Genomic DNA, 115343 nt, shown 5'->3' with positions numbered 1-115343 from the left:
GCAGCTCATGGACCGAAGTGGCGCCGGCAGAGGTGCCGAACTTGTGTTCCATGCCGAGGTTTTCGCTGGCCACGGCCAGCAGGGCCTTGACCCATTCGCCCTCAGGGTTGCGGTGCATCGGCTCGGCGATCGAGTAGTCAAAGGCCGCCGCAATCTGGGTCTTCTTGCTCCAGGTGCCAAGCTTGTCGGCGATTTCGGTCTTGAGCACTTCCGGGGATTTGCCTTTGGGCACCCGCAGGTTGACCGCGAGCTTGAAGGCTTTTTCATCCATCCCGATGTAGGTCAGGGAGGCGGTCAGCGGCCCCATGAAGTCATCGGAAAAGCCGACCCCCAATTTGCCACCCAGGTAGTCCAGCCCCCAGTTGTCGGCGGCGTAGCGGGCGGCATCGGTGATGTGGTTGTGCTTGAGCGCGACCTTCCCGTCGAGGCTGTTGATGAAGTCCAGCATCCTTGCCACCGGGTTGACGCCTGATTCGGGCTCGGAGGAATGGGCGGAAACGCCGGTGACCACAAGCTTGACGTCCTTGCCGACGACCTTGGCGCTCACCTCGAAGTTACCGCCATTGCGCTTGGCATAATCGCTACCTGCCTTCTGCAGGCTGGCAGCCAATTCGGCGGGCTTGGCAGTTACCAGGGTGGCGACCGACGTCGATGGAATCTGGTTGGTTGCCAGGCCGCCCGTCATTGCTGTGATTTCGGCGTCTTTGCCCTGTGCGGCGCGACGAGGAAAACTGGCCATGACGGTGCCATAGCCTTTCTCGGCAATCACCACCGGATAGCCGCCATCCAGCGCCAGGTTGTAGTTGGGTGTCGGATTCTTTTCGAAGTAATAAGGGATGGCGTCGCCGGTGGTTTCTTCAGTGGTGTCGATCAGAAGCTTGAAATTCCTCGCCAGCGGCAGCTTCTCTTCCTTGATGATCTTCATGGCGTAAAGCGCCACCACGATACCGTTCTTGTCATCCTCAGTGCCCCGGCCATACAGGCGGTCGCCGACCAGGGTGACCTTGAACGGATCGAGTCGGGTGCCGTCTTTCAAGACCCAGTTTTCTGGCGTCACGGGCACCACATCGGCATGCGCGTGAATACCTACGACTTCGTCGCCATTGCCCGCGAGGGAGATTTCATAGACGCGGTTGTCGATGTTGCGAAAGTTCAGGTTGAACGCTTGGGCAAGGCCCTTGAGCTTGTTGGCGATCTTGATGAATTCGGGATTGTCATGCTGGGCAACGCCGTCCACGCGGAAGGTCGGGATTGCCACCAGTTCGCGCAGAGTCTCGGTGGCAGCGTTGCCGTATTTCACCCGTGCATAGAGGCCGAGCAGGCGATGGATCTCGTTCTGTTGTTCCGCAGTAAGCGGCTTGTTGCCCTGGAAGGCACTGATTGCCGGGCCGAGATCGCTGGCGTGGGCAAGGTCGCTCTTGGCCAGGCGTCCCAGGAATTGCCTGAAATCGGTTACCGACGTGTCACTGAAGGTCTTGAGGATGGTCGCGCTCTGTTGCGGGGTGATGTTGGCATGGGCTGAGGTGGTGAACGACGAAAGGCTGGCCACCATCAGGGTGGTCGCGGCCAGGTGCTTGAGTGAGAAATCCATTGTTGGGGCATTCCTTTGCAGGCAGGTTGTAAGAAATATCTGCTCGATGAGTCAGAAACGTTGCCAAACTAACACCACCAAGGAGTGGTACGGGAGTCCCTGAAGTAGGATTTTTCGCACAAAAATGCAAAAGCGACGCAGGCTTGCTTCTGTGGCGAGGGGGCTTGCCCCCGTTCGGCTGCGAAGCAGTCGTAAAGCTTTTGGGGCCGCTTCGCGACCCAACGGGGGCAAGTCCCCTCGCCACAGAGTAAAATCAGAAGTTGTGGTGTGTCAGGCAGACTGCATCTGTCGGACTCACGACTGCTACGCAGCCGAACGCAGCCTCGCAGGCTCGGCAGCTGCTACATGGATTGCGTCGTGGCGCTCTTACCAGCGCAACTCGAAGGCATTATTCGCCCCCGGCAGGATGCTGCTGCCCAAGCGTGCGCACTCGCGAGCAAGGGTGTCGTGCAGCCATTGACGGTCATCCCTTTCGGCGCGACAGATGCGAAAACCACGCAAATGAGTGGGGACCAGGTCCAGCGACTGCAGGTGCCCGTTCGGGGCCAGCGAGGCAAAGTACAGAAGCCCCAGGTCGCCGCGAAAGGCTGTGTGGCCCTCGATGCCTTCGTAGTCGTTCAGCAGATCACCGCAGCCATAGAGAATCAGGCGTTCGCGGTACACCTCGATGCCCTTGATGTGGTGCGAGGAATGTCCATGCACCAGGTCAACTCCGGCCTCATCGATCAAGGCATGGGCGAACCGGACCTGTTCGCGTGGGATATCGAATCCCCAGTTGCCGCCCCAATGAATGGAGACGACCACCAGGTCCCGTGGTTTTTTGTCCCGGAGTATTCGTTCGACCACAGGGCGCAGGCTGTGCTTCGACAGATCCTCCAGGCACGCAACGCCTGCGCCTTTGTCCGTGGCGGCCCAGTCCGACGCTATGCCGCTGTCAGGTGCGCCGAGGCCATACACCAGCAAGCGTCGCCCGCCAGGCTGTGGCAACACAGCGGGTGCCTCGGCAGATTGCCGGTTGTGCCCGGCGCCGGCGCTACGCATGCCGTTGCTCGACAAGGAATCCAGCGTATCGACCAGGCCGGCGGCTCCCCAGTCCAGCACATGATTGTTGGCCAGCACGCAACAGTCGATGCCGGCTGCGCTGATGACCGGGAAGTTCTCCGGGCTCATGCGGTAATGGATGCCTTTTGGCGCCGGTCGTCCACGGCGGGACACTGCTGTTTCCAGATTGATGATGCGTGCGTGTGGCTGGCGACGTTCAAACTCATCCAATGCGGCGCCCCAGACATAGGTGAAATCGACGGGGAGGGGAATCGGGCCATTGAGTCTTTCTGCCAGCCGGACGTAAACGCCGGCATTCTTGACGTAGTCTTCATAAAGCTGCGGATCGCCAGGATGCGGCAGTATGGCGTCAATGCCACGGGCGGTCATGACGTCGCCGGCGAGAAACAGCTTCAGGGAGTCAGTATCAGTTGCCATGGCACCCTCCAGCATCAAGAGTAAGCATCTGTTTTAAAACAAATATATTTTTGTGTTGGCCTTCCCAGGCGAAGAGAAAGTTGATAAATTGCCGCCCGTTCTTGCAGCAACCCTTACAGGGTTTATAGGGCAAGGGCATTCGCTACAGATACAGGGGCGTCGCCAAGCGGTAAGGCAGCAGGTTTTGATCCTGCCATGCGTTGGTTCGAATCCAGCCGCCCCTGCCATTTTCCTGATACTCATCCAAGTATGGCCCCGCCGGCAGGCAGTGCGGGGAGTCCTGGAGAGTCGTCATACAGAAAACGCCAACGCCGATCCGGCCTGGCGTTTTTTTATGCCTGTAAATCCCTCTGGGTGACGTCTTTGACGTTCAGCCGTCTTGCGAGTGCAGCAAGCGCGGCGCCGTAGCGGCGCGCTCGCCAGTCACTCAGTGGGGCGCGCGAGGGATGGTCTTGAGCAGCTCTTCGGGGCTGATGTGGCCGACAACCGGCTGCACCACGCTGCCCGGTTGCGGCAAGTCAAGGATGTGTCCCTTCATCTTGCCGATCACGTGCATCTCGCAAGGCTTGCAGTCGAACTTCAGCGTCAGCACCTCATCACCATGCACCAGTTGCATCGGCGCGACTTTAGTACGCACGCCGGTGACGCCCTTGGCCTGTTTGGGGCAGAGGTTGAAGGAGAAACGCAGGCAGTGCTTGGTGATCATCACCGGCACTTCGCCGGTCTCCTCGTGAGCCTCATAGGCCGCGTCGATCAGCTTGACGCCGTGACGATGATAGAAGTCGCGGGCTTTCTGGTTATAGACGTTGGCCAGGAACGACAGGTGCGACTCCGGGTACACCGGTGGCGGCTCGGTCTCGGCCTTGCGACCACCACGAGGGTGGGCTTTGATGCGGGCTGTGGTCAGCGCTTCGATGACTTCGCGGCGCAAGGCCTTGAGCTGCGAGTTGGGAATGAAATACGCCTGCGGTGCATCCAGTTCGATCGCCGTGGCGTGATACTGAGTAGTACCCAGTTGGCCGAGCAGGTCGTGCAGTTGCTCCAGCGCCTGCTCGGGCTTGTTGGCCAGACCGAACGGACCGTTCAGGGTGACACTCACACTGACACCTTCCTCGCTGGTGGCGGTCAGCTCCAGGCGCTCCGCACGCAGGCGAGCGACCCAGGCAACACCGACCCGGCGCTCGGCGGAAGTCTTGAGCAGGGCCTGCTGCCAGTTGTGGTCCAGGTTGCGGCTCAACGGGTGATTCGGTCGCAACTGGTGCAACCCGTTTGGCATCTCATTGGGCTCCACACGGTAGCGGTAGCGCTTTTCCCCGTCCTCTTCGAACTCGCCCTTCGGCTCGGCGATGTTGGTACGCCAGCCCACGACTTCACGCTTGACCAGCACATTGAGGCCGTCGCCGTTGGACAGCGGTTCGTGGGTAACCACCAGCAGATCGCGCTTGCCGACTTTCTCCACCACGCCTACCGGCAGGCCGGTGAAGGTCGGTGTGTCGAAGGCGCCAATGTCGATCTTGCGGTCGCTGACGAAGTAGTCGGTGCTGCCACGGTGGAAGGTTTTGTCCGGATCGGGCACAAAGAAGTGTGCAGTGCGGCCGCTGGACGCGCGAGCCAGGTCCGGGCGGTCTTCGAGGACATCGTCCAGGCGCTGGCGATACCAGGCGGTGATGTTCTTCACATAGCCCATGTCTTTGTAGCGACCCTCGATCTTGAACGAGCGCACGCCGGCTTCCACCAGCGCGCGGATGTTGGCGCTCTGGTTGTTGTCCTTCATCGACAGCAAGTGTTTTTCGTAAGCGATCACACCGCCTTTTTCGTCCTTGAGGGTGTAGGGCAGGCGGCAAGCCTGGGAGCAGTCGCCACGGTTGGCGCTGCGGCCGGTCTGCGCATGGGAGATGTTGCACTGGCCGGAGAACGCCACGCACAACGCGCCGTGGATGAAGAATTCAATCGCCGCATCGGTTTCGTCGGCGATGGCACGGATCTCCTGCAGGTTCAGCTCGCGGGCCAGTACCAATTGGGAGAAGCCGGCCTGGTCGAGGAATTTCGCCCGCGCCAGGGTGCGGATGTCGGTCTGGGTGCTGGCGTGCAGCTCGATCGGCGGGATGTCCAGCTCCATCACGCCCAGGTCCTGGACGATCAGCGCGTCGACGCCGGCGTCGTACAACTGGTGGATCAGCTTGCGCGCCGGCTCCAGTTCGTTGTCGTGCAGGATCGTGTTGATGGTGGTGAACACCCGGGCGTGGTAGCGACGGGCGAATTCCACCAATTGGGCGATATCGCTCACCTCGTTACAGGCGTTGTGGCGGGCCCCGAAGCTCGGGCCCCCGATGTACACGGCGTCGGCGCCATGCAGGATGGCCTCCCGGGCGATGGCTACATCGCGGGCGGGGCTAAGCAATTCCAGATGATGTTTGGGCAGGGACATATTTTTTTAGTCGGGCTTGTCACGGTCGAGGTGCGCATTGTAGCGGCGAAATGCTTGATCAGCACCCACAGGCCCCTCCGCTGACGAGCGGCAACCGGATGAAACTGTGGTCAGCCTCTGCCAGGCATGTCGATGTCATGTTGATGCACCCGTCGATACAGCGTTGCCCGTGAGATGCCCAAAGCCTTGGCCGCGGCGGTGGGTTTCCAGCGATGACGCACGAGGGCATCGATCAGTGCCTGGCGTTCCGGACTGGCGCAGCGTTCCACGGTGTCAGCTGAAGCGGGATCATTGAGTCGGTGGCCGAGCAGTTGTTCCGGCAAGTCACTCAACTGAATCAAATGGGTCTCGCACACCGCACAGGCGTAACGCAGTACGTGCCGCAATTCGCGCACATTTCCCGGCCAGCGATAGCCGAGCAGGCATTCCAGCGCGGCGCTTCCCAGTTGTACCGCTATTCCACAGGCCGACGACTCTTCCTCGAGGATCCGGTTGATCAAGGCCAGCCGATCGCTGCGCTCGCGCAACGGCGGTAACTGGAACCGCGCACCTCTGAGGCGAAAATACAGGTCCTCGCGAAACTCCCCAGAGGTCACCAATGCTTGCAGATCGCGGTGGCTCGCGCAGACGACCTGAATGTCGATCGCTTTGCTTCGCGACGCTCCCAGAGGCGCCACTTCGCCCTCGGCTAAAACCCGCAACAGGCGGGTTTGCAGGGCCAGGGGCATATCACCGATTTCATCGAGAAACAGCGTGCCGCCGTGGGCCTGTTCCAGCAGACCTTGCATGCCTTTGCTCGAAGCACCGGTGAAGGCGCCAGCCACATAACCAAACAGCTCACTTTCGATGAGGTTTTCGGGAATCGCTGCGCAGTTCAGCGCGATAAATGGTCGATCACGGCGCAAGCTGGCCTGATGCAGTTGGCGGGCGAAGACTTCCTTGCCAGAACCGGTTTCTCCCTGGATCAGCACCGGTAGATTGCGGTCCTTGACCCGTACCGCAAGGCGCAGGCTTTCTTCCAGTCGCGGGTCGAGTTCGGCGGGGGACAGTACCCGACGCGCCGGGGTGCGTTTGATCCGCCGTGGCGCGTTGAGTCGGCCATGCAAGGTGTGGCGGGCTCCCTGGCAGTGAAACAGGCAAAGCGATTCGTCCCTGGCCCGATGCAATAGCTGTTGATCGAACACGTGGTCGATGTGTTCCGGCACTCGACCCAAGCTTTGCGACAGCCACTGCCGCGCCGCGGGGTTCAGCGCTTGCAGTCGTCCGTCATCGTCCCAGGCGAGCAGGTAATCGGGTTGGCTGTCGACGTAGCCCGGGCTGTTGTGGGCTCGCAGCACCCAGTAGCCCTGGGCACTGCTCATGAAAAACGCCTGTTCTATTTCCCGCGCGCTCTGCACCACCATTTGCCGGATCAGGTGTTGCGAGCGGCGGTCATCCGCAGAGCGCACCGCGGACACATCGAGCACGCCGAGCAGTTCGCCTCGAGGGTCGAAGACGGGCGCTGCAGAGCAGGTGAGCCCGATAAAAGCGGCGCGGAAGTGATCTCGCTTATGCACCGTGACCGGCGTCCGTGCGGTCAGCACCGCGGCCACGCCACAGGTGCCTTCTTCACCTTCTGACCAGCAGGTGCCCAGGTACAGGCCGGCTTTGCGGCAGTCATTGCGGATCGCGCTTTCCACGCGGTAGTCGATGGTCTGGCCCTGGGCATCGGTCAGCAACACGCAGTAGTCGGCATCGCGCACCCGACCATGGAGGCGGGCGACTTCTTCGCTGGCGATACGCAGGAACAGCTCTGAGCGTTCTTGACACTCTTGCAGCACGTTTTGCGAAAGGATCCGTGGCCCTTGTAATGAGCCGGGGTCCAGGTGGTGCTGCTCCATGGAGCGGCGCCAGGAGTCCAGAATCAAGTCCGGCACGGGCAGCTGCGGCAGGTGCGCTGCGTTCTTCAAAACACGGCTGACGCAATCCACGTGCGCCTTCGAGTGGGCGGAAAGCATTTAAGGTCTCCGGTTCGATGTTCTTTTAGTTGTGCGGCCATTAAGCGCCGTTCACGGACGCTCGACAAGCATCGGTTCACGCCCGGCGTCAGTGAGACGCAACGTCTCAAGGTCTCACCACGACCCGGTGCCGGCTGACATGGGACGTCTCAATCGAGCGTGATCCCAACCTTCATGGACTCAGGTCGGAGCCGCTCTGGAACAGGCCTCCTGGCGCTTTTTTGCAAATCTGGCACCGGCTTTGCTCTAGCCCCTGAAACGTAGCCCCAGCAACCAGTGCGCTGCCAACCCGATAATAAAAAGAGGTGCCCTATGTCCTCCTGCCGAGGCTTTTTCCCTGTTCTACCCGTGGTGCTGGCATGAGTCGCTTGCCATTGACCGTCGGCATCATTGCCAACCCCGCGTCCGGCCGGGATGTACGGCGCCTGACGGCGAATGCCGGGTTGTTTTCCAGCACCGACAAGGTCTCGGTGATCCAGCGGTTGCTGGCAGCTTTTGGTGCCACCGGTGTCGAGCGGGTGCTGATGCCCACCGACATGACCGGCATCGCCGCCGCGGTGTTGAAGAACAGTCATGGCCGCCAGGCGCGTGACAGCCACTGGCCTGCCCTGGAGTTCCTCGACCTTACCTTGCGCCAGAGCGTGGCGGACACCCGCCAGGCTGCGCGCTGGATGGCTGAACGCGGCGTATCGCTGATCGCCGTACTTGGCGGTGACGGCACCCACAAAGCGGTGGCTGCAGAAGTCGGCGACATTCCACTGCTGACACTGTCGACGGGGACCAACAATGCCTTTCCGGAACTGCGTGAGGCCACCAGTGCCGGGCTGGCCGGCGGGTTATTCGCCAGCGGGCGGATTCCACCCGAAATCGCTTTGCGCCGCAATAAACGTCTGCTGGTGCGGATTGCGAACCGCGACCTGTGCGAAGTGGCCTTGGTGGACGTGGCGGTGTCCTCGCTGCCGTTTATCGGTGCCCGCGCCATCAGCCGTGGGATCGATCTGGCGGAGGTGTTTGTCACCTTCGCCGAACCTCAGTCCATTGGCCTTTCGGCGCTCTGTGGCTTGTGGTTTCCGGTATCGCGCCAAGCCCCCAATGGCGCCTGGATGCGCCTTGATCCGCACTCTTGCGAAGCGTTGCTGGTGCCACTGGCGCCCGGCCTGCTGCAAGGCTGCGGCGTGCTCGCCGCCGCCAGCCTTGAACCGGGCGTTGCCCATGGTCTGAGCCTGACCAGCGGCACCCTGGCCCTGGATGGCGAGCGGGAAATCGAATTCAACGCCCCTGATTTACCCACCGTTACCCTCGATGCCGGCGGTCCGCTGAGCATCGATGTCAATGCGGCGCTGGCCTATGCAGCGCGAGAGCGGCTGCTGGCCATCGGTCGTGAACATCCGCAACACCCTTTGAACCTTGCACCTTGAAACCTGAGCCTCAAGACACCCTGGAGAATAAAAATGTCGACACAGCTGACCGCTGATCAATTGCTGCATGCCTATCGGGTGATGCGCACCATCCGCGTCTTTGAAGAGCGCTTGCACGTGGAGTTCGCCACTGGCGAGATTCCCGGTTTCGTTCATCTTTATGCCGGTGAAGAAGCCTCGGCCGCCGGTGTCATGGCGCACCTGGGGGATGATGATTGCATCGCCTCCAACCACCGTGGCCATGGTCATTGCATCGCCAAGGGCGTTGATGTGTACGGGATGATGGCCGAAATCTACGGCAAGAAAACCGGGGTCTGCCAGGGCAAGGGCGGCTCCATGCACATTGCCGATTTCGAGAAGGGCATGCTCGGCGCCAACGGCATCGTCGGCGCCGGCGCACCGCTGGTTGTGGGCGCGGCTCTGGCCGCCAGACTCAAAGGTACCGACAGCGTTGCGGTGGTGTTCTTCGGTGACGGCGGCTCCAATGAAGGGGCGGTATTCGAAGCGATGAACATGGCTTCGGTGTGGAACCTGCCGTGCCTGTTCGTTGCCGAGAACAATGGCTATGCCGAGGCCACGGCCTCCAACTGGTCTGTGGCGTGCGATCACATCGCCGACCGCGCAGCCGGCTTCGGCATGCCCGGGGTCACCGTCGACGGCTTCGATTTTTTCGCTGTTCATGAAGCCGCCGGTGCCGCCGTGGAGCGGGCTCGCGCCGGTGAAGGACCGTCGCTGATCGAGGTCAAGCTGACCCGCTATTACGGCCATTTCGAGGGCGACGCCCAGACCTACCGGGCACCGGACGAGGTCAAGTATTTCCGCGAGCACAACGACTGCCTGATGCAGTTTCGCGAACGCACCACCCGGACCGGTCTGATTAATGCCAGCCAGTTGGACCAGATCGATAGCGAAGTGGACCTGCTGATCGAAAATGCCGTGCGCAAGGCCAAGTCCGACCCCAAGCCGAGCGCGGCCGACCTGCTGACCGACGTCTACGTTTCCTATCCCTGAACGCCCCCATAACAAGAATCGAGACCTTCATCATGGCGAGAAAAATCAGTTATCAGCAGGCAATCAACGAAGCCCTGGCCCAGGAAATGCGTCGCGACTCCAGCGTGTTCATCATGGGGGAGGACGTCGCTGGCGGCGCCGGTGCTCCCGGTGAAAACGACGCCTGGGGCGGGGTGCTAGGCGTGACCAAGGGCCTCTATCACCAGTTCCCCGGACGTGTGCTGGACACGCCGCTGTCGGAGTTGGGTTATGTCGGGGCCGCGGTAGGCGCAGCGACCTGTGGTGTACGCCCGGTGTGTGAATTGATGTTTGTCGACTTTGCCGGTTGCTGCCTGGACCAGATCCTCAATCAGGCGGCCAAGTTTCGCTACATGTTCGGTGGCAAGGCCTCCACCCCGTTGGTGATTCGCACCATGGTCGGCGCGGGCCTGCGGGCAGCGGCTCAACACTCGCAAATGCTCACATCGCTGTGGACCCACATCCCCGGGCTGAAAGTCGTCTGCCCGTCGTCTCCTTATGACGCCAAGGGCCTGTTGATCCAGGCTATTCGCGACAACGACCCGGTGATCTTCTGCGAACACAAACTGCTCTACAGCATGCAGGGCGAGGTACCGGAAGAGCTCTATACCATCCCGTTCGGTGAAGCCAATTTCCTGCGCGATGGTAAAGACGTGACGCTGGTCTCCTATGGGCGCACGGTCAATACGGCGATGGATGCAGCCCGCAACCTGGCAGCGCGAGGCATTGACTGCGAGGTCATCGACCTGCGCACCACCAGTCCGCTGGACGAAGATAGCATTCTCGAAAGCGTGGAAAAGACCGGGCGCCTGATGGTGATTGACGAAGCCAACCCGCGCTGTTCCATGGCCACTGACATCTCGGCCCTGGTGGCGCAAAAAGCCTTCGCCTCGCTCAAGGCGCCGATCGAGATGGTGACTGCGCCGCACACCCCGGTGCCCTTCACCGACGCCCTGGAAGACCTTTATATCCCTGATGCGGCGAAGATCGAGAACGCCGTGCTCAAGTTGATCGAGTGGAGCAAGCGTTCATGAGCCAGATTCATACCCTGACAATGCCCAAGTGGGGCTTGTCCATGACAGAAGGCCGGGTCGATGTCTGGCTCAAGGAGGAGGGCCAGGCGATCGCCAAGGGTGAGGAAGTGCTCGATGTGGAAACCGACAAAATTTCCAGCAGCGTCGAGGCGCCGTTTTCCGGTGTGCTGCGTCGGCAGATCGCGCGCCAGGATGAAACCCTTGCGGTCGGTGCGTTGCTCGGCATCGTGGTCGACGGCGAAGCCAGCGAGGCCGAAATCGATGCAGTGATCGAGCAGTTTCAGGCCACGTTCGTGCCGGGTGACGGCGCCGAGGAAGACACTGGGCCGAAACCGCAGAAAGTCGAACTGGACGGGCGGCTGATCCGTTACTTCGAGCGCGGTGAGGGCGGGGTGCCGTTGCTGCTGGTGCACGGGTTTGGCGGCGATCTGAACAATTGGATGTTCAATCATGAAGCACTGGCTGCCGAGCGCCGGGTGATTGCTCTGGATCTGCCGGGCCATGGCGAATCGACCAAACAGCTGGAGCACGGAAACCTGGATGAACTGAGCGGCGTGGTGCTGGCATTGCTCGATCACCTGGACATCCCCTCAGCGCATTTGGTGGGTCACTCCATGGGCGGCGCGGTATCACTGAACACAGCGCGTCTGGCGCCGCAACGGGTTCGTTCCCTGACTTTGATCGGCAGCGCCGGTCTGGGCGCGGACATCAACGGCGATTACCTGCAAGGTTTTGTCGAGGCGGCCAGCCGCAATGCCCTCAAGCCACCGCTGGTGCAACTGTTCTCCGACCCCGAACTGGTCAATCGGCAGATGCTCGAAGACATGCTCAAGTACAAGCGCCTCGAAGGGGTGGACACAGCCCTGCGCCAGCTGGTTTCGGGATTGTTCAAGGAAGGACGGCAACAGTTCGATCTGCGCGACGTGGTGCAAGAAAGCCGGCAGCCGGTGTTGCTGATCTGGGGCGGTGACGACGCGATCATTCCTGCCGCCCACAGTGCTGGCCTGACAGCTCGGGTCGAGATCCTGCCGGGCCAGGCGCACATGGTGCAGATGGAAGCGGCCGAGCAGGTCAACCGGCTGATTCTGGACTTTGTGCAACAACACTGATGCTCCCATGGCGACCGCTTGCCGGTCGCCAAGGCCAACGACTTCAAGGAGATAGCAACATGAGCCTTTCAATTGATCCGACCCGCCGCATGCGCGCCGCTGTGTGGCATGGCCGTCACGATATCCGTGTCGAAGACGTTCCGTTGCCCGTGTCGCCACCTGCGGGCTGGGTCCAGATTCGCGTGCAATGGTGCGGTATTTGCGGCTCCGACCTGCATGAATACGTGGCCGGGCCGGTGTTCATTCCGGTGGAGGCGCCGCACCCGCTGACCGGAATCAAGGGGCAGTGCATTCTCGGTCATGAGTTCTGTGGTGAAATCGTCGAACTGGGAGCCGGTGTCGAGGGGTTCAGTGTGGGTGAGCCAGTGGCAGCCGACGCCTGTCAGCACTGTGGCACCTGTTATTACTGCACCCACGGCTTGTACAACATCTGCGAGAACCTGGCCTTCACCGGACTGATGAACAATGGTGCGTTCGCCGAGTTGGTCAACGTGCCGGCCAATCTGCTGTACAAGTTGCCGGCCAACTTTCCCGCCGAGGCCGGGGCGCTGATCGAACCGCTGGCCGTGGGCATGCACGCGGTGAAAAAGGCCGGGAGTGTACTGGGGAAAAATGTAGTGGTGGTTGGCGCGGGAACCATCGGCCTGTGCACCATCATGTGTGCCAAGGCTGCTGGTGCGGCCCAGGTCATCGCCCTGGAAATGTCAGGAGCGCGCAAGGCCAAGGCTCTGGAGGTTGGGGCGAGCCATGTGCTGGACCCCAATGAATGCGACGCTCTGGCAGAGGTGCGGCGCCTGACCGGCGGACTTGGCGCGGATGTCAGCTTCGAATGCATCGGCAACAAACACACGGCCAAGCTCGCTATTGACCTCATCCGCAAGGCCGGTATGTGTGTGCTGGTGGGCATCTTCGAGGAACCCAGCGAGTTCAATTTCTTTGAGTTGGTCTCCACCGAAAAACAGGTGCTGGGTGCGCTCGCCTACAACGGCGAGTTCGCCGATGTGATCGCCTTTATTGCCGACGGCCGGCTGGACATCACACCCCTGGTAACCGGGCGCATTCAGCTGGAACAGATCGTGAGGCAGGGCTTTGAGGAATTGGTCAACAACAAGGAGCACAACGTGAAAATCATCGTGTCTCCCGCTCGAGTCTGATGGCCCAGCCTGTATAGAAATTTCTGGATCTGGACAGCGGGTGCTGGATGCGGGTTTTCAGCATCCGCTACAGGCATAAAAAAAGGACCTCTGAAAAGAGGTCCTTTGTTTTTCCATGCTTCAGCGTAACGATTGCTTAGTTCTTCACTGTTTCCTCAAGAGAGAAACGCCCCAGTGGATTCTGCTGGAAGTTTTCGATGTTCTTGCGCGAAATGTTGATGTAAGGGCTGTAGTAAAGGTCGATCCAGTTGACGTCATTTTTGGCGATCTTCTGCAGGTCGACATACATTTGTTCACGCTTGGCCGGGGCCGCTTCAATGCGGGCTGCTGATACCAGATCCTTGACCTTGTCGTTCTTGTAGCGGGTCATGTAGTTCATGTTGGTGTCGTGGCCCAGAACGAAGGTGGTCTTCTGGTCCGGGTCGAGAATGTCGTTGGTCCAGTACATCACGGACAGGTCGTAGTCACCGTCGACCAGCATCTGCCAGCTCTGGGTGGGGTCGACCTTTTGCAGGGTGGCGGTCACACCGACGGCCGCCAGTTGCTGCTGAACCAGCACGGCAATCTGTTCATCGGCTTCGTTGCCTGCGTTAACCACGTAATTCAGCTTCATGCCCGCTGCGCCGGCATCTTTCAGCATTTGCCTGGCTTTGACCGGGTCGAATGGACGCTGCAAGTTGTCCGCGTAGTGGTAAAGCGAGCCTTTGGGAATGTAGGAGTAAGCCTCCTGGCCATGGCCGAAAGTGACGGTGTCGACCACCGATTTTTTGTTGATGGCCATGTCCAGCGCCTGACGTACTTCAGGCTTGGCCAGCAGCCCGTGCTCATGGTTGATCAGCAGGTGATCTTCCCGAGTGGAAGGGTCGGAGTGGATGGTCAGGTTGGGATCCTTGCGCAGCGCATCGACGCGCGAAAACGGTACGAAAATCGCTGTATCCAGCTCACCTGCCTGTACTTTGAGCATCCGGGTATTGTCGTCCGGAATGGAAATCCACTCCACGCCATCCAGGCTGACCTTGTCGGCCTGCCAGAAATGCGGGTTCTTCTCCAGCTTCACGCGATCGCCGCGCAGCCATTCCTTGACAAAGAATGCCCCTGACACCACAGGCTCCTGGGCATAAGCGTCTTCGCCCATGCGGGTCATGGCCTTCTGCGAGAGCACCGACACAGTCGGCGAGGCCAGTTGCGAAAGGAACGGCACCGACGGGGCGGTCAGGGTGACGACCAGGGTTTGCGGATCGGCCGCTTTCGCGGTGTCGATCAGTTTGTAGGCATCGCTCCACAGCGAGGCCTTGTTATCGCGAGTCCGCAACAGACTGAATGCCGCATCATCGGCGGTGATCGGCGAGCCGTCGGAGAATTTCGCCTTGCGCATTTTGAAGGTGTAGGTCAGGCCATCGTCGGAGACTTTCCAGCTTTCAGCCAGGCCAGGTTCCATCTTGCTGCCGGCCTTGTTGACCCGTATCAGCGTGTCGTAGACATTGGAAAACACCCAGGTATCGCGGTTTTGCGCGCTTTTGATCGGGTCGAACGTGGTGCTTTCTTCACGGCAACCGATGGTGAGTACACCCGCTGCCTGGGCAATGCCGCTGGCAAGGGTGCAAGCGGTCAATGTGGCGGCTGCAAGCAATTTCAAATGCCTGGATCTCATGGTCAAACTCCTTCTTGATGAGTACGTGGTTTTTTAAAACAAAGGCTCCTCGAGCACGCAGTCGTAACGGCGAGCATCGAGTTGACGGGTAGGGGGCGCCACCTGGCGACAAGTGGCACGAACGTAGCGACAGCGCGGGTGGAAGGCGCAGCCGGATGGCAACTGCAAAGGGCTGGGCGGTTCACCGGGCAATGGGTCGGCGGGTAGCATCCGGGCTGGATCGATTTCTGGAATCGACTGGATCAGCGCGGCGGTATAGGGATGTCGCGGGGAGCGAAATACGTCCTCCACGGGGCCTTCCTCGACGATCTTGCCCAGGTACATCACCGCCACCCGATCACAGAGCCGGCGAACGATCGCCAGATCATGGGCGATGAACACAATCGCCAGGTTCATGCGCTGACGCAGCTCCAGCAGCAGGTTGATGATCTGCCCCTGGATGGACACGTCCAGCGCGGCGACGCATTCATCGGCGACGATCAGGCGTGGCTCCACGGCCAGCGCACGGGCGATTCCGACACGCTGGCATTGGCCGCCGCTCAAGGCGTGCGGTTTGCGGGCGGCTAATTCCGGGCGCAGACCGACCAACGTCAGCAGTTCATCGACACGGGCGGCAATCAGCGATTCCGGCACCTTGCGTTGTACCCGAAGCACTTCTGCCAGGGTCTGGCCGATGCTCAAGCGTGGATTGAGCGCGGCATAGGGGTCTTGAAAAACCATCGCCGTCTCATGACGCAGTCTCTCGATATCGATCTTCCCGGCATGGGCCATGTCGATGCCATCGAACAGCACCTGCCCGGCGTGAATCTCGTTGAGGTGCAGGATCGCCCGCCCCAGGCTGCTTTTTCCGCTGCCCGACTCGCCGACCAGCCCGAGGGTTTCACCCGCCGAGAGGCTCAGCGAAACGCCGTTGACCGCTGTCAGCCATTGCCGGTTCATGCCCAGAAAACCAGTGCCCGGCGCGGCGAAGCGCACATGCAGATCCTTGACCTTGAGCAGGGTCATGAGCGGTCTCCGGCGGCCAAGGGGTAATGACAAGCGATGCGGTGTCCATGGCTGACCGGCTGCAAACCCGGCATCAGTGTTGTGCACTTGTTGCCGATTTGCTGGCAGCGCGGATTGAAGCGACAACCCTGGGGCAGGGCGTCGAGCAAGGGCGGTTGCCCGGCGATGGTTTTGAGCAATGCGTGACCGTGGCTGGTGGCCGGTTGACAGTCGATCAACCCCGCGGTGTACGGGTGGCGTGGATGAGCCAGTACCTCGTGCTTGTTGCCGTGCTCGCACAAGCGTCCGGCGTACATCACCGCAATCGAGTCGCAGGTCTGCGCGACGACCCCCAGATCATGGGTGATCATGATGATCGACAGGCCACGCTGGTCGCGCAGATCGAGCAATAGGCGCAGGATCTGCGCTTGGACTGTGACGTCGAGGGCGGTGGTCGGTTCGTCGGCAATCAGCACGTGCGGGTTGCAACCCAGCGCCACGGCAATCATCGCTCGCTGGCGCATGCCGCCGGAGAATTCGTGAGGGTAACTGTCAACCCGCCGCTGCGGATCGGGAATGCCCACTTGCCGAAGGACGTCGATGGCCTGGGCGCGGGCTTCACGCTTGCTGGCGCCCTGGTGCAGACGAATACCTTCGCCAATCTGCTCGCCGATGCGCATCAACGGGTCGAGATGGCTGCTGGGGTTCTGGAAAATCATCCCCAATTGACGCCCACGCATGCGGCGCATGCCGGCCTCGTCCAGGCGCAGCAGATTTTCTCCGGCCAGTTGCACGGCGGTGCCTTCGACACGCAGGTTTGGCGATGGCAGCAGCCTCATTAAACCGCGACAGGCCATGGTTTTACCGGAGCCGCTTTCGCCCACCAGTCCAAGCACTTCACCCTCGGCCAGATCGAAGGACAAGCGATCCACCAGCGTCACCTCGTGCTCACCCTTGCGGGCGATAACGCTGAGCTCTTCGACCTTCAGCACAGGCGCACTCACGAACGTTCACCCAAGTGTTCGGCAACCGCATCGGCCAGCAGGCTGAAGCCCATGGCCAGGGTGACGATCGCCAATCCCGGGAAGGTGCAGATCCACCAGGCGGAGGTGATGAAACTCTGACCTTCGGCGACCATCGTGCCCCACTCGGCGGTCGGTGGTTGAACACCAAGACCGAGGTAACTGACCGCCGCGCCGCTGAGCAATACCAGCACCGCATCGGACATGGAAAACACGATCGAGCCGAACATCGCGTTTGGCAGCAGGTGCCGAAACAGAATGCGTCCATGGCCGAAGCCAAGGCTTTTGGCGGCCAGGGCAAAATCGCTTTCCTTGAGGATCAGGATCTGCGAGCGGATCAAGCGTGCATAGGACACCCAGCCCACCAATGCCATGGCGATATAGAAACTCATCAGGCCGGGACCGAGGATCGCCATGATGGCCAGCATCAACACCAGGAACGGGAAGGCCAGGATGATATCGATCAGGCGCATGCAGAACGTGTCGAAACGCCCGCCGATGTAGCCGGACAACGCCCCGACACACGTGCCGATCAGAAACGGGAAAATCACCCCGATCACCGCCAGCTGCAAGTCGACGCGGGCCGACCAGATCACTCGGGACAAAACGTCGCGGCCAAAATTGTCAGTGCCGAACGGGTGGGCTAGATGGGGCGCCAGCAAGCGTATATCAGTGTTCTGGACGATCGGATCGAAGGGTGCGATCCAGGGCGCGAAGATCGCCAGCACCAGCCAGCCCAGCAGGATTGCCAGGCCCAATCCCATTGCCAGTCGAGGATTGCGCAAACCCAGGCGCAGATTCGGTCGAGGAACCGTCGTTGCCTGGCTGTTCATCGGATTTTCACCCGTGGATCGATGGCGACTGTCACCACGTCGGCGAGAAAGTTGACCGCCACAGTGGCGCAGGCCAGCACCATCGCCACGCCCTGGACCACCATGTAGTCACGGGTGAAGATGCCTCGGACCAACAACTGGCCGATCCCGGGAATGGCGAACAGACTTTCGATGACCACCGTGCCGCTGATCAGCCAGCCGATGTTCACCGCCAGCAGGTTGACGGCGGGTACCAGGGAGTTGGGCAGCACATGGCGACGAAACACCGCGTCTTCAGACAGGCCGCGAGCCCGGGCTGCCGTGACGTGGTCGGCTTGCAACTCCATCAGCATGCTTGCCCTCAGGTTACGTATCAAAACCGCCGATAACGCCAGGGCAATGGTCAGGCAGGGCAAGACCATGTGGTGCAGTTTGTCCAGCCAGGAACGGCCGTAGCCGGAAACCGGGAACCAGCCCAGTTGTACGCTGAACAGCAGGATCAACATGATCCCCAGCCAAAACGCCGGCATGCCGAGGCCGGCGGTGGTGAACAGGCGGATCAGGTTGTCGCCCCAACCACCCTTGTGCCGGGCCGCAACGGTGGCCAGCGGCACCGCGATCAACATGGCCAGCAGCACGCTGCCCAGCACCAGAAACAACGTGGGCTCGATGCGCGTGCTGATCAGCTTCAAGGCGTCGACCTTGTACAGCAATGACTGGCCAAGGTCGCCGTTGAACAGGTTTTTCAGGAAGTAGAAGTACTGCATCCACAGCGGCTGATCGAGGCCGAACTGAGCACGCACCCTGAGCAGCCCCTCTGGCGTACTGCGCGAGCCGAGCAGGGCGCGCGCCGGGTCGCCGGGAATCGATCGCACCAGCACAAACGTGATGAGACTGATGCCGAACAGCACCGGCAGCAGCTGCAGGGGGCGTGACAGGATGAAACGGTAACGCGACAGATTCATCGACTAACCTCGGTGCCGCTGGAGGAAATCCAGTAACACCGGAAAGTAGGCATGAGGTTCTTCGTAGAAGGGCATGTGGCTGCTGTTGGGGAATACATGCAGTGCCGCGTCCTTGAGCGCCATTTTCATGCGCATGGCACAGGCGGGCGTCAGTTCGTCGTGCTGGCCGGTGGTAATCAATACCGGCATGGTGAAGTCGGCCATTTCCTGAAGACGGTTCCAGTCTTTCAGGTTGCCGACGTAGAGAAACTCATTGGGCCCCTGCATGGTTGTGTAGGGGCCCATGTTCCAGTCGCCCAGAGAGCGTGTGACCGGCGCCGGCCATTCGTCCAGGCGGCAGACGTGGCGATAGTTGAGCAGGGTGATTGCCGCTTGGTATTGAGGGTGATCGAGGGTGCCCATGGCTTCATGGCGCTGCATCATGGCCACGGTTTCGCTGCCGAGTGCACCCCGCAGACGTTCCAGTTCCTGAGACAGGTGCGGGATATCGCCTACGGTATTTTCCAGAATCAGGGTTTTAATTGCATGAGGGTGGTAAATGGCATATTCGATCGCCAACCAGCCGCCCCAGGAGTGCCCCAGCAAGTGCACCCGGCCCAGGTCGAGGGCCTGCCGAACGGTTTCCACCTCAGCGACATAACGGGAAATATCCCACAGTGATGGGTCTTGAGGTCTGTCAGACGCGCCGGTGCCGAGTTGGTCGAAGGCGACCACGCGCAACCCCTTGTCCTTGAGCCAGCCATGGGCGTCACGCAGATAATCGCAAGGAAGCCCCGGGCCGCCATTGAGGCACAACAGGACTTCATCGCCCTCGCCGAAGCTGTAAACCACGAGATTGTGGCCATCGACTTCGACATTAAAGTGCTGGTCCGGCTCGATTTCACGCCACATCGCAACTCTCCCTTTATGATGCTGACCGGTTCGGATGCAAACTAAATGGCCTACCTTACTGAGTAAGTCATGTGCCCAAAAGCTAGTATTTGTTATAGGTTTGGTCTGGCAGTCCCTCGCCGAGGCGTGGCATTCTACGTGCTGAATTTCAGGATTGAAATTAATTACGGAGCGCAATGGATGCAGAGCAAGCTATCTGACGTCAATCCCCGTCTTTTATCGGGCAAGAGCCTGGATGAGCAGATGGACAACGCCTTGCTGTTGGCCCAGGAGCTGGGCTTCGATGCTTTGGTGTACGACTACAGCCCCGTGCCGCTGGACCATGAAGGCAAGTTGATCACGCCCTCGGTACTCAAACTGCGCAACACGCCATCCGATTGGCATACGCGTTGGTGTACGGAGGGTTACTACCAGATCGACCCTGTCCAGCAGGTGGCACTCGATCGTGTTTCACCCTTTGTCTGGTCCTACAAACCCGGGACTGACACCCTGCTGGAGCCGGTGATCAATCAGTGCCATGCCCCCGTGGTGAGCTATCTGGAAGACACGCAAATGACGTGTGGTGTCTCGGTTCCGATTCATCTGCCCAGAGGCGGTTTTGCTTCGTTGACGGGGTTGCGTACCGGCAGCAGCGCCAGTGTGTTGCACGATGCCCGGCAGACCCTGGCCGACTTCAGCCTGATTTCCCATGCGTTACAGGAGGCGGCCTATCCGTTGCTTGGCAAGGAGGCTCACACGCCTCCCGTTCATCTGACCAAACGTGAACGCGAGTGCCTTAAATGGGCGGCCCAGGGGCTGACCGCCGCCGAGATTGCCAATCAACTGAATCGTTCATTGGCCACCATCAGCCTTCATCTGACGTCCGCCATGCATAAACTCGGGGCCAAGAATCGAGTCCAGGCCGTGGTTCGGGCCACCCACTATCGATTACTCGATAGCTGAAACGGGGCAAAAACCTATCTGTTTCTCTAGTTATTTTGAAGGTCTGATCCAGATATCGTGTGCCGTACGGTTTTTCAGGGGCGGCACGAAGAAATGGAATCTATTGGAACACGCGAAGGCTTTGCACCTTTTGGTCCTTATCAGACCTGGTACCGCGTCACAGGTCACTTTGACGGCAAAAAAACGCCGCTGGTGATTTTGCATGGCGGCCCGGGCTGCACACATGATTACGTTGATGCGTTCAAGGACATCGCCGGGAGCGGCTATCCGGTGATTCATTACGATCAACTGGGTAATGGTCGCTCGACCCACCTGCCGGAAAAAGACGCTTCGTTCTGGAACGTGGCGCTGTTTCTCGAGGAGCTGGACAATCTGCTGGATCATCTTCAGATCAGCGACAATTACGCGCTGCTGGGGCAATCCTGGGGCGGCATGCTCGCCAGCGAACACGCCGTATTGCAACCGGCAGGGCTACGGGCCTTGATCCTCGCCAATGCTCCTTCGGACATGCGCGTCTGGGTCGAGGAAGCCAACCGCTTACGCAAACTGCTGCCGGGCGGTGTGCATGAAACATTGCTTGAACACGAACAGGCAGGGGATTTTCAAGCGCCCGCCTATCAAGAAGCCTCAAGGGTTTTTTACGACAACCATGTGTGTCGTTTACTGCCCTGGCCCGACGAAGTCGCACGTACTTTTGCCCAGGTCGATGCCGACCCCACCGTTTACCATGCCATGAGCGGGCCGACGGAGTTTCATGTGATCGGCAGCCTGAAAGACTGGACCATCGTCGACCGCTTGCAGAGCATCAACGTGCCGACGCTGGTAATTTCCGGTCGCTACGATGAAGCCACACCGAAGGTGGTCAAACCCTATCTGGAGAAGATCCCGAACGCTCGCTGGGCGTTGTTCGAGAACTCCAGCCATATGCCCCATGTCGAGGAGCGGGTCGGCTGCATGGGAACGGTGGTGAGGTTCCTGGATGAGTGCTTGTAGGCGGAACGGCCCGTGAGGTCCACGGGCCTGCTTGTGCGGCAAAACCACTCAACGATCATCGGCTTGCTGCGATCTCATCGTGGCATGAGGGAACAAATGGACCTCTGAAAAGAGGTCCATTTTTTTCGCCCGCAAAAAAACCTTTTGCACCCAAATCATCGCTCCGACCGCACGCACCATTCGTCAACTGCGCTGCACTCTTGGCATGGACAAGGTCTCCAAAGAAGTTCCATTACCTGGTATTGGAGACTGAGATGAAACCTGATCCTTCCACCACCCAGGATGAGCCCACCCAGGATTTGAGCAACCCCAATGACGACGGTTGCGTGCTCGGTACCGCTGGCCGCGATGAAGACCCGAATGCCACCACCGACTGGGACAAGGAAAGGAATGCTGAAGACCATCGCCAAGGCCCGAGTGACGCCCGAGGCATGCCCGGTTACCCCCGCGACGCGCCTGATGAGCAGACGCCATCGACAACCAAAACCCGGGCACAAACCAGCGAAGCGGAGCCGGGCATCGAAACGCCAGAACAGGATAACGACAAGGTCGGTTGATTTGCGCCGAGGTGATGGAGAGCTGCCACAGCCTCGCTCCAACATGGATCCATGCAGTCGTGATGACGTGCATCGGAAATAAAGAACTCCTGAGCGCAAACGCAGCCATAGCCTTAAGAACGTGAACTCTGGAATCCGGCGATGGCGCAGATCTTCAGCCGCTCGGCCGATACCTGGCTGCGCCTGGGGCTGTTGGTGCTGTTCGTCGGCGTCACGGGAGGTTTGCTTGTGGCAGTGGCCCTGGACCGTTCCGATTACCGAACCGGCCGTAACTGGGTGGTCGAACAGCCGCTGCCGTTCAGTCACGCCCACCATGTCGGTGAGCTGAAGATTGATTGCCGCTACTGCCACAGTTCCGTGGAATCTTCCGCGATGGCCAGTCTGCCGACCACCGAAACCTGCATGACGTGCCACTCGCAAATCTGGAAAAACGCCGACCTGCTCGAACCCTTGCGCAAAAGCCTGCGCCAATCACAGCCGTTGCATTGGCAGCGAGTGGTCAAATTGCCGGACTACGTGTACTTCCATCATGGCGTGCACGTGAAGGCGGGCGTGGGTTGCAGCGAATGCCACGGCGCGGTGGACCGCATGCAGCTGATGTTCAAGGCCGAACCCCTGAGCATGGGCCAGTGCCTGGCCTGTCACCGTGATCCGGCAACGCACTTGCGCCCTGCGGGGCAAGTGACCCAGGGGCAATGGCACACCGATCAGGATCGTCGGGCGCCGGGTGAACCATTGATCAGGCAGCGACGAATCGACCGCCGAGGCCTGAGCGATTGCGGGATTTGTCACCGATGAGCGCCTCCTCGCAGGATTTCGCCGCATGGCGCGAGCAGCTCGCCGGGCTCAAAGGCGCCGCGTACTGGCGCGGCCTCGAAGCGCTGGCGGCGACGCCTGAGGCGCAGGCGCTGATCGAGGCCGAATTTCCCGGTGCCGCGCCCTTGTTGAACCGTCGACATTTTCTGCAACTGATGGCGGCGTCCCTGGCCATGGCAGGCTTGGCCGCGTGTGGCAAAACCCCTGAGCACGCCGTGCCGGCGATCAGACAAGCCCCTCAACTGACTCCCGGCATCGCGAGCTGGTATGCCACGGCCATCCCGTTTTGTGGCATCGCCCAACCCGTGCTGGGCAAGACCCTCGCCGGGCGCCCGATCAAACTTGAAGGCAATCCGCAGCACCCAGTGTCCGGTGGCGCGTGTGATGCCTTTACCCAGGCCGCAATCCTGCAACTGTACGACCCGGACCGTTCCCAGACGCCGCGCTTCAAGGGCCGGGAAACCAGTTGGGACGAAGTGCGTGGTGCGCTGGCTCGACAACGGTTGACGCTGGACACCACGCGAGGCAAAGGCTTGCATATCGTCTGTGCAGCCAGCAGTTCGCCGACCCTTGGTCGGCAACTCGAAGCGCTGCGTCGGCGTTGGCCTGAAGCGCAGCTGTATCACGCCGAACCATTCGCCGAGACCCAGGCATTGCACGTCAGCGAACGGGTATTCGGCCAGCCGCTGGATGCCCGGCGTTACCTGGAACGCACCGAGGTGCTGGTTTGCCTGGAAGACGATCCGCTGGGCAGCGGTCCGCGCCAGACGCTGTTGCAACGCGGCTGGGCGGAACGTCGACGGCAAGCGGCGCAAGGGCACGGTGCGGCGTTGTCGTTTGTCGCCGAAAGCATTCCGACGCTGACCGGGGCTGCCGCCACGCGACGGTTGCCGATTGCGCCGTCGCGGCAGCCTGATCTGGTGCTGGCGCTGAGCCGCGCCTTGGGCGACAACGTGGCCGATCAGCCGCGCCTGAGTGCGCGACAGCTCGACTGGGTCGATGAAGCCGCCTCGGCGCTCAAGGCTCATCCCGGCCGTGGCCTGATTTGCGTGAGCAAGCAAGCGGCAGGTGATGTGCAGGCGCAGGTGATGCGGCTCAACCAACGGCTGGGTGCGCACGGTCAGACGCTGGATTGGCAGACGCCGACGTTGCTCGGTTATGAACGCGGACGGTTCTGGGCATCGCTGGAGCAACTGAGTCAGCAATTGGCCGGTGGCAACGTCAGCCAATTGTGGCTGCTCGATTGCAACCCGCTGCTGACCTCGGCGCCGGATCTGGGGCTGGAAGGGTTGCTGCAAAAAGTACCGTTGCGCCTGCATGCCGGGCTTTACTACGACGAGAGCGCCGCACATTGCCATTGGCATTTGCCGCTCAACCATGCGCTTGATGGCTGGAGCGACACCCGGGCAGCGGACGGTAGCGCGTGCATTGTGCAGCCGCTGATCGAGCCGCTGTACTCGACCCGGACCTTGCATCAAATCATCGAATTGCTGCTGACTTCCGCCGACAGCGATGCTCTGGATCTGGTGCGACTCACCTGGTCCCACGTTCCGCAAAATCAGTGGCGCCAGGCCTTGGCCGATGGCTGGATCGAAACCTCAGCACCCGCGGTGGATGTCCCTGAAGCGGCGACATGGGTGCTGAACCTGTTCGATATCGATGGCCTGGAAGCCGTGGTGCGTCCGGACCCTTGCGTATGGGATGGGCGATTCGCCAATCTGGGCTGGTTGCAGGAGTTGCCCAAACCCATCAGCACCCTGACCTGGAGCAACGTGGTCGGGCTGTCGCCACGGTTGGCGGAACAGGTGGGCGTGCGCAATGGCGAGGGCGTCGAAGTGGCGCTGCCGGGGCAATTATTGCGCGGCGCGGCGTGGATCGAGCCGGGCCAGGCCGATCAGGTGATTGCCCTGTACACCGGTTACGGGCGCAGCCATGCCGGGCGAGTCGGTAACGGATTGGGTTATGCGGTACGGCCGATCCAGTCCTGGTCGGTGAGTGCCTCGGTACGTTCCAGTGGCGAGCGCCATACCCTGGCCATGACCCAGACCCATCATCAGTTACCCAGCGATGAAGCGCCGCCAATTCGCGTGGTGCAGCGCCAGGCGCCGCAGTTGCCGGCGCAGCAGATTCCGGCCTCGCTCTACAGCCCGGTCGTTGACAGCGGCCCGCAGTGGGGCATGGTCATCGACCTCGACTTGTGCACCGGCTGCAATGCTTGCGTCACCGCGTGTCAGGCGGAAAACAACATCGCCGTGGTCGGTGCCGAGCAGGTGGCCAAAGGGCGCAACATGCACTGGCTGCGCATCGACCATTACTACCAGGGATCACTGGATGCGCCACGCTCACGCTTCCAGCCCTTGCCGTGCATGCACTGCGAACAGGCGCCGTGCGAAACCGGTTGCCCGGTGAATGCCACGGTGCACAGCCGCGACGGCTTGAATCAGATGGTCTACAACCGCTGCATCGGCACGCGCACCTGCGCCTCGTATTGCCCGTACAAAGTACGGCGCTTCAACTGGCTGGACTGGAGCGCCGACAGCGCTCCGTCAATTCAGGCCCAGCGCAACCCTGACGTCACCGTGCGCGCCCGGGGCGTGATGGAAAAATGCACCTATTGCATTCAGCGCATCAGCGCCGCACGCATCGAAGACAAACAGCAGGGCACCGACGTCGACACCACAAAAGTCGTCACCGCGTGCCAGCAAACCTGTCCGAGCCAGGCGATCCGTTTTGGTGACATCGCCGACGCCACCAGCGCGGTCAGCCATGCCCGCAAGGATCCGCGTCATTACCGCTTGCTCGAAGCCCTCGGCACACGCCCGCGCACCACTTACCTGGCGCGGATCGAGGAGGGGGGTGGCGATGAGGCCTGAACCGCTGCTGCACGATACCGGGCATTTTCTGCCACGGGACCTCAGCGATCAGCAAGTGTCACGGCAGGTGTTCGGCCCCTTGCAGCAGTTTCCCCGGCGGGTGGCGTGGCTTTGGTTGTTCGCAATTGCCATCACGCTGTTGCTGATGTACCTGGCTTCGGCCGCGGTACTGCTGGCCAACGGCGTGGGCATGTGGGGCAACAATCAGCCGGTGCATTGGGGCTTGGGTATTCTCAACTACATCTGGTGGCTGGGCATCGGCCATGCCGGCACCTTTATTTCGGCTGTGCTGTTGCTGATCGAGCGGCCGTGGCGGCACACCCTCAATCGCTTGGCCGAATTGATGACACTGATGGCGGTTATCTGCGCCGCGCTGTACCCGATCCTGCACCTGGGCCGGCCCTGGCTATTTTACTGGATCCTGCCGTACCCCAATCAAATGGGCCTGTGGCCACAGTTCAAGAGCCCGACGGCCTGGGACATGTTTGCGATCCTTTCGTACCTGACGGTGTCGCTGTTGTTTCTGCTGGTGGGAGCCATTCCTGATTTCGCCACGGCGCGAGATCGTGCCCAAGGTTCGTTGAGGCAAACGCTGTATGGCCTGATGGCGCTGGGCTGGCGCGGTTCGCAGCAGCATTGGGCGTTGTGGCGACGTACCAGTCGGGTGCTGGCGATGCTCGCGATCCCGTTGGTGTTTGCCGTGTCCAGCGGCTATTCATTCCTGCTGACCATGGGCCCGCAAAGCGGTTGGCATTCGACGCTGTTTCCGCCGTACTTCGTGGCTGGCGCAGTGTTTTCAGGATTTGCCTTGGTGACGTTGCTCGCCATTGGCGTGCGCTGGTTGTTGCACATCGAAGCGCTGATCACCTTGCGTCATCTGGACACGCTCGGGTGCCTGCTGCTGGCCACCGGTTGGCTCACCGCCTATGGCTACCTGATGGATCTGTTCATGCCGTTTTACAGTGGCGATTCCCATGAGATCGAAGTACTGCTGACACGCCTGAGCGGCCCTCATGCCTGGAGTTTCTGGTTGGCCATGATCTGCAACGTCGGCGTACTCCAGGCGTTGTGGTGGCGTTCGGTGCGTCAGCGTCCGGGTGTTTTGGCGGCGGTGGCGCTGGCGGTACTGGTGGGCATGTGGGCCGAGCGTTTCATGCTGGTGATCCCGCCCCAGACCCGCGATTTTCTGGCCTCGACCTGGGGCAGCTACACCCCGACGCTTTGGGACTGGACGCTGTTCATTGGCAGTTTCGGTGTGTTTCTTTTGCCCTACAGCCTGTTTCTGCGCTACGTGCCCATGGTATCGGCGTTCGAGGTCAAGCAGGCGCTGCATCAGGAGCGCGGCGATGACTGAATCCGTGGGGTTACTGGCTGAATTCGATGCGCCGCAACCGCTGGTAGAAGCCAGCCTGCACGCCTGGGCCATCGGCTACCGACAGCTCGATGCGTTCGCGCCGTTTCCGCTTGAGGCGCTGCAACCGTTGTTGCAACCCAAGGCCTCCAGGGTATCGGGCATGGCCTGCATCGGCGGATTGCTCGGCATCGGCCTGGCGCTGCTTATGCAGATCGGCTCGGTGTGGAGCTATCCGCTGAATGTCGGCGGCCGGCCGTTGATTGCCCTGCCGTTGCTGATGGCAGTGACCTTTCTGTTCGCCGTGGTCGGGGCGGCGATGGCTGCGGTATTTACGCTGCTGATCAGCAGCCGCCTGCCACGTTTGCATCACCCGTTGTTTGCCGCTGAGGGTTTCGAACGGGCCAGTGACGATGGGTTTTTCCTGTTTATCGAAGCCGGCGATCCATTGTTCGACGCGCAGGCTACCCGAGCCTGGCTGGCTGAGCGGGCGATCAGCGTGCGCGAGGTCCAGCCATGAAAGCCTGGCCGTGGGCGCTGATCATCGCTGTGCTGGGCAGCGGCTGCGATGACATGTCGCGTCAGGCGAAAATTGCCCAACAACGCCCCGGCGCCTTGTTCGAGGACGGCCTGAGCAGCCGACAACCACCCCTCGGTACCGTCGCCCGAGGGCAACTGGAGCGTGAAGCGATTGTGCAGCAGCGTCCGCCATTGACCGCTGCGTTGCTTGCCCGTGGCGAAGCGAGTTATCAAACGTTCTGCACCCCGTGCCATGGCCTGAGCGGGCGAGGCCATGGTCTGGTGGTCGTCCGTGGTTTTCCGGCACCACCGGCGTTGACCACACCGCGATTGCTCAACGCCTCCGATGCTCAACTGATGCAGGTCATCGCTCAGGGCAAAGGCCTGATGTACGGCTATGAATCACGCATCCCGCCGGCGGAACGCTGGGCCATCGTTGCTCATGTGCGCCTGCTGCAGTTGAGCCAGCACGCGCCTCTGGAGCGCTTGCCAGCCGAGCTGCGTCAGGCGTTCGAGGAGAGCAACTGATGAGGCGGTTAGCGGGAACATTCGCCATCGGCGCCGTCGGCGTATTGCTGCTTGGGGTTTGGCGGCCGGCCTGGGTAGGCGCCGGGGTGTTGGCGGCCGCGGTCAACGGCAGCAACATTGTGTGGGGTTGCCTGCTGCTGGCGCTGCTGACGCCCTTGATCAGTGGCCGCTGGCAAATGCTGCTGGCGCCGGGCAGCCGACTGGGGAGCGGCGCGGTGCTGCTGATTGTGCCGATGCTGGTGCCGGTGCTGCTCGCCATGAACTGGCTGTATCCGTGGTTCCACCTCGACACACCGGGGTTTCGCGGGCTGTGGCTGTCGCCGTGGTTTTTTGTGCTGCGCACGCTGCTTTACGCCGGGCTTGCGCTGGCCCTGCTGGGCTGGTCGCAGCGTCCGGATGCCGAGCGCAGTGGCCCGGGGCTGATCCTGTATGGGCTGGTGGTCAGCCTGGCGGCGGTGGATTGGTTGATGTCGTTGCAGTCGGAATTTGTGTCCAGCCTGTTCGGTGTATTGCTGATTGCCCGGCAATTGCTTGATGGCCTGGCGTTTGCCGGCCTCTGCGTGCTGTGCTGGAACCTTGTGCCGCTACCGGCCCCACAGCGTCAGGTGCTGCGCGGCTTGCTGATCAGTGCCTTGGCGTTCTGGGCCTACGTGCATTTCATGCAGTACCTGATTATCTGGTCGGTGAATCTTCAAGACGAAACCCAGTGGTATCGCGTACGCCAAGCAGGCGTCTGGGGTGCGCTCAGCGGGTTGCTGATGGCAGGGCAGGTGATGTGCCTGCTGGCGTTGGCCTCGCCTTGGGGCGCTCGGTCAAAGGTCCTGATTTGGGGTTGCTCGGCGATTCTGCTGCTGGGCAGTGTCGAGTCGATCTGGATGAGCTTGCCGTCGATATTCCCCGACGTCGAAATCGGAGCCGGCCTGATGGCCGTGCTCTGCCAAGGGATTTACGGTCTCGGCCTGTGGGCATGGTGGCGTTGGCAATGGCAACGGAGGCGCCATGAAGTCTGAAAAACCGCTCGGATACGAACCCGACACGGTCGACAGTGACACCGTCTGGAGCCTGGTGGCGCTGTTTCTGGCGGCGGTGCTGTTGTGCCTCACCGGCGTGGCCTGGTGGCTGATCAGCTATCAGCACCGCGCGGAATCGCGGCAGCCACCCTTGAGCGCTCTAGAGCGTGAGCGGCTGTTGCCACCGGCCCCGCGCTTGCAATCCCAGCCTCGGCAGGAAGGCGAACGCCAGCTTGCCGCCGAGCGTATTCACCTCGACAGCTTCGGCTGGGTCGACCGCGAGCGGCGCATTGTGCACCTGCCGCTGGAACACGCGCGGCAAGTGCTGCTGGAGCAGGGCTGGCCAATACCCGAGGACGCCCCGCATGAACCGTGAACGGGTCTGGCGGGTGCTGGCGTTGCTGTGGCTGATCGCCGTTCAACACAGCGCCGCGCAAACGTTCGACCCGTTTTCCGCCGCCGCTATCGACACGGCCCAGGTCGGCCAGCGTTTGGCGCTGGACGGGCAATTTACCGACCACCACGGTCGCTCGGTACGCTTCGGCGATTTGCTTGGCGGGCGGCCAACACTGCTGGTGCCTTTGTACTACCGCTGCCCGAACGTCTGTGGCGCGGCGCTCTCGACCCTGTTCAGCCAATTGGCTATTCAGCCTTACCGCTTGGGCCGGGATTTTCAGGTGATCGCGTTCAGTTTCGATCCGCGGGAAGACAGCCATGCCGCCCGCGAAGAGCTGGCCAGACTGAGTCAGCGTTGGCCGTCGCTGGCGGCTGAGCCGGCCTTGCATCTGTTGACCGGCGACGCCGATGCGGGGCAGGCCCTGGCCCATTCACTGGGTTTCAGTTATCGCTTCGATGAGCAACAGCAACAATACGCGCATAGCTCGGCGGTGGCGGTGTTGACTGGTGATGGACGCCTGTCGCGCTGGCTCTACGGTCTCGGTTATCAGGCCAGCGATGTGCGTCTGGCATTGACCGAAGCGGGGCAGGGCAAGCTCGGCGCATTCAAGGAGCAGCTTCTGCTGCTGTGTTACCACTACGACCCGCAGAGCGGCACCTACAGCAGTCGGATCATGGTGTTGCTGCAAGTGGCGGGACTGGTGACCGTATCGGTATTGGGCCTGTTCATTGTTCTGGCGTTGTGCCGCGATCGGCGGGGACAGCCATGAGCGAACCCTTCCTGCGCTTGTGGCCCGTGCAGGGCTCGGACTACGCCGCCTCGGTCGATTGGCTGGTGATCGGCTTCACCGCAATGATGGCGTTGTTTGTAGTGCCCGTGTTTGTCGCGCTTTGGGTGTTTATCTGGCGCTATCGACGCGGGCGCGAGGCAAATCGGGATCATCGGGCGCAGAGCAATCTGCCGATCGAACTGGCCTGGATCATCTTGCCGTTCATTGGCTCGCTGGTGATTTTTCTGTTCTCGGCACGGCTGTTCTTTTTCGCCCGCACGCCTCCCGCCGATGCCCTGGAAATCCAGGTTACGGCGCGGCAATGGATGTGGAAGTTTCAGCATCAGGGCGGGCAGCGTGAGATCAACACCTTGCATGTCCCGGCAAGGCGCCCGGTGAAGCTGACGATGATTTCCGAAGACGTGATCCACAGCCTGTTTTTTCCCAGCTTGCGGATCAAGCAAGACGTGTTACCGCAGCGTTACAGCATGCTCTGGTTCCAGGCCGAACACAGCGGCACCTATCAGGTGTATTGCGCCGAATACTGCGGCACCGACCATGCGGCGATGCTCGCCCGGCTGGTGGTGCTCGAGCCGGGTGACTATCAGCAATGGCTGAGGGACAACGGCAATGCCGCCGACCTGATCAGTCAGGGCGAGACCTTGTACCGCCAATACGGCTGCGGCCGTTGCCACGATTCCGGCAACGCGCCGTCCTTGGCCGGCGTATTCAATCGAATGGTGCGCCTGGCTGACGGCAGCCAGGTCGTGGCGGACGACGTCTACCTGCGCGACAGCATTGTGTTGCCACAAAAACACCTGGTGACTGGTTACCTGCCGGTCATGCCCACCTACAGCAACCTGTTGGACGAAGAGGCTGTGCAGCGTCTGGTGGCCTACCTGCGTTCGTTGCCTGCCACGGCTTCCGGGGAGCCGAAATGAGCGCTCCCGGCTATCTGCATCAACAAGGTCTGCTTTCGTGGTTTCTGACCCGCGATCACAAGCGCATCGCGGTGTTGTACATGGTCACGGTGACCTTCTTCTTTTTCGCCGGCGGGTTGGCCGCGACCCTGATCCGCCTCGAACTGGTCACTCCGCAAGGCGATCTGTTGACCGCTGATGGCTATAACCGTGCGTTTACCCTGCACGGCGTGATCATGGTCTGGTTCTTCCTGATTCCGTCGATCCCCAGCGTGTTCGGCAACTTCCTCGTGCCGATCATGATCGGCGCCCGGGACATGGCGTTTCCACGCCTGAATCTGTTCAGCTGGTACCTGCTGCTCGGCGGTGGTTTGTTCACGTTACTGGCGCTGTTGCTCGGCGGGGTCGACACCGGTTGGACCTTCTACACGCCGCTGTCGACGATGTTCAGTAACGGCCATGTGGTGGCGGTGATCTGCGGTGTGTTCATCGCCGGGTTTTCCTCGATTTTCACCGGCATCAACATCATCGTCACCGTGCACACGTTGCGCGCGCCGGGCATGACTTGGATGCGTCTGCCGTTGTTCATCTGGGCGATCTACGCCACCTCGATCATTCTGGTGTTGGCGACGCCGGTACTGGCGATCACCTTGTTGCTGTTGGTCGCCGAGCACCTGTTCAACATTGGCGTATTCGACCCGCGCCTGGGCGGTGATCCGTTGCTGTTCCAGCACCTGTTCTGGTTCTACAGCCATCCGGCGGTGTACATCATGATCCTGCCCGCGATGGGGGTGGTCAGCGAACTGATCACGGCGGCGGGGCACAAGCGCATCTTTGGTTATCGTTTTGTCGCCGGGTCCAGTGTGGCGATTGCGATCATCGGTTTCCTGGTCTGGGGTCATCACATGTTTGCCGCCGGTCAATCGATGTATGCCAGCCTGGTGTTTTCGCTGCTGAGTTTCCTGGTGTCGATTCCGTCGGCGATCAAGGCCTACAACTGGAGCGCGACCCTGTACAAAAGCGACCTGACTTTGCATGCGCCTTTTCTGTTCGCTCTGACTTTTATCGGGCTGTTCATTATCGGTGGAGTGACCGGATTGTTCCTGGCATTGCTCGCCGCCGACCTGCATGCCCATGACACGTATTTTGTGGTCGCGCATTTCCATTTCATCATGGTCGGCGCGGCGGTGGCCGGTTACTTTGGTGCGTTGCATTTCTGGTGGCCGAAAATCACCGGACGCCTGTATTCGCAGCTGTGGGGCAAGATCACCGCGGTGCTGGTTTTTTGCGGTTTCAACCTGACATTCTTTCCGCAATTCCTGCTCGGGTACCTCGGCATGCCCCGGCGTTATCACAGCTATGACCCGGATTTTCAATTCCTCAACGTCCTGTCATCGGCTGGTGCCTCGATTCTGGCCCTGGCCTACGTGTTGCCGTTCTTTTATCTGCTGGGCTCCTTGCGCTGGGGCGAGCGGGCGCCAATGAATCCCTGGGAGGCGGCGGGCCTGGAGTGGCGCGTGCCGTCACCACCGCCGTCGCACAACTTCGAGGTGCCGGTGACGGTGGATTTCGAAGCCTATGATTATTCTCCCGAGGCGCGCCGTGATCCGGTCTGACGAGAGGCCAGCCGAGCCCTTCGTGGCCTGGGCGCAGCAGCGTGAGGCCGCGAGGCTGGGCATGTGGCTGTTCTTGGCCACCGAAGTGATGATGTTCGGCAGCCTGATTCTGGTGGCATGGTTTTACCAGCTGCAGCACCCCGACGGTGTGGCGCAAGCGGTGGCGGTTTTGCACTGGCAACTGGCAGCGGCCAACACCTTCATGTTGTTGACCAGCAGTTTGCTGATGACCCTGGCGCTGGCGGCTCGCACGCCGCGGTATGCGCGGCGTCTGCGTCGTTGCTTGCTGGGGGCGACGCTGTCGGGAGTACTGTTTCTGATGTGCAAAGGCGTCGAATACGGTCTTGAATACCGCGAAGGACTGCTGCCAGGATTCGCCGTCGACTCACCGCTGCCTCTGCCATCCGCGCGTTTGTTCATGAACCTGTATTTCATCGCCACGGCGCTGCACGCCGTGCATGTACTGGTGGCGGTCGGTTTGGGACTGTGGCTTTACCTGCGACTGGCTCCAGACACCCTGTTAACGCGTGGGACACGCACACGTCTGGAAATGGTCACCCTGTACTGGCATCTGGTGGACGGGATCTGGATTCTGCTGTTTCCGACCCTCTACCTGGCAGGGCGCTGAGATGAGCACGGCGAACGCGTTGAAAGTCTACGTCGGCTTGCTCCTGCTTCTGGCAGCAGAAGTGCTGATCGCGCTGTTCTGGCCGCGTAACAGCAGCTTGATTATGCTTGCCGGTGCCGGGCAATTTTTGCTGCTGTTGATATTTTACCTGGGCCTTTATCGCCATCAGGGTTGGGTGCGACTGTTTGGTTGGCTGTATCTGCTGTGGCTGCTGATGATGATGCTGTTCATCCTTGGTGAAGCAGCGACCCGCTGAGGTCGGGTTTCGCCATCATTTGCCCGCCGAAACCTGCGGCGCATGGGCTGAATGCGCAACTGAAAAGAGATGGACAGGATATTCCGCCATGATCAATCGCAAGTGTTCGATAGCTTCCAGGTATTTAAGATCGGCCTGCCGTCTTTTCCTCTGATACTGGGTGAACTTTTCGGCGTCCATGTTGGGCTGATCGAGAAGATCAAAGGCGGCGTGGCTCAAGTGATAGGCGTCGCTGAACAGTTGTTGGTTACGTTCAAGCGCCAGATTCAGGCAGGCTATCGCTTGATCGGAAGTCATCGTACCGTTCATTGTTGCGACCTCTTTTATGGGGGGTTCCTGGATGTTGAGTAATGCCTGGCACCGGTGAAAAGCGGTGGAAGCCTTTCAAGAAAACCGGTCGACGACTATCTGCCGCGACGCCACACCTTGAGGTAGTCCACGCTGAAGGTGGAGGGCAGATCGGCGTCGTCGACAACGCCGAACCACTGCCACATGGCCTCGCTGTCAAAGAGGATATACATGGGGAAAAACCAGTGGGTGTTCTTTGCCTCGCGCACCAGTACGCCGTCGACGTACCAGCGCAATGTGTCGGGCTGCCAGTCAAAACCATAGACATGGAAGTCACTGGCCAGCCGCCATGGGCTGACCCAACTGCTGCCATCGCTCAAATGTTCGGTACTGTGCGGCGTGGCCCATACGTGGGCATTCATGTTGTAGCGACGGTCGAAGGTGCCATTTTTGGTCTTGCCACCGATTTCGAAAATATCGATTTCCGTGGCATTGTCGGCAAGCCCCGTAAACGCGAGCCAGAAGGCGCTGGAGCCGGCCGAGTCCATCGGTTTGGCGCGGGCTTCGTAGTAGCCGTAAAAACTGTGCTCGATCGTTCGTACCATCGCCGAGCTGTAATCTTCAAAGCCGAGTTTTACGTACTTTTGCGGCAAGGTTTGCTTACGGAAAACGATGTTCAGATGGCCATCGCTCAGGTAAGCGTTGTCCGGCATGAACAGCGCCGGTTTGCGGCCCAGCGAGTCGGTGCCCGTGGCGTTGTTGACGTGCCAGCGACTGGGGTCAAGGTGCTTGCCATCGAAATCGTCGGAGAATCGTGTATCCAGCATCCACTGGCCGACATTGTCCTGATCGGACAACGGCAGTCCGCTGTTGGTCTGTTCCGGTACCTTTCCCAGCGGGCCGACGCGGGTCCAGGAATTGGCAGCCTTGGGGAGGGCGACGGACCACTTGTCCGCCAGGTACTTAAATACACGCTGCCGTTCTTCCAGGGAGGCGAGGTGGCGGTCGTACATCAGTATTTCGGCGATGTCGCCGCGCAAATGTTCGACGCTGCCGACCACGTTCCGCCCCACCGCGTATGGGCCGATGGGCACGTCGTTGAGTTCCAGGACGAAAAGGGTCGGATCGTAGGCGGTGCGTTGTTGCACGCTGATCGCGAAGTTCGGCGGCACGTTGTCGTTATCGCCGATTATCGGGCGCGAACTGAACAGTCGCTGCCAGGTCTCGCCGCCGCTTTGCTCGTTTACTCTGCGTGACACGATCAATAAGGTTGCAGGGCCTTTTGCCGTACGAATGGCCTTGCCAAGGAAGGCTGAAGTACCACTCAAACGCACCACCGGATGGCCATTCATGGCGTTCTCCACACGCTGCGGCAGTGCGGCGTCTGCGCCATGGTCTACGGTAGCGTGATTGGCTTCGCCGGACTTGTCGTGCCACCGCAGGAGGTGGTTCTGGGCATCGAGGGTCATTGTCGACGCGTCGGTGGCGTCGAGCCACAGCACCAGGCCGTTGCCCTGCGGCGGGGCAGTGCCCCCCAACGCGTTACAAACGAGCGATAGCAGGGCCGCCAGAACAATGAACTTGCTCATATCCATTGCTTCAACGCAGCCGATGCCGCCAATCCGGGTGGGGAGTGGTACCCATGCGGATTACACAATTGCCATCGCCAAGTGTCGATGATCATTTGCATCAGGTCGCGCTGAGCGTACCAGCCTAGTTCACGCCCTGCCTTGGTGGGGTCGGCCCAGCATTCGGCGATATCGCCGTCGCGGCGCGGTGCGAACCGGAAGGGGATGGTAATGCCGGTAATGTTCTCGAAGCTTTGGATGATCTGCAGCACGCTATAGCCAATGCCTGTTCCCAGGTTCCAGATGTGGATGCCGTTGGTGTTCTGCAACGCCCGCAACGCTTTGAGATGGCCATCGGCAAGGTCGACCACATGGACGTAATCGCGCACGCACGTTCCGTCGACAGTGGGATAGTCGCTGCCGTACACCATGAGTTCGGGCACTTGCCTCATCGCGACCCGTGTCAGGCAAGGCAGCAGGTTGTTGGGCCTGCCGTTGGGGTTTTCTCCGATCAGCCCGCTTGCGTGAGCACCAATCGGGTTGAAGTAGCGCAACACCGCAATGCTCCATTGCGGATTGGACAGGCACAGGTCGCTGAGCAACTCTTCGATCAGCAGCTTGGTGCGGCCGTAGGGATTGATCGGTTTGCCTGCACCCAAATCTTCGATGATCGGTATCTGGCGGGGGGGGCCATACACGGTGGCCGACGAGCTGAACACCAGTTTGAAGACCTCAAAGCGGGCCATTGCATGGCAGAGGTTGAGCGTGCCGACCACATTGTTGGCGTAATAATCCAGCGGTTTGTGAACGCTTTCTTCGACGGATTTGAGGCCGGCAAAATGCATGACGGCATCGATGTCGTAGCGGCTGAAAATATCGTCGAGCAGGTGGCTGTCGCGAATATCGCCTTCAATGAAATCGATTCGTTTGCCCGTCAGATACTCCAGGCGCGTGAGCGATTCGCGGCAGCTGTTACACAGGTTATCGAGGACCAGCACCTGTCGACCGGCGTCAATCAGGGTCAGCGTGGTATGGGAGCCGATGTAGCCGGCCCCGCCGGTAATCAACGTGGTTTTGTGCATGATGAGGCATTCCTGTCACAAGGAAATTGCACGAGTCAGGAGAATGGGGTCCGGGAAGGGAAAAGGTTGTCGGGTGCGTCCTCTCAGCGGGTGGTGAAGACCGATTTGAATTCTTGCGGCCAGCGCGGATGCATCACGCTGTACGCCACGGCATAACTCAGCGCGCCAACCACGATGGTGCTGATCAGGTGCAAGTAGCCCTGAACACCCAGGCGGGGAGAAACCATCAGGACGACCGCTGCCATGACGAACGAAGCAATCACGCTGCGATAGTTGGTTTCGAAAAATCGCCGCCAGCCATAGCCGATGGCACTGTTCAACCCGCGGATTTGCAGTGGCGTGATGATTGCCATCCGGACCAGCAGGGCGAGGGCGGCGGCCATGGCGCCATAGAGGCTGCCGAAGCCATAGACCAGCGCCAGTGCCAATACGGTGGTTGCCACTTCGGCCTTGATGGTCAGGTGGCTGCAATTGACCGCGACCAGTGCGGTCGTGGCGTACATGGCGGTATTACCGATGGCTGCCGTGCACGCAAGCACTTGCAGCAGCACAATGGCCTCGGTCCATTTGGCGCCGAAGATCAACAGGATCAGGTCGTGCGCCGTGAGGGCGATGCCGATGAACAGGGGCGTCAGCAAGAAGCAACTGACGGCGGTCGAATCGCTGATGATGGTGCGCAACCGCGATGGATCGGCGCTGCGTCGGGCAAACACCGGCAGCGCATAGCTGATCAGGCCGTGATAGATCGCCGTGCGCGGCAGATCGATGATGCGCATCGCCATGTTGAACATGCCAACCGCGTTGGTGCCGGCCGTCATGCCCAGGATGACGGTGACCCCGCGCTGTAGCGTTTGTGAACTCAGCGCGTTGACGGCAACCGGTGCGCCGGCCCTCAACAGTTCGCGCAAGAGCGGGCCGTCAATGTAAAAGGCAATGCGGCGCGGGTCTGCGCGCATCAATACGATAATGGACACGAACTCCATGATCAGCGCCTGGGCAATGACCGCCCAGGCGCCCAATCCCCAGAGCGCGACAGCGATGCCGCCCACGCCACCACACACCTTGCCCAGCAGCGTGCGCGAGGCCAGCATCTTGAAGTTGCCGCTACGGCGCATTTGCGCCACATAGACCCGCGCCATCATGGTGAACAGGATTTTTACCGAGGCCACCGCCGTCATCCATTGCAGCATCGGGTCAGGCGTGTACAGCATCGCCGCGCCCGAGATGACGACGATGGACGCCAGGCTGACGAGTACCGAGGCCCAGAAGGCTGTGGCGATGTGTTTGTCTTCCAGCCGCTCGAGTCGTACCAGCGGGTCTTCCAGAACCGAGGAATACATCATGCCGATCAACTCGACGATGGCGATGATGACCGTGCCCACTCCCAACTCTGTGGGCGACAGCAGCCTGGCATACGCGACAAAGGTAATCATCGACAGGAAAATCAGGCCGAATTTCTCGGTGAAAATCCAGATCAATTTAACCAGACGGTGATTGGCCATGGCGGATACCGGCTCAATGAGCGGTGGTTGACGCAACTGCCTTGCGCAATGACTGCAGGCATGCATAAAGCAAGCGCAATGTCGGTTTGCCGTTCCTGAAGATCAGCGTTTGCCAGGAGTACTCCAGCATTCGCCGGTACACATCGATCACTTGGGCATGCTCGCCTCTGCGGGAAAACAGTTCGAGAAAGTCGGAGTGGGCGCCCAGCGCGAAATCGATCCGTTGCTGCTTGCTCAACCGCGGGCCAAAGTGGTCGAGGAACGCTTCGATGAACCTGATCTTGGACGGGTAGTACCTTGTCGGTTGCGCGGTCATGTTGCCGCTGTTGACCATGCGCTGCAGCAGCACCTCTGGCACCGTGTGAACCTCCCAGTGTTCGGCGATCCGGGTCCACATGAAGCGGTCTTCGGAGTAACGCAGGCTGGGATTGAAGCCGCCCAGTTGCATGATCACGTCACGTCTGACCATCGCGGAGGACACGCCATTGAGGACGTTAGCGCGGATGAAATCGTCGAAATGCCTGCCGTTTTTTTGTCGGTTTTCCAGTATTCGCGTACCGTCGCTGTAGTCGTTGTGCACGTAGCAATCGATCAGCGCCACTGGCCGTCCCTGACGACTCAGTTCGTCAAACAGTGCCAGTTGTCGCTCCAGCTTCTGCGGATACCATCGGTCATCGGCATCGAGAAACGCCACATAAGTCTCTTCAGTGTGCTGCAGTCCGTGGTTGCGGGCGCTGGCCTGGCCTTCGTTGGCTTGATGCAACAGCGTCAGGCGAAACGGCGCCGCAAAGTCCTTGACGCGTTGTGGCCCATCATCGGTGGACCCATCGTCGACGACGATGACGTGATCGGGCAGTCGGGTTTGCCCGGCCACGGACGCCAGTGTTTGCTCGATGCTGTCGGCGCCGTTGTACATCGCAATCACGACGCATACTGTTTGGGCTGAAGGGGGGGCTTGGTCTGGCACGGTTATTTCTCCTTTTTTCTTACGCATTGGCTGAGTCGCGTGGTAATGCCTTGCCAGGCGGACGCTGACCCAGGGTTGGCCGTGACAACTCAGGGTAGGTCGCGTGGTGATGCCGAAAGGACAGGGCGAGGATGCAGAACACCAGAAACTCTGCAGAGCGGTAGTTGGGAACGACGTACGCCACATAGTTGGTGAGCATGAACGCTGCAATGATGACCATTGCGCTGGCATGAAACCGCGCCGACTGATCCGCTACCACGGCCCGGTAGTGTTTGATCAACGCCTCGATCAGCATCAGGATCAGCGCCGTCAGCTGGATGACACCGCCGTTGAGCAAGGTCTCCATGTAGCCGCTGTGGGCATTGCCGATGTAACCCCAGCGGTTGATGAATGTCTCGGCGCCCGGGCTGGACCAGAAAGCGCCGAAGCCGTAACCCTTGAGGAATTCGGCGTCGATCAGCGGTGTGAGTAACTCCCAGATCAGCGTGCGGTCGGTGAGTGAGGCGTCACGTCCCATCAGTTCCAGCAGCAGGGTGTAATTGCCGTATAGAAACAGGCAGATCAGCAAATAAATGAATGTGGTAACAAGGAATGCTGTCAGTGAGCGGTTGATGTGCAAGCGGATCAGGGTGTGGAAGTACCAATAGCTCACGGTGCCGGCGACAATCAGTGCGATTGCCGTGGCGGATTGGGCCAGCGCAATCGCGATCAGTGAGAATAACGAGTAGACGATGGCCCAGGGATTGCGCTGACGGATCATCGGCAGCAGTAACAGAATGGCGATCGCGTTGATCCGGGCCGCGGCATTTTTTTCCGGGAAGATCCCCTTGAACGCACCGTCACGAATGCCGCCATCAATGAAGACGATGTCGGGCCTTACCAGCGCAAGTATCAATCCGAACAACGTTATTGCGCCGAGGGTGCAGCCGAGCATGAAAGCGATTTTCTCCAGGCTGTAGTTGTAGGCAATGAAACCTGCAAAGAACACCACGCTGATCAGCGCCACAAACCGTTTGAAACTCAACATCGGGTCGTAGGACCAACTGATCGATACGGCCAGGCTAAGCATGAATATCAGCAGGAAGGCGTTGTTCCTGTAAAAGCTTTTGCTGATGAAGACCTTGTTGCGGATGAAGAAGAACAACGGAACCAGCAGGGTGATCAGGCCGCAGATCTGGTTGACCACATTGCCCTCGAGGTCTTTTTGGGCGGCGTCCAGATTCGAGGTAACGGCCAACCCGAAAAAAAATCCGATGACCTGGGTATAGAACAGCACGCCGAACAATGTGAAAGCGTCGCGCAGGGTGGTGTACCTGACTTCCAGTTTGTTCATGACGATGGGCTCCCTAGGGGACGTCCTCAGTGAGTTTCCCCGGCGCGTTGTCTTCTTGAAACGGGCCTAGCAAGGCATCGAGATAGGTCTTCGCCGCGCAGGCGCTCACGAAACGGGCAGCGGCATCGATGCGCGCCTGGCGGTTTGCATCACGCGGCAACGTCAGTTCCACGGTGATCGCCCGGGCCAGTGCATCAGGGTCGTCGACCGCCACCAGCGGGGCGATCGCGCCATTGTCGAGAATCTCTGGCGGGCCATAGGGGCAGCGGGTCGATACCACCGGGGTGCCCGTGGACAGGGCCTCGACCAGTGCGTTGGGACTGCCCTCGAAACGCGACGACAGTACAAAGCAATCGGCCGCCGCTACCTCCGCCAATGGATCGTGGGTATAGCCCGGCAGATCGAAGCGCTCGGCCACGCCCAGGGCTACGGCCTGCTCGAGCAATTCGGCTCTGAGCACGCCTTCGCCGAAAATGATCAATCGAACAGTGGGATCGGCCAGTCGGGCAAAGGCATCGAGCAATACGTCAAAGCCTTTTTGCCGTGCCAGACGACCTACGGCGACAATTACCGGGGTGGTTTTTTTCGACAGCCAGCGGTGGTTTGGACGTCCCGGTGGCTTATCGCGAAAATCGTTGTCGAGCACCGGGTTGTCAGCGATGGTGACATCCTTCGGTCGCGTAATGGTAGTGTCCACCAGGTCCTGAGCAACACCGCGCGAGACGCAAATCACCGGGTTGGGAATGAGCCGATACAGCAGCGGTGCCAACAGATAGGCAATACGCACCATCCATGCCGGATTGACGTGTCTGTCATGGGAAAACGCATTGCGTTCGCTGACATGCAGGCGCGCCAGCGTACCTGACAGCGCAGCCGCGACGATGGCTACGACATTGACATGGGTGAGGGCGGCCAGTTGTGCGTCAAAGCGATTGTGGCGAAGAAAGCGTGCCAGCGCCGGTACGGCACTGGAGCTGCGCGCACTGTGCAACTGCACCTGTCTGACCCGGGGGTCGAGGTATGCCGAGTTCACACCTGTGCCAGTGAGCGTCAACAAGGTCACCTCATTGCCTGCCTCAGCCAGCGCACCGGCGAGACGCGCCATCATTTTTTCGGCGCCGCCGCCATTCAAGTCCTGCAGAATAATCAGCAGCCTTTTCATTGATTCCAAACCTGGTAATACGCTTGCGCGGCGTGTTGACTGGTGTACTGCCGGACGGCTTCAGCAGCCATTTCCCCGTGTGGCGTCGCCTGGCTGTGTGAGATCAGGCTGCGCAACATCCCTTCGGCCAGCGCCGATACATCATTGACCTTGACCAGATCGCCAAGGCGGCCGTTATCCAGCAGTTCCCGGGGCCCGGTTTCACAGTCGCAGGCCAGCACCGGGGTGCCCAACGCCAGGGCTTCGATCAGCACAGTCGGCAAGCCCTCATGAAACGAACTCAGGATCAGCAGTCTCGCCTGCCTGATAAAAGGGTAGGGATTGCTCAGGAAACCGGTGAAATGCACACGGTCCTCGATGCCCAGGCGGCTGGCCTGTGAGATCAGCGCGGCGTGTTGCGGGCCATCGCCGATGATCACCAGATCCGGCAGCGCGGCGCGGCGCAAGGCCAGGGCATAGGCATCGAGCAGCAGGTGGAAGCCTTTCGGTTCTATCAGCCGTCCCACGGCCAGCCAGAACTGCGCCGGTAAACCGGTGAACATGGGCGTCTGTGCGGCATTGAGCAGCTGTTCAGTCACCACGGCATTGGGGCAATAACGAATGCGTTCGCGACCCCAGGGCACCAGGTCAGAGAGGGCCTGGCGCAAGCCGTTGGAAACGGTCACTACCTGGCCGTTGCCGCAGAGGTACAACGCATAGAGCAGGCGCAGGGTGGCGGGGCTGATTTTTTGTTCACCGCAATCCAGTGCTGCATGACGGCTATAAATCACCTTGCAGGGGCTACCCAAGGTGGCAAACCAGGTGCAGAGGTTGGCTTGTTCTTTGGCGGCGATGACGTGGGTTACTCGTTCGCGACGAATAATCCGGCGCAGCAATACGATGGACTTGAGCAGGCCGACAATTCCATTGCCGCCGCCATTGAGCGTGGCCGTTCCTTCATCGTCGGGCGTGTCGCCATTCATGACGAAATAACTGACACGCTGGCCATCTTTCAGAAACTGTCTGGCCAGGCGTTGCTGAACGCGCTCGAGGCCACCATCGGGCTTGAAGTCCTTGAGGGTGAACAAGATATGCATGGTTGTGGCTCGGGTGCTGGATGCTCAGGGATCAATGATATTGATGGTCACTTTTCGCCGAACGATCATCACCCACAGATGAACAAAATTGGTCGGGTAATCGATCAGGTAGCGTTTGATGGTGTGCGGTTCGCGGTACATCCGATAGAACGCCCGCAGATGCAAGCGGTTGATCAGTTCAGGGTAATAATTACGATTGGCGGCGGCCTCTTGGCGAATGAAACCGCCACAGGTGAATGCCACACCGTTGAAGCCGGCACGCAGGGCATCCTGCTCGAACTGTTCCTGAAGCCCGGCACCCAGGCCTACGATCAGGATGTTCGCTTCACTGCGGCAGATGTCTGCCAGGATGCACGTGGCCTGCGTTGCATCGAAATAGCCATTGTGATGCCCGGCAATCATCAGCGCCGGATAACGAGCCCTGATTTTATCGAGGAACAGGTCCAGTTCGGCTTGCCGGGCACCGACAAAATAGAGGCGCTTGCCGTGTTTCTCGGCATAACTGAACACAGAATCGGCGATGGACGTGAAGTCGAAACTGACCCGGCCGATCGTGCGCCCGGTGATGCGCGACATGAAGGTCGACATCAGCATGCCGTCGCAAAAATAGGCAATGGATGTCGGGGCCCGGTCGAGCAGACTGCCGACGGACGCAAAATTGATGAAGGAAAATGCCCGGTTGGCGTCCATCAGATTGGGGGCGTAATGTCCGATTAATTCCAGGTCGATCATTGGCTGAACCCCAGGGTCAACCGACCCTATTAATAGATGTCTTTTGAGAACAACGTAAAAGGCGTCTTGACCAGAATCTTGATGTCCAGCCACAGCGACCATTGGTTGATGTAGTTGAGGTCTTGGGCGACGCGCTGCTGCATTTTTTCCAGGGTCTGGGTTTCACCTCGATGCCCGGTGATCTGCGCCAGTCCGGTGATGCCTGGCTTGAGGCGATGACGGGCCATGTAGGCGCGGACTTTGCCGGTGTAGTAAATGTTGTGCGTGACGGCGTGCGGTCGCGGGCCGACCAGGGCCATTTCGCCGAGGAGCACGTTGAACAGTTGCGGTAGCTCATCAATGGAACTACGGCGCAAAAACCGCCCAAGCGGGGTGATGCGTTCATCATCGCGGGTGGCCTGACGTACTTCGCTGTCGTCATGCACACGCATCGTCCGGAACTTCCAGACCTTGATCACCTCAGCGTTGCAGCCATAGCGATTTTGTTTGAACAGCACCGGGCCGGGGGAAGACAGCTTCACGGCGGCCGCCACGATCAGCAGCAAGGGGCTGAGCACGATAATGCCCATCGCGGCCAGGCTGCGTTCGAACAGTTCTTTGCAGAGCAGGCTGCCGGGGTGTGAACTGATCAGGCTTTCATTGAGGTAAATGGCGGGCATTCGCTCTATTTCCGAGATCGAATGATTGAGCAGCACCATGCTGCCGAAATCCGGGATCCAGACCACGTCGACATTCATGTCCAGAAGATCGATGTACAGCGCCTCGATGATGGCGGCTTGGGCCATCGGCAAAACGATATAAACGCGGCGTATGTGCAGGCGGGTGATGATTTCGCGAACCTCGTCGATACGCCCCAGTAGCGGCAGAATGCTCGGGGCCGGGCCGGTGTGGTCGGCGGTTGCGATAAAACCCAGCAGCGGTACGCGATTGCGCCTGGACAGTTTTCTGGCCAGCGTATGTGCGCTCGGACAGGTTCCGATGATCACTGCGCGGCGCTCGTTGCAGAGCTTTTGCGAATACAGTCGGGCCAGGTAATGCAGGGGCAAGAAGCTCGCCGCCTGGATCAGGTAACCCAATACGGCCCAGACGATGATCACCTGACGGGAGAAAATCACGCTGGTCTGGGTGACGAAGGCAATGCTGATCAGCACCGCCAGCAAAATCATCCAGGCCGCCAGCAGCCGAGCGAGCCCTGACAACCATTCATGACGCTTGTGGTAAACCTGCATGACGCTGTAGATCGGCACCGAACCGAGCACGGTGAGGATCATCAGCACACGGTATTCACTGGTCAGGCTGCCAACGCGCCAATACACCAGCAGCATCAGCAGCAGGTTGACCAGCGTGAGCGCGCACAGCCATTGGCCCCAGAAGGTCAGACCTCGGCGGCGCGTCATTTGAGCGGTGTAAAGCGATGTCATCGGCGCAACCTCCGGGCATGGGTTGGACATCGGCGTCTAATTGCACGCCCTCGTTCCCGCACGCTGGTATAGCTCGACTGGGTAAAGCCACTTTTGATAGATGTTTGAAGAGGACTACGGATGAGACAGAAGCAAGGTTCTACCTGGGCAGATAGTCATAATTCTGGAACGTATCGGAATGGCTGTAGCCTTGTTTGCGGGCCTTGCTCAGGTCAACCTGGTTAAGCACCACACCGAACACCGGCGCATGGCACTGCTGCAAGATCGCAAGGCACTTCTGTACCTCGCTGACAGGCGTGCTTTCGGCCTTGATGACGTAGATCACCGCGTCTGAATGCTTGGCCAGCAACAGTGCATCGCTGACCATTTGTGCCGGCGGGGAATCGATGATGATGCGTTGATACCGCGATTTCAGCGCCTCAAGCATCGGGGCCAGGCGCGACGAGCCCAGCAGATCCAGAGGTGGCGGCGACAGTTTTCCGGCCGGCAGCATGTCGAGGTTACCGACAGAACGGATACAGGCCTCGAGCCGCGCAGTGCCCGCCAGCACGTTGGCCAATCCCGGGCTGTCTGCCGGGAAATCGAAGTTGAGCGAAAGGCTGGGTCTGCGCATATCGGCGTCGATCAACAGGACCCGCTCCAGCTTGGCCAGTGAGTAGGCCAAGTTGTTGGCGATGGTGCTTTTGCCTTCTTCGGCCATGGTCGAGGCCACAAGTACCACTTGGGACGGCATGTCGCCGCCGTGCAACATCAACCAGGTGCGCAGGTTGCGAATGGTCTCGCAAAAGCGCGGATGGTCGTTGTCATCGAACAGACGCGCGAGTTGCCGGCGGTTTTTTCTCCTGACCAGCGGCACGACGCTGAGCAGAGGGACGTCAAGCGTGCTTTCAATGGCTTCGTCGCTTGTGAAGGTTTTGTTCAGGGTTTCGGACAGCAATGCCAGCACTACCCCGATCAACGCAGCCACGACGGCGACAATGGCCAGAATCAGTTTTTTACGTGGCTTGCTGGGTTCCAGGGGAACGATCGCAGGGTCAACGATGCGCGCCTTGGTGGAGTCCATGTCTGAGGTGGCCGCGGTTTCTTTCAAACGGGTGATAAAGGTTTCATACAGCGCGCGGCTGCTGTCGACTTCACGCTGGAACTCACGCAGTTGAAACTCCTTGCGCGAAATATCCTGTAGCTGCGCCTTGTTGCTGTTGAAGGATTTGCGCAGTGAGTTTTCATTGGCTTGTGATAGCTGATATTCACGCTCGATACCGGCAACCACCTGCTGAACCTGCAAGCGCAAACTGTCGGTAGCCGTGCGCAACTCGGCACGGGCGGCCGCAAGGGTCGGATGTTTTGGACCGTAGCGCCCGGACAGCTCCTCGACCTTGGCTTGGGCCTTGGCCCGCTGGGCCTGGAATTTCTGCACCAAAGGGTTGCTCAAGACCGCCGGCACACTGGACAGCTTGCTCAGGTTGCCGTTGCTCAGGGCCTGTACCTGGCGGTACTGGCTCTCGGCCTCTGCCAGATTACGACGGGCATCGATCATGCGATTGCCGGTCAATTCCAGTTCATTGGCGCTGATGGTGGCGACACCACCGACGTCGACCAGGCCTTGTGCTTCCCGATAAGCCTGAAGTTTGTCTTCGGCACTGCGCAGGTTGTTGCGCAACTCGATCAGGCGTGAGTTCATCCAGCTGGCGTTGGTCAACGAAGACTTCAGGCTGTTATCGAGCTGGCTGTCGATGAAGCCTTGGGCAATTGCATTGGCGGTAGCGGCCGCCAAACCAGGGTCGGGCAGTTCCACTTCTATTTTGATCAGCTGGCTCTTGCCGACGAATTTGACGCGGGTCCGCCGCATGAGGTTCTGTGTGACCTGATTGAACACCTCGGCCTCGGAAGGCACCACCTGCACCGGTACCAAACGGCCCAGCACTGGCAGCCATTGGCCAAGTTCAAGCGTTGCCAACCATTTGCGCGGCGCAAACCATGACTGCGGTTGCTGGCGTGGATCGGTCACTGGGTGCGTGGTCAGGTTCAGTTTTCTGACGGCGCGTTCAGCGAGATCGCGCGATTGCAAGAGCGCCAATTGCGTCTGCAAATAATCGACGGTACCGGCGCTCGAATCCGTGACTTGCTGAAAAGCCAGCAACGGTGGCGTTTTCTCTTTGATCAGTAATGTGGTGCTGCCGATGTACTGCGAAGGAATGAACGACAGCGTAACCACCGCCAACACACAGCTAAACAGCACCCACCAGCAGATTTTCCAATGGGCGCGCCAGATCACCCTCCCGTATTTGAGCAGGTCAATGGTGTCCTTTTCCTCGCTGTACGGCTGATATGGCGGCACATGCGGCTGGATCGGGCGTTCGACATAGACGCTAGGGCTGTTGTCCATGATTAGAAAAAGCCTTGTGCAATGGAAATGGTGTCACCGGGGCCGATGGCAGTGCTGCGCGTGATCTTGTCGGTCAGCGGTGGGGAGCCATCGCCGCGCACGATGGTCACCCGCTTGATCGAGGCTCGTTCGGTCAGGCCGCCACCCAGGGCGATGGCTTTCTCCAGCGTCAGCCCGGGCTCGAACGGATAGCTGCCGGGTTTCTGGACCTCTCCATTGATGTAGAACGAGCGGTAAGCGATCAGGTTGAGACTGACCTTGGGGTCGACCAGGTAACCTTGTTTAAGCCCGTCGACGATGAGTTTTTCTACCTGCCGGGGCGTGAGTCCCTTGGCGGCAATGTCGCCCAGAAATGGATAGGAAAACATTCCGGCATCGTTGAGACGGATTTTTTCGAAGCTCAGATCCCGCTCACCGAATACGGTGATACGCAATACATCGCCGGCTGCCAGTTTGTACTGGGCACCGGTGTCTGCTGCAAACGTCACGGGCAACAGCCACGGCACGAACAACAAGCCAAGCATTCGCGAGTTCATGGGGAAAACCTCTTCTCTTAGAGACTTACGTTGAAGCTGAGCAAGAAGATGTTGCGTTCAAAACTCTGGTCGTCGGTATCGGAGTCATTGTTGCGGTAGCGATAGCCCAGCGCGATATCCAGCCAGCGGCGCATTGCGTATTCCACGCCGAGGTTGTAGTCACGAAGGTCGTCGGTGCGGTCCTGCCCTTCGTACTCGTAACGGCCAAGTCCGACTTCGGCCACTGTGGTGATGCGTTCGGTCCAGCCATGACGCCAGCCGACCAGCGCCGTGGTGGTCTTGACGGCATCCGCACCGTCATCGCCCTCGGCCATGGCCTGGCGGGCAACAAAGGAGAAAGTCGAATAGGTGCGTGGTTTCCAGCGCAGATCCACTTGCCAGGTCGGGTTGCTGAGGTCATCGACCTCGCTGTCGTCGAAGTTCTTGCGCTCATAACCGACACGGACTTTGCCGGTGGTGCGTGCGGTGAAATCCCATTCGGCACCGGCGAGAACCGCATCGGATGTGCTATTGAGACGGGTGTTGGACTCGTAATCAAAGACGGTGTGGTCGTACTGCAGTAACCCACGTGTATTGCTGCCGATGCGGTGGTACCACGTGGTGGTCAGGCCAGTGGTATCGCGCTCTTTGTCGTCGTTGATACCGCCTGAGTTGTCGTAGCGAAGTCGGGCGTAACTGGCGCCCAGATCAATCTGGTTGGCAGCGCTTCTGGCACCGTAGGTATAGAGACCGTTGGCGCGTTGACTGCGAATCTTGTCATTGACGCCATCGACAGCGGTCGACGTCGTCCGCTCGTATTTACGTGCTTCCGCATCAAGTTTCAGTCGATGGCGGTCGGTGAATTCCATGATGCTATTGAGGCGCAGGCGTTGCGCCGTGTTCGAGGCCTCCGAGTCGTCATGATAAATGTATCGGGTAGGCTGCCAGATGAGTCGGGTACCACTGTTGCGGTCTTCAGCCTTGAGTTCGAAAGTGGGCGCCACTTTTGTCACCATCGAAGATTGCGCCCGCTCCAGTTCGCGGAAGTTGTCATCATAACTTTCTGAAAACAGCAGGGTAGGGGTGAAGTCGAACCCATAAATATCAATGGACTGGGGATCAAGACTCCAGGCCGTTCCGGGACACAAATAGATCATGAACAGTGCGAAAGGGCCGCGGGTCTTGAGAGTCATATCATTGCTCCTGGGGGTGAGTTCAATGACTATAGACCGGAAAAACAATGGGTGAATCGAGGGTGTGCAATGCCGGTGGCAATCAATAATTAATGAGTCGAGGGTAAGTGTGTGAGTTTGTTTTTGTTGGCGTTTACTCGTTCATAGGGTGGTGGAAATGCCAGGCTTTTATTTGAACTTGATAATGGGTTGTCAGGTGTAAAAGTTAAAAAGTGTTAGTGAGATGTTTATAAATAATGCCGAGGGCGTGCAATGTCGGTTAATGGCACGCGAACGTGATGCTCTCTATTTAAAAAGTGAAGAAGTATCATAACTCGTTCATCCCCTAACATGCTCAGGAAAATACCTTCCAGTGTCGACAGTGGTCCTCGGGTTATTTGCAGTGTTTCCCCAGGTTTGAATGGTTGAGAGGCCTGCATGATGGGGGGATTAAAACACCGGGTACGCAGATGCTCTATGACATCGTCCGGGACGATTGCCGGGCCATGATTGAAGTCGACGATGCGGCTGACACCGCGGGTAGAGCGCAGGGGCCCCCATTTGTCATCACGGCTCAGCTGAATGAAAAGATACCCCGGGAAGAGCGGTTCAAGCGATTGATGGGGTTTGCCATGAATCAGGCGTTCGCTAATAATTTGCGGACAAAATATAACGTAGTTTTGTCGCAATAAATTGATCTGGGCCCGTTCATCCTGACGCGGCTTGCACTGTAAAAGATACCAGTTTGAACCTTGGGTACTCGTCAGCATTCTGGCAAGCTCCGGAATATTGGTTAAGCAGGCCTGTTTCACGCATCCGCAATGCCATTAAGTCTGCAGGCGAACGCTGTAGAGAAGTGTCGCGCGGCAAACGTGTTAAATGGGTGAAACAGGTGTATCAATAATGAAGCAGGTTAGGTGAAAGTCACGATGCAAACGAAGTCAAAAATCTGGCGCGAGGATCGCTTAGTTGCACTTCGCTGGAGCAGCGCTGAATCAAAAAGTGTAAGCATTACTTAACGATGTAAGTGATGTCTCGGTGTCATCATAGGACGTGTTCGGTGGCGATGGCCAAAGCTACCGCAGGGTCCGAACTTTCGGTCCTATGAAAAATAAACTGTTTCTATCGTGAACTTAAGCGCAGGGGGGTGACGTATATCTATTAATGAAATTACATTCTTTTTATACGTCGACCCTGTTAGGTATCGACCACTCCAGACGGCCTGTCAAATGTCACTAGTCAAAAATATAACCTTCTGTCCAATAATCGATTAAAAGCCCTCAACCATTTGTTTTGGCAGGGTATTTTTTTTGACGCGCACAAAGTGCCTGCCGAAATGGACCGGCAGACAACACACAAAACCTCCCGAATCAAAATGCGGGAGGATGGCGGTCCAGGGTTTACTGCAAATAGATCGCACAATACAATGAGAATCGTTACTACTAACTCATCGAGTGCGACGTCTTGAGCCAGCCCCACCTCTTTGCCCGCCGCAAGGTTTTCATCAAACACGCGTTGCCGACGCTCTCTTGCGTTATGTTTGCCAGTCCTCTGTGGGCACAGGCTCCCCTCGAACTGCCGACCACTGATATTCAGGCGAACCGTGTCAGCCAAGACACCAGCTACACCGCTACTCATGCCAGCACGGCAAGCAAAAGCAATGTGCCGATCAAGGAAGAGGCGCAATCGGTCAATGTGGTTACCCAACAGACCCTGGCTGATTATCAGGTGCGCTCGCTGGACGACGCCATGAAGTTCGTCAGTGGTGTCAGCCAGAGCAATACCCTGGGCAATTCGCGAGACTCCCTGGTCAAGCGCGGTTTTGGCAGCAACGACGACGGCTCGATCCTGCGCGATGGCGTGCGTTCCAATATGGGCCACAACTTCAGCGCCACCACGGATCGTGTGGAAGTGCTCAAAGGGCCTGCTTCGATGCTGTATGGCGCGCTGGAGCCTGGCGGATTGATCAACGTGATCAGTAAAAAGCCTGAATACACCCAGAGCACAACGCTCAGCGGCTCGGCCTACAGCGAAGGCGGCGGCACCCTGGCGGTGGACACCACCGGGCCTTTGGGAGACACGGGCCTGGCCTATCGCCTGATTGCCGAGCGCGGCCATGAGGATTATTGGCGCAACTATGGCGTGAACGAGAACACCCTGGTCGCGCCATCGCTGAGCTGGACCGGTGAGCGGGCCAACCTGACCCTGAGCTATGAATACAACGATTATTCCAGCCCCTTCGACCGTGGCACCGTGTTCACCAACGGTCATCCGGCGGACATCGACTACGACAAGCGTCTCGACGAGCGCTGGGCCAAAAGCGTCGGTATCCGTGAAGTGGCCACCGCGCGTTTCGAGTATCAGCTCAGTGACGACTGGAAAACCCGCGTCACTTACGGCTGGAACAACGACCGCTACAGCCTCTCGATTGCCCAGCCGAATGCGTTGACCGGCAACAATCTGCGACGTGCTGCCAACGGTGCTCACTACGATGATGAGACTCGCTATGCCAGTTGGGATTTTATCGGCCAGCAGGAGCTGTTCGGCCAACGCCATGACCTGCTGATCGGCGCGGATAACGAAGTGTCCGACCAGTTCCGGGGCAAAACCTACCGCAATACACCGCGGTCAGGCTTCGACATCACCGCGCCGGTTTACGGACGTTTGGCCGAGCCCAGCCTGGTCAGCGCCACGCAAAGTGACCTGAGCAACCAGCTGACCTCAAGCTCGGTGTACTTCAAGGATAACTGGCACCTCGATGACCGCTGGATCCTGGTCGTTGGCGGTCGTCAGCAACATTACGATCAGTACAGCGATCAGGGCCGAGGCAGCAGCTATACCGTCAACCGCGACGATAATGGCGACGCCTTCGTGCCGTTTCTGGGCCTGGTCTACAAAGCCACCGATACCTTGTCGCTGTATGGTAACTACAGCCGATCGTTCAAACCCAATACCGAAGTCGACGACGCCGGCCATACCTTCGATCCGGAGGAGGGCCGCAGCTACGAGGTGGGTGCGAAGTACGATCCGCTGCCGGGGCTGAACATCAACCTTGCGCTGTTCGACATCGTCAAGAAAAACGTCGTGACCAGCCAGTCGATCGGTGGCGTCAGCCTTTCGGAGGCGGCGGGCAAGGTCGGTTCACAGGGCCTGGAGCTGGACATCACCGGGCGTGTGGCCGAGCGCTGGGACCTGATCGGCACCTACGCTTACACCCACACGGAAATCCTCGACGATCCGGATGACGAAGGGCATCGCCTTGCCGATGCGCCCAAGCACACCGCAAGCCTGTACCTCACCCATCACCTGAACGTGCCTACGGAATTCGGGGCCTGGCATACCGGCGCTGGCGCACGTTACGTCGGCGAGCGCGCGGCCAACAACGCCAACGATTTCTGGCTGAGCAGCTACACCGTGGCCGATGCCTTCGTGCGTTGGGAAGCGCCAATGTTTGGCTACAAGACTTCGCTGCAATTCAACGTCGACAACCTGTTCGACAAGCAGTACTACCCGTCCTCTACCGGCACCCAGCTGGCGGTCAATGTCGGCGAGCCGCGCACGGCACGCCTGAGCGCCAGTGTGACGTTCTGATCGCGCTGCTTTACCGCGCTGACCCCGTTTCGCCGGTGTTTGTACCGGTTGGAGCGGGGGGCGTTTCACTCTTTATTCGCCGAGCTCCTGTTGCGCCCGGCATCTTTCTCAGGTTGTCTGTCGATGCGTCGAACTCTCGTTTCTCTGTGTGTGATTCAAGCCATTTCCCAAACCACCTGGGCAGACCAGGCACCGACTGATCCGGCGTCAATAGAGTTACAAGCGATCGATATCAATGGCACATTCGAAGAGCAGGCCCAGGGCCCGGTCCAAGGGTATCGAGCGACCCGTTCCGCCAGTGCAACGCGCACTGACACTCCCATTCATGAAACTCCACAATCGATCAGCGTGGTCACCCGGGATGTTGTGGAAGACCTCGGCGCCACCCGCCTGCAAGATGCTCTCGATTACGCGGGTGGCGTGGGCCGTGCGAACAACTTCGGTGGCCAGGGCCTGACCACGTTCACCGTACGTGGCTTTACCACCGGTGAGTTCTACCGTAACGGTTTCCCGATCAACCGCGGTTACCCGAACATGCCCGATGCCAATACCATCGAGCGCCTGGAGGTCCTGCGCGGGCCAGCCACCACGCTCTATGGCCGTGGCGACCCGGGTGGCACTTTCAACGTGGTGTCCAAACAACCCCTGGCCGAACCCACTGTCACCCTGGGCAGTCAGCTCAATGATCAGGGCATGCGTCGCGCAACGATGGATGCCACAGGGCCGCTGGACGATGAAGGGCGACTGGCCTATCGGCTGAACGTGATAGGCGAGGGCGGCGACACCTTCCGTGATCATGTCGAAAACGAGCGTTATGGTGTGGCGCCGGTCCTCGGTTGGCAGGTCAACGACACTACCCGTATTACCTTCGAAGGCGATTTCATGCGCAACAACGCGCCGCTCGATCGGGGTGTGACCCGCTATCGCAATCAGATCGGTGTCGCATCGCGAGATACTTTTTTCGGTGAAAAGGATGTCGGCAAGCTGCACAACGACAACAACATGGCGCAACTGCGTTTCGAGCATTTCCTGAACGACAACTGGACCTTGGGCGGCGGCACGCAATTTCTCGACGGCAGCCTGCAAGGCAATGGCATTGAAGGCAACGGGGTCGCTGCCGACGGCCGAACGCTGGGGCGCAATTTCAACTACCGCAAACTGGAATGGCGTGACCTTGATGTGCAGTTGAACCTGACCGGGCATTTTTCCACCGGTGGATTCGATCACACGTTGCTCACGGGCATCGAGTATGAGGATTACGATTACAAGTCGATCATCCGTCGCTCCAGTGGCGCGGTGAGTGCCTACCCCATTGATATTTTCAACCCGGTTTACGGCCAGCCGCGCCCGGCGTTGACTCGCACCACCACCCACGATCAGGAAAACCTCAAGACTTATGCCGCTTTCGTGCAAGACCAAGTGACCCTGGCCGAAGGTTTGAAAGCGTTGGCTGGTGTGCGTTTCGAACGCTTCGAACAGGATTACGACAGCTACTTGGTCAACGGCACAAGCTGGACCAACAGCGACAACGCCGTCACTCCGCGCCTGGGGCTGATCTACGATCTGACCCCGACCGTGGCGATCTATGCCGACACAGCGCGGTCCTTCAAGCCCAACAGCGGTGCCAGTCGAACGGGCGGCGGTTTCAAGCCTGAAGAAGGCAAATCCTACGAGGTGGGCGTCAAGTGGCAGGCCCTTGATCGTCAGTTGAGTGTGGATGCCGCGGTGTATCAGATCGAAAAACGCAATGTCCTGACGACAGACCCGGTGGACTCGACCTTCAGCGTTGCGGCGGGTGAAGTGCGTAGCCGTGGCTTTGATCTGAACGTGGCCGGCAACCTCACCCCAGAGTGGCGCATGATCGGTGGCTACGCCTACGTGGATGCCGAAGTCACCCAGGACAACGTGCTGAAGTCAGGCACCCGCCTGATGAACATTCCGCGCAACAGTTTCAGCCTGCTGAACGTCTACGAGTTTCAGGACGGTGGCCTCAAAGGTCTGGGCCTGGGACTGGGCGCCAAGTATGTCGACGAGCGCGCCGGCCAGACCGCGGCCAATGCCTTTTCCATGGATAGCTACAAGGTGTTCGACCTGCTCAGTTTTTACAAAGTCAACGAGCACGTGCGGCTTAACCTCGACCTGAAGAACGTGTTCGACAGCCACTACGATGAAGGCGCCTTTGGCAACGTTTACGCCTATCCGGGTGCGCCGAGAACCGTGCAGATGGGAATTTCATACACCTTGTAGAGCGCGTTTCAGGGCGCACTTTTATAAAGCGCCACATGAACAACCTGCACCAGTGGGAGGCGGCGTAATCAACGTTCGCCTTCAACTTGCAAACGGGTGGCCTGATCATCCGTTTTTTCCAGCGATGTTGGCTTACCCCTGCCTGCACTCGCTTAGGCCGCCGTCGTCGCGATAATTCGCCATCGCTCAGGATTCTCCCTGCTGCTGTGTGGCACAAAGCCTGCATCGCTCGCATCAAGCCAGCTTCCATGCATTCGTGCGGGGTAGAGCCCTCGGTCAATGACGATCGATTGGCCGGGCAGATTGCAAGGCAATAAGGGTGCATCAGGCTAACAGGCCAGTCTTACACCGCGAATGAACAGGCAAAGACGCCTGGAACCGAAAGGTTTCAGGCGTTTTTTTTGTTTTATGAACCCGTTGGTGGTGACCGCCGACCGTCTGTTGTGCTGCCCATTTGGCAGGTATTAATCGGGGAATAAATGATGGGCAAATCAAGCACGGCACAACGCATCGTCATCGGTTTTTTAATTGCGCCGTTGGCACTGATGGGCATGGCGTTTTATGCGTTGCACGATTTGGCAACGCTCAAGGAACAGTCGGTGATTATCGTCAAACAGGACTGGCCAAAGATCGAGCCGATCATGGTCATCGCCACTGGCGTGCGTGATAACGCCAGGAACACGCGGGACTTGCTCATCGAGAAAGACAATCAGCACGTCCAGCAGGCCATTGATATCACCAAAAAACGAATCACTCAGGCGCTCGAAACGCTTGAGCCATTGTTCAATTTGCCAGAAGGCAAAGCCACTTATGCCACCCTGAAAAAGAACCGCGAGGCATACGTTGCGGCATTCACCCAAGTACAGGTGCTGATCAGGCAAGGGGCTCTGGAAGAGGCTATGGCGCAGCTCAAACAAAAGGTTATCCCGGCAGAACACGAGGTCTATAGAAGCCTGGATCAACTGATGGCCCTGCAAGGACGGATGTTCACCGACCGTGAACTGTCGGCGCAGCGCTTGTACAGCGATGCCCGGCGCAACATGTTCGGGCTGTTCCTGTTCTGCCTGGTGCTGGTCATCGTTGCTGCGATCATTGTTGCGCGCAGTGTGAGCCGGCCTTTGGGTGGCGAGCCTGATGATGCGGCACGGCTGTTGAATCAAATCGCGCAGGGCGACCTGACGATTCAAGTGCCGGTGAATGCCAGTGCCGATGGCAGCGTGATGATGAACATGCACCTGATGCAGCAAAGCTTGAACGCGATGGTCAAGCACATCGCGGCATCGGTCGATCAGGTGGCCAGTTCCTGTGAAGAACTCAGTGCAGTCAGCAGCCAGACCAGTAGCAGCTTGCAGTTGCAGGGCCTGGAAATCGAACAGGCAGCGGCAGCGGTCAATCAAATGACGGCGGCTGTCGACGAGGTCGCGCGCAATGCGGTCAGCACCAGCGAAGCGTCCCGGATGTCCGAGCAAACCGCGCAACGCGGTCGTGATCAAGTACAGGAAACGGTGGCCTCGATAGGTACGCTGGCACACGGCATGACCGACACTTCGCAGCGTATCCAGCAATTGGCCGGGCGGGTGCAGGACATCAGCACGGTGCTGGATGTGATTCGCAGCATCGCCGAGCAAACCAATTTGCTGGCCCTCAACGCAGCGATTGAAGCGGCCCGCGCCGGTGATGCCGGACGCGGTTTCGCAGTGGTCGCCGATGAAGTGCGGGCACTGGCCCATCGCACTCAGGTGTCGACCCAGGAAATCGAACAGATGATTGGCAATATTCGGGTTGATACCGGGCATGCCGTGACCGCCATGCAAAGCAGTGCTCATCTGGTGCAGACAACCCTGGAAGTCGCGCAACGCTCCGGCGAAGCGCTGGAAGAAATCACCCGGTCAATTTCCCAGATCAACGAGCGCAACCTGATGATTGCCAGTGCCACGGAAGAGCAGGCCTTGGTCGCCCGTGAGGTGGATCGCAATCTGGTGGGCATTCGTAACTTATCCGAACAGGTTTTGTTGGGTGCTCGGCATACCGACAGCGCCGGGCTGGAACTGGCGCAGATGGCAGGCGCACTGCACCAGACGGTGGCGCGCTTCAAAATTTAGTCCGACTCCAAAGCGTTCAAGTCAGTCAGCACACGATGAACTGTGGCGAGGGGGCTTGCCCCCGTTTGAGTGCGTAGCGCTCACACAATCGTTGCTACACCAGAGATTTTCAGGACTGCTTCGCAGCCCGGCGGGGGCAAGCTCCTTCGCCATAGCTCGCGACCACATCGATGGTCGTGGCCTGTGGCTTGCGAACCTGGACGGTGTTGACGACCTTGCTCTGCACATTGGGTTTCGGTATTACCTTGTTGATCTGGCCGTTTGTCTAACGAAAATTGTCGACGCGATCGACACCTGTAGGAGCACGGCTTGCCGGCGAAAGCGTCCTTGAGATCGCCTTCGCCGGCAAGCCTGGCTCCTACAAAAACATAGATAGGAGCTACCATGCCTCGCTTTGCTGCAAACCTCAGCATGCTCTATCCGGAACATGAGTTTCTGGACCGTTTCGCCGCCGCTGCCGCCGATGGTTTCGACGCCGTGGAATACCTGTTCCCCTACGACCACAGCGCTCAGGAGCTCAAACAGCGCTTGAGCGACAACGGCCTGGTGCAGGCCCTGTTCAACGCGCCGCCCGGCGATTGGGCGGCGGGCGAGCGCGGCACTGTGTCGTTGCCGGGGCGGGAGAGTGAATTTCGTAGCGGTTTCGATCGCGCGCTGGAATACGCCGCGGTGCTGGGCAACTCACGCATCCATGTGATGGCTGGCTTGCTGCCGTCGGAAACAGATCGCCCACGGCATCACGGCGTGTACCTGGAGAACCTGGCGTACGCCACCGCGCAGGCCGCCAAGGTTGGCATCACGGTGCTTCTGGAGCCGATCAATACGCGGGACATGCCAGGCTTTTTTCTCAACCGCCAGGACCAGGCCCAGGCCATCTGCAAGGAAGTGGGCGCCACTAACCTGAAGGTTCAGTTCGACTGCTACCACTGCCAGATCGTCGAAGGTGACCTGGCCACTAAACTGCGTCGGGATTTCCACGGCATCGGCCATATCCAGATCGCCGGCGTGCCGGATCGACATGAACCGGACCAGGGCGAAGTCAACTATCCCTACCTGTTCGAGCTGATCGACCAGTTGGGTTATGACGGCTGGGTTGGGTGCGAATACCGGCCGCATGGCAACACATCAGCCGGCTTGCAATGGTTACGGGACTGGAAGGCGCGCTAACGTCTTGCACGGTGCGACCTACCGCAAAGTGGCCAGACCGCCCACGCACGATTGAGTGCAGTATCAGTGCTCCTTGGCCTTCCTGATCCTGAGCAAAATAAACAGCAGGACGCAGAGCGCAAGCGGGGTCATGGCCAGCAGGGCGTCTCTGGCGGAAATGCCTGCGCCCATGACGTGCAGTCCCGAGTAAAACAGCTTGAACAGGCTCAACAGATAATAGGTGATGGCGATAATCGACAAGCCTTCGACGGCACGCTGGATTTTGATTTGAGTATCGGCGCGGGCGTTGAGGCTCTTCAGGATTTCCGAGTTCTGCTCTTCCATTTCGACCTGGACACGGGCCTGCAACAAGTCCCCGAGGTTGGCCACGCTCTCGGCCAGTTGCTCCAGGCGTTGTTCGGTGACGGCGCAGTACCTGACCGTGGGTTTGAAGCGCCTTTCGATGAAGACACCCAGTCGCTGGCAATCACCCACATGACTTTCGCGCAGTTCGCCCAAGCGTTCGAAAACCAGCTGTGCATAGGCTTGAGTGGCGCTGAAGCGGTGTCGGGTTTTTGCATTGCTGCTGACCACTTGCGCCGACAGGTTGGCAATATCGGTCAGCAACGCTTTTGCATTTCCGGTATCGGGGCCGGCGTTGCGTTCGGAAAGGTTGACCAGGGTCTTGTCGAAGACGTTGAGCTGGGTGCTCAAGGCTTTCGCGGTGATGAGTGAAAGCGAAGCCATCATTCGGTAGGTTTCGATCTCCAGCAGACGGCGGATCATCCGTCCCAGGCGATAGGCATTCAGGCGTTTGTTCACGAAAAGAAAACGGTTGGTGCCGTCCTCGTTCAGGCGAAAATCGCTCCAGACCGTCGCATCGCCACCGCCGATGCAAGAGCCGCTGGGATCCTTGAATCCATAAACGGACAGATCGCCGGAAAAAGACGTATCGGTGCGCACCACAATCTGCACAGCGTTGATCACGTGCTGCATGAACGGCTCGACCCGGTCCATCAAGGCTCTGGGTGGCAGGCTCCAGCATGGCTCCTGACTGGAGGAGGGCACCACCAGCGTCAGCGTCAGGAATTCTGCGTGCCGTTCCCATTTCAGGGCATGGCCCTCCAGCTCGGTAATGCCCTGGGCTGCATCCGGGTCGACCGGGCCGGGGCAGCAGCGACTCAGCAGGGTGTCGCACTGCCCGTCGTTCGCCAGAAACGCCAGGTGAAACACATGGGCGGGCTCATCGAAATACAGGGACGGGCGCGCGTGCAACTCGTTGTGCAGGATCAGTCTTTGCGGGTGCATGCTGTTTGGGCCATGTTGGAGTTGTTTGTTCTTGGGACTGGTTGATGAATACCCGAGTCACAAACCCAAACCGGCGATTGCCCAATGCCATTTTCAGGCGAACGGCCATCGCGTAAGAGCCTGCCAGGGGATGCACAGCAGCGTTGTGAACTATTCTTTTCAAGTGGCCCTTTCAATGCCTCGTTCAAGGGAGTTGATATAAATCAACGCTTAAGGAGCTTTAAGGGACGAATCTGGGCCTGATGCTGGATTCTCGAGCCGGCGTCGAGGATCAACCTGTCTGGAGGCTGCCCATGAGCCAGTATCAACGGTTATTAATGGTCATCAACCCGTTGCTGCGCCATTCACCTGCGATAAACCATGGCGCCGCCCTGGCCAAGGCCAGCGGGGCGAGCTTGCACATTGCCGGCCTGATCCCCTCGTTGGATATTCTGTCGCTGCTCGAAGAAGGCGACCGCAAAATGGCTCGGGCAACCTACCTGCAGGAACACCGCGACTGGCTCGATGAACAAGCGGAAAAGATGCGAGGCCGGGGAATTGAGGTGACAACCGAAGTTGCATGGGCCGACAACATGCGCCAGGACATTCTTGACCATGTCACGCACATGCAGCCCGATCTGTTGATCAAGCAAGTGCAGCATGAACCCGTGCTCAAACGCGCATTCTTCACACCGCTGGATTGGCGTTTGTTGCGCCATTGTCCGGTACCGGTCTATCTGGTGGGGGGTGAAGGCCATGCCTTGCCGCAGAAGGTGGTGGCCGCGGTTGACATATCGGATACCGAGCCGTCCAACGGTGAACTCAATGACCGGATCATCTTGCAGGCGTCGGGCCTGGCACTGCAGTGCAATGCCGAGTTGCATCTGTTGTACGCCTGTGACATTTCGGCCGCTTTTCTGGCGGATATGGGCGGTGATTTGACGCTCGCGCAACTCACCCGTGAACTGCGCAGCGATCTGGAAAAGGCTTTTCTCAAGCTGGCCGGTCGGTTCGGCGTACCCTCTGACTGTCGGCATTTCATCATGGGTCACCCTGTCTCGGTGCTGAGCGAATTCGCCCACCAGCATCAGATGGATGTGGTCGTGGTGGGCAGAACCCAATACCGTGGCCTGGAGCGGCTGCTTGGCAGCACGACCGAACATATCCTGTATCAGGTGCCTTGCAGCATTCTGGCGGTCTAGGGGCGGGCGCCCCAATCGGAATGATGGCCGCCGTCAAACGAATGCCCATTTTTGGGGTTCCTGCCCCAGGGAGGTTTTCAAATGACTAGTCCTTCATTGCAAACCATCTTGCATGACCGGGTGGAAGCCGGCCGAGGCTTGGTGGAGCCGTTGCTCAAATACGCTAAAAGAGCCAATGTCATCGTTCTCGCCTTACCCCGTGGCGGCGTTCCGGTGGCCTATGAAGTCGCCACGGCCCTGGAGGTTCGTCTGGACCTGATGCTGGTGCGCAAGCTGGGCGTACCGTCCCACCAGGAGTTCGCCATGGGCGCGATTGCCAGCGGTGGCATACAAATCGTCAACGAAGATGCGCTGCGGGCTAACGGTATTGATCAACGAACGCTCGATATCGTGGTGGCAAAGGAAGCCCAGGAGTTATCACGTCGCGAGAAGCTATACCGGGCATCCCGTGCACCTGTGGCGCTCAAGGATCAGGTGGTGATTCTGATCGATGACGGCCTGGCGACAGGCGCCACGATGATGGCCGCGATACAGGCCGCGCGCCTGCAAGCGCCATCGCGCATCGTTGTTGCCGTGCCGGTGGCACCGCAGGAGACGGCAGAGGCGCTGCGCGATGAAGTGGACGAACTGATTTGCCCGCTCATCCCCGACTGGATGATTTCGATCGGTCATTGGTACACGGATTTTTCGCAGACATCCGACGAAGAGGTCATCGATCTTCTGCACCGGGCCTGGCAAAGAGAGTCCGGTTCGGGCGACTCCTTTCAGAACGGTTCCGGCATTTGAGTCGTTGCCTGGCGTGGAGCAAACCACGTCAGGCCTTCATGTGATCCTGACGTTCACGAATTGCCATGGATCGGACTCATCGGTCTGCTCGGGCATCAATGAGTGACGTCCGGTAAGCGGCGTCCAGTCGGAATAAATGCCTTCTACCTTGCCAAGGTAAGGCATGCAGATCTGCAGGATTTCCCTGAAGGGCAATTCATCCGGTTCGACAATGCCGCGTTGTGGATTGCGAATGGCCCAGATCACGCCGGCCAGCACTCCCGCCGTCACTTGCAGGCTGGTGGCGCTGTTATAGGGGCACAGAGCCCGGGCTTGCTGGATTGATAGGCGCGAGCCATACCAATAACTGTTTCTGGCATGCCCCATCAGCAGCACGCCGAGTTCGTCGCTGCCGTCGAGGATTTCGTCATCGAGCAGACGCTGGCCGCTCTGGGGTTTCCAGTTGCGCTCGGCGAGTTCATGCACCGAGAGCAAGGCGTCGTCACAAGGCCTATAAGCGTAGTGGACAGTCGGCCGGTAAGTCGGTTGCCTTCCCTGGCCAAGGGTCAGGTAGTCGGCAATCGACAAGGCTTCGTTGTGGGTCACGAGCAGCCCATGGGTGGGACCCGTCGAGGGTGTCCAGGTTCGAACCCGCGTGGAGGCACCGGGACGTTGCAGGTAGATCCCGGCCTGACACCCGAAGGCGTGGTAATAGCCATCCTCGGGCAGCGCTTTCTCATGGCTGCCCCAACCCAACTCCGCTGGCTGGCTGCCTTCACTGATGAAGCCGTCCACGGACCAGGTGTTGACGAACTCATCGGCAATTTTGTGTTTCGATGAAAACTGCGAATCGCGTTCGGCGATGTGAATGCAGCGGATATTCAGGCGGTTGGCCAACTGCGCCCATTCTTCGCGCGTCGTGGGTTGCGGCGTTGTGTCACCCAACTCTTCAGCGAGATTGACCAGTGCCTGCTTGATCAGGTGCGACACCAGCCCCGGATTGGCTCCGTGGGTCAAGACAGCGGTGGACAGACCTTGCGCACTTTCCCTGCGAAGCTGAAGTGCCGCCTCCCTCAATGCATAGTTGGATCTTTCGGACAGGGATTTGTCGGGGGCGGTGTAACCGCCTTCCCACGGCTCGATACAGGTGTCCAGATACAGCACGCCTTTACGCTGGGCGAACTGAATCAGGGACAGGCTCGATACGCCCACCGAGAGGTTGAGCAGGAAGTCGCCAGCGCTCAACAGCGGGTCCAGCACCGTCTCGTAATTGTTCTGGTCCAGTTGCTCGGCTTGGTGGGCAACGCCAAATTCCTGTGCGAGTAAACGGCCATCGTCATCGGGGCTGAGGATCAACAGGCGTTGCGGTTCAAGCACAAGATGGCGCAACAACAACGGGAGTACACCTTTTCCGATACAGCCAGAGCCGATCATCACCAACCGGGCATCAAAGGGCTGAATGACATGCTCAAGATCCGACATCGCTAGCCTCCACCGGCTGACCGCGCGCTCGCCGCAAATGACCTGTCGCTGACCACGACGCTCTCAAATTAGAGACTGCAAGGCTCAGTTAAAGCTCAAAAAATTTTCGCACGCCGTCAACGAAACGGCGGTGCCGTTCGGGGCAAAAAACAGATGAGAATGAGGCGAACTGCTGGCCCCCCGATTTCCGTTTCGTTGTCAAACTTGCTTTCTTTTCAAAAGGTTAGGCATCGGCGATATGCGGACTTTGGTATGGATGGCTGCGACATTTGCCTTGGTGACACTCTCGCTGGAGGCTCAGGCAAAGGACTTGAGCAAGAACAGTCGTTTCGTCTGCAGTTGGGGCTCGGACATCGCCGCAGATGCACAAGCGGCGAAGCTTTCCGGTTTCACGCTTTACGGGGCACGCAAGAAACTGCAGTCGCGAAAATTCCCCCGGCCGTGGATGCGCATGACGGCCATGGGGATCACCGAACAAACCTATAACAGTGCCTCGCGTCTCAAGCCGGCTGCGATCAAGCAAACGTATTACGAGCAGTGCATCCGGCATGAGTTGGCCCGACGCTAGAAGTTGATCGAGGCGCTCAGCCGGGCGGTCAGTGGCGCGCCCTGGAACAGGTAGCCGTCGCCCATGTATTCACCGGCATCGCGCCAGTAGCGTTTGTCGAACAGGTTGTCCACGGTCAGGCGGAACACCGTGTCATATCCGTCGATGCGAGTGCTGTAGCGGCTGCCGATGTTGAAGATGGCGTAGGCCCCGGTCTGCACTTCACCTTGGCGGTTGGCGTACTTGCTGGCGCTGTACTGCACGCCACCGAGCAGCGCCAGGCCATCGAGCCAGGGCAGGGCGTAGTCACCGTAGAGGTTGGCGCGCAGGGTCGGAACGTTGATTGCCTGGTGGCCTTCATAGGCTGGCGTGCCGCTGTCGGTGACCCGCGCGCGAATCGCCGCGACACTGGCGGCGATCTGCAGGCGCTGGCTGGCCCAGCCATTGGCCGAGAGCTCCAGCCCGGTGTTCTTCTGTTCGCCCTGTTGAGTGAATGTGAACGTGCCATCGTCATTCGGTCGCGAATACTGGTAGGCCTGGCGAATCTGGAACAACGCCGCGGCCAGGCTGATGCGCTGCCAGTCGTATTTGATACCGGCCTCGATTTGTCGCGATACGGTGGGCGCCAGAATTTCATAGGCATTGGTGTTGAACCACGCCGCTTCGCCGCCCAGGGACAGGCCCTTGCTGTAGCGGGTGTACAGCGACAGGTTTTGCACCGGCTTGTAGATCAGCGCGGCCTGGGGCAGGAACTCATAGCGTTGGGTGTGCCGGGTGGTCTCGCCCTGGCTGTCGAAGGTCTCTTCATCCAGGCGCACTTCGCGCCCGCCAAGCACTGCCTGCCATTGCTCGTTGAAACTGATCCGGTCATTGAAAAACAGCCCGTACTGGCGGCTGTCCAGGCGTCGGTAGGAATCGTTGAGCGGGCCGTCGTAAGGGGCAAAATCAGCCGGTTCGCTGTTGATGTTGGCGCTGCCGATCATCTGATTGATGGCATCACGTTTGTCCACCACGCGGCGAAACGCGCTAGTCCCGACGCTGAGTTCGTGGCCCAGGCCACCGGTTTCGAAGTGACCGCTGAGGAGCGCCTGCACTTCATCGTTGCGGCGGGTATCGTCGGGGCTGCGGAAATCGTAAATGTCGTAGTCGCCCTCGGGGCTGAAGTAGTTAGGTACCGCCGCGCCAGCGCAACTGGCGGAACCGTAGCAGCCCCAGGCGAACGCGCTGTAGTCATCGATCACTACCCGGCTGCGCGAGGCGCTGAGGCTGCCTTTCCACTGGTCGCTGAAGCGGTACTCGAAGTTCCCGTTGAGGTTCAGCGCATCGGTGCTGACCGGGTTCGAACCGCTCTGGTGGGCCAGCAGTTTCTTTGGCGAGGCGTGGTGGGGCAGGCTGGAACCGCCGAGCAATTGATAACCCGGTGCCGAGCGCTGCTCCTTGGTCTGATACTCGGCGTCCAGTTGCAGCAGCGCATTGGGACTGATGTTCCAGTCGAAGGCCAGCGAGGCGAAATCGCGCTGGCCATTGGTGTGTTCGACGTAGGAATGCAGGTCTTCGTGGGCCAGATTGGCGCGCAGGCCGAACTGCTGCTCGCTGCCGAACCAGCCACCGACGTCGGTCGCCAGGTAACCACTGCCGCGATCATCGGTGGAGACGGTGACCGAACGCACGTCGCCAGGCCGCTTGGTCACGTAGTTGACCAATCCGCCAGGCTCGCTGACACCGCTTTGCAGGCCAGAAAGGCCCTTGAGCAATTCCACCTGCTGTTTATTCTCCAGCCCGACATTCTGCTCGCCAGTGATGGTGCGGCCGTTGATTTTGTAGCTGCTGGCGGAATTGAGGGAAAAGCCACGCACGACGAAGTTTTCGTAGTAGCCGACCGGTGCGTAGCTTTCACCCACCGAGGCGTCATTGCGCAGTACTTCGCTGAGCAGGCGGGCCTGCTGATCCTTGATCATCGCCTCGTTGACGACCGAAATCGAGGCCGGCGTATCGAGCAATGGCGCCGCCTCGAACCCACCGACCGAAGCGCTGTCGGCCTGATAACCGGAAGAATCTTCGCCGGTAACGGTCACCGCCGGCAGTTCGGTCGCGGCGGCCCAGGCCGAAGGCACGGTGCTGGACAGCAGCAGGCCCAGGCCAAGGTTCAGGGAATTGAGCGCAAACCGCGGGGCGGCCACTCCCTGGCGGGAGGTCCGGTAAAGCCTATTCATGAAAAATCCTCGACGACTGCGGGCCCGGGTTTGGGGAGTCTTGGTCTGTGGCTCACGCTTGAAAGCGGGGCATCATACAAGAGGAGCGATCATGAAATGAAAGTGTCATTTCGACGATCGCCTACGAGGGGCTCATCACACGAAACCGTTGCTCGATTGCTTCCGCAAACGGGTAGAACGAAAACCAGGGCCGGGCTTCGTCGATCACACGCTGAAATGACGGTCTCTCTGCCAACCTTTCGAAATAGGCGCTCAAGTGGCCGTAGTCATCAGGGAACGGCACGAGCGTCCTGGCATAAAAGAGTGCCGGGGCAGCGGCGCAATCGGCCATGCTGAACGCCGGGCTGGCCACCCAGATTCTGGATGCCATCCGGCGTTCGAGCATCCCATAAGCCGTTTTCAGCATGGATCGCTCTCTGGTGACATCACCGTTGGTCGCGTGTAGCCGATCACTGACAATCTGTTGTATCGGTCCTTGTACATACTGGTCAAAAAATCGATCCCATAATCGGACTTCCAGCGCGGTCTCCCAATCGTCTGGAACCAGAGGGTGCGCGCCTGGAAAGCGTCTATCCAGGTACTCAATGATGATGCTGGACTCCGGCAGACTCCGCTGGTCGACAGCGTCAAAAATTATTGGGAACTTTCCGATTGGCCAAAATGCCTGAAGTTCTGCGCTGTCGGCCGCGTCTCCGAGATCGATGATTCTTCTCTCGAATTCGATGCCGTTTTCGTAGAGCGCGATCAGTACTTTGTGACAGAACGACGCCAGTGGATGGTAGTAAAGCGTCAGCGACATCTTTCACCTCCTCGTTGGATCGCAGGGGGGAAGCGCAAGGCCCTGTAATAAAAAAAGCAGGGGCAATGAACAATCATAGGCGGATGGCGAGCAGTGCGTCAGGGCGGTCACTCTCGAATTTGTGTGCTGCAAAGGGAAGAAACGCCTCTAGAATGAACCATTGGTCGGTTTGTGACTTATTGGTCATGGCGTTCATCCAAGCGCCCTTGTACCGTTAGCGCAGGTTTGTGCTGTCAGGCTTGCCCGGAGGAAGCCGGATGGTCGATCAAACCGTGTGTCTGACCCAATTTGTTCAAGGAATAGAATGAAATGACGTTGAAAACCGCGATTGTCCAGATTGGTAAGAAGTACAAGGTTTATACCGAGCATTACCTCAACGCCACCGCCGACAAGACCATTATTCTGGTCAACGGCTCGCTGGCAACGACCGCCTCTTTTGCCCAGACCGTGCGCTACCTGCGGCCACGTTTCAACGTAGTCCTCTACGATCAGCCCTACGCCGGTCAATCGAAACAACACAACCAGCATGACCGGCCGATCCGCAAGGAAGATGAAGCCGAAATATTGCTGGAGTTGATCGAGCACTTTCGGGCCCAGCATGTGCTGTCCTTTTCCTGGGGCGGCGCGGCGACTTTGCTGGCGCTGGCCCAGCACCCACGGCGAATCGAAAAAGCGGTGGTCAGTTCATTCGCAGCACGAATCAATACGCCGATGCGCGACTATCTGGAGAGCGGCCGGCACTTCCTGCAGGCCTGTGATCGGCGCAATGTTGCACGCTTGATCAACGGCACGATCGGCAAGCACCTGCCGTCGCTGTTCAAGCGTTTCAACGAACGCCATGTCAGCAGCCTGGACGAACACGAATACCGGCAGATGCATTTTCACGTCAACGAGGTGCTGACTCAGGACACTCATTGCTACGTTTCCTGTGCCGATGCCATCGAAGTTCCGCTGCTGTTTATCAACGGCGAACGGGATGAGTACACCTCGGTGGAAGACGCCCGTCTTTTTGCGGCGCATAGCCCTCAGGCGCAATTTCAGACCATCAAGAACGCCGGGCACTTCCTCGATATGGAACACCCGACGGCCTGGACTGACACCCAGCAGGCCTTGCTGGGCTTTCTGCAGCCGGTCGCCAAAATACCGAGCCAGCCCCGTGACCTGACGTTCAATAGCAAAGCGTCAGTGATTCCGCCCCTTCAATCAGCTAACTGGGTGCGGCTTTAACTGACGCAGCAACTCGATCTGATCCGCCGGGACCAAGGTACGCAAGGCTTTATACAGCGCGCGGGTCTCGAGCAGGTTCCAGACGCGCAGCATGGTCTCCAGGGCGTCCAGTGGCTTGCTGATGAAGTCTTTGGCGCCCAGAGCCAGCGCGCGCAGGCGGGTATCGCGGGTGGCGTCGGCGGTGAGCACGAGGATTGGCAGGTATTCGCCGGTCGGTATGCGCCGGTTGAGTTGCTCCAGTACGGCAAACCCGTCGAACTCCGGCATGTGCAAGTCGAGGATGACCAGATCAGGCTCGAAGCTGTTGAACAGATCCAGGGTTCGCAGCGGCTGGGTGCTGCTCAGTACATTGGTCAGCCCTTCGCGGACAAGCAACTGCTCCATCAAATCGAGGTTGGGCCGCTGGTCGTCGATGATCAGAATGCGCAGGTCGGTGTTCACACAGGCTCCGGTAGATGCTGGTCAAGATGGGCAAGAAAGGAAGGGATGTGAATCGGCTTGGTCAGCACCGCCGTCGCGCCTGCCTCCAGCAAAGCCAGATGTGTGAGGTCGCTGGCATCGGCGGTAATCATCAGCACGGGAATGGCACGGGTGACGGACGATTGGCGCAAGCGTTGCAGCACATTGAAACCATCCAGATCCGGCAGTGCCACGTCGAGCAAAATCAGCTGCGGCGCATGTTGACGGGCCAGGTCCAGACCCATTTGCCCTTGCATGCTTGAAAGCAACTGGATGTGCGGCCGTCGTTGCAGCAGGGTTTCGATCAGGGCAAGGCTGGAAAGATTGTCTTCGATGCACAGGACTTTGCCCTGGTAATCGGGAGCGGTGAGGGTGGCCGTGACCGTTGGGTGGCTGATTCGTGCAATCGGTGGCTCGGTGATGGGCTGCAGGCGCACGAAGGGCAGTTCCAGGGTGAAACTGGCGCCTTCGCCGGGCTGGCTTTCGACCGTCAGGCTGCCGTTCATCATTTCCAGCAGGCTTTTGCTCAACGCCAGGCCCAGGCCGGTGCCTTCCACGTTCGGATCGGTTTCCAGGCGCTCGAACGGTTTGAACAGTTGCTCCAGTCGATCCGCCGCAATGCCCTTGCCGGTATCGCAGACCGACACGGCAATTCGCTGTTGAATAACCCTGACTTCGATGTGCACCTTGCCTTGGGGCCGGTTATATTTGATCGCGTTGGACAACAGGTTGAGCAGCACCTGAACCAGGCGTTGCCGATCGGCGACGATTCCGCTGTCGGCGGCCAGCATCGGCAGCTCAACCAGCTGAATACCGGCGTCGCAGGCCATAGGGGAAACCAGCGTCAGGGCTTCTTGCAGCACCGCCGCCAAAGGCACCGCTTCAACATTGAGCGGCAGGCGCCCGGCTTCGATCTTGGCGATGTCCAGCACTTCGTTGATCAAGGTCAGCAGGTGTTGTCCGGCCCGCAAGATATGACCAATCTGTGCCCGCTGCCCTTTGGATGAGTCCATGTCCAACAGTTGTGCGAAGCCGAGAATGGAGTTGAGCGGGGTGCGCAGTTCGTGGCTCATGCGCGACAGGAATTCGCTTTTGGCGCGGCTGGCGCGTTCGGCTTCTTCCCGTGCGGTGCTCAGTGCTATTTCCGCCACGCGGCGATCGGTGATGTCGCGGGTGATCTTGGAGAATCCGCGCAGGGCGCCACTGCTGTCGTATTGCGCGGTAATCACCACGCTGGCCCAGAAGCGGCTGCCATCCTTGCGGCAACGCCAGGCCTCTTCCATGTAATGACCGTCGCGAGTGGCCTCACGCAGCGCCATGGCGGGATGTTGCGGGCATTCTTGCGACAGATAAAACACCGAAAAATGCTGCCCGACGATTTCCTGTTCGGTGTAGCCCTTGATCCGTTCGGCGCCCGCATTCCAGCTGGTGACGAAGCCCTGTGTGTCGAGGGCGAAAATACCGTAGTCCTTAACACCGTCGATGATCAGCCGCAGGCGCTCTTCGTTGTCGCGCAATGCCCGCTCACGTTCGGCCAGCAATAGCCCGGCTTCAACCAGGCGCGTACCCAATTGACCAATCTCGTCATTCTCCGGCGGTTGTGGCAGTAACGGCTGACCGAGTGCCAGCCGTTGTGCGTTGCCCTGGACCTGTTTGACCCGGGCGACGATGCCTTTGGACAGAAACAGTACCGCCACGATGGCGCCAAACAATCCGCAGGCGGCGGCCAGCAGGGTGGAGAACAGCAATCGCTGTCGCGTGGATGCCGCGGCCGCGGTGCGCTCGGCCAGCAACGTATCCTCGAGGGTGCGCATGGCGCTGATGCGTTCGCGCAGTTCGTCGAGGATGTGCTTGTTGTTGATCAGGATGGTGGTGATCGACTCGGGTGTGGCGCTGCGATCGTCGAGCAGTTCAACCAGGCCCTCGACCTTGGTTTCGATCAGTGGCGTGATGACCGCCAGATGTTTGCGCACCCGCTCATCGCGAACATTGCTGTCGAGTCGGTGCAGGGCCGATTCGATCAAGGGCTTGGCTTGTCGATAACCCGGCAGAAAATCCTCGCGACGGGTCAGCAGATAACCGCGCACGCTGGCGGCGGCCTCGGCGAGCAGGGTGTGCACGGCCTGAATGTCGCCTTGCACCAGCAGCACCCGGCGTACATCTTCTTCCGCGCGTGCGGTCTGGCGTTCGGTGATGTAGATCAGCACCAGCGAGAGCAACAGGATTACCAACGGCAGGGAAATCACCACGAGGGCTTTGCCGCGTAATGGCAGATCGGCCCAGCGTCGAGCGTTTGAAACTTTCATGACTGAGTCACCAGCCCCAAGGCCATGCCTCGAACGGCCGCCTGGGTTCGGTCGGCGGCGCCCAGTTTGCCGATGACCCGTTCCACGTGGGCTTTGGCCGTTCCGGTGGTGATGCCAAGTTCTTCGCCGATCTCACGATTGCTGAAGCCGCTGGCTACCAGCCCGAGGACCTGGCGTTCACGGACGGTCAAGGTTTCGGCAGGCGCGGCGCCACTGGTGTTGCGTTCGGTCATGCGCCGCAGCAGGCGGGCACTGACGGCGCTATTGAGGGCTTCCTCGCCCGCGGCGACGCGTTGCAGGGCGTCGATCACTTCATCACGGCTGGCGTCTTTGAGCAGGTAACCCACGGCACCGGCGTTCATCGCCGCTTCCAGGTGATCCGGGCTGTCGTCCATGGTGAAGATCACCACTTTGAGGGCCGGCAGGCGCTGCTGAAGAATTCGCGCCGCGCCCAACCCATTGAGCACGGGCATGCGAATGTCGAGGATGACGATGTCGGGCAACAGGCGTTCGCACGCGTCCACCGCTTCCTGGCCATCGCGGGCCTGGCCGACCACTTCGAATTGCGGATGGCCCGCCAGCAGCGCGACGAAACCGGTTCGGGTGACCTCATGATCGTCCGCCAGAACCAGGCGTAAAACTTCAGTCATTGAGCTGTTCCATTGAGGTCGCAGGGGACGGTGGCGCGCAGTTGCGTCCCGCCATGCGCATGGCTGAGGCAAGTGAAATCGCCGCCCATCAGGTTTGCGCGCTCCTGCATCGCCGCAAGCCCCAGATGCCGGGCGCCGCAGGTGTCCAGACGTTGCTCCATGGCAAAACCTTTGCCGTTGTCGTCCAGCCGTAGCGAGGCCAGGCCTTCGTGCAGTTCCAGCGCGAGGACAACGTGGCTGGCCTGCGCATGTTTGAGAATATTGTTGATGCCTTCCTGGGCAATCCGGAACAGGGCGATTTCCACCTGGCTGGGCAAACGCGCTTCGCAACGCCCATTCCAGTTCACTTTGATCCCGGCGTCGCGCAGGCGATCCGCTTCTTTGTCCACCGCCTTCAGCAAGCCAAAGTCATCGAGTACCGTCGGGCGCAGGCCGCTGATCAATTGCCGGCCTTCACCCACGCAATGCTGGGCCAGTGCCAGAATGGTCTGTAAGTCTGCGTCGAGTCCATCGGGCAGTGGCGGGCAGCGGCCGGCAAAACCTTGCAGGCGCTGATGCAGCCCGGCGAGGGTTTGCGCCAGGCCGTCATGCAGGTCGTAAGCCATGCGTTTGCGTTCGTCTTCCTGCGCCCTGAACAGCCGATGCACCAGATCGGACATGGTGCGCTCACGCGCGACCAGAGCATCCAGCAAGCGCTGGTTTTCCAGGTGCGCGGCCAGCAGGGTGGCGAGCAATTGCAAGGACTCGATGTCCTCGGTGTCCGGTGCACTGATGCTGACACTGTTGGCCAGCACCAATGCACCGAAGGCCATGCCATCGCCACTGCGCAAAGGCACCCGCAACACATTGGGCAGGACCGCGTTTGGTTGCTCCTGCCATTGCGGGGCGCACATCGCGGTATCGGCGAGGCGCTCGAGGCTGTGTAGACGCTCTCGGCTACCGTGACTGGCGGTGGTTTTGACCTGTGCCTCCACGTCCCATTCCAGCAGTAACGCGTGGTCCATCGCCAGGAAGGCACAGGCCCGTTGCAGCACCCGTTGACGCATGGCATCGGGGGCCAGTTGCGTCAGTTCCTGGCCGGTATCCACCAACAACCGCAGGCGCGCGGCGCGACTTTGCGCTTGCCGATACTGAGTGCGAATGGCCAGGGCGCTACCGGGGTCATGATCAGGATTTTGCATGGACATCTTCCAGCGCAGGCGCGCCCGTTCGGGCTGGGGCGTCATTAAACCTTGTTGACGGGGCCGCGCGCTATCTGCCGAATGGCATAGGCAAATGACTCCGGTTGGCCGATGGCAGTCGTTGTGTCGAGCGGCACAGTGTGGCCATCGACCACCCCTTGGAATAGCGCAATGAAATTCAAGACCTCAACCATCGCCCTGTTGTTCGCCCTGACCGCGCCGTTGGCCCAGGCATTGGAGGCAGTGCCTTACGTCTACAGCAGCGTGGCCGAACAACCGGTCAACGCGAAGGATCGTGAAATCGCCGCGCTGTTTGATCAATGGAATAGCGCGTTGAAGAGCGGCAATGTGCAGAGCGTGGTCGACCTGTACGCGCCGAACGCCGTACTGCAGCCGACGGTTTCCAATCAGGTGCGCACCACGCCGGCGCAGATCAAGGACTACTTCGATCACTTCATGGCGCTCAAGCCGGTAGGCCAGATCAACTTCCGTGAGATCCGTCCATTGGGCGCCAATGTGGCGATGGACAGCGGCGTCTACACCTTTTTCCTGACCGAGGCCGATGGCAAGACCCGTCAGGTGCAGGCGCGCTACACCTTCGTCTATGAGCAGGTTGGCGGGCAGTGGAAGATTCTCAACCACCACTCTTCGGCGATGCCGCAAACGCAGGTGCTGCACGCCGGGAAGTAACGGCCAAGCACAATCCCTGTGGGAGCGGGCTTGTGTGGCGAGGGGGCTCCCACAGGTCTTTCCGTGCGTTGTGCTCAGTTCAACGCCAAGTCGTCCGCAGGTTGCTGCCCCCGGGCTTGGGCAGCGAGCTGCAACTGGCAGGCGATCAAGGTGTTTTTCAGCAGATAGGCAATGGTCATTGGCCCGACGCCACCCGGCACCGGGGTGATCGCCCGGGCGACGGTGCGGGCGCTGGCATAGTCGACATCGCCCACCAGACGATCGCCGGATTCGCTTGCGATACGGTTGATACCAACATCGATCACCACCGCACCGGGTTTGAGCCAACTGGCGTCGATCAATTCTGGCCGGCCCACCGCGGCAACCACGATATCTGCCAACCGGCACAACGCCGGGGCGTCGACGCTACGCGAATGCACCACGCTGACCGAGCAGTTGGCCTGCAACAACAAGGTCGCCATCGGTTTGCCGACAATGTTCGAACGGCCGATAACCACCGCGTGCAAGCCGCTCAAGTCATCGCCACAGGTCTCGTGCAGCAAGCGCATGCAGCCACTGGGCGTGCACGGGGTCAGGACCTCCATGCCTTGCACCAGCCCACCGACGTTTTCCCGATGAAAACCGTCCACGTCCTTGATCGGGTCGATGGCATGAATCACCGCCTGCTCATCGATCGAGGCCGGCAAGGGCAATTGCACCAGGATGCCGGTCACCGTGGGATCGGCGTTGAGTTGTGCAATCAGTTCCAGAACCTGGGTCTGGCTGGCGGTTTCCGGCAGGCGGTATTCAAGGGAGCGGATACCGACTTCCTTGGCGCGCAGCAGTTTGTTGCGCACATAAACGTGGCTGGCCGGGTCGTCACCAACCAACAGGACGGCAAGAGCTGGATAGATTTGCTGGCCGGCGAGGGCCAGAACCTCTTCCCGGACTTCATCGAGAACCTGGGCAGAAATGGCTTTGCCGTCGATATCGCGGGCAAATGCGGGGGTGCTGCTGGTCAAAAGAGTCACCGTTGTCTGATTTAAAAGGGGGCAGTGATCATCGCGGCGTCTTTGCGCGACGATGATTCATCAGAGACATGCAGGCAAGGGGGTTCAGGCTACCAGTTGAGGGCAGGCGAATGCCACCGCAACACCGGAAGATAAGACAGGCAGCGCCTATAAGGAGCGTATTTGATCCTCCTTGCGGGTCAAGATCAAACTCAACAGCACCGAAGTCAGAATGATCCCGCCGACAACGGCCAGCGACCATTCGATTGGCATATGAAGCCACGGTATCAGCGTCATTTTGGCGCCGATAAACACCAGTACGATCGCCAAACCGTATTTGAGCAGATGGAAACGGTCAGCCATGTCGGCCAGCAAAAAGTACAGGGCACGCAGGCCCATGATCGCGAAGATGTTCGAGGTGAACACAATGAACGGGTCGGTGGTAATGGCGAAGATTGCCGGGATGCTGTCGACTGCAAACATCAGATCGCTGGCCTCGATCAGCACCAGTACCAGAAACATTGGCGTCGCCCAGTGCCGACCCTCTTTCATCACAAAGAAGTGATCGCCATGAAACTCGTCGGTGACGCGCAGACGGCCGTGCATCCAACGCAATAAGGGATTTTTATCGAGATCAGGCCGCTGATGGGCGAATGCCAGCATCTTGATTCCGGTGATGATCAGGAACACCCCGAACGCATATAACAACCACGCAAATTGCGACACCAGCCACACACCCGCGAGAATCATCATCCCACGCATCACGATGGCCCCGAGCACACCGTACAGCAACACTCGACGCTGTAACTCCGCAGGTACGGCGAAGTAGCTGAAAATCATCACGAAGACAAACATGTTGTCGATCGATAGCGACTGTTCGATCAAATAGCCCGTGAAGAATTCCAGTGTTTTGCGTCGCGCAATCTCAGGCCCGAACTCGCCATGCAAGTACCACCAGAGCAATCCGGCGAAGGTCAGCGTTAGTGCACACCACGCAATCACCCAGCACGACGCCTCGCGCACCGATACCCGATGCGCTTTGCGCCCGCCAAAGACAAACAGATCCACCGCCAGCATGGCGACGACAAAGACAATGAAGGCGACCCACATCCAGAGTTCACCAATGTTCAAGGGTTGCATGTCGTTCTCCTTGTCTGGACTTATTCTGGAGTCGACGGAATCATGCTAGCGGGGAGGTTGCAGCGAAGAAAAATCGAATATTCTTTACCAATAATTCGTTATTGACGAAGTGTCGCTGATAATTCTCAACGCGAGCCGAACACCACCGCAACAGTGGCGTTCAGACGGGCCAGGATTGAGCCTCTCAATGCATTTTGCTGTGATCCTGCATGCCGAGCGCCCGAGTTTGGGCGTCAACCTTGATCGTCTCTTTTTCGCCCTTGGCGTTTTCCACGGTCAGGGTCAGGGGCACTTTATCGCCTTCCTTAACCTGAGTCGTCAGGTCCATCAGCATGATGTGGTAGCCATGGGGATCAAAGCTCACCGGTTTGCCGGCCGGCAGCGCGACGGACTCGACCTGGCTCATGCTCATCACATCGTCTTTCATGCTGGATTGGTGAATTTGCACGGTGTTTGCGACCGGCGACTGCACGCTGAGCAGTTTGCTGTCGCTGTCGGCCTGCAGGGTCATGAAGGCGCCGGTCGAATGCTGGCCGGCCACCGTCGCGCGGACCCAAGCATCGTTCACCTCGGTTTGGGCGCACACCTGCCAGGCCATGCCGATCAGGAAAAGGCCCAGGGTCAGCTGTTTAATACGTGGTGCGTAGATTGAAGTCATCAGCAGACCTCCATGACGGTGAGCAGGTCTTCTGCACACTCTTGAGCGGTAAGGGACGCGGACAGCCCCAGGCGCAAAGTGCCTCGGGAGTCGAAAACGAAGCTGGTCGCGGTGTGGGAGAGGGTATAGGTCGAGCCGCTCGGGATTTTTTCAAAGAACACACCGAACTCCTTGGCGGTGGCGGCGGTTTCTTCCAGCGTGCCGTACAGCGCCTCGAAACTTGGATCGAAGGCTTTGACGTAGGCGTCGAGCATTTGCGGCGTATCGCGTTCGGGGTCCAGGGTGATGAAGATCACTTGCAGGCGTTCGCCATCGCGGCCCATCAGTTTTTTCGCCTGTGCCGCACGGGCCAGCGTCGTCGGGCAGACCGCCGGACATTGGGTGAAACCGAAAAAAACCATCGGCATCAGGCCCCGGTAGCTGCCCAGCATCCGGGTTTCGCCTTGGGCGTCCTTGAGTTTGAAGGTACGCCCCATGATCTTGTCGCTGAGGTCCTTGCCGTACTTGAACGACAGCTTGCTGCTGTCATCGCAGCCGGCGAGCAGGCCAAGGCTCAACAGGCTCATGCCTTGCAGGACCGCACGACGGGTATACAACGTACTCATGGAAAAAAGCATCCTGTGTAGCGACCGGGAATCTACAGTGGCTGATCAATCAGACGAAAAAAAGCGCACGGATGTTAACAAACTGTTGCGCTATGGCGCTCAATCGATGGCCCGCCGGTCATGCGCCAAAAGGTCGCGGCCTCGGGATACATGAAAATTCAAATGCCCCATGCACGGACACATTGCAGATACCGGTAAGTTAAGCCGCGACGCGCTCTTCGTAGCAGCAGCCTCGCAGGCTCGATAGCTGCTACAAATCGCATTAGGGATTGGGTGGCTTTTAAACACGCGCTTAACTCACTGGCATTGCTCAAACCCAAATAGAACGTAGCTGAATGCACTTTTAAAGAGCAGGCCTGACAACGTGCACCAGTGCGAAGCGGTTTGCTGAGCTATTCCTTCCTCCAATTCCACCATTTGCCTAGCCGCTCGCGCAGACCTGCAAAGTTGACTCTCGCCTGATGAGACCCGCCTGGATCGCGGTCTTCATCGCATTCTTCCATCGTTCAGATGGTCGATGTTCCAACACTGAGGAAATCATAAACTGCAGACTGGCACAAAGGCTGCATTGTTCCCCTCAGGTCCATCGATAACAGATGGGCAGCCCCGTCGATCAACGAAGATCGACCGGCCGAGCAGGTCGTGGGCAACATCGGTGGATCCGGCGAAGGCGCCAGGTCGAACACCGCGAAGAACAGGCAAAGACGCCTGGAACCGAGAGGTTTCAGGCGTTTTTTTTTGCTTTTTTAACCGTGATTGGCTTTGGCTGGGTGCTTACTATGAATTCCAATGTTGCCGCATTGAATAAACTGCAAACGCTGATCGTGATCGGCAATGGCATGGTCGGACATCATTGTGTCGAACAGCTCATCGAGCGCGGCGCCCTCGACCATTACCGGCTGCATGTGTTCAGCGAAGAGCCGATGCGTGCCTATGACCGGGTGCATCTGTCCGAGTATTTCGGCGGTCGCGATGCCGAGTCGCTGGCCTTGGGTGAAGCTTCTTTGTACCAGACGCCGGGCGTCACGCTGCACCTGGGCGTGCCGGTGCTGGAAATCGACCGTGACCGCCGTCAAGTGATTACCGCACAAGGTTGCGTCGCGTACGACAAACTGGTTTTGGCCACCGGCTCTTATCCTTTCGTTCCGCCTATTGAAGGTGCAGAAGGCGACTCACGCCTGGTTTATCGCACCCTTGAAGACCTCGACGCGATTCGTGCCGCGGCGGCCAATGCCCGGCGTGGCGTAGTGGTGGGTGGTGGTTTGCTCGGTCTGGAAGCCGCCAACGCTCTGAAAAGCCTTGGCCTGGAAGCGCATGTGGTGGAATTCGCCCCGCGCCTGATGCCGGTGCAGCTGGACGAGCAGGGTGGCCTGGCGCTTAAGGCGCAAATCGAACGGCTCGGCGTGAGTGTGCATCTGTCCCGGGGCACGCAATCGATCACTGCCGGCGAGCAGTACCGTTACCGGATGAATTTTGCCAATGACGAATTCCTCGAAGCCGACCTGATCGTGTTCTCCGCCGGGATCCGTGCGCAAGATGCGCTGGCCCGCCAATGCGCGCTGGACATCGGGCCACGGGGCGGCGTGGTGATTGATGATCAATGCCTGACCAGCGATCCGAATATCTATGCGATTGGCGAATGTGCGGCCTGGAATGGCAGCCTCTTTGGTCTGGTCGCCCCTGGTTATCAGATGGCCCGTGGCGTCGCGACGCTGCTGTGCAATCAAGTGGCGGAGCCGTTCCAGGGCGCCGACATGTCGACCAAGCTCAAGCTGCTCGGCGTTGACGTCGGCTCCATCGGCGATGCCCATGCCCAGACCCCGGGTGCGCGCAGCTACCAGTTCATCGATGAAGCGACGGCCAGCTACCGTCGTCTGGTGGTGGATGCTGACAGCAAGCGCGTGCTCGGCGCAGTGCTGGTCGGCGACAACAGCTATTACGACACGTTGCTGCAATACATGCAGAACGGCATTGCCTTGCCGTCGGAACCGGCCAGCCTGATTCTGCCATCGTCGACCGGCGCGCCAACCCTGGGCCCGGGCGCGCTGCCTGAGGCCGCGACGGTGTGTTCGTGCCATAACGTTACCAAGGGCTCGATCTGCTCAGCCATCGACGGCGGCTGCACCGACCTGGGCCTGCTCAAATCCCAGACCAAGGCGTGCACCGGTTGCGGGGGTTGCGCGGGGCTGCTCAAGCAAGTGTTCGAACATGAGCTGATTGCCCGTGGTGTCAGTGTCGACAAGAGCCTGTGTGAACACTTCGCCTACACCCGGCAGGAGCTTTATGCGCTGGTGCGGGTAGAAGGGGTGATCACTTTCGAAGAACTGCTGGCCAAGCACGGTCGCGGTCATACCGGGTGCGACGTGTGCAAACCGGCGGTGGGTTCGATCCTCGCCTCGTGCTGGAACCAACCGATCATGGATGCCTCGTTGGTGCCGTTGCAGGACACCAACGACACTTTCATGGCCAACATGCAGAAAAACGGCACCTATTCGGTGGTACCGCGTATCGCCGGGGGCGAGATCACCGCCGACAAGCTGATTGCGATTGGCGTGGTGGCGAAGAAATACGACCTCTACACCAAAATCACCGGCGGCCAGCGGATCGACTTGTTCGGCGCACAGTTGCATCAGTTGCCGGACATCTGGTCCGAGCTGATTGAGGCCGGTTTCGAAACCGGGCATGCCTACGGCAAATCGACCCGCACGGTGAAGTCTTGCGTGGGCAGCACCTGGTGCCGCTACGGCGTGCAGGACAGCGTGAAAATGGCCTTGACCCTCGAGGATCGCTACAAAGGCCTGCGCTCACCGCACAAGCTCAAGTTCGCCGTCTCCGGTTGCACCCGAGAATGTGCCGAGGCGCAAAGCAAGGACGTAGGCGTGATCGCCACCGAGAACGGCTGGAACCTCTACGTGGCCGGTAACGGCGGTATGCGTCCGCGTCATGCCGAGCTGTTCGCCACTGACCTGGACGACGAAACGCTGATCCGTTACATCGACCGCTTCCTGATGTTCTACATCCGCACCGCCGACAAGTTGCAGCGCACCTCGGTCTGGCGCGAAAGCCTGGAAGGAGGCCTCGATTACCTCAAGGACGTCATCATCAACGACAGCCTGGGCCTCGGCGCGGAGCTCGAATCGCAGATGCAACTGGTGGTCAACCGCTACGAATGCGAATGGGCCAACGCCCTCAAAGACCCTGAAAAACTCAAGCGCTTCCGCACCTTCGTCAACGATCAGCGCCCGGACCCGGACATCCATTTTGTTCAGGAACGCGGTCAACGCCGGCCGATCATGGCCGCCGAACTCAACCTTATCCCTGTCACCGAGGAGAATGCCTGATGAGTCAGTCCAATACCCAGCGTGTCGAAGTCCCTGCAACCGCGGCCAATGCTCAGGCGTGGCAGGCGGTGTGCAGCCAGCAGGATCTGGTCAGCAACTCCGGCGTTGTCGTCTGGCTCGACGGCGCGCAGGTGGCGCTGTTTTACCTGCCACAGGCCGAGGGCCGCACCCTCTACGCCATCGACAACCATGATCCGCAATCCGGCGCGAACGTCATCGGCCGCGGACTGATCGGCAGCCTCAAGGGTGATCTGGTGGTGGCGTCGCCTATCTACAAGCAGCATTTCCGTCTCGAGGACGGCAGTTGCCTGGAATACCCGGAGCAGCGCTTGCGGGTGTGGCCGGTGCGCCTGAACGCCGGCGTCGTGGAAGTCGCGGCGGCTTGACTGCCGCCCTGAACCGTATCGGAGAACGTTGATGAAGACAGCCGCACAGTTGCTCAAACTGAAAGTCGTGCAAAACCAGCAGGTGCACAGCATTGCGCCGGACCAGATGGTCCTCGACGCCCTGAAAATGATGGCCGAAAAAAACGTAGGCGCGTTACCCGTCATCGAAGGCGGGCAGGTGGTCGGCGTCATCAGCGAGCGCGACTATGCACGCAAAGTGGTTCTACAGGGCCGTTCTTCGGTCGGTACACCGGTGCGCGAGATCATGAGCGCACCGGTGGTGACCGCCGACAGTCAGCAGAGCATCGAGCGCTGCATGGCGGTCATGACCGACAGTCATTTGCGCCATCTGCCAGTGCTGGAGAGCGGTGAACTGATCGGGCTGCTGTCGATCGGTGATCTGGTCAAGGAAGCCATCGTCGAGCAGGCCGACTTGATTCGGCAACTGGAGCACTACATTCGCGGGCATTGAGGGCCGGACGGGAACGAGCAGGCCATGGCTACGGTGCAGTAGACATGGCCTGTTCGGTACGGGCTTTAATTCGGGTTCAATACTCGTCAGCTCATCCAGTTGCCGCCATCGACGTTATAGGTTTGCGCCACGACATACTCACTCTCGTTTGATGCCAGGAAGATCGCCATGCCGACAAGATCGTCTGCCGTGCCCATGCGTCCGTAGGGCACTTCCTGACCCGCCAGCCTTTTCTTTTCCCCAAGCGGCCGGTTCTCATATTTGGCGAACAGCGCATCGACGCCATCCCAATGCTCACCGTCCACCACGCCCGGTGCGATGGCATTCACGTTGATGTTATGGGGGATGAGATTGAGACCGGCCGATTGCGTGAGGCTGATCACTGCTGCTTTGGTCGCGCAATACACCGCGACAAGCGCTTCACCGCGTCGACCGGCCTGACTGGCCATATTGATGATTCTGCCGCCATGGCCCTGGCGGATCATCTGTTTGGCCGCGGCCTGCAGGGTGAACAGAGTGCCGGACACGTTGATCGAAAACAGCCGTTCGTAGCTCTCGCGAGAAATTTCCGTAATCGGTGCGAGATCAAACATAGCCGCGTTGTTGATCAGGATATCGAGCTTGCCTGAGGTGGCGATGACCGCTGCGATAGCGCCGTCGATTGACTGCTGATCGGTCACGTCCATCTCGACCGCATAGGCATTCGGCCCCAGCTCGCCCGCAGTGGCTTGCGCGCGTTCCAGGTTGATGTCTGCGATCGCGACCGTAGCGCCTTCGCGGATATAGGCTTGCGCGAACGTTCTTCCGATGCCTCTGGCAGAACCGGTGATAAGGGCGCTTTTTCCTTCCAAACGTTTCATTTTTCCCATCCAATCGTTAGAGCTAAAGAGATGCCCGTTGAGGGCACTAAAAGCGCTCGTCAATCAGCGAAGCCCCCTGTAGGAGTGAGGCTTGCCCGCGAAGAACGATGACGCGTAATACCTGAAAAATCGCGGCGCATTCTTCGCGGGCAAGCCTCGCTCCTACAGGTTCTCCCACTGGTTCTGCGTCTTGATTTATCGTTATGTTGCTTATTCTGAATAATCAGCGCGCGAGGGCAGAGGACAGGCCGACGGATAGAAAAACGCGCTTGGGATGATCTTCATCGTGTTCTCCGCTCTGCGCCTTGGGCGGCAGAGGCACTTATTGTTGTTGTAATCCAGGATGCAAGTCATAGCCGCAACGGGATGAACACAGGATTACAGCAACCCAAGTGGTGAACAAATGAACGGCATACACCGCACTGATACTTTTTTAACCGGGCAGGACAGTGGAAAAAAAGTATCAGTGACCGCCACACAGGGCACTAGGCTTGCTGTCTGCTTAGTGTGAATCTGATAACAGCGCCGTGGAGTTTCGAGTCTCTTCGATTCGTCCCGGCTTCGCGGTAGCCTTGATAAAACCAACAAAAATGGAATCGCCAGGGTGATGAACCATTACGTAACTGCAGACAAGCCACCAGCGCTTGAAGTCATTCTGAACGAGCCCCAGCACAGCTTTCGCTGGTATGAGCATGACTATCCCTTCGACCTTGCGCGTTGGAATCATCATCCGGAATTCGAGATCCACCTGATCCGCGAAGGCAGTGGTCGGCTATTGGCGGGTGACTACATCGGCCTGTTCGAGGCCGGCCACGTCGCCCTGATCGGTCCAGGCCTGCCTCACGACTGGATTAGTGACCTGAACAAAGGGGAGGTGATTGCCGGCCGCGACGTCGTGTTGCAATTCGATGGTCAGATGCTGATGCAGCTGCGCGACAAGGTCCCTGAACTTAGCGAGTTGCAAAGCCTGTTTCGTCAGGCGGCCCGGGGCATCCAGTTTCATGGCGTGACCCGTAAAAAAGCGGCCCGACTGCTGGAAGAAATCGGTCAGTGCCAAGGATTACAGAGGTTATGCCTGTTCGTGTCGTTGCTGCATTTGTTGGCATCGGCCCCCGACACCGAGCGACAAACGCTCGCCAGCCTGCAATATGCGCCGATGCTCGACGCATTGACGGCCCAGCGCATGAGTATTGTCTTCGACTACATCCTCAACGATCTCGCGGATGAGCTGCGGATGTCCGTTATCGCCCAGCGCCTGGACATGAACGAACCGGCCTTCTCCAAATTCTTCAAGCGCGCCACTGGCCATACCTTCGTCGACCTGACACGCAAACTGCGGGTCCAGCGCGCCTGCCGTTTGCTGGCGCAAAGCAGTTTCAGCGTTGCAGATATCTGCTTTGAAGTGGGTTATGCCAACCTGTCGAATTTCAATCGGCACTTCCGACATGAAATGCAGGAAACTCCCAGTCAGTATCGGCAGCGGTTGCAGAGGGTGGTGGCGGTCAATCATTAAAGAGCACAAGATCCAAAGCTCGCAGCCATCGGCAGCTTCGCGCGCCTGTGGGCGCCGCCGAAGTCTGCGAGCTTTTAAGGCTGAGGGAACGGACTTGGAATTATTTTTCTCCAGTTCTTGACATGCCTTTCGAACCAGTCCAGAATTGCGTCCATTCCTGCTTAGGGAACACGAAAACCCCTTAGATTTCAAAGGGTTGGAAGCTAGATCAGAATCTTGTTTCCAGATACGAGTTTACACGTTTGATGTTGTTTTACTGACATCAGATGTTTGAGGCCGAATAGCAAAATGGTTATGCAGTGGATTGCAAATCCACCTACGCCGGTTCGATTCCGACTTCGGCCTCCACTTTAAACAAGCTCCGTAGATCCATGATCTACGGAGCTTTTTTATTTTCGCAGTCCTGCAAGATTTAGTCTTGAAAAGGATCTTTGCGAACTTGCTTCACCGGGGCGGGATGTATATATTTCCCCCTCTGTTGCACAAGCGTCAGAACGGCCAGATCGTTATTGGTCAGTTTTTCAGACGGCTTTACCGCGCTACCGCCCGAATGGCGAAACTGGTAGACGCATGGGACTTAAAATCCCCCGCTCGTAAGGGCGTGCCGGTTCGATTCCGGCTTCGGGCACCATGAATATCAAGGGCTTGCGTGAGGTTCCTCATGCAAGCCCTTATTTTTCCCCAATCAAAAAATCTTTTCCGCAATTCGCACGTGGGCATCCCTCTGGCTCACGCCGTCCCCCCGGTCCACCTTGTTCATGCCTCCCACCCGTGTATGCGTAGTGGGTACAGGTACGCGCGTTTACGCGCACGCGTGCTTTTTAAATTTTTCCGAGCGCTAAGTCCCTTCACAGATAGTTCATGATGAACCAGACATCAGCATTCGCAGTTCCTGCGTTCAAGCCAAGATCGAGTATCCCGCTATTTCCTGTCGGCAAGACTCGAAAGTAGCGCGCTGTGAGGGGGATGCTGAAGTTTCCTCCTGCTGCGGGGGACTCATCAAGGACATAACTTTTGTTGAGCTCCAACGGCTGTTGATTATCGCCGAGTATTTGCAGCCCCAAACCTTTGGCGGTCGAAGTGCTATTGAGGTTGACGATGCCCAGGTTGGCGTTCCAGGCCGGGCTGTTCGGAGTCGGAGCCAGGGTGTAGGTGATCTTGTTGATCCCCTTGGGGCAGTTGTTGACCTTGATACTGAAATTGACAGGGGTCGATTGCGAACCGTATTCGGGGAAGGAACTGAGCTTGTGTTTACCCATGTCCACGGCCACGTCAGTTGTGTCGCAGGATTGGACTACGACGGAAGTGCTACTGGTCACGCTCATCGCGACGGGGGTGATACTGTCGAAGTAATAATAGCCAAAGATGCCCGAAGGGATCTTCAGGTCCCCCTGTGTATCACCGATCTTTACCAGGCGTAGCGCGTGCTGCGAACCATTCCACCCCCAAATGCCGGAGGGCCCATTGTCAATGTTGGGGTAGCCGCGTGCTATGCGGTTAATCTCAACGCGTAGCCACTGCCAGGCGATGCCTGTATTCCCGATCGGGAATAGGTTATTGCCAGACGTCGTAGTCCCAAGGCTGTTTTTAATGCCGTAGGAGTACCCTGATGGGCACTTATAGGAGCTGTTTACGCCCTGCAAGCTTTTTGTCGGCGTTTCATAAAGTATCGTTCCATTGGGTGCATCCCGTGGTACCGATATCGTCGGTGGAAATTCGAACTGCATGGTGGTCAGGCCGTGTCCATCTACAAAAGAACAGGCTGCCACGGCTTTTTGGCTCGTTAATACCAAAAAAACGATGGGTATTAGAATTCTTCCTGGAATCATTTGACACTTGCTCGGAATGGACGCGGCGCTGCGCGTGGATTTATTTGAAGCTGGAGAACTACGGCGTGAAAGGGCGATTGGAATTTGACGATAGAATCCGTCGCCGGCGCTGGGAATCAGAGAGTTCCTATACGCCGTGCTCGAACTGCGCGTGTGGCGAGGCCCCCAGGTATGGCGCTGACGAGGCCAAAAGGCGCCCGTCACGGCATGCATCTGAGTTCTACCCTCTCATAATTGAGGGCCTTGTCGCGCTCGGACAGGGCATAGCTCGCCTGACATTGCATGTCCGCCCATTTGATCGTGAGCGTGGCGCTCTGATCCTGCACCAGCGCCAGAGCCTTGCCGGAGGGGTCGCTCATTGCGATCTGTTTACCGCTTGAATCTTCCAGCACCGTGCCGAACGGCAAGTGCTTGTGTTCGGCGTCAAACAGTTCGAACTGAACTCGCCGACCGGTTTGCGAGGCGTAGCGGACCAATACGGCGGCGCCGCGCCGAGGCACGACCTGTTGTGTAGCGTTTTCGATCTCGACATCGGCGCCCAGGTCGCGCATGTCGAGGCTGATCCAATTGACCCGATAGGGTTGGGTGTTGGGAATGACCGCAAAGCCATTACGGCCGGTTTCGGTTCCGCTGAAACTGCTGACCTTGACCCCACCCGGCACGCCGGGCACCTCGGCCAAGGCAAAGGTTTCGCCCAGCGTCTGTCCCAGGTTGATCCCTCCGGCGTGGGCTACCACCGAGCCGGCGAGGCTCAGGTTCTGAGAGGTGTAGCCGCGCCCCAGGCTGTAGCCCGCATTGACGTCGATGAAAGACTGTCGGGAGCTGATGCTCGTCGATCCCGAGTTGCCGCTGGTGCTGCTGTTGCCAGCCTGCACGGAATAATAGGTGTCGCTGTTTTCCGTCAGATAGCCGTTCACGCCCAGCTGGGTGCTGTCGCTGGATTTCTGGCTCGAGGCCGAGAGATACGCGCGTGGCGCCCGCGGTGTGGCGCCCAGGGGAAACGACAGCGACAGATTCATCTGCGTGTCGTTGTTCGACGGGCCGAAACTTCTCACATCCTTGGTATGTGTCATGCCGAGGTTGTAAGTCAGGTCACCCCAGTTGCTGCTATACCCCGCGGACAGGCTCTGTGACCCACCTCGTCCCCAATAACGCTGGTCGGTCGCGTTCAGGTAAAGGCTACCGAATTGCTGATTGCGGCCCAGGCTCTGACTGACGGTGAGGTCCGTGCGGGTCTTGGAGGTGCCGCGGCGCTGATCATTGAAGCTCTGATCCTCGATATGCTCGGTCAGCGTGCGATAGCCCTCAGTCGAGTAACGGTAGGCGGCGAGGGTGAAGTTGGTATTAGTGCCACTAAAGGTCTTCGCGTACAGCATTCGCAGGCTATTGCCTTGGGCCGTTTGACCGCGGGCCTCGCTGGAGGAATGGGTCAGATCGAACGACACCGCCCCCAATGAAGTATTGCGCCCCATGCCCAGCGACAGGGCCTTGAAACGATCGGTGGCCTGTACGCCGACGATGCCGGTCATGTTGCTGCTCAGGCCGTAGGCCAGGGTACTGCTGAGAAACTGCGGCGACGCCAGGCCCTCGGTGTTGCTCTTGTACTGGCCCGCCGAGACGCTGTAATTGACCTGTCCCTTGCGCATCATGATCGGCAGGCTGGAAAAGGCCTGGAGGGTTTCCCGTCGTCTGCCGTCTGCTTCGACGATCGTCACTTGGAGGTCGCCATTGGAGCCGCTGGGGTAGATATCGCTGATCTCGAAGGGACCAGGCGGCACGCTGGTGCTGTACAACAGGTAATCGTTTTGGCGAATCTCCACTGTGGCGTTGCTTTCTGCAACACCTCTGATGACCGGCGCGTAGCCACGTTCGCTGTCGGCCCGCATGCCCTCGTCGGCACTCAACATCACCCCGCGATACCGCACACTGTCGAACAACTGCGAATCGGAAAAAATGTCGCCCGCGCTGAACTGCCCCTTTAGGGCCGTGACGTCATGCTGAACATAGCTACGGTTGCTGGTGAACTTATTCGACTGGTCGGTGCGGCTGCTGAAGTTGGATTCGTTGCGCAGCCTCCAGCCCCCCAGGTTGATGCCGTTGCGCAAACCCAGGTTGTTGGAAATCGTCGTGGCGGTGTCGGTGCTGTTGCGATTGCTGCTCAGCTGATAGTTGATGAACCCGACGGGAACCCCCGCATCCCACAGCTGGGGATCAACATAACCGCGCATGCCCCGTTGCATGGCGATCTGAGGAATGCTGATCGAAAGTTGCAGGCGACTGGGGTCGTAATTGACAGTCGCCTGGTCGATCAAGGCCGGTAGATCGTGACAGGCGTCCGGCGCAGCGCCTTGCAGTTTTTCCGACACCTCGGGCCGGCTCAAGTTGATCCCCAGTTGCTGCAACATTTCCAGAGTCAGGCAGGCTTGCACTTTTCCGGATTTTGCAACGTAGCGAAAATCGATATCGCGACGACCGACCAGTACGTCATTGCTGTAGACATCCACCCGATAATTTCCCGGCAAAACGCTATTGGCCGAGAGCAACAGATCGAGGTCAACGGATGTACCTGCACCTTGAAGAAATGAAGTATTGAACTGGCTGGACTGAAGTTGTTGTGCAATCGCCGGCTCGCCCGCTTCTGCGAACTGTGCCAGGCCCGCAAGCATCGCCAGATATAATGCATTAAAGCCAAAGTTAATGGATGGCGTCGTTTTTATCGGAGAGTTTGAGTTGCCGCGTGGGGATAAAGACATGCCCAGCCCTATATAGCTTCGGACGACGGAAGTTAAGGTTGATTATTAAAATCGGGGAATATCGAGGTCTGCTGCGAGTGTGTGCTGCAATAGTTATTGCACAGCCTTTCCACTGACTGCCGATGCGCCGGAGAACGTCGCAACATAGCGATCTTGCGCACCGTAATCATTGATGATTGAAAAGTTGACGCTTGAATAATTCGAGCGTGTCGCCTGTTTAAGCGCAAGTGTTTTGGTTTCGCCGGGAGCAATCATCATGGAATCCACCGGATGTTCAGTGCTGGAATCTGAATGAACGGCCACCTCCGACAATGAAACGTGATACAGACTCGGATTGCTTATCTTCAATACCGTATGGCCTTGCTGTTCGCCCAGCTGCCACAACAACTGTGCAGGCGCGGAGTACGCTCTGGATGCAAGGCCGGCGGGGCGGAAGAACACCTTGATGCGCTGGCGTACTGCCAGTTGCAAGGTGTTCGTCGTCTTGGCGGCCTGGGGGATCTCCTGGACATTGAGCCATACCACCGACTCCTTGTCGGTTGGCATGCCGGCGCCTTCATAGATAACCCGCAGTAATTGCTGTTCCTTGGCCATGATTCTGGCCAGCGGCGGTGTCACGGCGAAAGGAGCTGGCGCCGCCTCGGACTCGCCATCGATCCAGGATTGAATCAACAGGTCGTCACCATTGTTACGTACTTTGATGCTGACCTCTTTGTGATCGGCGTCGAACACCAGGCGGGTTGCGCTCAACGAGATGCCGGCGTGCGCCTGTGCTGCGACCAGTGCGCAATGCAAGCCTACGCACAACGATAGGAAGTGTCGGTTGAACATGACTGGATGCCTGAAATTGAAAGGAAAGGCGGGACCGTAAAGTCCCGCGCAGTGTCCGCCCCGTACTGCCTTTACTCGTATTGCAAAGTGAATGGCAGGGTGGCGTCGCCGCGACCGGCCACGGCGGTCTTCGGATCGGCAGTCGTCACGTAAGCAGCGGAGAACTTCAGGGTTGTGCTGCCGTCCTGCAGGGTGTTTTCGATTCTCGCCGCGGTTGGAGATCTCAGGTCAATCTGGTCGCCATTGGCGTCGAGCAGGGCGATACCGATGTTTTTGGCTGCGCCCACACCGTTAGTCAGTTTGAGAACCTTGGTGCCAGTCACGATGCCCGAGCCCGCGCCTTTGGTTGGCTCGAAAAGCATCGCCACCTTGGTGCCGGCGTTGCAGTTGATCTTCATGTCGAAGTTCTCTGCACTCAATTTGCCGCTGCCTTTTGGTGCAGAAGCGGTGCCCATGTCTTTGATAGAAACTTCACCCATAGGTACCGAAATGGTTTTATTCAGGCCGGCACTTTCGATGGAACAGGCGTCGTTATTGATGATGCCGCTGAAATTGATGGTGCCACTGCCTGCTTTTGTCGGGGTCACTGGATCAGCTGCAAACGATGGGCTTGCGGCAGCGAGGATGGATAGTGTCAGCAGTGTCAGTGAGATTTTTTTCATTTCTAATATCCATATGTCGGAGATAAGTTACGTTCTAAACGCCAGGCCAATTTAAATTTTTGTAATGAAGCGGGCTATCAGACGATTCTGATAGCGGCAACTTGCCAGCGCCAAGTAAAAAACTGAGGAAATGATCAGACCTGCGCTTTGCACACAGGCCTTTAATGAAGTGAATATTTGGACGAAGAGCTGATCGAAAGTTTGGAGGTGTTATTCAGTCAGGCGGGGATAAAGTTTTTTGATCAATTGAAAATTTTGTTTTCCAGGCAATACGTCAAAAGATCCTGATCGCTGGAAACTTCAAGCTTACGCATGGCGGCAATCTTCTGTGTACTGACGGTCTTTGCACTCCTGGATTGACTTCTCGCAATCGCGGTGACACTCAGACCCGATACGAACAGGCGCAGAATCTCGAACTCCTTGGGTGACAGCCGCGACAGCCGTTCATCCAGGGCGACGTTCTGTTCTTTGACGCAATTGGGCAGGGGGCTGGCGCTCTTGAATGGGCGCCCCTTGGCAATGGCCGTGAGCGCAAGCTGGATATCGTCATGCAACTGGTTTTTCTGGATGACACCGACGACGCCCAACTCGTGGAGGCGGGTCAGGATCAACGGGCTGGAGATCATTGTCAGCAACAGGATCTTCACGGTCGGGAAGTGGCGCCGCAGGTATTCCACCAGTTTGAGTCCGTCACCGTAGGGTGAGTCGGCCGGCATGTTGAAATCTGTGATCACCAGATCGACCGCCTGATGTTGCAGAAGCTCTATCAGTCCATTCGAACAGACTGCTTCACCGACAACCCGGAAGCGGTCGTCGCGTTCTATCAGTTCACGTACGCCCAGTAAGACGATGGGGTGATCATCAGCGATCACGACGTTGAGTTTGGCCATGTTGGATATCCCTAATACGTTGTTGAGTCATACCGTTACGCCAGTGCGTCGAGCATCGCTCTCAATCGCCCGAGCATACTCCCGATGTCGCTGACCAGATCAGGCGTGATGAGCTGACCCTCCAATCGGTTCTCCAGATCGATGCACGTTTGCGCCAGGGCTGCCGCCTGCACGGCGCCCAATGCCCCGGCCATGCTGTGCAGTTGGCGGGTCATCGCAGCGGCGTCACTGTTTACGAGCGAGACATTGAGCGCGTCGATATCCAGCTGCATCGTACTGAAGAACAGCTCCCTCATCTTCGGCGACAACTGTGGTCGGTCGGCACTCTGCGCCTTGTCAGGCGAGGTCGGAGAGGGGCTGAACGGGGCCGTCTCGGCGAGCTTGCAGTGTTTCAACAGCTGTGTTCGCAGAGTGTGCAGGTTAAGCGGCTTTACCAGCCAGGCATTCATGCCAACCGCTGCGCAGCGCTCTCCTTCATCACGCAATGCATTGGCGGTCACGCCGATGATCGGCAGATCCGGGTCATTCCTGCGCAGCGCCTTGGTCAGATCGTAGCCATTCATGACAGGCATGTTCACGTCGGTCAGAACCATGTCGAACAACCCGGGAAACCATTGATGGAGGGCCTGTTCGCCGTCGGCCGTGGCGACCACCGAACACCCCAGTGCTTCCAGTTGTTCCTTGATGATCGCCCGGTTGATCGGGTTGTCCTCGGCTACCAGAATGTTCAAATCCAGGCGCCTAGGTTGTTCCGTAGGCAATGGGAGTGTTCGTGAATCAGCCCCTTGTTGGGCAAATCGTATTGCCCACGCCATCGCCCGGATATCGTACGCATCCACCGTCCACCCCGCACTGGTGTATTCCGCGGGGTTAGGTCCGGCGGCCTTGGCGATTATTCGTGGACCTGTCCAGCAGGACTCCGGGGACGCGGGTAGTACATCGAGCAACAGCGACGACGCACAAGGAGGCCGTTGCGGGCTGATGATCCGGGATTCCAGGCCCATTCGATCGAGCCAGTTACAGACGTGCTGCGCCAGCTCGGGTGCGGGTGCCTGCACATAGACGGGCGGGGCGTTCGGACTGAACTCGGGGCTGTCGCTCAGTTGGCCCTGCACGCAGATGAGTTTGAGCTGCAATGAAAAGCTGCTGCCGAGCCCGGGTTCGCTGACCACTTTCAGTTCACCGGCCATCAGTTCGCACAACCATCGGCAGATCGCCAGGCCCAGACCGGCGCCTGCTTCGCTGGACGCATCGCGAACCTGATAAAAGGGGTCGAACAACTGTGCCTGCTGTGCCTGGGAGATCCCGATGCCGGAATCGCTGACCTGCCAAAGCAGGTGGGCAGCGTCGGCCCCCTTGTCCAGGAGTCGCAACCTCACTACAACCCGCCCGTTGTCCGTGAACTTGATCGCATTGCTGACCAGGTTATTGAGGATCTGGCGGATCCGCAGGGGATCTCCTCGCACCTGATCGGGAATGGAGGCGTCGATACAGGCGTACAACTGCAAGCCCTTGGCTTGGGCGAAAGCGCTGTAGGCCCGTAACGTCTCTTCGGTCAGTTCCAGCGGACAGAATTCCTGGGCTTCGATGGTCATTTGCCCGGCTTCGATCTTCGACACATCCAGTACGTCGCTGATCAATTGGAACAAGGTGGCCGACGAGCGCTGGATCGTGCGCAGGTATTCCTGCTGCCGCGGGCCCAGGTTGGTCAGGCCCAATAGCTCCAGGGTTCCCAGTACGCCGTATAAAGGCGTGCGAATTTCATGGCTCATGGTCGCCAGGAAGCGCGTTTTCGCCGCGTTGGCGGAATCGGCGGCCTGCAGTGCCTGTTCCAGCGCCGCGGCATCCTCGATGTGGCGGGTCACATCGTTGAATGCGCAAATCCAGACCTCCTGCCCGTGATAGCGAGCCCCGACGAAACCCACCTGCAGATGGCGACCGTCGATCTCCAGCTCCGTCTGGCTCGCATGGGTGAGCAGTTGCCTTTGCTCGAGCGCGGCGATCAGTTTGTCGCTTGGCTGCCATTGTTGAAGACGCTGGTTTTCCAGGAGTATCTGGTGATCGCTGCGGCGTATCACGCACAGGCCGGTGGGAGCGCTGTCAATGATCGCGCGACTGAAGGCCTCGCTTTCGGCAATGCTCTGATGGGCCTCATGGGCGGGCAAGACCACGCGGGTCTTGTACCAACGGTTGAAAGCCCAGCCACCGCCGATGCTTGCGAGCATCAGTGTCAACATGCCCAGCAGGGGCCACCAGGCATAGTCGATGAAGCTCTTGAAACCGACCACATAAACGGCTGTCCAGGGCTGTTGCCCGTCGCTGGAAATCTTGAACACCAGGCCGTCGAGGCGAAAGTTGAGCCCATCCTTGAGGTCTTGCCCAGGCTTTTCGGGCCCTACCAGCAGGGCACCGTTAGGGGCTATCAGACTGAAGCGATCGTAGATCGACCACTCCATGATGCGCTCGATCTCGTTGAGCTGGTTCAGGTTCAACAGCGAAGCCACCACCACCCAGGGGCTGGCACCCCGGATACCCAGCTGGGCGGCCGGCATGTCGATGTTGATGTAGGCCAGGACGGTTGGCGGGACACTCGTATCTGTTTCGGCGCTGTAGCGTACCCAGTGGACACGACTGTCCTCAGGCCGAGGGTTGTCCTCACGCAGCCGTTGCAATATCTGGTTCATAACCTGCTGGTAGGTGCCGCCCTGGATCTGGCCAACGCCGCGCAGGCGGCCGGCAGCGGGTACGGCGATATCGAAGTTGTCCGGCATGTTGAACAGGAACACCTGCGGCGACTGGTAATACGACGCCGACCAGAAGGCGCTGTAGTAGCTGGCCAGGTGGGCACCCAAGCCGAAGACCCGGTGGCGTTCGCCCGACTCGATGGTGGCCGGGTTGATCTTCACGCTGAAAGGCAGGGAGAAAGACAGTTCCTGTCCTTTGTAGATGCCATCGCCTTCGTCCGGCAACGGCTCTTCGACAAACATCTGAAATCGCCCGGTATCCAGCGGCAAACCTTTGGCGCTTTGCCGGGCAATCGCATCGAGGAAGGCGTCCTGTTCGCCGATATTTTCCATCAGCCTGGCGAAGTGAAACCGAACGGTATCGCGCTGCTCCTCGATCATTCGATTCAAGCCCCAGGCACTGAGACCGATCAATAGCGACGCCAGACCGCCCAGCACGATCAGCCCTTTGTTCATCCTCAAGGAGCTGCTGGTCAGTTTCTGTAGAAGATCATCGGAACGAGTCATTGGGCCAACCTTTGAAGGGCGCTCGGAAATGCTCCGCACCGCGCGCCCTTGGACAAAATGAAAATGGACTTCCAGTCGTCAGTCGACCAAGGCCGGTCCATCCTGAGTCAGCAATTGCTGGAACTCGCTCGACGACACGGCATGGGAGATCAGAAAACCCTGCACCTGGGTGCAGTTGATTCTACGCAATAGTGCCAGCTCCTGCGCCGTTTCAACCCCTTCGGCCACGACCGTCAGGCCCAACTGACGGCCGAGTGCGACGATGCTGGTGAGGGCCTGGGTCAGTTCTTCATTGGTGGTGCAGCCATGCACCAGCGCCCGATCGATCTTCAACTCGGTGAACGGTGTCGAGACCAGATTCATATACGAGCTGTAGCCCTGGCCGAAGTCATCCTGGGAGAGGCCGAAGCCCTTCATGCGTAACCGGCATGCACCGGCGTAGAAGTTGCTGATGTCTTCGGGCATGGAACACTCCATCAACTCGAAACAGATCATCGCCGGGACACCATGGCGCTCAAGAACGAACGCGAGGATACGGTCCGCCAGGTCAGGGCTGTTGAGCAGATGCGTGGGCAGGTTGATCGACACCGGGATGGCATAGCCCCGGGTGCACCATTGGTTCTGGGCGGTGATCGCTTGCTCCAGGATATGCCAAAGCAGGCATTCTTCCAGGTCGAACGCCTTGAGTGCCGGCAGAAAAACCCCCGGCAGCAGTAGCCCATGCTCGGGATGAACCCAGCGCACCAGCGCCTCGGCGGCCACGATCCGCCCATTGGCCAGAGATTTCTTGGGCTGAAACCAGGCCCGCAACTCACCGCTCTCCAAGGCATTGCCTATGGCCAAGTGGTCAATTTGCGGGCCAGGCAGGGGCAGAACAGCCTGGCGCAGACCGCCCAGTTGATCTGTGAGATTGCGCAACGCGGCAGTCTTGACGGGTTTGGAAATCAGTCCTATGACGTTCACTCCCAAGTTGCGAGCGGCGAGGCTTGCGCTTGTCAGCATTCGTCTGGAAGCCACGCTCATGATCGCCAGCGCGGGCCGGGAGCCAGAAGCGGCGAGACCCTGAATGAACTGAATGCCATCCATGCCGGGCATCAATAGATCGGTCAGGACCAGATCGAAGTCACGCTTTTTCAGGCACCCCAATGCCGCGCTGCCTTCCTGGGCGAATTGCAGGTCAAAATCCCCCAGCTCGCTGAGCAGGTTCTGTAAATATACTTGCTGGAATGGATGGTCTTCGACGACTAGTATGCTGATGGGTTTCATGAGGATGCTGTTTCGTAAGGCGCTAGTTGGTTGTGCAAGGCCTGTAGCGTGAAAGGCTTGACCAGGCAGTGGTTCATACCCGCGGCCAGGCACAAGGCTTCTTCGCCGCGCATGGCATTGGCGGTTGCGCCGATGATCGGCACCTCGCAGCCCAGGCGGCGCAGCTCGCGTGCCAGTTCGTAGCCGTTGATACGGGGCATGTTGACGTCGCTCAGCACGATATCGAAGCGGCCCCGACGCCACATCGCCAGCGCTTCTTCACCATTGCCGGCCAGCTCTGCAGTGCAGCCCAGTTCCTGCAATTGGTCATGAAGGATCAACTGGTTGATGACGTTGTCCTCGACCACGAGGATATGCAGGTGCAACTTTTTCAGGTGTCGCTGTGGGATGTCATGTTCAGGTTCGATGACCGCAAGCCCTTGGGCGCGGCCGACCGCCTGATGAATCGCGTTCAGGTGATTGATGTTCACCACCCAACCGTCGCCGCTTTGCTGAGGTTGGTTGTAACCGTCACCGGTGGCTAACACCAGCGATCCGGTCCATTGAGCATCCAGGCGTCGTTCGAAGGAACCTGGATGCAACTCGAGCAGTACAGCACCCGGAGTTGCAGCGCCCCCGGAAGGTCGATCGAGTTGTGGACGGGCGCCCCATCGACGCAACCAGCCACTCATGGTCTCGGCCAGTTCACGGATGGGGGAAACCACGAAGACCACTTTCGGCAGAAGAGGGGAGACGCTGCTCGCCGACGCAGACGCCATGGGTTGTTCGAGTGAGAGGGTCAGGGAAAAACTACTGCCCAGCCCGGGCTCGCTGACCACACGGATACTGCCGTTCATCAAATGCGTCAAACGTTGGCAGATGGGCAGGCCCAGCCCGGTACCGGCAATCACATTGGTATGGCCGCGGGTCTGATAGAACGGTTCGAAAATACGCGATTGGTCTTCCTGGGTAATGCCCTTGCCTGTGTCGGAAACCTGCCAGAACAGGCTGACTCGCTCGCCGTCCCGGCTCGCCAGTTTCAGCCGCAGCACGATGCGGCCTGCGTCGGTGAATTTGACGGCGTTGTTCAACAGGTTGTGGAGGATCTGGCGGATTCTCGAGACGTCACCGATGACTCGCTTGGGTACTTTCGGATCGATGACGGCGTACAGCTCCAGACCTTTGCCGTGGGCCGCGGCCGCGTAGCCCTGGGTCGCCTCGTGAATCAGGTCTAACACGCTGAATTCGGTGAGTTCGAGGGCTAGTTGTCCTGCCTCGATCTTGGACACGTCCAGTACGTCGCAGATCAATTGCAGCAGCGTCGCCGAAGAACTCTCGATGGTGCGCAGGTAGTCGGTTTGCTGAGCATTCAGATCGGTTCGCGCCAGCAACTCCAGCGTTCCGAGCACGCCGTACAGCGGGGTGCGTATTTCATGGCTCATCGTCGCGAGGAACAAGGTCTTGGCTTCATTGGCGGCGTCGGCCAGTTGTCGCGCCTGCTCCAGGGCTTCTTCAATTTGCGTGCGGGTGCTGATATCGCTGAACGCGCAAAGCAACACGTCTTCGCCTTTGTAGCGGGTAGGGGCACAACTGAGGTACAAGTGGCGTCCGTCGGCCGCCTCGAAATAGTCAGTGACCTGAGGATCCATTGCGTCAAAGGCCCGGTAAATCCATCGAGGACTCAGTCGCTCGCGCTCGCCGCTTTGCCCCAGCCACTGTTGCGACAGGGTGTTCTCCAGCACGACCTGGCCATTGGCGCGACGAAGCACACACAGAGCCACTGGCGCCGTCTGGATCACATCGCTACTGAATAGCTCACTTTCCACCAGCGCCTGGATACGACTGATGGTCGGTGCGATGAAGCGATGTTCGAGGCGGCGAATCAGGATCCATATGAGGCTGATGCTGAACAGGCAGAACAGCAAGGCACCTGCGAGGCGCGGCCATTGCGCCACGAGCACGTCATGCACGTCGATGGCGTACACCAATTGCCAGTCGGTAGACTTGAGTCGCTTGCGCATGACCAGCTGATCGGGCAGCCAGGCATCGCCTACGAAACCAAAGAAGTTCCGCTGTTGTACCTGTAACAGGTTCTGGCTGAGTTGTGCTGGCTGGCTGTTGCTGAAAACCAGCATGCCGCTGGGATTGAACATCATGAATTGCCCGGCGCTTCTGTCGTCCAGGGCGCGGGACACCTCGCGACCGTCCATTTCCAAACCCAGCCATCCGGAATCGAGGTCACGTCTGTCAAGACGAATGAACATGTACAGCTGCGAATGGCTGGTCGAATGATCGGTCAGCCAGAGTTCATCGACCGAAGCTCTGCTGTCACTTATCAACGTTTGCAAACGCTCCAGCATTATCGGAGGGAAATCAGTCGGGGCGGGGATTGCCGTATAAAGCCGCTTCATTTGAACGTCATTGCCGCTGCTGACGTAGAGCAAGTTCACTTGCTTGCTGGTCAAATAATCCCTGACCCGCTCGGTCAACCAGATACTCCACTGCTTGCCCTGTGTGTTGCCCAGCAGCAGATGAATCTCCTCGGATGATACTTGCGGCTTGACTCCCTCGGGTTTGCGGACGGCGGACAGGCTCAAACTCTCCAGCAATGCCCCACGGGTCGTGAAGAAGGTATGGGCCTCGGCAATGGCACTGCTCATGTGGCTTCGCCTGCGCGATACCTCGGCATTGAATGTCAACAGAAGAAAGCTGTAGACACCGCTGAGTATGCCGACGAGCAGCACCACACCAAAGATACGCAGCAGGCGCCGGGCGGCATTGGGTGTGGAGAGGAGGGGGTTGATCTGGTGAAGGTAGTTCTTCAATTTCATCCCGCCAACCTAACGAGGCGAGAGCGAGACGAGTATCAGACGATTCCGAAAAGCTGGTCTTGGAAGCCGCTTTCGCAATTCGCTACCTGCCCTTTGCAGGGCGCATCTTGTGGCCCCATAAACTGCGCTAAAACAAATCCTCACCTCGCAGCGCATTCAAAACCAGCGAGAAAGCTGGAGTCGGCAAACGACGGCTTGGATAGTACAGGTGATAACCCGGGAACAAGGGACACCAGTCTTCCAGTACCCGTACCAGGCGACCCTCCTCAATGTGCGGGGCAAATTCTTCCTCTGGCAAATAGGCTATTCCCAAGCCGTTCACTGCCGCCGCCGGGACATGTGCGCTGGTGTTCACAATGATCTGGCCTGCCACACGCACGTTGATTTTTCGACCACGTTTTTCGAATTCCCAGGCGTCAACTCCGCCAAGGGTTGGATAGCGTATGTCGATGCAGGCGTGATTCACCAGATCCTGTGGTTTCTTCGGCATGCGGTTGCGCGTGAAATAGGAGGGCGATGCTACGGCAGCCATCCTGACCTCGGGTCCGATTGGTACGGCAATCATGTCTTTATCGACAGTGTCGCCAAATCTTATGCCTGCATCAAAGCGATCGGCCACGATGTCCCGGAAGCCGTAATTGATATCAAACTCAACCTTGATGTCAGGGTATTCAAGGAGTAGAGGAGTGAGTCGCGGAAGGAGGATCGTCTTCAGAACAAAATCGCCGCAGGTAATGCGTACCGTACCGGCAGGCTTGTCACGAAGCTCAGTCAAAGCATCGAGCTCGGACTCAATCTCGTCGAAACGGTGACCAATGGCTTGCATCAGGCGTTCACCCGCGCTGGTCGGCGAGACGCTACGCGTGGTGCGCGTAAGCAGACGAATTTTCAGCCGCTTTTCAAGCGCGGAAACAGTCTGGCTCAGGGCGGACTGCGTGACACCCAAGTGGGCGGCCGCTCGGGTAAAGCTGCCCTCCCTTGCGACTGTCACAAAGCCCAAAAGATCGTTCAGATTATGTCGCGGCATCGAAATCTGCCTGTTGTGATTGAATAGCTGTGCTTATAACTTCAAGAAGCTTTCATTAGCTTATCAAGCATGATGCATCCCCGGAGAATAGGGCAAGCCTCACCTGTAGGCAGGGCTCGTACAATCCGCTGATTCAGACCGGCAACCACGGCGATCAGCATCTATTCACTGATGGGAGCAACTCATGAGAAAACTCGTTATTTTGCTCGGCCTTCTGATGGCGTCGCTCTCCGCACTGGGGGCAGACATGTCTAACGGAGCCGATAACTTTTACAAAAGTGAGAAGATCACGATGCAACAGGTGACCTTCAAAAATCAGTACCAGATGAAAACGGCAGGGAATCTGTTCGTTCCCAAGGATCTGAAACCAGGCAGTAAAAGCCCGGCGATCATCGTTGGCCACCCCATGGGCGCGGTCAAGGAGCAGAGTTCGAACCTGTATGCCCAGAAACTGGCAGAGCAAGGTTTTGTGACCCTTGCCATTGATTTGTCGTACTGGGGCGAAAGTGAAGGGCAGCCACGCAATGCGGTTTTGCCCGATATCTACGCTGAGGATTTCAGCGCAGCTGTTGATTACCTTGGCACGCAGACGTTTGTGGACCGGAATCGGATGGGTGTCTTGGGCATTTGTGGCAGCGGGAGCTTTGTCATCAGTGCTGCCAAGATCGACCCTCGGATGAAGGCGATTGCGACGGTCAGCATGTATGACATGGGTGCGGCCAACCGAAACGGCTTGAAGCACTCCGTCACTGTCGAGCAACGCAAGCAAGCCATCGCCGCTGCCGCCGAGCAGCGTTATGTCGAGTTCACCGGTGGCGAAACCAGGTACACCAGTGGAACGGTTCATGCGCTGACGGAAGAATCCAACCCTATCGAGCGCGAGTTCTACGATTTCTACCGCACGCCGCGTGGTGAGTTCACCCCCAAAGGACAGTCACCGTTGCTGACCACTCACCCGACGCTGACCAGCAATGCCAAGTTCATGAATTTCTATCCCTTCAACGATATCGAGACAATCTCGCCGCGCCCAATGCTGTTCATCGCCGGTGAAAATGCTCACTCGCGTGAGTTCAGTGAAGAGGCTTATCGACTGGCGGGTCAACCCAAAGAGCTTGTCATCATTCCAGGTGCGGGCCACGTGGATCTCTATGATCGGGTCGGTCTTATCCCGTTTTCCAAGCTGGCCTCGTTCTTCCTGACGCACCTTAGATGACATTGATCGTACCCACCCAGGCAGCCAGTCGACAGGTATGGGGCGCAGTCCTGGCGATGTCGCTGTGCGCCTTTGTCCTGGTGACTTCGGAGTTTCTGCCAGTGAGCTTGCTCACGCCCATTGCGAACGATCTCGCGCTGACCGAGGGGCAGGCCGGACAGGCGATTTCCATTTCCGGCCTCTTCGCGGTCATCACCAGTCTTTTCATTTCCTCAGTCATTCGCCGGCTCGACCGAAGACCCGTTTTGCTCTTCCTGACAGCCTTGATGATTGCCTCGGGCACGCTCGTCGCCTTTGCCCCGAATTACTCGGCACTGATGGTTGGTCGAGCCATTTTGGGGATCTCTATTGGCGGCAGTTGGGCAATGTCGACTGCCGTCATGATGCGGATTGCACCTGAGAGCTTCGTACCGAAAGCCATTGCTTTGATCCAGGGTGGTACGGCACTCGCCACTGCAGTTGCAGCACCCATTGGCAGTTTCATGGGCGGGCTGATCGGCTGGCGAGGGGCGTTCTTTTGCGTGGTTCCGCTCGCTGCTTTGGCGCTCTGTTGGCAAGCATTCACCTTGCCGAAAATGCCCGGTCAAAATGAGTCTGGATCTGCACTTCGAGTGTTTCGGCTGTTAGGTAACGCCAACGTCTCGCTAGGCATGGCCGCAGTGGCATTTTTGTTCATGGGGCAATTCGCGCTATTCACCTACCTGCGTCCGTTCCTGGAGTTGGTGACTCGCGTCGATGTTTCGGGGCTTTCCCTGCTATTGCTGATTATAGGAATGGCCGGATTGGGAGGCACTCTGGTGATCGGCTCGGTCTTGAACAGAAGTCTTTATCGGGTGCTGGTGATCATTCCTTTCCTGATGTCGGGCATTGCGGCGGCTCTGGTGGTCTTTGGCAGCTCGATGTGGACGACCGCCGTTTTGCTGGGTATTTGGGGGCTGATTGCTACATGCGCGCCTGTGGGCTGGTTTACCTGGCTGTCACGCACACTTCCACGAGATGCCGAAACCGGAGGGGGGTTAATGGTCGCGGTGATTCAGTTGGCTATCACACTGGGTGCGACATTGGGTGGGTTGCTATATGACGCAATGGGTTATCAGGCTACGTTCATCGCAAGTGGAGTATTTCTTTTGATAGCTGCCGCGCTCGCACTGTTCGTGTCGCGATCGGATCCTGCAGAGGTTCGGGCGCTACGCGCCTCCCCATGCTAGCCATCGCGAGACGGGCTCGCATGGCGAGCGATGCGCAATGCACAATCGAGGTCTTCGTTACTGCTCAAGCATCAAGCTGCGCCAAATGATGATCGGCTGATTCAGCAAGACTTCCGGTTGCAACTGTTCCGGTGCCGGTATGTTGCACGAGGGCTGCTCTTCTGGTTCAGGTGCCTGCGTCTGATGCTCGGCAGCATGCACGTTATCCGCTGACATTTTTTTAGGGCGCTTGGTTGATCGTTATGGTGACTTTGCCTTTTGATTTGCCCTGTTCGACATACCGCAACGCTTCTGCCGTCGATTCAAAAGAGAAGGAGCGGTCGATGACGGGCTTGATCACTCCAGCTTCAATGAGGGTGGTGATGTTTTGTAGTTGTGCGCCATTTGCGCGCATAAACAAAAATGTATAGCTGACACCATGCTTGCGCGCTTTTCTTCGAATACCGCCGCTCAGCAGACGCATGACTTGCCGCAGTGCCCAGGATAAACCTTGTTCAAGGGCGAACTGCGCTGTCGGCGGCCCCGATATGGAAATGAGCTGGCCGCCAGGCTTGAGCACCTTCAATGATTTTTCCAGTACATCGGCACCGAGGCTGTTTAACACCACGTCATAGTCGTGCAATTCGCTTTCAAAATTTTGCTGTTTGTAATCGATGACCACGTCCGCCCCGAGTGCTTTCAGCCACTCGACATTCGACGTGCTGGTGGTCGTCGCAACAAAAGCTCCAAGGTGTTTGGCGAGTTGAATGGCCAGCGTGCCGACACCGCCGGATCCGGCGTGGATCAACACTTTCTGGCCCTTTTTCAATTGAGCGGTTTCAACCAGTGCCTGCCAGGCAGTCAAAGCGACCAAGGGAATGGACGCGGCTTCGGCCATGCTGAGATTCAAGGGTTTGAGCGCGAGTGCGTTTTCGTTCACGGCAATCAGTTCAGCAAACGTGCCGATCCTTTTCTCGGGAGGGCGTGCATAGACTTCGTCCCCTGGCTTGAACCGTTTCACCGCCGGGCCGGTGCGTACCACGATTCCGGCCAGGTCATTGCCCAGGACCAATGGAAATGAATAGGGCAGGATCATTTTGAATTCGCCCGTTCTGATTTTCGAGTCCAACGGGTTCACGCTTGTGGCATGCACTTGAATCAGCACCTCATGGGCACCTACCGTAGGGTCGGGTACTTCGCCAATAACCCCGTTCTGCTTGCCATAGCGATCGATAAAAAATGCCTTCATGATGCTGCTCTTGTCTGTTGGAATGAGGAGCCCCGACCACCTTGATCTTGATGCAAACAAGGCGTCGAGGCTGTCAGGCGTTGAGGTCTTGTGCGACGAATCCGCCGAGTGAGAAGCCGAGCCAGGTCAACGAGCTTGGTATCGTTGCGCGACAGCGGACTGCCTGATCTGCGACAGCAGCCCCTGACGGGCTGTTTGCAGGACATCCCAACGCTCACTTTCCTGCAGCGGTGGGATGGTCACCGGCTCGCGACGGTCGAAGCCGACCAGCGCCGCATCCACCAGATCACCCACCTCCATGATTTCGCTCAAGGTGTTGATGTCGATACCGGCGCGATCCCAGATCTCTGTACGGGTGGCGGCAGGTAGTACGGCTTGCACATACACACCTTGGGGCGAAAGCTCCAGGCTGAGGCCCTGGGAAAGGAACAGCACAAACGCCTTGGTCGCCCCGTAGACCGACATGCCGAACTCCGGAGCCAGACCGACCACCGAACCGATGTTGATAATCGCGCCGTTACCCGCTCTGGCCAGACGCGGAGCAATAGCACTGGCCAGGCGCACCAGCGCAGTCGTGTTCAGGGCTACCAGATGCGCGACGCTGTCAGTGCTCTGCTCGATGAAGTTACCGGCCTGCGCGGCACCGGCGTTATTGACGAGGATGCCAATGCTGGCGTCATCGCGCAGACGAGCTTCGACGACCGTCAGGTCGCTGAGTTGGGTCAGGTCCGCTTGCAGCACATCGATGGTGACGTCATGTTCGCTGCGTAACCTGGTTGCGAGCGTTTGCAAGCGCGCCTGATCTCGGGCGACCAGAATCAGATCATGCCCGCGTTGGGCAAAGCGCTCGGCGTAAACAGCGCCGATGCCGGTGGAAGCGCCAGTAATGAGAACGGTGGGGCGAATGGTCATGGCCTTCTCTCTTTTCAGGGACATCGATAGAAATTGATGCGCGAAATCACGGGTGATGCATGGTTCGCGCTAAGTACGAAGCCTTCACCCACACAGTTGCGCGTCAAGGGAGTGAGTACTTGCATTTAGGATGATGATCGAAATCTAAACTGTCAACGTAATTTGATTACGCTCAACATCTATGTATCATTGGCGCATGATTTTTGAGCAGAACACGAGGTGTGCACGTGAGAGTGACCAAGGCCCAGGCGCAAGCAAATCGGGAGCACATCGTCGAGACGGCCTCTGTGCTGTTTCGCGAGCGAGGTTTTGACGGCGTGGGCGTGGCGGACCTCATGGCGGCTGCCGGGTTCACCCACGGAGGCTTCTACAAACATTTCGGCTCGAAGGCTGACCTGATGACAGAGGCATCCGCCAACAGTCTTTCCCGATCGTTAGCCAATGCCGAAGCGCTCGATGTTCAAGGATTCATCGATGTGTATGTATCCAGGGCTCACCGGGACGACCGCAGCGGCGGTTGCACCATGGCTGCATTGTGTGGCGACGCTGCGCGCCAGCCGGATGCGTTGAAAGCGGCATTTGCCGATGGGATTGAACACATGCTGCAAACGCTGGGAAGTAAGTATCCAACTGCGCCAGATGCGCCGCCCGGGGATGCGAGAGTGAAGATGATCGACATGCTGGCGCATGCGGTAGGGGCGATCATATTGTCGCGTGCTTGTCCGGACGACTCTGCGCTGGCTGATGAAATACTCGAGGTTTGCCACGCTCGTATGACTGCATCTTTACCTGTTCAGTCGGAAACTTAGGACCTGCTCGATTGATCGTTTTGGCTATGCCTGCGATGGGTGGTGTCAGCTCTTAAAGCCGCTATTTCTGCGTCCACTTGCCACCCGCGGTCTCGCAATCGATCCTGGCCTGCGGCAGGTTCTCGACGCTGTAGTAATAGGTGATGACCTGGGCATTGTCGGGAATGTTCAGCGGTTTGCTGTTCTTGTCCTTGCTTATCGACTGAGGGTTGGCCAGCGCCTCTGCAGTCAATGTACCCAGGCAGGTGGCCCGATAGTGATCGCTGCACTGGGCAACTTTTTTCTTGGTGCTGGTCAGCATTTCCTTGCTCTCGTTGCTGCAGGACCAATCGATAGAGTCCACCGGCATGCCTTCGTACTCATAGCAGGAGTGTGTTTCGATCACGGGAACGGAAGGGCTTTGGGAGCGGGTCTTGACGTCGCATCCTTGTGCCATCACCCACGTGGGGCACAGGCAGACGATCAGAAGCCCAAGCAGTCTACTGTTCATCGGTATTTCCTCTCCTATAGCGCCCCTGTCGGGGATGGAATTCAGCTACACGAAGGGCTGGCCGGTGAAACCACGCGGCAGTCTTTGCAACCCGGGCATTTCGATCAGGCGCTGGGTCCAGGCTGCGCGCCAGTCATTGGCAGTGTGGGTGGCTTTGGCCTTGCGTGCGGCGCGACGGGCAGCGTTGCGTTCGGCTTTGCGTGCTTCTTTGAACGCATCGGTGTTTCGGCAGCTTCGGCATTTCACGCGGGTCAGTATTCGGCTTGAAGTCAGATTGCTGCCTTTGTGTCCGCAGGCCAGGTGCCCGCCGACTTTGAAGTGAGTGACCACGAGGCATCTCCTTCGTTATGTGTAATCGTTCGACAGACGGGCGAGGGCGTTCGTTCGCTATATAGCAGGCAAAAAAAAAGGCCCGCATGCGGGCGGGCCAGAGGGATTTCTTGAAAGGAGTGGATGCACTGTAGGGGATGAGTTGTGAAGGCCGTGTGAAATGGGGAAAGACGCCAACAAAAAAATCCCGGCAAATCTGGCCGGGCGGATGTGTGGGGCATACAGGCGGGCAGGCATGAACCTGGCGACGATGGTTACCGTTCAGTGCCCTTGATAGGGCTTCGTGCTTGGCTCAAGTATTTGGGCCTACTCATCTGAACCGAGGAAGCGGCGGCTCGACAGATTTCAGTGAAGACAGGGCGCTGCGAATCTGCGGCGTGTCTTTCTCGATGTCATTCAGACGATCGCGAATCCTGAGGGCTGTCGGATGCCCTCCTTGATTATCAACCCAATCGGCGATTTCCTTGCAGGCAGCGGCTAGGCGCGCCTGACGGGAGTCAAGCAGGGTAAGCAGGGTGGTGATGGACTCTTTCTCGGACATGACATACACCTCCGTTCAAAGAAATCGGGTAAAGGGCAACAAAAAGCCCGCGGGGAGCGAGCTTTCTGCCGATGGGTCGCCGATCCTTCAGCACCTTTAAGTATAGACCCGGAAACAAAACAGACCAGCTTCAGGCCAGCCGGGATTTCGGCGAGCTGACCGCGTTAAGCCGCCGACATTCGCGCGCGGCATCCTCTTCAAGATCGAAGCCGTCACCAATGAAGCCGCGAGTACGGGTATCGGCGATGCGATACCAGACGGCAGCATCGGGTGGCGGGTGATCAGCTTCTCCGGCCCGGCGGCCATGAATGATGATCTTGTTGCAGCGCTTCACAACGAAAATGTCTTCCATGGCGTCACCCGAAGCTATTCGTGTTCAGGTCAAGCATAGAAGCCCTTTGCAATCACGCAAAAAAAGGGCAGGTCAGTTCGTCGGTTTAGTTCGCCTCGAAGAGCGCTTAGGGTGTTTCAGCCGTCTCGATAAGCTTCTCCAGAAGCACAGCCAATGCGACTTCTTCTGCCCTCAACCTTTTACGCCCTCTGGATCGCGGCAGTTTCGATAAGGCGCCCTGCATGAAACCATCGACAACCGCCGGATGGATGTAGCACTTGCGGCAAACCGCTGGAGTGTTACCCAGCTGCCGGGCGACGTTCTTGACCATTTCCACGACATGCCGCTTCGCGTCGGCTTCCGATTCCCACTGCAACTCGCGCAACACCGCCAATGCCAGTGCACTGCCAGCCCAAGTGCGGTAGTCCTTGGCAGTGAAATCAGCGCCGGTCAGCGTCTGCAAGTAGGCGTTGACGTCGGAGGAGCTGATGGTGTGCCGCTCGCCGTTTTCATCCAGATACTGAAAGAGATTTTGCCCGGGAATCTCCAGGCAGCGCTTGATGATCCGCGCCAGGCGCCGGTCCTTTACGGTGATCTGGTGCTCGATGCCACTCTTGCCGCGAAACTGGAACACAATCGCGCTGCCGTTGACCTCGACGTGGCGGTTGCGCAGGGTCGTCAGGCCATATGAGCGGTTGTCCCGGGCGTATTGGGTGTTGCCGACCCGGATCAGCGTCGCATCGAGCAAGGTAATCACTGTGGCCATGACCTTGTCGCGGCTGAATCCGGGGGCCGCCAGCAGAGTTTCAAGCTGTTTGCGCAGTTTCGGCAGGGCCAGGCCGAAGTCCCGCAAACGCGAGTATTTGTCAGCATCGCGCACTTCGCGCCAGCGTGGGTGATAACGGTATTGCTTGCGACCACGAGCGTCGCGGCCGGTAGCTTGCAGATGGCCGCGTGGGTCGGGGCAAATCCACACATCGGTGTAGGCGGGGGGCACCGCGAGTGCATTGATCCGTTTGATTTCATCCGGATCGGTAATGCGCTGACCCGCCGGGTCGAAGTAGCAGAACTTGCCGCGCAGAAGCTTGCGGGTGATGCCGGGCTGGCTGTCATCGACGTAATGCAGGTCGGGCGGCAGAACATCGGGCAACGCGGTATCTGGCATGTCGGGCAATCCTGGGCGACGAATCATGGGGGCGTTAAGCCATTGACCACGCGCCATCGTCGGGGTGCCGACGGATTCAGGCCAGAACCGCCACCGCTTTGATTTGCGCCCAAAGTTGCTGCCCGGGATGTACGCCCAGTTGATCCCGGGAATAACGGGTAATTCGCGCCAGCAGTGGTGTGCCCGCCGCGTTCAGGCGGATCAGCACGTGGGCGGCGTTATCGGCAGCGATTTCACTGATCACTGTGACCGGCAGGCGATTGAGAATGCTGCTTTGCTCCACGCCTTGCAGACTCAGGCTGACATCCCGCGCCTGGACCTTGCAGCGCAGTGCCTGGCCCTCGGCCATCGATGAATGGGCAACCCGAATACTCAGGTCCGTGTTGGGCAGCTGCAAGGTCAACAACTGATAGTCAGCGTCATAGGTTCTGACATGCCCTTCGATCACCACGCCGGCATCGTCGCCCAGCGCCAGCGGCAGATCGAGCCGGGCCAGGGTTTCGCCGATGGCGCCGCTGGCCAAAGCCTTGCCGTTGCTGAGCAGAACGAGGTGGTCGGCAAGCCGCGCGACTTCATCCTGGGAATGGCTGACGTACAGCACGGGAATATCCAGTTCGTCATGCAGCCGTTGCAGGTACGGCAGGATTTCGTTTTTACGCTGGGTATCGAGCGCCGCCAGCGGTTCGTCCATCAACAATAGTTTCGGGCTGGTGAGCAGGGCGCGAGCGATGCCGATCCGCTGGCGCTCGCCGCCAGAAAGGTTCTGCGGATCGCGCTCCAGCAAATGGCCGATCCCCAGCAACTCAGTGGCATGGGCCACGTCGACCCGCCGCTGTTGGCGAGGAATGCGCTTGAGACCGAATTCAAGATTGCCCCGCACCGATAAATGTGGGAACAGGCTGGCTTCCTGGAAAACATAACCCAGGGCGCGCTTATGCGGCGGGACGAAAATCCGTTTGTCGCTGTCCTGCCAGACTTCATCGTTGACCTGAACAAAACCCTGCTCGGCGCGTTCCAGCCCGGCGATGCAGCGCAGGCACGTGGTTTTGCCCGAGCCGGAATGGCCGTAAAGCGCCGTCACCCCTCGGCCGGGCAGTTGCAGGGCGACATCCAGGGAGAATCCCGAATAATTGAGTTTCAGGCGCGCATGAATCATCGATCAGCTCCAGACCGCTTTGGTTTTACGGCTGGAGTAGAGCGCCAGCAATACCACAAACGAGAACACCAGCATCGCCCCGGCCAGCCAATGAGCCTGGGCATATTCCAGGGCTTCGACGTGATCGTAGATCTGCACCGAGACCACGCGGGTCTTGTCGGGAATGTTGCCGCCAATCATCAGCACGACGCCGAACTCGCCGACGGTGTGGGCGAAACCGAGAATGGCCGCCGTGATGAAGCCGGGACGGGCCAACGGCACCACTACGCTGAAGAACGTATCCCGGGGATTGGCCCGCAAGGTTGCAGCCACTTCCAGTGGGCGAGTGCCGATGGCGGCAAAAGCATTTTGCAGGGGTTGGACCACGAACGGCATCGAGTACAGCACCGAGCCGATCACCAGCCCCGCAAAACTGAAGGTGAGGGTGCCGAGGCCCAGCGATTGGGTAAATTGACCGATCCAGCCGTTTGGACCGAGCGCCAGCAACAAGTAGAAACCGATCACTGTCGGCGGCAGCACCAAGGGCAGGGCAACGATTGCTCCGATAGGGCCGCGCAGCCAGGACCGGGTACGCGACAGCCATAACGCAATCGGAGTGCCGATGACCAACAGTATCGCAGTCGTCAGGGACGCCAGTTTCAGGGTCAGCCAGATTGCTGAATAGTCGGCACTCGATAGCGTCATTTAGAGTTGGTAACCGTAGGATTTGATGACGGCGGCGGCTTTTGGGCCTTTGAGGTAATCAACCAGTGCCTTGGCGGCGGGGTTGTCCTTGCCCTTATTGAGGATCACCGCGTCTTGTTTGATCGGATCATGCAGATCGGCCGGAACGATCCAGGCCGAACCGCTGGTGACTTTGCCGTCTTTGTAAATCTGCGACAAGGCCACAAAACCGAGTTCGGCATTGCCAGTGGAAACGAACTGGTAAGCCTGGGTGATGTTCTGGCCTTCGACCAGCTTGTCTTTGACCTTGTCGGTCAGGCCCTGCCTGGCCAGCACTTGAGTGGCAGCCAGGCCATACGGGGCGGCTTTCGGATTGGCGATGGACAGATGCTGATACTGTTTTTCGCTCAGCACCTTGCCCTGGGCGTCGACATAACCGTCCCTGGCCGACCACAGCGCCAGGGTGCCGACAGCGTAGGTGAAGCGCGAGCCTTTGACCGTGTCGCCTTCGGCCTCGAGTTTTTGCGCAGTGGCGCCGTCTGCCGAGAGGAACACTTCGAACGGCGCACCGTTCTTGATCTGGGTATAGAACTGGCCGGTTGCCCCAAAGGAGGTGACCAGTTTATGCCCGGTATCTTTCTCGAAATTAGCCGCGATGGTTCGGATTGGCGCAGTAAAGTTGGCGGCAACAGCGACCTGGACTTCATCCGCCCGAACGGAGCCGAAAACAAACACAGCGATCAGACACGCGGGGGCAATACGTGAGGCAGGAATGAACATGGAGCGGCTCCGTGGCAGGCGAGTGAAACGCTATATAGCGGAATATATAGCGAATGGCCTGTAAACGGAACTTTCTAGCGGCGTGAAGAGCTCAGCTGTGATGAAGGGGCTGTAGAGAGAGGCTTGCTTATGATCAAGGAACTTCTCTCTGGTGAGAGGCTTGCCTCTGGTGAAGGGACTTGCCTGTGGTGAAGGGGTTTGCCTGTGGCGAGGGGGCTTGCCTGTGGCGAGGGGGCTTGCCCCCGTTCGAGTGCGTAGCACTCGCAAAAAATCTACGGGGCCGCTTCGCACCCAACGGGGGCAAGCCCCCTCACCACAGTCATCAACCTCGCCACAATGTTTAGCAGTGAGTCAATTTGGCCAGCGCCTCATCCGCCAACCGCCGGGTCAGCTCTGCCGAAGTCATTTCAACCCCCAACGTAAACGCCTGCCCAGCCCATAGATTGCTGAAATCCGCTTCTCCTTTGGCCCGCAACGGCATCAACGCGCCACCCGCCAGGGGAAAGGCCGGCGCCTTGTCACACATCGGCCCCAGTTCACGCATCACCCGATTGAGAATCCCGCGCGCCGGGCGCCCGGTGAACAGGTTGGTCAGCGCCGTTTCGCTTTCCTTGGCCGTGCGCAACGCCTTGTGATGAGACGCGCTGACCTTGGCCTCCGGCGTGAACAAATAAGCCGTACCCACCTGGACCGCCGAAGCACCCAACAGAAAAGCCGCCGCCACGCCCCGCGCATCTCCAATCCCGCCCGCCGCAATCACCGGCACGTTCACCGCATCGACGATTTGCGGCACCAGGGCAAAGGTTCCTACCTGGCTGCTCAGGTCATCACTGAGGAACATCCCCCGGTGACCGCCGGCCTCGTAACCCATGGCGATGATCGCGTCGCAGCCATGTTGTTCCAGCCAGATGGCTTCTTCGACGGTGGTCGCCGAAGAGAGAATTTTCGCCCCGGTAGCCTTTACCCGATCCAGCAGGGACTTTGCCGGCAAGCCGAAGTGAAAACTCACCACTTCAGGACGAAATTCTTCGAGGACTTCGCAGGCTGCATGATCGAACGGTGCACGATTGGACACTGGCGTCGGCGCGTCGAAATCGACACCCAATTCCCGGTAATACGGTTCCAGCAGATTCTTCCAGTCCCGGGCGCGTTGCTCATCGGGCAGTGGAGGTTGATGGCAAAAGAAATTGACGTTGAGCGGGCCCCGGGTGTGTTGGCGAATCGTCCTCAGCTCTTCACGCAGTTGCTCAATACTCAACATCGCGGCGGGCATCGAGCCCAGGCCGCCAGCGTTGCTCACCGCAATCACCATGGCTGACGTCGTCGCGCCGGCCATGGGAGCCTGGATGATCGGCAGTTCGATCCCGAGCAAATCAAGAATGCGGGTGTCTGGCCATTGACTCATGTGCAGTGTTCTCCGACGTCGGTAGAAGCGAATTTGTATCAGTAATGACTGACGCAAGGCCAGTCGAGTTTGAAGATTGGCTTAAAGTCGGCTGCGGCGATGTGTGGTCTATCTTTGCATCCAGGGCTCAGCCACGTTTTCACGTTCCAGCAACTGACGCTTGCGCTCCACACCCCAGCGATAGCCCGACAGGTTGCCGTCGCTGCGCACCACGCGATGACAAGGGATTGCCACCGCCAGGCTATTCGCACCACAGGCCTGGGCCACGGCGCGCACGGCTTTCGGTGCGCCGATGCGCTGAGCGATATCGGCATAACTGGCGGTGCGGCCAGCGGGAATGTCCCGCAGGGCTTGCCACACCCGCTCCTGAAACGCCGTGCCGCGTACATCCAGCGGCAAGTCCAGGCCCAGGGCCGGGGCCTCGATAAAGCCCACCACTTTAGCGATCAGCTGTTCGAACTCATGATCGGCGCCAATCAGGTTGGCGCGCCGAAACTTGTCCTGCAGGTCACAGACCAATTGATGCGGGTCGTCCCCCAACAGAATCGCGCAGACGCCGCGTTCACTTTGCGCCACCAGAATCGCTCCCAGAGAACACTGGCCAACGGCAAAACGAATGTCGTTGTTCTGCCCGGCCGCACGGTAATCGCCGGGCTTCATGCCCAGCACTTGATCCGCGGCTTCATAGAAACGACTGTTGGAGTTGAATCCGGCGTCATACAGCGCATCGGTGACCGTACCGCCATCCGCCAAACGCTCGCGAACCTTGCGTGAGCGATGGGCGGTGGCGTAACCCTTGGGCGTCAGGCCGGTGATAGATTTGAACACACGATGGAAGTGGAAACTGCTCAGGCCGGCGGCCTGCGCCAGTTCATTCAGCGCCGGCAGCGTCTCGGCGGATTCGATGTGGCGGCATGCAGCGGCCACCGTCGTGGCGTGTTGTGCGGCGACGTCGCTTTGATCTTTCGCGGCCCGTTTGCTGGGGCGATAACCCGCTGCCTGAGCTTGCTCGGCGGTGTCGAAGAACTCGACATTCTGCGGCTTCGGCAAGCGCGCCAGGCTGCTGGGGTTGCAATAGATACCGGTGGTTTTCACCGCATACACAAACTGGCCGTCGGCGCGGGAATCGCGTGCGACCACGGCAGCCCAGCGAGGATCGTTCTCGGTAGCGATTGTTGTCGATTGAGTTGTCATGGCTTCATGTCCGTTGACCGTTTAATGCAGATTAATCAGCCGACAGAGACGTCACACTCCGGGTCTTGCGGTTGAATTCAACGGTTTCATCCAGCCGTACGAAAGGTGAAGTTGATCCGTTGTTCGCCCAACTGAGGGTGATAACCCTGCTTGATCGGCAATACGCCGTGATAACGCAAACGGTCGACGCCGCCCCAGACCACGATGTCCCCATGCAGCAGCGACACGCGTTGGCTTTTGGCGCTGCGTTCAAAGCCACCAAACAGAAACGTCGCCGGCAACCCCAAGGACACCGAAACGATGGGCGCCGCGTAGGAACCTTCGTCTTTGTCCTGATGCAACGACATTCTGGCACCGGGAATATAGCGGTTGATCAGGCAGGAATCCGGTACGAAATCGATAAACCCTGCTTCTCGCGCCGCTGCTTGGGCCAGTTCAAAAAACACCTCGGGCATTTCAGGCCAGGGCGCGCCGGTCTGCGGATCGTTACGGGTGTATTTATAGCCGCTGCGGTCGGTGGTCCAGCCCCAGGTGCCGCAACTGCTCAGCGCCACTGACATGGTAAAGCCGCCGGGCGTGACCATCTGCCGAAAAGGGGCTGCTGCCAGAATTGCCTCCAGTGCCGGCAGCAACCGGTCGAGCCAGGGCAGGGCGAAGCCTCTAAGCACGTAGGATTGTTCGCCGATTTGCTCGCGTCTGGGTTGTTGCTCGGGTTCGGCGTTGGCAAACAAATCGAGGGTAATCGGGCTCATGGGGTCATAACGCATCGTGAAAGATGATTCCAAGGGTATGCCGTTTTCCGCTGTGCAGGCGACTTACGCCATGACGCATCGTTACCCGGTAATAGCCGCGGACACCTTTTACCGGGCGTTGATTCACGGCAAAAATCAACGCGTCGCCTTTCTTCAGGCCGATGACTTGCGGGCGCGACTGCATCCGTGGGCGTTGTTCAGTCAGCACAAATTCGCCGCCGGTAAAGTCTTGTCCCGGTTCTGACAGAAGAATCGCCACTTGCAGCGGGAAGACGTGTTCGCCGTACAGATCCTGATGCAAACAGTTGTAATCCAGCGGGCCGTATTGCAGCAACAAAGGTGTCGGGCGTTCCTGACCGGCGGCATGACAGCGTTGCAAAAACGCTTCGTGCGATTCGGGAAAACGGGTCGGCAGGCCCATGGATTCGTACCAGCGATTGGCGATAGGTACCAGTCGAGGGTAGAGCGCGCTACGCAACCGGGCCACCGGCTTCGGCAGCGGATACGTGAAATACTTGTATTCGCCTTGGCCAAAGCCGTGGCGAGCCATCACCACTTTCGAGCGAAAGGGCTCGGGTCGGTCGTACAGGGTGCTTATTTCATCGCAAGTCCGATGGTCTAAAAACGACCGGATTAGGGCGCAGCCATCCTGGTCGAGTTGCTGCTCAAGCCTGGCCCAGTCGATGGCATCGTAATGAATCGGGTCGGTAAACAAGGTTCTGACTCCTTGACCATAAGGTCGAGGCGGCCAGTTTAGTGAGCGTGGCGGGAGCGGGCACTCCGTCGCTTGCGGTCTAATTCGAAAGGGGAGCAGACGTCCATGTTGTCGCTCCAGATCGCATTACAACGCTTTGCTCACGCTGATCTCGCTGATGACATCTTCAGTCTGGCCATGAATGACGTCGAGGGCCGCCTTGGCTTCTTCTTGCGTGCCGTTTTCCAGTTGAGCGAATTCAAAGCGGCGCTCGCCGTTGAGTTTGTATTTGATGACGTATTTGGTCGTTTGGGCCACGGTCATACCTGCCTGTTTTCGGGGTGGGCTCAGCTCAATTTCGAGCTGGAGCGGCGGATGATTTTGATCGAGTGCGTCAGGGTCGGCTTGCGGGTGACGCTGATCGGCCGGCGGTTGACCGTGTCGATAGTGATGTTCCAGAAGCCGGTGCTTGGCGCGGTGATGCGGGCCGGGAAGGTGTCGAATGCGCCGCCGTGATAAGTATGACGGCCGCCATTTTTGAAGCTGCGGAAGTTGGCGTCGTTCATCAAGCGGATGTTGCACATTTGGGAGCATTGAATGACGACGATGTCGTCTTCGTTGAGGTGCTCGCGCTGGTGGATAAATTTCATGGGGCGCCTCCAGAAGGGCTTTTTCTACAAAATCAAAACGATAGCATGGGCGATTGACGCAGTTTATCAGCCCGAACAGGTTATTATCCGGCTCTCGTGGTGCGCTTTGACAATTTAAAACAGTTATACGGAATTCTATGAGCGATAAAAGCAGTGAGCCTCGGAGAAAACCAGCATTTGAGCTGTCGGAAGGTCTTTATCGGAGGTTCTGTATGAAGTGGGGAGTGCTGGTCGGGCCGTTGGCGTTGGCAGTGGGTGGATGTGCGAGTGTCTCGGACATCAATGAGACACTGCCCACGATGAGCGTGATATCAGGCAAGAATCCCCATGAGTACGCCCAATGCCTGGTCGGAAAGCTCGCCGATAGCCGTGGAGCCCTGCAAATCGAGCCGCACAAGGAAAGCGTGCGAGTTATCGTGCCGCAAAAGTTCTCGTCAGGGCCGGCCGCGGTATTTGAAATTGAAGACCGCTCTGGCGGCAGCAGCATCAAGCTGCATGAACGCATTTCCAATGTGCCGTTGCGCCCATGGGATGTGCGCAATGCCGCCACTGCTTGCATATCCGGCTGATAAACTACCCCTCGTCAGCATCGATGCCGTCAAAGTCGCGCTTTGACGGCATTGTCATTTCTGGAGTCAAGCATGAAGCGAGAGCAGGTGCGCGAGCGCCATGCAGAGGGTCATATCTCTGCCACCCACGTGATTCAGAACCCGGCAAACCCGGGGGAGTGGATCGTGTTTTTCAAGAAAAGCGCCGGGCGCAGTTTTTTCCTGGTGGATGATAACGATGAAGTCGAGTCTTTCAGTCGCCTCGACGATTTGATCGAGACCGTGCGCGGGCTTGGGATCAAATTCGCCGAAATCCATATGTAGGGCAGCGAGAACCCTGTAGGAGCGAGCGGTGCGGCGATCCGACTTGCCCGCGAAGAATGCACCACGGTTTTTCAGGTATTACGCGTCATCGTTCTTCGCGGGCAAGCCTCGCTCCTACAGGATTTGCGTAGCTCAAGTTTCTCGACATTGGGAGCCCTACTTGCAGACCACTACCACACTGCGGTTTTTATAATTGCCGACGTCAACGCCCAAGGTCTTGTCGCTTTCCTGAAGCGCAGGTGTGCCGTCGGTACCGACAATTCGATAACCGGTGCCAGCGCAAGAGGCATCGGCTTTTTCGTAGCAGGTGGCCCAGTCGTTGGCTTCCCCGGAGCAGTCGATGCTCAGGCCTTGTTCGCCATTTTTCAGGTAAGTGGTTTCGGACGTGGCGCAGCCGCTCAGGGCCAGGACTGCAATCAGTGGCAAAAATTTATTCATGTCGTGGTGGTCGTCGGTGATGGAGGCTAAAGGCTGTGACAGCGGCGGCATCGAAAGATTGTAGCGAATGGCCACTTCGTTGCGGACAATCACAAAAAAGCCCTGCGCAAAGGCAGGGCTGCGTCGTGTCAGGTTCAGCTCAAGGCTTGTCCTTGCCGCGCCGCTTGGGGCCTGCGGGTTGATCTTGCAGCACCGATGCCACCTCAATCGCCAACGCTTGTGTAGGGAAAGGCCCGGCAATATTCTCGCCGCCGACGCTGTCTACCCACCACTGGCCGTCTTTTGCCTGATTGATCAGGTACCCGTTAACGCTTTTTGCTGCCGACATCTATCTGCCTCGCTGGCTGGTTCAATCGCGCAATGATAGCGCCAAATGCCCTCAACGGGTGCCG

General features: G+C 58.8%; 102 protein-coding genes and 3 tRNA genes (1 of these 105 only partly in view). 41 read left to right on the top strand and 64 right to left on the bottom strand.

Features of this window, described 5'->3' with window-relative positions; translation table 11 throughout:
• Window positions 1-1591, bottom strand: the 5' portion of a protein-coding gene (locus BZL43_RS04265) for a dipeptidase (RefSeq protein ID WP_095631152.1). The gene continues 149 nt to the left of window position 1, outside the view; the window shows 1591 of its 1740 coding nt (coding positions 1-1591); the start codon lies at window positions 1589-1591; its stop codon lies off the left edge, out of view.
• A gap of 366 nt (window positions 1592-1957) precedes the next feature.
• Window positions 1958-3070: a CapA family protein gene (locus BZL43_RS04260; protein ID WP_095631151.1), complete on the bottom strand. Its 1113-nt coding sequence runs from the start codon at window positions 3068-3070 to the stop codon at window positions 1958-1960.
• 152 nt (window positions 3071-3222) lie between these two features.
• Here BZL43_RS04260 and BZL43_RS04255 point away from each other — a divergent pair.
• Window positions 3223-3297 (top strand) — tRNA-Gln (locus BZL43_RS04255).
• Between the two features lie 200 nt (window positions 3298-3497).
• On the opposite strand, the gene BZL43_RS04250 is transcribed toward BZL43_RS04255, so the two are convergent.
• Together BZL43_RS04250 and BZL43_RS04245 are read right to left on the bottom strand one after the other, a co-directional pair.
• Window positions 3498-5498: a U32 family peptidase gene (locus BZL43_RS04250; protein ID WP_095631150.1), complete on the bottom strand. Its 2001-nt coding sequence runs from the start codon at window positions 5496-5498 to the stop codon at window positions 3498-3500.
• A 110-nt stretch (window positions 5499-5608) separates the two neighbouring features.
• The gene (locus BZL43_RS04245) at window positions 5609-7495 is read right to left on the bottom strand and encodes a sigma-54-dependent Fis family transcriptional regulator (RefSeq protein ID WP_095631149.1); all 1887 of its coding nucleotides are present in this window, start codon (window positions 7493-7495) and stop codon (window positions 5609-5611) included.
• Window positions 7496-7854: 359 nt separating this feature from the next.
• On the opposite strand from BZL43_RS04245, the gene BZL43_RS04240 reads away from it, so the two are divergent.
• From BZL43_RS04240 to BZL43_RS04220, 5 genes are all read left to right on the top strand, one after another.
• Window positions 7855-8913 carry an ATP-NAD kinase family protein gene (locus BZL43_RS04240; RefSeq protein ID WP_095631148.1) on the top strand — a complete coding sequence of 353 codons (1059 nt, stop codon included), beginning with the start codon at window positions 7855-7857 and terminating at the stop codon, window positions 8911-8913.
• 33 nt (window positions 8914-8946) lie between these two features.
• On the top strand, window positions 8947-9924 hold the full coding sequence (locus BZL43_RS04235; protein WP_095631147.1) for a thiamine pyrophosphate-dependent dehydrogenase E1 component subunit alpha: 978 nt from the start codon (window positions 8947-8949) through the stop codon (window positions 9922-9924).
• Between the two features lie 32 nt (window positions 9925-9956).
• The gene (locus BZL43_RS04230) at window positions 9957-10976 is read left to right on the top strand and encodes an alpha-ketoacid dehydrogenase subunit beta (RefSeq protein ID WP_095631146.1); all 1020 of its coding nucleotides are present in this window, start codon (window positions 9957-9959) and stop codon (window positions 10974-10976) included.
• Entirely contained in the window at window positions 10973-12085 is a 1113-nt protein-coding gene (locus tag BZL43_RS04225; protein ID WP_095631145.1) for an acetoin dehydrogenase dihydrolipoyllysine-residue acetyltransferase subunit, read from the top strand. Before BZL43_RS04230 ends, BZL43_RS04225 begins: the two co-directional genes overlap by 4 nt.
• A gap of 89 nt (window positions 12086-12174) precedes the next feature.
• Complete coding sequence (locus BZL43_RS04220; RefSeq protein ID WP_256582799.1) at window positions 12175-13239, top strand: 2,3-butanediol dehydrogenase; 1065 nt, start codon at window positions 12175-12177, stop codon at window positions 13237-13239.
• Between the two features lie 136 nt (window positions 13240-13375).
• Here the strand turns inward: BZL43_RS04220 and BZL43_RS04215 are convergent, their stop codons facing one another.
• From BZL43_RS04215 to BZL43_RS04190, 6 genes are read right to left on the bottom strand one after another with little or no spacing between them, the layout of a single operon-like run.
• On the bottom strand, window positions 13376-14890 hold the full coding sequence (locus tag BZL43_RS04215) for an ABC transporter substrate-binding protein (RefSeq protein ID WP_095631143.1): 1515 nt from the start codon (window positions 14888-14890) through the stop codon (window positions 13376-13378).
• A gap of 33 nt (window positions 14891-14923) precedes the next feature.
• On the bottom strand, window positions 14924-15895 hold the full coding sequence (locus BZL43_RS04210; protein ID WP_095631142.1) for an ABC transporter ATP-binding protein: 972 nt from the start codon (window positions 15893-15895) through the stop codon (window positions 14924-14926).
• A complete protein-coding gene (locus BZL43_RS04205; protein WP_095631141.1) occupies window positions 15892-16878 on the bottom strand; it encodes an ABC transporter ATP-binding protein in 987 nt (328 codons plus the stop codon). Before BZL43_RS04205 ends, BZL43_RS04210 begins: the two co-directional genes overlap by 4 nt.
• Entirely contained in the window at window positions 16875-17729 is an 855-nt protein-coding gene (locus BZL43_RS04200; RefSeq protein ID WP_095631140.1) for an ABC transporter permease, read from the bottom strand. Before BZL43_RS04200 ends, BZL43_RS04205 begins: the two co-directional genes overlap by 4 nt.
• Window positions 17726-18673 (bottom strand): ABC transporter permease, encoded by a 948-nt coding sequence (locus tag BZL43_RS04195; protein ID WP_095631139.1) that lies wholly within the window; start codon window positions 18671-18673, stop codon window positions 17726-17728. The genes BZL43_RS04200 and BZL43_RS04195 overlap by 4 nt, the downstream gene beginning before the upstream one ends.
• Before the next feature lie 3 nt (window positions 18674-18676).
• Window positions 18677-19564, bottom strand: a complete 888-nt coding sequence (locus BZL43_RS04190) for a proline iminopeptidase-family hydrolase (protein WP_095631138.1) — start codon at window positions 19562-19564, stop codon at window positions 18677-18679.
• A gap of 180 nt (window positions 19565-19744) precedes the next feature.
• Here BZL43_RS04190 and BZL43_RS04185 point away from each other — a divergent pair, with 180 nt between their 5' ends.
• The 15 genes from BZL43_RS04185 to BZL43_RS04115 all read left to right on the top strand — a co-directional run bounded on the left by BZL43_RS04185 (window position 19745) and on the right by BZL43_RS04115 (window position 33739).
• Window positions 19745-20506, top strand: a complete 762-nt coding sequence (locus BZL43_RS04185; protein ID WP_095631137.1) for a LuxR family transcriptional regulator — start codon at window positions 19745-19747, stop codon at window positions 20504-20506.
• A gap of 93 nt (window positions 20507-20599) precedes the next feature.
• The gene (locus BZL43_RS04180) at window positions 20600-21499 is read left to right on the top strand and encodes a proline iminopeptidase-family hydrolase (protein ID WP_095631136.1); all 900 of its coding nucleotides are present in this window, start codon (window positions 20600-20602) and stop codon (window positions 21497-21499) included.
• Between the two features lie 254 nt (window positions 21500-21753).
• Window positions 21754-22056 carry a hypothetical protein gene (locus tag BZL43_RS04175; protein ID WP_095631135.1) on the top strand — a complete coding sequence of 101 codons (303 nt, stop codon included), beginning with the start codon at window positions 21754-21756 and terminating at the stop codon, window positions 22054-22056.
• A gap of 141 nt (window positions 22057-22197) precedes the next feature.
• Window positions 22198-22854 (top strand): cytochrome c3 family protein, encoded by a 657-nt coding sequence (locus tag BZL43_RS04170; RefSeq protein WP_095631134.1) that lies wholly within the window; start codon window positions 22198-22200, stop codon window positions 22852-22854.
• A complete protein-coding gene (locus BZL43_RS04165) occupies window positions 22851-25745 on the top strand; it encodes a TAT-variant-translocated molybdopterin oxidoreductase (protein ID WP_095631133.1) in 2895 nt (964 codons plus the stop codon). Before BZL43_RS04170 ends, BZL43_RS04165 begins: the two co-directional genes overlap by 4 nt.
• The gene (nrfD, locus tag BZL43_RS04160; RefSeq protein ID WP_095631132.1) at window positions 25735-27099 is read left to right on the top strand and encodes an NrfD/PsrC family molybdoenzyme membrane anchor subunit; all 1365 of its coding nucleotides are present in this window, start codon (window positions 25735-25737) and stop codon (window positions 27097-27099) included. Before BZL43_RS04165 ends, nrfD begins: the two co-directional genes overlap by 11 nt.
• Window positions 27092-27616: a DUF3341 domain-containing protein gene (locus tag BZL43_RS04155; RefSeq protein ID WP_095631131.1), complete on the top strand. Its 525-nt coding sequence runs from the start codon at window positions 27092-27094 to the stop codon at window positions 27614-27616. Before nrfD ends, BZL43_RS04155 begins: the two co-directional genes overlap by 8 nt.
• A complete protein-coding gene (locus BZL43_RS04150; RefSeq protein ID WP_095631130.1) occupies window positions 27613-28143 on the top strand; it encodes a cytochrome c in 531 nt (176 codons plus the stop codon). Before BZL43_RS04155 ends, BZL43_RS04150 begins: the two co-directional genes overlap by 4 nt.
• Window positions 28143-29153: a hypothetical protein gene (locus tag BZL43_RS04145; protein WP_095631129.1), complete on the top strand. Its 1011-nt coding sequence runs from the start codon at window positions 28143-28145 to the stop codon at window positions 29151-29153. The genes BZL43_RS04150 and BZL43_RS04145 overlap by 1 nt, the downstream gene beginning before the upstream one ends.
• Window positions 29143-29529 carry a hypothetical protein gene (locus BZL43_RS04140; protein WP_095631128.1) on the top strand — a complete coding sequence of 129 codons (387 nt, stop codon included), beginning with the start codon at window positions 29143-29145 and terminating at the stop codon, window positions 29527-29529. Before BZL43_RS04145 ends, BZL43_RS04140 begins: the two co-directional genes overlap by 11 nt.
• Window positions 29519-30319 (top strand): SCO family protein, encoded by an 801-nt coding sequence (locus BZL43_RS04135; RefSeq protein WP_095631127.1) that lies wholly within the window; start codon window positions 29519-29521, stop codon window positions 30317-30319. Before BZL43_RS04140 ends, BZL43_RS04135 begins: the two co-directional genes overlap by 11 nt.
• On the top strand, window positions 30316-31260 hold the full coding sequence (gene coxB, locus BZL43_RS04130) for a cytochrome c oxidase subunit II (protein ID WP_095631126.1): 945 nt from the start codon (window positions 30316-30318) through the stop codon (window positions 31258-31260). Before BZL43_RS04135 ends, coxB begins: the two co-directional genes overlap by 4 nt.
• Window positions 31257-32855 carry a cbb3-type cytochrome c oxidase subunit I gene (locus BZL43_RS04125; protein ID WP_095631125.1) on the top strand — a complete coding sequence of 533 codons (1599 nt, stop codon included), beginning with the start codon at window positions 31257-31259 and terminating at the stop codon, window positions 32853-32855. The genes coxB and BZL43_RS04125 overlap by 4 nt, the downstream gene beginning before the upstream one ends.
• A complete protein-coding gene (locus BZL43_RS04120; protein ID WP_256582798.1) occupies window positions 32818-33483 on the top strand; it encodes a cytochrome c oxidase subunit 3 in 666 nt (221 codons plus the stop codon). The genes BZL43_RS04125 and BZL43_RS04120 overlap by 38 nt, the downstream gene beginning before the upstream one ends.
• Window position 33484: 1 nt before the next feature.
• The gene (locus BZL43_RS04115) at window positions 33485-33739 is read left to right on the top strand and encodes a hypothetical protein (protein ID WP_095631123.1); all 255 of its coding nucleotides are present in this window, start codon (window positions 33485-33487) and stop codon (window positions 33737-33739) included.
• A 15-nt stretch (window positions 33740-33754) separates the two neighbouring features.
• Here BZL43_RS04115 and BZL43_RS04110 read toward each other — a convergent pair whose 3' ends face one another.
• The 14 genes from BZL43_RS04110 to rfaH form a co-directional block, all read right to left on the bottom strand.
• On the bottom strand, window positions 33755-34048 hold the full coding sequence (locus BZL43_RS04110) for a hypothetical protein (RefSeq protein WP_095631122.1): 294 nt from the start codon (window positions 34046-34048) through the stop codon (window positions 33755-33757).
• 95 nt (window positions 34049-34143) lie between these two features.
• Window positions 34144-35616 (bottom strand): family 16 glycosylhydrolase, encoded by a 1473-nt coding sequence (locus BZL43_RS04105; protein WP_095631121.1) that lies wholly within the window; start codon window positions 35614-35616, stop codon window positions 34144-34146.
• A complete protein-coding gene (gene galE / locus BZL43_RS04100; protein ID WP_095631120.1) occupies window positions 35613-36677 on the bottom strand; it encodes a UDP-glucose 4-epimerase GalE in 1065 nt (354 codons plus the stop codon). Before galE ends, BZL43_RS04105 begins: the two co-directional genes overlap by 4 nt.
• Window positions 36678-36760: 83 nt before the next feature.
• Window positions 36761-38179: an oligosaccharide flippase family protein gene (locus BZL43_RS04095; RefSeq protein ID WP_095631119.1), complete on the bottom strand. Its 1419-nt coding sequence runs from the start codon at window positions 38177-38179 to the stop codon at window positions 36761-36763.
• 13 nt (window positions 38180-38192) lie between these two features.
• On the bottom strand, window positions 38193-39146 hold the full coding sequence (locus BZL43_RS04090; protein WP_095631118.1) for a glycosyltransferase family 2 protein: 954 nt from the start codon (window positions 39144-39146) through the stop codon (window positions 38193-38195).
• A 19-nt stretch (window positions 39147-39165) separates the two neighbouring features.
• The gene (locus tag BZL43_RS04085; protein WP_095631117.1) at window positions 39166-40479 is read right to left on the bottom strand and encodes an O-antigen ligase; all 1314 of its coding nucleotides are present in this window, start codon (window positions 40477-40479) and stop codon (window positions 39166-39168) included.
• 13 nt (window positions 40480-40492) lie between these two features.
• Window positions 40493-41641 carry a glycosyltransferase gene (locus BZL43_RS04080; RefSeq protein WP_095631116.1) on the bottom strand — a complete coding sequence of 383 codons (1149 nt, stop codon included), beginning with the start codon at window positions 41639-41641 and terminating at the stop codon, window positions 40493-40495.
• The gene (locus tag BZL43_RS04075) at window positions 41638-42717 is read right to left on the bottom strand and encodes a glycosyltransferase (RefSeq protein WP_095631115.1); all 1080 of its coding nucleotides are present in this window, start codon (window positions 42715-42717) and stop codon (window positions 41638-41640) included. Before BZL43_RS04075 ends, BZL43_RS04080 begins: the two co-directional genes overlap by 4 nt.
• 24 nt (window positions 42718-42741) lie before the next feature.
• The gene (locus BZL43_RS04070; RefSeq protein WP_095631114.1) at window positions 42742-43449 is read right to left on the bottom strand and encodes a WecB/TagA/CpsF family glycosyltransferase; all 708 of its coding nucleotides are present in this window, start codon (window positions 43447-43449) and stop codon (window positions 42742-42744) included.
• Between the two features lie 29 nt (window positions 43450-43478).
• Window positions 43479-44870, bottom strand: a complete 1392-nt coding sequence (locus BZL43_RS04065) for an undecaprenyl-phosphate glucose phosphotransferase (protein WP_095631113.1) — start codon at window positions 44868-44870, stop codon at window positions 43479-43481.
• A 139-nt stretch (window positions 44871-45009) separates the two neighbouring features.
• Window positions 45010-47256 (bottom strand): polysaccharide biosynthesis tyrosine autokinase, encoded by a 2247-nt coding sequence (locus tag BZL43_RS04060; RefSeq protein WP_095631112.1) that lies wholly within the window; start codon window positions 47254-47256, stop codon window positions 45010-45012.
• Window positions 47257-47258: 2 nt separating this feature from the next.
• Window positions 47259-47792, bottom strand: a complete 534-nt coding sequence (locus tag BZL43_RS04055) for a polysaccharide biosynthesis/export family protein (protein WP_095631111.1) — start codon at window positions 47790-47792, stop codon at window positions 47259-47261.
• Window positions 47793-47809: 17 nt separating this feature from the next.
• On the bottom strand, window positions 47810-48964 hold the full coding sequence (locus BZL43_RS04050) for an outer membrane beta-barrel protein (RefSeq protein WP_095631110.1): 1155 nt from the start codon (window positions 48962-48964) through the stop codon (window positions 47810-47812).
• 227 nt (window positions 48965-49191) lie between these two features.
• Complete coding sequence (gene rfaH, locus BZL43_RS04045) at window positions 49192-49713, bottom strand: transcription/translation regulatory transformer protein RfaH (RefSeq protein WP_095631109.1); 522 nt, start codon at window positions 49711-49713, stop codon at window positions 49192-49194.
• A 694-nt stretch (window positions 49714-50407) separates the two neighbouring features.
• Here rfaH and BZL43_RS04040 point away from each other — a divergent pair.
• The 4 genes from BZL43_RS04040 to otnI all read left to right on the top strand — a co-directional run bounded on the left by BZL43_RS04040 (window position 50408) and on the right by otnI (window position 58050).
• Window positions 50408-52534, top strand: a complete 2127-nt coding sequence (locus tag BZL43_RS04040) for a TonB-dependent siderophore receptor (RefSeq protein WP_095631108.1) — start codon at window positions 50408-50410, stop codon at window positions 52532-52534.
• A gap of 123 nt (window positions 52535-52657) precedes the next feature.
• Window positions 52658-54781 (top strand): TonB-dependent siderophore receptor, encoded by a 2124-nt coding sequence (locus BZL43_RS04035; RefSeq protein WP_168185063.1) that lies wholly within the window; start codon window positions 52658-52660, stop codon window positions 54779-54781.
• A gap of 482 nt (window positions 54782-55263) precedes the next feature.
• On the top strand, window positions 55264-56883 hold the full coding sequence (locus BZL43_RS04030; protein WP_095631107.1) for a methyl-accepting chemotaxis protein: 1620 nt from the start codon (window positions 55264-55266) through the stop codon (window positions 56881-56883).
• 384 nt (window positions 56884-57267) lie between these two features.
• On the top strand, window positions 57268-58050 hold the full coding sequence (gene otnI / locus BZL43_RS04025) for a 2-oxo-tetronate isomerase (protein WP_095631106.1): 783 nt from the start codon (window positions 57268-57270) through the stop codon (window positions 58048-58050).
• A 63-nt stretch (window positions 58051-58113) separates the two neighbouring features.
• Here otnI and BZL43_RS04020 read toward each other — a convergent pair whose 3' ends face one another.
• On the bottom strand, window positions 58114-59337 hold the full coding sequence (locus BZL43_RS04020) for a DUF3422 domain-containing protein (protein ID WP_095631105.1): 1224 nt from the start codon (window positions 59335-59337) through the stop codon (window positions 58114-58116).
• 293 nt (window positions 59338-59630) lie between these two features.
• Between BZL43_RS04020 and BZL43_RS04015 the strand changes: the two genes are divergently transcribed.
• Both BZL43_RS04015 and BZL43_RS04010 read left to right on the top strand, forming a co-directional pair.
• Window positions 59631-60518: a universal stress protein gene (locus BZL43_RS04015; protein WP_095631104.1), complete on the top strand. Its 888-nt coding sequence runs from the start codon at window positions 59631-59633 to the stop codon at window positions 60516-60518.
• Between the two features lie 81 nt (window positions 60519-60599).
• Window positions 60600-61304, top strand: coding sequence for a phosphoribosyltransferase (locus tag BZL43_RS04010; protein WP_095631103.1), 705 nt, complete (start codon window positions 60600-60602; stop codon window positions 61302-61304).
• A 36-nt stretch (window positions 61305-61340) separates the two neighbouring features.
• Here the strand turns inward: BZL43_RS04010 and BZL43_RS04005 are convergent, their stop codons facing one another.
• A complete protein-coding gene (locus BZL43_RS04005) occupies window positions 61341-62765 on the bottom strand; it encodes a homospermidine synthase (RefSeq protein ID WP_095631102.1) in 1425 nt (474 codons plus the stop codon).
• A gap of 238 nt (window positions 62766-63003) precedes the next feature.
• Between BZL43_RS04005 and BZL43_RS04000 the strand changes: the two genes are divergently transcribed.
• Window positions 63004-63333: a hypothetical protein gene (locus BZL43_RS04000; protein ID WP_095631101.1), complete on the top strand. Its 330-nt coding sequence runs from the start codon at window positions 63004-63006 to the stop codon at window positions 63331-63333.
• On the opposite strand, the gene BZL43_RS03995 is transcribed toward BZL43_RS04000, so the two are convergent.
• Both BZL43_RS03995 and BZL43_RS03990 read right to left on the bottom strand, forming a co-directional pair.
• Window positions 63330-65525 (bottom strand): TonB-dependent siderophore receptor, encoded by a 2196-nt coding sequence (locus BZL43_RS03995; RefSeq protein ID WP_095631100.1) that lies wholly within the window; start codon window positions 65523-65525, stop codon window positions 63330-63332. The two genes, BZL43_RS04000 and BZL43_RS03995, sit on opposite strands and share 4 nt — an antisense overlap.
• A gap of 121 nt (window positions 65526-65646) precedes the next feature.
• A complete protein-coding gene (locus tag BZL43_RS03990; protein WP_095631099.1) occupies window positions 65647-66324 on the bottom strand; it encodes a glutathione S-transferase family protein in 678 nt (225 codons plus the stop codon).
• A gap of 309 nt (window positions 66325-66633) precedes the next feature.
• Here BZL43_RS03990 and BZL43_RS03985 point away from each other — a divergent pair, with 309 nt between their 5' ends.
• Complete coding sequence (locus BZL43_RS03985; protein ID WP_095631098.1) at window positions 66634-67551, top strand: alpha/beta fold hydrolase; 918 nt, start codon at window positions 66634-66636, stop codon at window positions 67549-67551.
• Here BZL43_RS03985 and BZL43_RS03980 read toward each other — a convergent pair.
• Genes BZL43_RS03980 through BZL43_RS03965 form a run of 4 tightly spaced genes read right to left on the bottom strand, consistent with a single transcriptional unit; the run spans window position 67528 to window position 72147 of the window.
• Window positions 67528-67992 (bottom strand): response regulator, encoded by a 465-nt coding sequence (locus BZL43_RS03980; RefSeq protein ID WP_007901111.1) that lies wholly within the window; start codon window positions 67990-67992, stop codon window positions 67528-67530. The two genes, BZL43_RS03985 and BZL43_RS03980, sit on opposite strands and share 24 nt — an antisense overlap.
• Entirely contained in the window at window positions 67989-70316 is a 2328-nt protein-coding gene (locus tag BZL43_RS03975; protein WP_095631097.1) for an ATP-binding protein, read from the bottom strand. Before BZL43_RS03975 ends, BZL43_RS03980 begins: the two co-directional genes overlap by 4 nt.
• Window positions 70313-70966 (bottom strand): response regulator transcription factor, encoded by a 654-nt coding sequence (locus tag BZL43_RS03970; protein WP_095631096.1) that lies wholly within the window; start codon window positions 70964-70966, stop codon window positions 70313-70315. Before BZL43_RS03970 ends, BZL43_RS03975 begins: the two co-directional genes overlap by 4 nt.
• A complete protein-coding gene (locus BZL43_RS03965) occupies window positions 70963-72147 on the bottom strand; it encodes a sensor histidine kinase (RefSeq protein WP_095631095.1) in 1185 nt (394 codons plus the stop codon). The genes BZL43_RS03970 and BZL43_RS03965 overlap by 4 nt, the downstream gene beginning before the upstream one ends.
• Before the next feature lie 171 nt (window positions 72148-72318).
• Here BZL43_RS03965 and BZL43_RS03960 point away from each other — a divergent pair, with 171 nt between their 5' ends.
• Window positions 72319-72837: an SgcJ/EcaC family oxidoreductase gene (locus BZL43_RS03960; protein WP_095631094.1), complete on the top strand. Its 519-nt coding sequence runs from the start codon at window positions 72319-72321 to the stop codon at window positions 72835-72837.
• A gap of 74 nt (window positions 72838-72911) precedes the next feature.
• Here the strand turns inward: BZL43_RS03960 and BZL43_RS03955 are convergent, their stop codons facing one another.
• The 4 genes from BZL43_RS03955 to BZL43_RS03940 form a co-directional block, all read right to left on the bottom strand.
• A complete protein-coding gene (locus tag BZL43_RS03955; RefSeq protein ID WP_177409307.1) occupies window positions 72912-73838 on the bottom strand; it encodes a bifunctional 5,10-methylenetetrahydrofolate dehydrogenase/5,10-methenyltetrahydrofolate cyclohydrolase in 927 nt (308 codons plus the stop codon).
• A gap of 156 nt (window positions 73839-73994) precedes the next feature.
• Window positions 73995-74966: a TerC family protein gene (locus BZL43_RS03950; RefSeq protein WP_095631092.1), complete on the bottom strand. Its 972-nt coding sequence runs from the start codon at window positions 74964-74966 to the stop codon at window positions 73995-73997.
• Window positions 74967-75150: 184 nt separating this feature from the next.
• Window positions 75151-75624, bottom strand: coding sequence for a copper chaperone PCu(A)C (locus tag BZL43_RS03945; protein ID WP_095631091.1), 474 nt, complete (start codon window positions 75622-75624; stop codon window positions 75151-75153).
• Window positions 75624-76229 (bottom strand): SCO family protein, encoded by a 606-nt coding sequence (locus BZL43_RS03940; RefSeq protein ID WP_095631090.1) that lies wholly within the window; start codon window positions 76227-76229, stop codon window positions 75624-75626. The genes BZL43_RS03945 and BZL43_RS03940 overlap by 1 nt, the downstream gene beginning before the upstream one ends.
• 779 nt (window positions 76230-77008) lie before the next feature.
• Here BZL43_RS03940 and nirB point away from each other — a divergent pair.
• Genes nirB through BZL43_RS03925 form a run of 3 tightly spaced genes read left to right on the top strand, consistent with a single transcriptional unit; the run spans window position 77009 to window position 80428 of the window.
• Window positions 77009-79570: a nitrite reductase large subunit NirB gene (gene nirB, locus BZL43_RS03935; protein WP_095631089.1), complete on the top strand. Its 2562-nt coding sequence runs from the start codon at window positions 77009-77011 to the stop codon at window positions 79568-79570.
• A complete protein-coding gene (nirD, locus tag BZL43_RS03930; RefSeq protein WP_095631088.1) occupies window positions 79570-79956 on the top strand; it encodes a nitrite reductase small subunit NirD in 387 nt (128 codons plus the stop codon). Before nirB ends, nirD begins: the two co-directional genes overlap by 1 nt.
• Before the next feature lie 31 nt (window positions 79957-79987).
• Window positions 79988-80428 carry a CBS domain-containing protein gene (locus tag BZL43_RS03925; protein WP_095631087.1) on the top strand — a complete coding sequence of 147 codons (441 nt, stop codon included), beginning with the start codon at window positions 79988-79990 and terminating at the stop codon, window positions 80426-80428.
• 86 nt (window positions 80429-80514) lie between these two features.
• On the opposite strand, the gene BZL43_RS03920 is transcribed toward BZL43_RS03925, so the two are convergent.
• Window positions 80515-81288: an L-iditol 2-dehydrogenase gene (locus BZL43_RS03920; protein ID WP_095631086.1), complete on the bottom strand. Its 774-nt coding sequence runs from the start codon at window positions 81286-81288 to the stop codon at window positions 80515-80517.
• A gap of 607 nt (window positions 81289-81895) precedes the next feature.
• Between BZL43_RS03920 and BZL43_RS03915 the strand changes: the two genes are divergently transcribed.
• From BZL43_RS03915 to BZL43_RS03905, 3 genes are all read left to right on the top strand, one after another.
• Window positions 81896-82801 carry an AraC family transcriptional regulator gene (locus BZL43_RS03915; protein ID WP_095631085.1) on the top strand — a complete coding sequence of 302 codons (906 nt, stop codon included), beginning with the start codon at window positions 81896-81898 and terminating at the stop codon, window positions 82799-82801.
• A 274-nt stretch (window positions 82802-83075) separates the two neighbouring features.
• Window positions 83076-83149, top strand: a tRNA-Cys gene (locus BZL43_RS03910).
• Between the two features lie 196 nt (window positions 83150-83345).
• Window positions 83346-83432 (top strand) — tRNA-Leu (locus BZL43_RS03905).
• Window positions 83433-83649: 217 nt separating this feature from the next.
• On the opposite strand, the gene BZL43_RS03900 is transcribed toward BZL43_RS03905, so the two are convergent.
• From BZL43_RS03900 to BZL43_RS03860, 9 genes are all read right to left on the bottom strand, one after another.
• Window positions 83650-84630: a fimbrial protein gene (locus BZL43_RS03900; RefSeq protein WP_168185062.1), complete on the bottom strand. Its 981-nt coding sequence runs from the start codon at window positions 84628-84630 to the stop codon at window positions 83650-83652.
• A gap of 200 nt (window positions 84631-84830) precedes the next feature.
• Window positions 84831-87296, bottom strand: coding sequence for a fimbria/pilus outer membrane usher protein (locus BZL43_RS03895; protein ID WP_095631083.1), 2466 nt, complete (start codon window positions 87294-87296; stop codon window positions 84831-84833).
• Window positions 87297-87476: 180 nt separating this feature from the next.
• Complete coding sequence (locus tag BZL43_RS03890) at window positions 87477-88214, bottom strand: molecular chaperone (protein ID WP_095631082.1); 738 nt, start codon at window positions 88212-88214, stop codon at window positions 87477-87479.
• A 71-nt stretch (window positions 88215-88285) separates the two neighbouring features.
• Complete coding sequence (locus BZL43_RS03885; protein ID WP_095631081.1) at window positions 88286-88876, bottom strand: fimbrial protein; 591 nt, start codon at window positions 88874-88876, stop codon at window positions 88286-88288.
• 242 nt (window positions 88877-89118) lie between these two features.
• Window positions 89119-89766 (bottom strand): response regulator, encoded by a 648-nt coding sequence (locus BZL43_RS03880; RefSeq protein WP_095631080.1) that lies wholly within the window; start codon window positions 89764-89766, stop codon window positions 89119-89121.
• Between the two features lie 35 nt (window positions 89767-89801).
• Window positions 89802-93017: a hybrid sensor histidine kinase/response regulator gene (locus BZL43_RS03875; protein WP_095631079.1), complete on the bottom strand. Its 3216-nt coding sequence runs from the start codon at window positions 93015-93017 to the stop codon at window positions 89802-89804.
• Window positions 93018-93095: 78 nt separating this feature from the next.
• Window positions 93096-94283 carry an EAL domain-containing protein gene (locus tag BZL43_RS03870; protein ID WP_095631078.1) on the bottom strand — a complete coding sequence of 396 codons (1188 nt, stop codon included), beginning with the start codon at window positions 94281-94283 and terminating at the stop codon, window positions 93096-93098.
• The gene (locus BZL43_RS03865; RefSeq protein WP_095631077.1) at window positions 94280-97093 is read right to left on the bottom strand and encodes an ATP-binding protein; all 2814 of its coding nucleotides are present in this window, start codon (window positions 97091-97093) and stop codon (window positions 94280-94282) included. Before BZL43_RS03865 ends, BZL43_RS03870 begins: the two co-directional genes overlap by 4 nt.
• Before the next feature lie 127 nt (window positions 97094-97220).
• Window positions 97221-98120: a LysR family transcriptional regulator gene (locus tag BZL43_RS03860; RefSeq protein ID WP_095631076.1), complete on the bottom strand. Its 900-nt coding sequence runs from the start codon at window positions 98118-98120 to the stop codon at window positions 97221-97223.
• A gap of 184 nt (window positions 98121-98304) precedes the next feature.
• Here BZL43_RS03860 and BZL43_RS03855 point away from each other — a divergent pair, with 184 nt between their 5' ends.
• Both BZL43_RS03855 and BZL43_RS03850 read left to right on the top strand, forming a co-directional pair.
• Entirely contained in the window at window positions 98305-99333 is a 1029-nt protein-coding gene (locus BZL43_RS03855) for an alpha/beta hydrolase (RefSeq protein ID WP_095631075.1), read from the top strand.
• Complete coding sequence (locus BZL43_RS03850; RefSeq protein ID WP_095631074.1) at window positions 99330-100541, top strand: MFS transporter; 1212 nt, start codon at window positions 99330-99332, stop codon at window positions 100539-100541. Before BZL43_RS03855 ends, BZL43_RS03850 begins: the two co-directional genes overlap by 4 nt.
• Before the next feature lie 220 nt (window positions 100542-100761).
• Here the strand turns inward: BZL43_RS03850 and BZL43_RS03845 are convergent, their stop codons facing one another.
• Together BZL43_RS03845 and BZL43_RS03840 are read right to left on the bottom strand one after the other, a co-directional pair.
• Complete coding sequence (locus tag BZL43_RS03845) at window positions 100762-101769, bottom strand: NADP-dependent oxidoreductase (protein ID WP_095631073.1); 1008 nt, start codon at window positions 101767-101769, stop codon at window positions 100762-100764.
• A gap of 126 nt (window positions 101770-101895) precedes the next feature.
• Complete coding sequence (locus BZL43_RS03840; protein WP_095631072.1) at window positions 101896-102681, bottom strand: SDR family oxidoreductase; 786 nt, start codon at window positions 102679-102681, stop codon at window positions 101896-101898.
• A 227-nt stretch (window positions 102682-102908) separates the two neighbouring features.
• Here BZL43_RS03840 and BZL43_RS03835 point away from each other — a divergent pair, with 227 nt between their 5' ends.
• Window positions 102909-103490: a TetR/AcrR family transcriptional regulator gene (locus BZL43_RS03835; RefSeq protein WP_095631071.1), complete on the top strand. Its 582-nt coding sequence runs from the start codon at window positions 102909-102911 to the stop codon at window positions 103488-103490.
• Window positions 103491-103551: 61 nt separating this feature from the next.
• Here the strand turns inward: BZL43_RS03835 and BZL43_RS03830 are convergent, their stop codons facing one another.
• The 14 genes from BZL43_RS03830 to BZL43_RS03765 form a co-directional block, all read right to left on the bottom strand.
• Entirely contained in the window at window positions 103552-103980 is a 429-nt protein-coding gene (locus BZL43_RS03830; protein ID WP_095631070.1) for a hypothetical protein, read from the bottom strand.
• A gap of 45 nt (window positions 103981-104025) precedes the next feature.
• Window positions 104026-104310 (bottom strand): hypothetical protein, encoded by a 285-nt coding sequence (locus BZL43_RS03825; protein WP_095631069.1) that lies wholly within the window; start codon window positions 104308-104310, stop codon window positions 104026-104028.
• Window positions 104311-104620: 310 nt separating this feature from the next.
• The gene (locus BZL43_RS03820) at window positions 104621-104851 is read right to left on the bottom strand and encodes a hypothetical protein (protein ID WP_095631068.1); all 231 of its coding nucleotides are present in this window, start codon (window positions 104849-104851) and stop codon (window positions 104621-104623) included.
• A 130-nt stretch (window positions 104852-104981) separates the two neighbouring features.
• The gene (locus BZL43_RS03815) at window positions 104982-105203 is read right to left on the bottom strand and encodes a hypothetical protein (RefSeq protein WP_095631067.1); all 222 of its coding nucleotides are present in this window, start codon (window positions 105201-105203) and stop codon (window positions 104982-104984) included.
• Window positions 105204-105309: 106 nt separating this feature from the next.
• Window positions 105310-106347: a DNA topoisomerase IB gene (locus BZL43_RS03810; protein WP_095631066.1), complete on the bottom strand. Its 1038-nt coding sequence runs from the start codon at window positions 106345-106347 to the stop codon at window positions 105310-105312.
• 76 nt (window positions 106348-106423) lie between these two features.
• A complete protein-coding gene (modC, locus tag BZL43_RS03805; RefSeq protein ID WP_095631065.1) occupies window positions 106424-107503 on the bottom strand; it encodes a molybdenum ABC transporter ATP-binding protein in 1080 nt (359 codons plus the stop codon).
• Window positions 107504-107506: 3 nt separating this feature from the next.
• Entirely contained in the window at window positions 107507-108187 is a 681-nt protein-coding gene (modB, locus tag BZL43_RS03800; protein WP_095631064.1) for a molybdate ABC transporter permease subunit, read from the bottom strand.
• The gene (gene modA, locus BZL43_RS03795) at window positions 108188-108946 is read right to left on the bottom strand and encodes a molybdate ABC transporter substrate-binding protein (protein WP_095631063.1); all 759 of its coding nucleotides are present in this window, start codon (window positions 108944-108946) and stop codon (window positions 108188-108190) included. It lies immediately after the preceding gene.
• A 340-nt stretch (window positions 108947-109286) separates the two neighbouring features.
• Window positions 109287-110351 (bottom strand): nitronate monooxygenase family protein, encoded by a 1065-nt coding sequence (locus tag BZL43_RS03790; protein ID WP_095631062.1) that lies wholly within the window; start codon window positions 110349-110351, stop codon window positions 109287-109289.
• A gap of 108 nt (window positions 110352-110459) precedes the next feature.
• Window positions 110460-111545 carry a bifunctional DNA-binding transcriptional regulator/O6-methylguanine-DNA methyltransferase Ada gene (ada, locus tag BZL43_RS03785; RefSeq protein ID WP_095631061.1) on the bottom strand — a complete coding sequence of 362 codons (1086 nt, stop codon included), beginning with the start codon at window positions 111543-111545 and terminating at the stop codon, window positions 110460-110462.
• 86 nt (window positions 111546-111631) lie between these two features.
• The gene (alkB, locus tag BZL43_RS03780) at window positions 111632-112312 is read right to left on the bottom strand and encodes a DNA oxidative demethylase AlkB (protein ID WP_095631060.1); all 681 of its coding nucleotides are present in this window, start codon (window positions 112310-112312) and stop codon (window positions 111632-111634) included.
• Window positions 112302-113012, bottom strand: coding sequence for a 2OG-Fe(II) oxygenase (locus tag BZL43_RS03775; protein ID WP_095631059.1), 711 nt, complete (start codon window positions 113010-113012; stop codon window positions 112302-112304). The genes alkB and BZL43_RS03775 overlap by 11 nt, the downstream gene beginning before the upstream one ends.
• A 126-nt stretch (window positions 113013-113138) precedes the next feature.
• On the bottom strand, window positions 113139-113309 hold the full coding sequence (locus BZL43_RS28230; protein ID WP_168185061.1) for a hypothetical protein: 171 nt from the start codon (window positions 113307-113309) through the stop codon (window positions 113139-113141).
• A gap of 29 nt (window positions 113310-113338) precedes the next feature.
• Window positions 113339-113641, bottom strand: a complete 303-nt coding sequence (locus tag BZL43_RS03765) for a DUF1883 domain-containing protein (RefSeq protein WP_007900033.1) — start codon at window positions 113639-113641, stop codon at window positions 113339-113341.
• Window positions 113642-113853: 212 nt separating this feature from the next.
• On the opposite strand from BZL43_RS03765, the gene BZL43_RS03760 reads away from it, so the two are divergent.
• Together BZL43_RS03760 and BZL43_RS03755 are read left to right on the top strand one after the other, a co-directional pair.
• Window positions 113854-114210: a hypothetical protein gene (locus BZL43_RS03760; RefSeq protein ID WP_095631057.1), complete on the top strand. Its 357-nt coding sequence runs from the start codon at window positions 113854-113856 to the stop codon at window positions 114208-114210.
• 72 nt (window positions 114211-114282) lie between these two features.
• Entirely contained in the window at window positions 114283-114513 is a 231-nt protein-coding gene (locus BZL43_RS03755; protein WP_007935641.1) for a hypothetical protein, read from the top strand.
• Between the two features lie 156 nt (window positions 114514-114669).
• Here the strand turns inward: BZL43_RS03755 and BZL43_RS03750 are convergent, their stop codons facing one another.
• Both BZL43_RS03750 and BZL43_RS03745 read right to left on the bottom strand, forming a co-directional pair.
• A complete protein-coding gene (locus BZL43_RS03750) occupies window positions 114670-114951 on the bottom strand; it encodes a hypothetical protein (RefSeq protein ID WP_095631156.1) in 282 nt (93 codons plus the stop codon).
• Between the two features lie 139 nt (window positions 114952-115090).
• The gene (locus BZL43_RS03745; protein ID WP_095631056.1) at window positions 115091-115279 is read right to left on the bottom strand and encodes a hypothetical protein; all 189 of its coding nucleotides are present in this window, start codon (window positions 115277-115279) and stop codon (window positions 115091-115093) included.
• Between the last annotated feature and the right edge of the window lie 64 nt (window positions 115280-115343).

The sequence above is a fragment of the Pseudomonas sp. PICF141 genome, assembly GCF_002286815.1.
Classification (GTDB): Bacteria; Pseudomonadota; Gammaproteobacteria; order Pseudomonadales; family Pseudomonadaceae; genus Aquipseudomonas.
The sequence above is the reverse complement of the archived record's forward strand: the minus strand, read 5'-3'. Positions and strand labels throughout refer to the sequence as shown.

What these genes read in the sequence shown, in the direction of transcription:
- BZL43_RS04005 (WP_095631102.1), bottom strand. Translation starts at nt 62,765, where the DNA reads ATGTCGGATCTTGAGCATGTCATTCAGCCCTTTGATGCCCGGTTGGTG.
- BZL43_RS04210 (WP_095631142.1), bottom strand. Translation starts at nt 15,895, where the DNA reads ATGACCCTGCTCAAGGTCAAGGATCTGCATGTGCGCTTCGCCGCGCCG.
- BZL43_RS03990 (WP_095631099.1), bottom strand. Translation starts at nt 66,324, where the DNA reads ATGTCGCTGACGCTTTACTACCATCCACTGGCGTCGTTCTGTCACAAA.
- rfaH (WP_095631109.1), bottom strand. Translation starts at nt 49,713, where the DNA reads ATGCTGACGAGTACCCAAGGTTCAAACTGGTATCTTTTACAGTGCAAG.
- BZL43_RS03755 (WP_007935641.1), top strand. Translation starts at nt 114,283, where the DNA reads ATGAAGCGAGAGCAGGTGCGCGAGCGCCATGCAGAGGGTCATATCTCT.
- BZL43_RS03950 (WP_095631092.1), bottom strand. Translation starts at nt 74,966, where the DNA reads ATGCAACCCTTGAACATTGGTGAACTCTGGATGTGGGTCGCCTTCATT.
- BZL43_RS04060 (WP_095631112.1), bottom strand. Translation starts at nt 47,256, where the DNA reads ATGGACAACAGCCCTAGCGTCTATGTCGAACGCCCGATCCAGCCGCAT.
- BZL43_RS03850 (WP_095631074.1), top strand. Translation starts at nt 99,330, where the DNA reads ATGACATTGATCGTACCCACCCAGGCAGCCAGTCGACAGGTATGGGGC.
- BZL43_RS04035 (WP_168185063.1), top strand. Translation starts at nt 52,658, where the DNA reads ATGCGTCGAACTCTCGTTTCTCTGTGTGTGATTCAAGCCATTTCCCAA.
- BZL43_RS03915 (WP_095631085.1), top strand. Translation starts at nt 81,896, where the DNA reads ATGAACCATTACGTAACTGCAGACAAGCCACCAGCGCTTGAAGTCATT.
- BZL43_RS03875 (WP_095631079.1), bottom strand. Translation starts at nt 93,017, where the DNA reads ATGACTCGTTCCGATGATCTTCTACAGAAACTGACCAGCAGCTCCTTG.
- BZL43_RS04155 (WP_095631131.1), top strand. Translation starts at nt 27,092, where the DNA reads ATGACTGAATCCGTGGGGTTACTGGCTGAATTCGATGCGCCGCAACCG.
- BZL43_RS03965 (WP_095631095.1), bottom strand. Translation starts at nt 72,147, where the DNA reads ATGCAAAATCCTGATCATGACCCCGGTAGCGCCCTGGCCATTCGCACT.
- alkB (WP_095631060.1), bottom strand. Translation starts at nt 112,312, where the DNA reads ATGCGTTATGACCCCATGAGCCCGATTACCCTCGATTTGTTTGCCAAC.
- coxB (WP_095631126.1), top strand. Translation starts at nt 30,316, where the DNA reads ATGAGCGAACCCTTCCTGCGCTTGTGGCCCGTGCAGGGCTCGGACTAC.
- BZL43_RS04070 (WP_095631114.1), bottom strand. Translation starts at nt 43,449, where the DNA reads ATGATCGACCTGGAATTAATCGGACATTACGCCCCCAATCTGATGGAC.
- BZL43_RS04145 (WP_095631129.1), top strand. Translation starts at nt 28,143, where the DNA reads ATGAGGCGGTTAGCGGGAACATTCGCCATCGGCGCCGTCGGCGTATTG.
- BZL43_RS03960 (WP_095631094.1), top strand. Translation starts at nt 72,319, where the DNA reads ATGAAATTCAAGACCTCAACCATCGCCCTGTTGTTCGCCCTGACCGCG.
- BZL43_RS04230 (WP_095631146.1), top strand. Translation starts at nt 9,957, where the DNA reads ATGGCGAGAAAAATCAGTTATCAGCAGGCAATCAACGAAGCCCTGGCC.
- BZL43_RS03895 (WP_095631083.1), bottom strand. Translation starts at nt 87,296, where the DNA reads ATGCTTGCGGGCCTGGCACAGTTCGCAGAAGCGGGCGAGCCGGCGATT.
- nirB (WP_095631089.1), top strand. Translation starts at nt 77,009, where the DNA reads ATGAATTCCAATGTTGCCGCATTGAATAAACTGCAAACGCTGATCGTG.
- BZL43_RS03830 (WP_095631070.1), bottom strand. Translation starts at nt 103,980, where the DNA reads ATGAACAGTAGACTGCTTGGGCTTCTGATCGTCTGCCTGTGCCCCACG.
- BZL43_RS03925 (WP_095631087.1), top strand. Translation starts at nt 79,988, where the DNA reads ATGAAGACAGCCGCACAGTTGCTCAAACTGAAAGTCGTGCAAAACCAG.
- BZL43_RS03940 (WP_095631090.1), bottom strand. Translation starts at nt 76,229, where the DNA reads ATGAGTACGTTGTATACCCGTCGTGCGGTCCTGCAAGGCATGAGCCTG.
- BZL43_RS04000 (WP_095631101.1), top strand. Translation starts at nt 63,004, where the DNA reads ATGCGGACTTTGGTATGGATGGCTGCGACATTTGCCTTGGTGACACTC.
- BZL43_RS03860 (WP_095631076.1), bottom strand. Translation starts at nt 98,120, where the DNA reads ATGCCGCGACATAATCTGAACGATCTTTTGGGCTTTGTGACAGTCGCA.
- BZL43_RS03945 (WP_095631091.1), bottom strand. Translation starts at nt 75,624, where the DNA reads ATGACTTCAATCTACGCACCACGTATTAAACAGCTGACCCTGGGCCTT.
- BZL43_RS04010 (WP_095631103.1), top strand. Translation starts at nt 60,600, where the DNA reads ATGACTAGTCCTTCATTGCAAACCATCTTGCATGACCGGGTGGAAGCC.
- BZL43_RS03890 (WP_095631082.1), bottom strand. Translation starts at nt 88,214, where the DNA reads ATGTTCAACCGACACTTCCTATCGTTGTGCGTAGGCTTGCATTGCGCA.
- BZL43_RS03995 (WP_095631100.1), bottom strand. Translation starts at nt 65,525, where the DNA reads ATGAATAGGCTTTACCGGACCTCCCGCCAGGGAGTGGCCGCCCCGCGG.
- BZL43_RS03865 (WP_095631077.1), bottom strand. Translation starts at nt 97,093, where the DNA reads ATGAAATTGAAGAACTACCTTCACCAGATCAACCCCCTCCTCTCCACA.
- galE (WP_095631120.1), bottom strand. Translation starts at nt 36,677, where the DNA reads ATGCACAAAACCACGTTGATTACCGGCGGGGCCGGCTACATCGGCTCC.
- modA (WP_095631063.1), bottom strand. Translation starts at nt 108,946, where the DNA reads ATGTTCATTCCTGCCTCACGTATTGCCCCCGCGTGTCTGATCGCTGTG.
- BZL43_RS04215 (WP_095631143.1), bottom strand. Translation starts at nt 14,890, where the DNA reads ATGAGATCCAGGCATTTGAAATTGCTTGCAGCCGCCACATTGACCGCT.
- nrfD (WP_095631132.1), top strand. Translation starts at nt 25,735, where the DNA reads ATGAGGCCTGAACCGCTGCTGCACGATACCGGGCATTTTCTGCCACGG.
- BZL43_RS04185 (WP_095631137.1), top strand. Translation starts at nt 19,745, where the DNA reads ATGCAGAGCAAGCTATCTGACGTCAATCCCCGTCTTTTATCGGGCAAG.
- BZL43_RS04245 (WP_095631149.1), bottom strand. Translation starts at nt 7,495, where the DNA reads ATGCTTTCCGCCCACTCGAAGGCGCACGTGGATTGCGTCAGCCGTGTT.
- modB (WP_095631064.1), bottom strand. Translation starts at nt 108,187, where the DNA reads ATGACGCTATCGAGTGCCGACTATTCAGCAATCTGGCTGACCCTGAAA.
- BZL43_RS04015 (WP_095631104.1), top strand. Translation starts at nt 59,631, where the DNA reads ATGAGCCAGTATCAACGGTTATTAATGGTCATCAACCCGTTGCTGCGC.
- BZL43_RS04095 (WP_095631119.1), bottom strand. Translation starts at nt 38,179, where the DNA reads ATGGCCAATCACCGTCTGGTTAAATTGATCTGGATTTTCACCGAGAAA.
- BZL43_RS04020 (WP_095631105.1), bottom strand. Translation starts at nt 59,337, where the DNA reads ATGCACCCGCAAAGACTGATCCTGCACAACGAGTTGCACGCGCGCCCG.
- BZL43_RS04030 (WP_095631107.1), top strand. Translation starts at nt 55,264, where the DNA reads ATGGGCAAATCAAGCACGGCACAACGCATCGTCATCGGTTTTTTAATT.
- BZL43_RS03970 (WP_095631096.1), bottom strand. Translation starts at nt 70,966, where the DNA reads ATGACTGAAGTTTTACGCCTGGTTCTGGCGGACGATCATGAGGTCACC.
- BZL43_RS03885 (WP_095631081.1), bottom strand. Translation starts at nt 88,876, where the DNA reads ATGAAAAAAATCTCACTGACACTGCTGACACTATCCATCCTCGCTGCC.
- BZL43_RS03790 (WP_095631062.1), bottom strand. Translation starts at nt 110,351, where the DNA reads ATGAGTCAATGGCCAGACACCCGCATTCTTGATTTGCTCGGGATCGAA.
- BZL43_RS03985 (WP_095631098.1), top strand. Translation starts at nt 66,634, where the DNA reads ATGACGTTGAAAACCGCGATTGTCCAGATTGGTAAGAAGTACAAGGTT.
- BZL43_RS03820 (WP_095631068.1), bottom strand. Translation starts at nt 104,851, where the DNA reads ATGTCCGAGAAAGAGTCCATCACCACCCTGCTTACCCTGCTTGACTCC.
- BZL43_RS04170 (WP_095631134.1), top strand. Translation starts at nt 22,198, where the DNA reads ATGGCGCAGATCTTCAGCCGCTCGGCCGATACCTGGCTGCGCCTGGGG.
- BZL43_RS04075 (WP_095631115.1), bottom strand. Translation starts at nt 42,717, where the DNA reads ATGCATATCTTGTTCACCCTCAAGGACTTCAAGCCCGATGGTGGCCTC.
- BZL43_RS03900 (WP_168185062.1), bottom strand. Translation starts at nt 84,630, where the DNA reads ATGATTCCAGGAAGAATTCTAATACCCATCGTTTTTTTGGTATTAACG.
- BZL43_RS04120 (WP_256582798.1), top strand. Translation starts at nt 32,818, where the DNA reads ATGATTATTCTCCCGAGGCGCGCCGTGATCCGGTCTGACGAGAGGCCA.
- BZL43_RS04260 (WP_095631151.1), bottom strand. Translation starts at nt 3,070, where the DNA reads ATGGCAACTGATACTGACTCCCTGAAGCTGTTTCTCGCCGGCGACGTC.
- BZL43_RS03855 (WP_095631075.1), top strand. Translation starts at nt 98,305, where the DNA reads ATGAGAAAACTCGTTATTTTGCTCGGCCTTCTGATGGCGTCGCTCTCC.
- BZL43_RS04195 (WP_095631139.1), bottom strand. Translation starts at nt 18,673, where the DNA reads ATGAATCTGTCGCGTTACCGTTTCATCCTGTCACGCCCCCTGCAGCTG.
- BZL43_RS04220 (WP_256582799.1), top strand. Translation starts at nt 12,175, where the DNA reads ATGCGCGCCGCTGTGTGGCATGGCCGTCACGATATCCGTGTCGAAGAC.
- BZL43_RS04240 (WP_095631148.1), top strand. Translation starts at nt 7,855, where the DNA reads ATGAGTCGCTTGCCATTGACCGTCGGCATCATTGCCAACCCCGCGTCC.
- BZL43_RS03880 (WP_095631080.1), bottom strand. Translation starts at nt 89,766, where the DNA reads ATGGCCAAACTCAACGTCGTGATCGCTGATGATCACCCCATCGTCTTA.
- BZL43_RS04115 (WP_095631123.1), top strand. Translation starts at nt 33,485, where the DNA reads ATGAGCACGGCGAACGCGTTGAAAGTCTACGTCGGCTTGCTCCTGCTT.
- BZL43_RS04080 (WP_095631116.1), bottom strand. Translation starts at nt 41,641, where the DNA reads ATGAAAAGGCTGCTGATTATTCTGCAGGACTTGAATGGCGGCGGCGCC.
- BZL43_RS03750 (WP_095631156.1), bottom strand. Translation starts at nt 114,951, where the DNA reads ATGAATAAATTTTTGCCACTGATTGCAGTCCTGGCCCTGAGCGGCTGC.
- BZL43_RS04125 (WP_095631125.1), top strand. Translation starts at nt 31,257, where the DNA reads ATGAGCGCTCCCGGCTATCTGCATCAACAAGGTCTGCTTTCGTGGTTT.
- BZL43_RS04250 (WP_095631150.1), bottom strand. Translation starts at nt 5,498, where the DNA reads ATGTCCCTGCCCAAACATCATCTGGAATTGCTTAGCCCCGCCCGCGAT.
- BZL43_RS04175 (WP_095631135.1), top strand. Translation starts at nt 21,754, where the DNA reads ATGAAACCTGATCCTTCCACCACCCAGGATGAGCCCACCCAGGATTTG.
- BZL43_RS04065 (WP_095631113.1), bottom strand. Translation starts at nt 44,870, where the DNA reads ATGACATCGCTTTACACCGCTCAAATGACGCGCCGCCGAGGTCTGACC.
- BZL43_RS04085 (WP_095631117.1), bottom strand. Translation starts at nt 40,479, where the DNA reads ATGAACAAACTGGAAGTCAGGTACACCACCCTGCGCGACGCTTTCACA.
- BZL43_RS04200 (WP_095631140.1), bottom strand. Translation starts at nt 17,729, where the DNA reads ATGAACAGCCAGGCAACGACGGTTCCTCGACCGAATCTGCGCCTGGGT.
- BZL43_RS03810 (WP_095631066.1), bottom strand. Translation starts at nt 106,347, where the DNA reads ATGCCAGATACCGCGTTGCCCGATGTTCTGCCGCCCGACCTGCATTAC.
- BZL43_RS04150 (WP_095631130.1), top strand. Translation starts at nt 27,613, where the DNA reads ATGAAAGCCTGGCCGTGGGCGCTGATCATCGCTGTGCTGGGCAGCGGC.
- BZL43_RS03815 (WP_095631067.1), bottom strand. Translation starts at nt 105,203, where the DNA reads ATGGAAGACATTTTCGTTGTGAAGCGCTGCAACAAGATCATCATTCAT.
- ada (WP_095631061.1), bottom strand. Translation starts at nt 111,545, where the DNA reads ATGACAACTCAATCGACAACAATCGCTACCGAGAACGATCCTCGCTGG.
- BZL43_RS04105 (WP_095631121.1), bottom strand. Translation starts at nt 35,616, where the DNA reads ATGAGCAAGTTCATTGTTCTGGCGGCCCTGCTATCGCTCGTTTGTAAC.
- modC (WP_095631065.1), bottom strand. Translation starts at nt 107,503, where the DNA reads ATGATTCATGCGCGCCTGAAACTCAATTATTCGGGATTCTCCCTGGAT.
- BZL43_RS04135 (WP_095631127.1), top strand. Translation starts at nt 29,519, where the DNA reads ATGAACCGTGAACGGGTCTGGCGGGTGCTGGCGTTGCTGTGGCTGATC.
- BZL43_RS04140 (WP_095631128.1), top strand. Translation starts at nt 29,143, where the DNA reads ATGAAGTCTGAAAAACCGCTCGGATACGAACCCGACACGGTCGACAGT.
- BZL43_RS03920 (WP_095631086.1), bottom strand. Translation starts at nt 81,288, where the DNA reads ATGAAACGTTTGGAAGGAAAAAGCGCCCTTATCACCGGTTCTGCCAGA.
- BZL43_RS04165 (WP_095631133.1), top strand. Translation starts at nt 22,851, where the DNA reads ATGAGCGCCTCCTCGCAGGATTTCGCCGCATGGCGCGAGCAGCTCGCC.
- BZL43_RS03745 (WP_095631056.1), bottom strand. Translation starts at nt 115,279, where the DNA reads ATGTCGGCAGCAAAAAGCGTTAACGGGTACCTGATCAATCAGGCAAAA.
- BZL43_RS03870 (WP_095631078.1), bottom strand. Translation starts at nt 94,283, where the DNA reads ATGAAACCCATCAGCATACTAGTCGTCGAAGACCATCCATTCCAGCAA.
- BZL43_RS04190 (WP_095631138.1), bottom strand. Translation starts at nt 19,564, where the DNA reads ATGTGGCGTGAAATCGAGCCGGACCAGCACTTTAATGTCGAAGTCGAT.
- BZL43_RS04050 (WP_095631110.1), bottom strand. Translation starts at nt 48,964, where the DNA reads ATGACTCTCAAGACCCGCGGCCCTTTCGCACTGTTCATGATCTATTTG.
- BZL43_RS04225 (WP_095631145.1), top strand. Translation starts at nt 10,973, where the DNA reads ATGAGCCAGATTCATACCCTGACAATGCCCAAGTGGGGCTTGTCCATG.
- BZL43_RS03840 (WP_095631072.1), bottom strand. Translation starts at nt 102,681, where the DNA reads ATGACCATTCGCCCCACCGTTCTCATTACTGGCGCTTCCACCGGCATC.
- BZL43_RS04180 (WP_095631136.1), top strand. Translation starts at nt 20,600, where the DNA reads ATGGAATCTATTGGAACACGCGAAGGCTTTGCACCTTTTGGTCCTTAT.
- otnI (WP_095631106.1), top strand. Translation starts at nt 57,268, where the DNA reads ATGCCTCGCTTTGCTGCAAACCTCAGCATGCTCTATCCGGAACATGAG.
- BZL43_RS03760 (WP_095631057.1), top strand. Translation starts at nt 113,854, where the DNA reads ATGAAGTGGGGAGTGCTGGTCGGGCCGTTGGCGTTGGCAGTGGGTGGA.
- BZL43_RS04055 (WP_095631111.1), bottom strand. Translation starts at nt 47,792, where the DNA reads ATGAACTCGCGAATGCTTGGCTTGTTGTTCGTGCCGTGGCTGTTGCCC.
- nirD (WP_095631088.1), top strand. Translation starts at nt 79,570, where the DNA reads ATGAGTCAGTCCAATACCCAGCGTGTCGAAGTCCCTGCAACCGCGGCC.
- BZL43_RS03975 (WP_095631097.1), bottom strand. Translation starts at nt 70,316, where the DNA reads ATGAAAGTTTCAAACGCTCGACGCTGGGCCGATCTGCCATTACGCGGC.
- BZL43_RS04110 (WP_095631122.1), bottom strand. Translation starts at nt 34,048, where the DNA reads ATGAACGGTACGATGACTTCCGATCAAGCGATAGCCTGCCTGAATCTG.
- BZL43_RS04235 (WP_095631147.1), top strand. Translation starts at nt 8,947, where the DNA reads ATGTCGACACAGCTGACCGCTGATCAATTGCTGCATGCCTATCGGGTG.
- BZL43_RS03765 (WP_007900033.1), bottom strand. Translation starts at nt 113,641, where the DNA reads ATGAAATTTATCCACCAGCGCGAGCACCTCAACGAAGACGACATCGTC.
- BZL43_RS03845 (WP_095631073.1), bottom strand. Translation starts at nt 101,769, where the DNA reads ATGAAGGCATTTTTTATCGATCGCTATGGCAAGCAGAACGGGGTTATT.